This window comes from Natranaerofaba carboxydovora (assembly GCF_022539405.1).
In the GTDB taxonomy this organism is placed as follows: domain Bacteria; phylum Bacillota; class Natranaerobiia; order Natranaerobiales; family Natranaerofabaceae; genus Natranaerofaba; species Natranaerofaba carboxydovora.
Window position 1 is genome coordinate 290,858 of the sequence record NZ_CP054394.1, and the last position, 115,343, is coordinate 406,200.

Here is a 115,343-nt window from a genome sequence, read left to right on the forward strand (position 1 = left end):
AGACCTATGAATGCAAGGGGAATGGCTACTGCGTTATAGAACCAGGCCCAAAAGTAATTTTCTTTAATCTTTCTAAAAGTAGCTCTAGACAGCTTAACTCCTGAAACAACAGCACTCAAATCCCCTCGTATCAAGGTGATATCAGCAGTTTCGATTGCCACATCAGTACCGGTCCCGATAGCTATACCCACATCAGCTTGTTTTAGAGCAGGGGCATCATTGATTCCATCTCCCACCATAGAGACTAGACCATATTGTCTTTGTAAGTTTTTAATTTCGTCTACCTTTTCATCAGGAAGGACGTTTGCCACAGTTCTGGTTATTCCTACCTGTCTGGCGATGGCTTCGGCAGTTCGCTCATTATCTCCGGTAATCATACAGGTGATAAGCCCCATGTCTTCTATTTCTTTAATAGCATTTTTGGAGTCTTCTTTTAGAGTATCAGAAACTGCAATTATTCCTGCAAGCTCTCCTGAAACGGCAACTAGCATTGCTGTTTTTGCTTCGTCTTCTAATTTTTCCATTTCAATTTCAATGGGTGAAGTATCAATGCCGGCTTCTGAGATTAATTTACGACTTCCTACTAAGACTTCAAGGTCATCTATAGTTCCTCTTACACCTTTGCCAGTTACTGACGAGAATTCTTCTGTCTTTGCAAGGGAGAAGCTCTGTTTCTTTGCTTCTTCTCTGGCTCTGATAACTATTGCTTCTCCCAGGGGGTGTTCTGAAGATGCTTCTAAGCTGCCTGCGTAATATAGTAAGTCTCGGGGAGTGTAGTTCTTTATAGGAATAACATCTGTTACTTCGGGCTTACCTTTGGTAATAGTACCGGTTTTGTCAAAGGCGATCATTTTGATGTCTTTCATCATCTGGATGGCTTCACCGTTTCTGATGAGAACCCCTTGTTCTGCCCCTTTGCCGCTGCCTACCATTAGGGCAGTAGGTGTAGCAAGACCCAATGCACATGGACAGGATATTACCAGAACAGCGGTAGTAGCCAAAATTGCCAAAGTAAACTGGGGTGCACCGGGATTAACCCAGGGCAAATAATTGGATGCGGATACGATAATTCCAAGGAAAAAGTCAGGGAACACCATCCAAACTATAAAAGCCATAGCAGCTATTACAAGTACAGCAGGCACAAAGTAACCAGTTACCCTATCGGCAAATTCTTGAATGGGGACTTTAGTTCCCTGTGCTTCTTCGACCATCTTTACCACCTGGGATAAGAAGGTGTCTTTTCCTACTTTGGTTGCTTTAACTTTTAGGGCGCCTTTTTTATTGACAGTAGCTCCAATTACTTCATCCCCGGGGTTTCTCTCTACCGGGAGAGACTCTCCTGTAGCCATGGACTCATCCAAAAAGCTAGAGCCTTCGATGACTTCACCATCTGTGGGGATTTTTTCCCCCGGGCGGACCAGCATAATGTCTCCTGGTACTACCTGATCTATAGGGATATTTATTTCTTCATCATTTCTAATAACCCGTGCTTCTTTTGCTTCCATAGCAAGAAGTTGTTTGATGGCATCTGATGCTCTTCCCTTGGCTTTAGCTTCCAAAAATCGTCCTACCAGGTGTAAAGTAAGGATGGTAGCTGCCATCTCTATAAAGGTGGTAATAGGAAACCAGATAGCAAGAAAACTTAAAAGGTATGGAACGGCAGACCCCAGTGTAACAAGAGTATCCATATTGGTATTTAAATGTCTCAGGTTTTTTAAAGTAGATTTGTGAGTTTCAGAGCCAGCTATGAAAATTGTGGGAAAGCCTAATACGGCAATAATGGTAAAATAATAAGGGATCTCTACAAGGAACATGTGAATCATCATAAGTGCCATTAAAGGGCCTGCAAAAGCTACCGCAAACCACATACGCCAGGCTGCTTTTTTAAGGCGCTTTTCTGCCTGGCTTTCTTCTTCTATGCTAACGCCGCCTCTGCCGCTGTCTTGCTCTTTGGTTAACTCTTCGGCTTTATACCCCATTTTTGATACAGCTTCTTTAATGGCTGATAGATTAACGACAGAGGGATTGTATGTAACACTAGCCTCTTCAGTAGCTAGATTGACATTAACTTTATGTACTCCCGGTTGCTTTTGTAACCTGTCTTCTATTCTTTTAACACAACTCGCGCAGGTCATACCTTCTATTTGTATCTTTAATGATTTTTTCTTGGTTTGATCGGCTGTCATTTGAAGTTCCTCCAATTTTATGTGAAAGGTAGTTTCTCAATTATTGCGCGCAAAGAATTCGTATTAAATCAGTTATATTTAATTTGTACTTGTAATTTTTGTTTTATATTTGTTTTTATTCAAATGAGATAAGATTAATAAGTTTGTACTTTGTTGTTGTATTTATCAAAAAATTTATATTATTTTAAGCAATTTTTAACTATTACTTAGCAATAACGTGTAGAGTTAAAAAATTAAGTGTAAGTTATAATTTTGATAAAGTATTTATTATTATGAGGAGGTTATTTTTGTGGCTACTGAAGAAAAGTATGTGAAAAAGGGCGCAAACGAAACTCCTATCGGTTATGAACCTGTCGATAAGGATTGGGGAGTAGGAACTTCGGGGATGGTTAAGGAACCTTCTCCATTTTCAAGGATTAACTCCTGGAGAGAGGAATTCATTGAGACACCTTTGACAATTGATCACGAAAGAGCCTGTCTATGGACGGAAGCGATGAAAGAAAATGAAGCAAAATCAACGATATTAAAATCTGCTAGAGCATTAGCTCATGTTTTGAGAAACGTAAGCATCTATATTAATGATTATGAGTTAATTGTTGGAAACATGGCTGCTCCACCAAGATCTGCTCCTGTCTTTCCTGAGTTTTCTTATGATTGGTTCGTAGATGAATTAAAGAATGATCCCTTCAAAGAAAGAGAAAACGACCGCTATCTTACAACCGAAGAGGCAGAAGAAAAGTTAGAGAGTATTCATGATTATTGGAAAAACAATACTGTGCATGACATGGCAAGAGAAATGATGTCTGAAGAAGAACTTAAAGGTACGGGAGCTTATGGCAAAGGTATGTATATGCTTGGTAATTATTTCTTTGGCGGTGTTGGTCATATATCACCAAATTATATTACTATCTTCAATAACGGCTGGAAAGGGTTAAAAGAAATAGTAGAGAAGAAAATTTCCCAGTTAGATGAAACTTTGCCTGATGATCTAAAGAAAAAAGAATTTTACACTGCCCAGCTTACAGTTATTGAAGGGACTATGGATTTTATCAAAAGATATGCCAAACTTGCAAGAGAAAAAGCTTCTAAAGAAGAAGGCCAAAGAAAAGAGGAGCTTTTGCAGATAGCTGACAACTGCGAATGGATATCAGAAAACCCGCCTAGAAACTTCTGGGAAGCTCTACAGCTCTGGTGGTTTGCCACTACTATAATTCTGATAGAGTCTAACGGTCACTCGATAACTTATGGAAGATTTGACCAGTATATGTACCCATATTATAAAGAAGATATGGATAATAACACATTTACGAAGGATTTTGTCCAGGAATTAATAGAAGGAGCCTGGATAAAGATTAGTGAGCTCACGAAGGTTAGGGACAAAATTTCTACTAAGTCTTTTGGTGGAGTTGAGCTTGGAGGTCCGACGATGACTGTTGGTGGCCTTGACCGAGACGGTAATGATGCTACTAATGATCTAACCTTTATGTGTCTTGATGCAACAGCTCATGTAAGGCTTCATGCTCCCTGGATGACTACCCGTTGGCACTCAAATTCACCTGATGAGTTATGGGTCAAAGCTATTAAAGTAGCTAAACTAGGTTTTGGTCTGCCGTCCTTCTTTAACGATGAGTGTATAATTCCTTCGATGACTAACAGGGGAAGGACCCTTGAAGATGCAAGAGATTATACTATTATTGGCTGTGTGGAACCAGATGCCTGGGGTCAGGAGTACGGCTGGCATGACTCTGCCTTTTTCAATATAAATAAAGTGTTTGAGCTTGCAATTAATGACGGTAAATGTATAGATTGCAGTTCAGAGTGCTTTAGGTACGATAGATGTGTTGGAAGAGGAGAACAAATGGGGATAAAAACAGGTAAACTATCCGAATTTAAGTCTATTGAAGAAGTAAAAGAAGCATACCAAAAACAGATGAAATACTGGGTAGATAGACTTGTAAAAGCAGAAAATTGTATGGACTTTGCTCACCAGGAAAGAAAACCTCTTCCATATCTTTCGTTATTGATTAATGACTGTACCGAAAGAGGAATTGATGTAACTGCCGGAGGGGCGAAGTATAACTTTAATGGGCCCCAGGGTGTAGGAGTAGGAAACGTGGCCGATGGGTTGTCAGCAATAAATAAACTGGTTTACGAAGATGGAGAAGTATCGGGTGAGGAGATGTTAAAGGCTTTACAGAATAACTGGGAAGGCTATGAAGATCTCTATGCTCTAGTAAATAGCTCAAAGATACCTCATTACGGTAATGATAATGATGTTGCTGATGAATATGCAAGGTTTGCTGCAGATGCCTACTGTAAGCAGTTAGAAAACCGCCCGACAGCTCATGGAGGGGTATTCCAGCCAGGTCTTTATCCTGTGTCTGGTAATGTTGCCTGTGGTTCTGTCCAGGGAGCTACCCCTGAAGGTAGAGTACAGAGTGAGCCAATAGCAGACGGCGTTTCACCTGTTCATACCAAGCGTGGTTCTCATGACGTCAAAGGCCCAACGGCTGTAGCATTATCCGTATCCAAATTAGATCATGAAATAGCTTCTAACGGAACATTGTTAAACATGAAATTTACTCCTTCTACTTTGGCCGGGGAAGTGGGAGATGAGAACTTCATCTCAATGATGAAGGTATATTTCCGTAGAAAAGGGATGCATAATCAGATAAATGTTATTAGTCGAGAGACGTTAGAAGATGCAAGAAAGAGACCTGAAGAGTACAAAGGGCTTCTTGTGAGGGTAGCAGGTTACAGCGCTTTCTTTACAGAACTTGATGATAGCTTACAAAAGGATCTTATAGAAAGAACAGAGCTTGCCTTTTAAGAGGTAATAGCAGCTAAACAGGATTAGAAAACTGGAGGAATTGATATGGCCGAAAAAAGACCTGCGGTTGAAGGTGGGCAGGCTTTGAGGCTGGGTGTAGTATTTAATATCCAGCGCTATACTGTACATGATGGACCTGGGATAAGAACGCAAATATTTTTGAAAGGCTGTCCTCTTAGGTGCAAATGGTGCGATAATCCAGAAAGCTTCGCTGTTGATCGTGAATTAGGAGTTTTTTCAACCCGTTGTGTTGGCACTGACAAATGTGGACGCTGTCTTAAAACCTGCCCTAACGTAGATAGAGGCGTATTTCTTTTGGATGATAAGAAGAAAGTAGCAGATATTGACAGAAATCACTGTGAAAAGTGCTTCAACTGTGTTGAACAATGTCCTTCAGAAACCCTTGTAGTATGGGGAGAAGTTATGAGTGTAGATGATGTGATTAAAGAAGTAATAAAAGATAGAGCATTTTATGATGAAAGCGGAGGAGGTATAACCATCTCCGGTGGCGAGGTTATAATGCAGCGGGACTTTGTACTAGAATTACTAAAAGAGGCCAAGAAACAAGGGATTCATACTTGTATAGAGACTGCACTTCATGGTAATTGGGAACATTTTGAAGAGTTGATGCCCTACACCGACTTTGTAATAACCGACATCAAGCATATCGATCCTGGCCTGCACGAAAAATACACGGGAGTAACCAATGACTTAATCCTGGCTAACATCCAACAAATCGTAAAACAAGGAAAACCAGTAGTTATAAGGATACCTGTTGTACCTGGGCATAATGATAGTGAAGAAAATATTGAAAAAACAGGAGAGTTTGTCTTAAATAAGCTAAACAATCAAATAAAACAGCTGCAGTTGCTTCCCTATCGGAGATTAGGTGTAGAAAAATACGCTTCTTTAAGTATTTCCTATCCTATGGAAGAGTTTGAACTACCTTCTGAAGAAGAGCGGATGAACTGGATAAAATATTTGGCTGAAATCCTAAGAAAAATAGGTCTGCCAGCAGAAGTGGGAACTTCAAATAAAGTTGACTGAAAGTGTTTGAACGAAGTGATTGACTGAAGAGTTGTCTCTCATACCAAATGAGAAGTAAAAAAGTCAGTTTGGTATGAGAGACATTTTTTATCCTGATACCTCATATAGCAAGTTTTGTTATTTCGATTGCCATGTTATTATTTATCTTGTCTGTTTATAGTAAATGTTATAAAATTTAGATAAGCCTTATTTGGAGGTATGCTAATTGGAAAACTTAGATGCATCTTTCTCCAATATTGTTGATCCCCAGATAATTCAAAAAATCCAGGACAAATTCTCTGCTGCTACTGGTCTTGCCGCTGTTGTTACCGATGCAAAAGGTTATCCCGTAACTAAACAGACTAATTTCACGGATTTTTGTAAAATTATTCGCTCTTCGTCCCTTGGTTATAGTCGGTGTATGTGTTCTGACCACAAAGGAGGAGTAAGAGCCAGGGAAATACAAGCTCCATATATTTATCACTGTCATGCGGGGTTAATAGATATTGCTGCCCCTGTGGTTGTAAAGGGTAAATATATAGGTTCTGCCTTATGCGGCCAGGTTGTATTAGCAGAAAATGCAGAGTATAGCAAGGAATATGTTAAAAATAATGTTAAGGATTTGGATGTGGATCACGATTTGTTGATGAAGGCTTTTAGTGATATTGAAGTAATACCTACCTCCAAAGTTGAAGCTTCGGCTGAGCTATTATCTTTAATGGCTAATTACATGGTAGAGATGGGTGCTCTTAATCTCCTTCAGAAGAGACTCATTGAAGAAACAGAAACCAGAAAAGAAATTGAAAAACTACTTAAAGAAAAAGAACTTAAAGCTCTCCAATCACAGGTTAACCCTCACTTTTTGTTTAACAGCCTTAATACTATTGCCAGGCTTTCCCATCTTGAAGGTGCTGCTGAAACTGAAAACATGGTATACGCACTCTCGGATCTTCTGCGTTATAACTTAAAGAACTTCGAAGAACTTGTAAAAATTGAGGAAGAGATTAAAGTTATAAAAGACTACCTATTGATTCAAAAAACAAGATTTCAAGAACGACTGCAGTTTGAAATTGATATAGAAGAGAGTATCCTAAACGCTCCTATCCCACCATTGACATTACAACCACTGGTAGAAAACGCGATAATACACGGACTTGAAGTTAAAGAAAAACCAGGAAACATAATAGTTAAATCTACTATTTATGATAAGAACATTCATTTGGAAGTAATTGACAATGGGGTTGGTATTTGCGAAGAGAAACTTAATGAAATTTTCAAACTTAAAAACCAAAAGGACAAGAGCATGGGTCATACTACTGGACTTGGATTAATTAATGTGCACCGCAGGCTGCAGCATTATTTTGGAAGCGATGGCGGTGTCGAAATATTTAGTCGTGAAGGTGAAGGGACTAGAGCTAAGATTTTACTGCCTGGCAAGAAAGGAGGCTAATTATGTTTAAAGCTATAGTGGCTGATGATGAATCTTTGGAACGAAAAGCTATCTCCTCGATTTTATCTAAAAATAGGGAGATAGGTGTTGAGGTATGTGGCGAAGCGGGAGATGGGAAAGAAGCTATACGTTTAGCTAGACTTCACAAGCCAAACTTAGTTCTTATTGATATCAAAATGCCAGGCCTTGATGGCCTTGAAGCAACTAAGAACATAAAGGATGAACACCCCGATGTTCATGTGATAGTTATAACAGCTTATGACGAATTTGATTTTGCCCAAAAAGCTTTAAAGTATCAGGCTTCTGATTATCTGTTGAAGCCTGTACGTCCAGGATGTCTATTGGACGCTATTAAGAAGGTCTTACAGAGAATTAATCATAGCAGTGAAAGTTTTTTGCCAGCAAATACTAACAAAAATACTGATGAAAATAATGATGAAGAAAATAGCTGTGACAGCTTGATTGAACAATCTATTTATTATATTAAAGAAAACTATTCAAAGGATATAACGCTAACTGAAGTATCAAATGCAGTACATCTTAGTCCATATTATTTTAGCCGTCTTTTTAAGAAGAAAATGGGGATGAATTTTATTGATTACTTGACCAATTTAAGAATAGAAAAGGCCAAAGAATTTTTGATTGAATCAAACGCCAAGGTGGTTAATATTACTTACAAGGTTGGCTACAAAGAACCAGCGTATTTTAGTAGAATATTCAAAAAGCATACAGGGATCACCCCTAACGACTACAAAAAGAGATACAAAGTACAGTTTTAATATTTTAATAAAACTGTCCCACATTTTGGGACAGTTTTTTGTTAAGGTTCTTAAGAGACAATAGTTCTCTCTTCTGTCTCTTTTATTTTTATCTCATCTATGTCGTGTAAGCGCCCACATGAGCATAATACTTCTTTCCAGGTACCTTCTAAGACCTGTATTGGCTCCCCGCATGCTTCACAGGTAAAATATATCCATCTATATTTAATAGTTCTTATTTTCATTGTGAACTCCCCCTTCAGGTGGTTTTTCTTTTATCAACAAAAAGTCTGAGAATTCATATAAGATCTATACCAAGCCTGAAGCTTGATTATGGTTGTTTATATCCGCGTATCTCTGAATAACTCTTTAATTCTATTATCAACTCTATATATCGAATTGTCAAGAATTTTAGTAATAATATCCTAAATTAAAAGTATTATTAAAGCAAAAAAGTGAAACTATTAAAATGTTAGCAATTTTTTTGTATAAGAATGACAAGAAATAACATAGGGAATTGCAGTTAAGTAGAAAATTATTAAGAATAGAAAGAAAAAGCAACCAGAAAGAAGTAAAGAAAAGGTAACCGTAACCGACCAGGATTAAAGCCTAAGCAGGATTAAAGCCTAAGATTGTAGCTAATATAAGCTAAATCGAATTGGATCAAAGTTAGATCAAAGAAAGTAAGATTAAAAAAGATTAATAAGGAGGTATTTGTTATGGAGAAACTTCTCATTGCACCGGGAAAATATGTACAGGGTTCAGGTGTTTTAAGTACAGCTGGTGAGTATGCTTCACAGCTAGGTAAGAAAGCTTTGCTTATAGGAGGAGAGACAGCTTTAAATATAGCCAAAGATACCATAGAAAAAAGTCTTCAAGAAAATGATATGAGTTCTGTGTCGTATACTTTTAAAGCAGAAAGTTCAATGAAAGAGATTACTAAAATTAAGGATTTTGGTTCCGACGAAAAAGTTGATCTTGTAATGGGAGTTGGAGGAGGTAAGGTGATTGATTCTGCGAAGGCGGTAGCATATTATCTTGAGATACCTGTGATAATAGTGCCTACCATTGCAGCTACTGATGCACCCTGCAGTGCCCTTTCAGTAATTTATACAGATGATGGTGTTTTCGAAAAATATTTGCCTCTACCCAAAAATCCTGATGTGGTCTTAGTAGATACAAAGGTAATATCTAAAGCTCCTCTCAGGTTATTTGTTTCTGGCATGGGGGATGCTCTTGCAACGTATTTTGAGGCTGATGCTTGTTTCAAATCTAGTGCGCCAAATGTACCCGGATTATTTGCTCCGACTCCAAAAACTTCTACTAGAACAGCCCTTGGCCTTGCAGAGCTTTGTTATCAGCTTTTGATGGAGAATGGCTATGAAGCTAGCTGTGCAATCAGTGAGGGTGCATTAACTCCTGCGGTAGAGAGGGTAGTTGAAGCAAATACTCTTTTAAGCGGGCTTGGTTTTGAAAGTTCCGGGTTAGCTGCAGCTCATGCTATACATGATGGCCTAACGGCTCTAGAGGAGACTCACAGTGCTTATCATGGTGAAAAGGTCACTATAGGTACCCTTGCCCAAATAGTCCTTGAGGGTAGAGATGAGAAGGTGCTGTGGCAGGTTATAGAATTTGCAAGTTATGTTGGCCTGCCAATAACTTTAAAAGATATTGGAATAAAGGAAATTAATGAGGATGATTTACTAAAAGTTGGAGAAGCTTCATGTGCTGAAGGCACTACTATGCCTAATATGCCCTTTGAAGTAACACCGGAAATGGTAAAAGACGCTTTACTTGCAGTAAATGCGTTAGGAGAAAGTGTAGAATAAAACCAAACTTTGAAAGGAGGGCAATCATCAATCATGAAAAAGAGATCAAAAAGGTTTGAGAAGTTAGAAGAAAGGTTAGTTAATCAGGATGGATTTTCTAAAGAATGGCCTGAAGAGGGGCTGATTGCAACAAACAGTCCTAATGATCCACAACCAAGTATCAAAGTAAGTGATGGTAAGGTTGTTGAACTAGATGGTAAGTCAAGGGATGAATTTGATTTCATCGATAGGTTCTTGGCTGATTATGCTATTGACAAAGATAGGGCAGAAGAAGTTGTCAAAATGCCTGAAAAAGAAATCGCCAAAAAAGTTGTCGATGTAAATGTGCCCAGAGAGGAAATAATCTCTATAACAAAAGCTATGACACCTGCCAAGTTTGTGAAAGTCATGGAAGAGATGAACGTTGTTGAGATGATGATGGCTATGCAGAAGATGAGGGCTAGAAAGACACCTTCAAACCAATGCCATGTTACAAGTGCAAGAGATAACCCTGTCCAAATTGCAGCAGATGCGGCAGAGGCCGCCCTTAGAGGTTTTGATGAGCAGGAGACAACTGTTGGAGTAGGAAGGTATGCTCCTTTTAATGCATTGTCCTTACTTGTGGGTTCTCAGACAGGACGAGGTGGGGTTATTACTCAGTGCGCAGTAGAGGAAGCGACAGAGCTTTTACTTGGCATGAGAGGACTTACCTCTTATGCAGAAACGGTTTCTGTATACGGTACTGAGCAGGTCTTTATTGACGGGGACGATACCCCCTGGTCCAAATCTTTTTTGGCTTCGGCTTATGCTTCTAGGGGAATTAAGATGAGATTTACTTCAGGAACAGGTGCCGAGTTTCAGATGGGTTATGCCGAGGGCAAATCCCTTCTCTACAATGAAGTTAAATGCATTATGGTAACAAAAGGCGCAGGAGTACAAGGACTGCAGAACGGTTCTATCAGCTGTATTGGTATACCGGGTGCTGTTCCGGAAGGTATAAAAGCGGTGCTTGCAGAAAACCTCATAACCACTATGCTTGACTTAGAAGTAGCTTCTGGAAATGATCAGACATTCTCACACTCAGATATAAGAAGGACTGCCAGGGCGCTAATGCAGTTTTTACCAGGGACAGATTTTATCTTCTCCGGTTATAGTTCAGTTCCTAACTATGATAATATGTTTGCTGGCTCTAATTTTGATGCCGAGGACTATGATGATTACAACGTTTTACAAAGAGATCTAAAAGTTGATGGTGGTCTAAAACCAGTGGAAGAGGAAGAAGTTATTTTTGTAAGAAACAAAGCGGTGAAGGCGCTGCAAGCAGTTTATAATGAGTTAGGCCTTCCGCCTATTACAGATGAAGAAGTAGAAAGCGCTACTTACGGCCACGGAAGTGAAGACATGCCGAAGAGAAATGTTTCTCAAGATATTAATGCGGCACAGGAACTATTAGAGAGAAAAATAACCGGATTAGATATTGTAAAGGCATTAAGGAAGAATGGCTTTGATGATATATCTGAAAACTTATTAAATCTGTTAAAGCAAAGAATTTCTGGAGATTATCTACAGACATCTGCTATTTTGGATGAAAACTTCAGAGTCGTAAGTGCTCTAAATGACAAAAATGATTACCAGGGACCTGGAACAGGGTACAGGATAAGTAAGGAACGTTGGGATGAAATAAAGGATATTCGCCAAGCTTTTGACCCTAAAGATTATATTTAAAGAGAGGTGACTTTGATGATAGCTGCTGAGAACTTGATTTTGGAAGAAAAAGAAGAAGCTAAAAAAGGAACTAAAAGTGAGGAAGTTATTATAGCAGTTGGACCGGCATTTGGAACTTCTCAAACCCAAACATTGATCGGTCTATCACATCGTGATGTACTAAGAGAACTAATGGCTGGGATCGAAGAAGAAGGGCTCTCAATGAGGGTAGTAAAGATAATACATTCATCGGACTTGGGGATAATTGGAAACGTAGGGGCTAAATTAAGCGGTTCAGGCATTGCAATTGGATTACAATCACGCGGCACGGCGCTTATTCACCAAAAAGATCTTGTTCCTTTAAGTAACCTTGAGCTATTTCCCCAGTGTCCTCTGCTTGGGTTAGAAGAATATAGACAGATAGGAAAGAATGCTGCCAAATATGCCAAAGGAGAATCTCCTGATCCAGTACCAACTAAAAATGACCAAATGGCACGTCCTAAATACCAAGCAAAAGCTGCAGTTTTACATTTGACCGAAACTAAACTTGTAGATAAAGATAAAAAGCCAATAGAACTAGATGTTAAGGTATGATCGATAGTTTGTAAGACCTGAATTTTATATGAAAGTTTAGTTAGAGTTTGATTTTATTTTAATTGCTATATCTATTTATAGGAGGTGAATAGTAAATGTCTGCAGACAAAAAGGTTACTTATCCTCTATCGGATAACCCGGACCAAGTCTATACCCCTACCGGCAAAAAGATGACAGATGTTGATATAGAAAGGGTTATGAATGGGGAAATAGATGCATCAGATATAAGGATAAGTGAAGAAACCCTTGAAAAACAGGCAGAAATCGCCAGGCAGGATGGTAAGGAGCAGGTAGCCCAAAACTTAACCCGGGCGGCCGAACTAACTCGTATACCAGATGATAGGATTATGGAGATATACAATGCCCTAAGGCCATATCGTTCAACAAAACAAGAACTTTTGGCAATAAGTGAAGAGCTAAAAAATGAATACAATGCAACTATTAATGCTGAGTTAATCAGGGAAAGTGCAGAAGTTTATGAGGAAAGAGGAATTTTGAAAAAAGAATAGTATAGTCATTAGGCTATAAGATTGGGAGGGATATATTTGAAATTAAGAGATGCTTTAAAAGTAATTGAAAATAGTGAGAAGAAAGCTGAAGAGATTGGGGTTCCAATGGTTACAACCGTAGTTGATGCCGGGGGTAATATGGTTGCACAGCACCGGATGGATGATGCTTTGCTTGCAAGCATTGATATTTCACTAAACAAAGCATTTACTGCAGCTGCTGTCAAACTACCTACTCATGAGCTAGCCGATGCAGCAAAACCAGGGGCTCCGCTTTTTGGGATTCAAAACACCAATCAAGGTAGGATAGTTATCTTTGGTGGAGGATTCCCTATCTTTGACGGGGACCAAATTATAGGTGCTGTAGGTGTTAGTGGTGGTTCTGTTGAACAAGACATGGAATGTGCCAAAGCGGGACTTGAAGCGCTAAAATAGTATTTATTGTTTAATTGGTTTGAATGTCACTGGAGAAGGTCTGATTTTATAATCAGGTCTTCTCTTTTTTAGTTAATGTAAAATTTAGTGTTTTTGATGGATGCTGGAGATGTTGTATAATTAAAAACAAAACTTTGTTCATATGACTTTTTGCAGTTTAATTAATTAATATAACTATCTATTGCTGGAGTGGTGATTTGATGAAAGTTTCTATAACTAAATGTAAAAGTTACGAAGAAAGATTAGTTGATGAGGCCCTTGATGAACTTATGAACTACATAGGTGGTTTTGAAAGTTACATACAACCAGGGATGAAGGTACTTTTGAAAGTAAATCTATTATCTGCCAAACCACCTGAAAAAGCGGTCACAACACATCCTGTTATTGTAAAAGTTTTGTGCCAAAAAATAAAAGAGCTAGGTGCCACGCCGTGGGTGGGAGATTCTTCAGGGGGGATACTGCCCAATCAGAATCCAACAACTAAAGCTTTGCAGGTAAGTGAAATAGAACAGGCAGTTTTATCTGCGAGGGGAGAAGTGTTAAACTTTGACAAATGCGGAGCAGTAAAAGTAGATAATCCGGGTAACAAAACCTTCCCCGAAGTTTATATTGCAAAACCAATTTTTGATGCCGACTTAGTTATTTCTGTGCCAAAGTTCAAAACCCACGGATTGACTCTTTTTACTGGAAGCGTTAAGAATATGTTTGGTTGTGTGCCGGGCAGTTTGAAAAGAGATTATCACAGAAAAGCGCCCCGTTTGAATGATTTTGCCAGGATATTAGCTGATATATATAATTTGACTTTACCGTCACTTACTATAATGGATGGTATTCTTGGTATGGAGGGGGATGGGCCTTCAGGTGGTAACCCCAAAGATATAGGATTACTTCTTGCAAGTAGTGATGGTGCATCTCTTGATGAAGTAGCAGCCAAAATAGCCGGTTTGTCTTCAGGTACTCTTCCCACTGGCAAAGCTTGTGCTTCTATGGGATATGGAGTTATAGATTTAAGTGAAATCGAACTCCCCGGAAAAATAGAAGACTGGAGGTTAAAAGACTTCCAACCACCCCAAAATCCGATGGTCATAGCTAATTTTTTGCCAGGATTTTTGGTAAGTGGTATGTTAAATCAGCTTAAAACTCTTCCTGATGTTTCATATGATGAGTGTGTTGGCTGTAATATATGTAGAGATAGCTGCCCTGTTGAAGCCATCGATATATCACGGTCAAAAGCTAATATCAACTGGAATAGTTGCATTGAGTGCTTGTGCTGTCATGAGCTATGTCCTGAGAAGGCTATCCGTTTAACTCCTAAAGGAGTTCTTAGCAAATTAGCCTTTGGTTTAGCTAACTTTAGAAGGAAAAATTAAAAGGTTATCTAAATTAAATAGATTATTTTGTATTCAATAGGGTTTTTGCGAGGTGAGTTGAGGTTATGCCTAGTATTAAAAATAGAATAAAGTTAAATCCCTTCTCAGTAGGGCTTGGATTGATAATATTTTTGATAGCTGCGGTATTAATAATTAGTGTTTATGTTGGCTTTTCTTTATTAACACCTGAACGTCAAGCTGTCGACGAAGCTCCTTCTTCGGAGTTTAGTTACGAGGAGGTGCAGTTTAGCAGCTTAGATGGAGAAGAAAATTTGAGTGGTTGGTTTCTTGAAGGTGAAATGAGCAATGGAATAATTATATTTGCTCATGGATATGGGCAAAATCGTTTGGTAGACGAAGTAGGTTTGTCTCTGGCAGAGGATTATTTGAGTGAAGGATACAAGGTGTTGATGTTTGATTTTAGGAATTCCGGTGAATCAAGCGGGGATAGAACTACTATTGGACAGTATGAAAAATATGACCTGCTTGGGGCAGTGGAATTTGTATCTTCGGAATATGTGGAGGATAATGAACCTATTATACTTCATGGGTTCTCGATGGGAGCGGCTACAGCTATTATTGCTGGAGCTGAAGATTCAAGGGTAGATGGGGTGATAGCTGATAGTCCTTTTGACGATCTGTTTGGTTATTTGGAAGATAATTTGTCCTATTGGACGGGACTACCGGAGTTTCCTTTTAATTATACGATTTTGACCTTAACTCCAATAGTTACTGACTTGGATCCTGATAAAGTTAGTCCTGTTAAAGCTGTCGAGGATTATGATATACCATTACTATTAATTCACGGGGATGAAGACGAAACCATTCCATATGAGGTGTCCAAATATATCAAATATGCGTCTTCAGATGATAAGACAGAACTAGTTATTATACCTGGAGCGGATCACGTAGTTGGATATTTAGAAGATAGAGAGAAATATATGGGAAGTGTTTTTGATTTTATAGATTATTTTAAATGACAGAAGGGAAAAAATTGCTAGCGGACATTAGAATGTGATTAAATATATTATGAAATGTAGAGATATCTATTGAAAGTAGGTGTTTTTATTGAAGGTGGTAATAGCTCCTGATAATTTTAAGGATAGTTTATCAGCTATAAAAGTTGCATCTAATATTGAGCTGGGAATAAGAGAAGTAAGTCCTGAGGTTAGAATAGAAAAAATTCCTCTATCAGACGGAGGGGATGGATTGGTTGAATCCCTAGTTTGGTCAACTAATGGAAAGATGATTGAGAAAAAAGTAACAGGACCTCTTGGAACCACAGTAGATGCGTTTTATGGTATTTTGGGTGATGAAAACACTGCTGTGATCGAAATGGCAGCAGCTTCTGGTTTGCAGTTGGTATCAAAAGAAAAACGTGATGCAAGTATAACCACTACTTATGGAACGGGCGAACTAATTATTGACGCCCTAGATAATGGGTGTAACAAACTTATCCTTGGCGTTGGAGGCAGTGCTACTAATGACGGCGGAGCAGGGATGGCGATGGCCTTGGGGGCTATTTTTTATGACAAAAAAGGGAAGGCAATTGAAATAAAGGGTGGGAAGGATTTAGCTGATCTAGATAGTATAGATACAGCTGGCGTTGATGATAGGATGAAGAAAGTGGAAGTTCTAGCGGCATGCGATGTAAACAATCCTCTGACAGGAAGTAACGGTGCTACTTATATTTATGGCCCCCAAAAAGGAGCTGACAAAAAAACTTTAGATATTTTGGAGGAAAACCTAAAAAACTATGTTAAGGTTATTAAAAAAAGCCTGGAAAAAGAAGTTGACTTCCCCGGTGCAGGTGCTGGCGGTGGTTTTGGTGCAGGGATATATGCTTTCCTAGACGGCAAGCTAATGTCTGGAATTGATCTGGTTTTGGATGCTGTAGAGTTTGAGAAAAAAATAGATGATGCTGACTTGATTATTACTGGCGAGGGTAAGTTAGATGATCAGTCGATTTTTGGGAAAGTGCCGGTAGGAGTCTCAAAAAGAGCAAAAAAATACAATATACCAGTAATAGCCCTTGCAGGTGAAACGAATATAAGTGGGGACCAAATCAACAAAGAAGGTATAGATGCTTATTTTTCTATTATAAATTCACCTATGACGCTAGATGAAGCTTTGAGGCAGACACCACTGCTTATAGAGGAAACCATTTCCCAGATAATTAGGCTTTATAATATTTGTAATACTTAAACATAATTTGATGTGAATAATCTTTAATAATAGCAAGGAAAGAGCTGTATAGTTATAGAAAGATTAAGGGTATAGAAGAGCAAAAATGTGAAAGTTTTTGTGATTTTTGAGTTAGTGATTTAAGAGGAGGAGAATTTTTGTGTTAAAAGGAAGACTGTCCAAAAAAGTGCTAGGCGCGCTAGCGATTTTTGTAATAGTAATAATTGGTGTGTTTGTGTTTTATGGTTTTGAACAGGTAACTAATATTGCTATACAAAATGAACAGGAGAATCTAAGATCTCACACAGATTTGACTTTGGATGCTCTCACTAATGCATCTGAACGTACTGACGAGTTGGCAGAACTGTTAGACTCCAGGACTGAAGCTTCTAGACGCCTTGATGAGGATGCTATGAATATTGTAAGGGATAGAAGGATAGGGGAAACTGGCTTCTTGTATGGTGTTAATACCGATGGAGAGATACATATGCACACAGAAGAAGAGATGATTATGGAGTTTATTGATGACGAATTATTAGAGGCAATATTGGAGCAAGAAGAAGGTGAAGCTTACTTTACGATTGATGGAGAAGAATATTATTCGGCTTTTGTCCCCTGGGATACTATCTATGTTGGTGCTGCTATAAGTGTGGATGAGATGATGGGAGAGGTGAATTCTGTAAGAAATAATGCAATTATCATTTCATCAATTATTGGTCTGGCAGCACTTTTGATAATGGCGAAGTTTTTAATTAGTAGAATATTAAATCCGGTAAGCAGTTTATCTAAAGAACTTGAAGTTTTGGGTGAAGGTGGATTAAATGCTAAAGCAAACTATCAGTCAAGTGATGAATTGGGTGATATGTCAAATAGTTTCAATACTGCAGTAGAAAAAATAAAGCTGGCTTTATCTACTATCAAAGGCAAAACAGATAACCTGTTTGATAATATATCAGAAACAGACCACAGCTTGAGGGAAACGGTAAGTTCAATTAATGATACTTCTTCTGCAGTGGACGAATTAGCTCAAGGTGCTACTGATCAATCAGATGTTGCAAGTAAGGGCCGCGAAGTACTGCAAAACTTAAGCAAAAAACTTGATAATTCTATAGATAACTCTAAAACGATTAACAGTAAAATTGAAGAAGTAAATCAAAGTATAGAAAATTCGTTTTCAAAAATGGAAGATTTAAACTCTAAGTTTACTGATAGTGAAAAATCTTTTGGTAAGGTTGAAGATCAAATTAATGTTCTAGTAAATAAAAGCTCAGATATATCACAGGTAGTAGACCAGATACATGAGATAACTGAGCAGACTAACTTACTTGCTCTAAATGCTTCTATTGAAGCTGCAAGGGCAGGAGAACACGGCCAGGGTTTTGCTGTTGTGGCTGATGAAATAAGAAAGCTGTCTATGCAGACATCAGAGGCAACGGAAAAAATTAGAGAGATAATAACAGGGGTACAGGATGAAGTGAATAACGCTGACAGTGAAGTTAAAAATACAAAAGAGGTTATGTCTGTTTCTAGTAATTTTGCATCAGAAGTTACTGAGACGCTAAACCAAACCCGCAGTAACCTAAAAGAAATGGTAAGTAAAATACAAAACCTTATTGAAGATATCTCACAGGTTGGTGAGGATAAGGATGAAGTGGTTAGTTATATAGACAAAATTGCTACAGTAACAGAAAATTCTTCTGCATCAACTGAAGAGATATCTGCTTCGGTAGAAGAACAAACTGCTACCCTGAATGAGCTCCTTGAAAGGATGGAAAACTTAAATAAAGAAGCAGAAGAGATTGTTACTCACGTTAACCAGTTCAAATTTGAAAATGAGCAATAAGCTTCTTCGGTTAGTCAATCGTTTATTATAAGTTGGTTCTTTTCATTGAAATATGTTTTGTAGCCAAATTGTACAAATGTAATAACAGTTAGGGTTACTCCTCCGAGGATACCTAACATAATAGCAATTTGATAAGATATTGCCGTAACAGGGGAGATACCTGACAAGATTTGACCGGTCATCATCCCCGGCAAGAAGATTATTCCCATCCCCATCATATTATTTATGGTGGGGATTATTGCCTGGTCAAAGGAGCTATTTATTATCTTTTTGGCTGCTATGTTTGGTCTTGCCCCAAGCATCAGATATCCTTCTATTGTGTCTTTTTCGGTTTTCATACCATCTGTTAACCTTTCTACTCCTAAAGTTATCCCAGTCATAGAGTTACCAATTAACATGCCGGCGATAGTGATGAAGTATCTAGGATCGTACCAGGGAGTTACATTTATTACTACCAGGATAAAATAAAAAATGCTTATTAATGTCCCTACCATCATAGATAATGCAATGATCTTTTTCATATCAAAGGAGAGTTTTCTTTGTACCCGCCCAAAGATATTATTAATTGCAAAAACCTCCATAACCAGGATGACAAATAATGTGAACAAAGGATGCTTATTATCAAATATAAATATTAAAACATACCCCATTATTACAAGTTGAAGGGTCATTCTTATTGTAGATATTATAACTTCTTTTTCTCTAGGAATCTTTTTAAGCTTTAAAATAAACAGTAAAATTAAAACAAAGATATAAGCTGATAACATTTGCAAAAATCCTAGTTCAACTACTTCAGCCTCCAAAAAGCACACTTCCTTCCCATAAAACTTCTATAAATTCCAATAAATTTTCCATGATATTAAGCTTAACTTAAATATAGCTTCACTTTAATTAAGCTGTACTTAAAATTTTGCCATTTTCTATATTAATAATATAATCTGCAAAAGCTTCTCCTATCTTTCTTGAATGGGTTATCATAACTACAGTTTTATTTCTTTTTGTGGAGTAATCAATAAATTTTTCCATTGTATAATTTTCGAGATTTTCATCTAGGGCAGAGGAGGGCTCGTCAAGAAGAAAGACTTCTGGTTCCATTAACATTAATCGTGCAAGAGCTATTCTCTGTTTTTCTCCTCCGGAAAGTTTTGTTGCATCATCTTCTAGGTCTTTGTCAAGTTTGAAAAGTTTAAGAAGTTCAATTAACGAGTTGTCTTCTTTTAATGGTTGTTCAGAGAGTATTAGGCCAAGGTTTAGATTATCCTTGATAGAGCCCTCTGTTATTATTGGATTTTGGGGGAGCATTACTACTTCCCTTCTTAAAGTAATTGTATCTATTTCATTAATGGGCTTATCATTATAAAAGATTTCACCATGGTCATGAGTTATTATTTGGTTTAATAGTTTTAGAAGGGTGGTTTTGCCACTACCGCTTTCTCCTAATATGCAGGTGACTTTTTTGTTTTTTATTTCAAGCTCATGGATATTTAATATCTCTTTATATTTTAAATTCTTTAAGTAGAACACTTTTTTCTCTCCCTCTTCCTCGTCAAGATGTATTATAATTAAAAACAAAGCTTTGTTCATATGACTTTTTGCACCAGAATCAATGATTAATCTCTCTAAACAATTCTTTCGCTTTTTCTTTCCCTTCTTCTAGAATATCTTCGCCTAGCTGGGTGATGGTATAATACTTTCTGACTTTTCCATATTCAATTTTATCTTTTCGCTTTAAGAGCCCGTCTTTTTCCATGTTGTGAAGAATTGGGTACAGTGTTCCTGGACTGATATCGTAGCCGTGTTCTTTAAGTTCTTCAATCATCCAGGCTCCAAAGAAAGGTTCATTTTTGGCATGATAAAGTATATGAAGCTGTATAAAGCCAAGAAATAGTTTTCTTAAAACCTGATTGTTTTTCATGTTTTTCCTCCAACTAATAACGAAATACGATATCGAAATTCTAATAATATTGTAGCAAACCTGCCATATATCTCAATAGTACAAAAATACTTTTGTACAAAATGCTTTTAAAAGAAGAAAAATTTCGAAATTTTGAAGGAATTCAGTCTTAGCGTGCTGAATACATATTCACGATACAACAAATATCTACAACCAAAACTGAACCACGATTCAGTGAATGATGATTCACCCTGAGGTGGTTTGTGATGGCAAATTATTTAATATTTAAGGGAGGGACGGAAATATGATGATGGATTATCAATTAACTTTAAAAACTATTTTGTCTAGGGCAAAAAACATTTACTCAAAAAAAGAGGTTATTTCTAGAGATTATTCAGAGGACTTTAAGTACACTTATGGTGACATGTATGAAAGGGTAAAAAAGCTCGGAAATGTCCTGGAAGAATTAGGAGTCAAAAAAGGTGACAAAATAGGAACTTTGGCCTGGAATAATCACAGACATTTGGAGATATACTTTGCCGTTCCTATGACTGGCGCGATCCTTCATACGCTAAATCTGCGTTTGTCAGCAGAACAGCTTGCTTATGTCATTAATCACGGTGAGGACAAGGTTATATTTGTGGACAAAGATGTAGTTCCATTACTTGAAGCTATTCAAGACCACCTAAAAACCGTTGAAAAAATAGTCATTATGTCTGATACCAAGGAAGTTCCAGAAAATAATTTAAAAGGTGAAGTTTTCTCATACGAAGCTCTCTTGGAAAAAGCATCTTCAGAAATAGAATTTCCAGACTTAGACGAAAAAACTCCGGCAGCTATGTGCTATACTACTGCGACAACGGGTAACCCCAAAGGTGTTGTTTATACTCATAGATCAATTGTGCTTCACTGCTTTTCTATTATATGTCCTGAGGCCCTTGATCTTCATGAATCTGATTGTTTAATGCCTTTTGTTCCAATGTTTCATGTTAACGCCTGGGGGCTTCCTTATGCTGCAACCTGGGTAGGAGCTAATCAGGTTTATCCAGGCTCTAGACCTGACCCGGAAACTGTCTGCAGGTTAATGGATGACTACAAGGTTACCCTAGGAGCAGGTGTACCTACTATTTGGATGGGAACATATCCTGTTTGGGAACAAGGAAAGTATGAATACTCGCATATCAGGGGACTTGTCTGCGGTGGCTCTGCTGCACCAAGACATTTGATTAAAGGATATAGTCAGGTGTTAGGAATACCAATTATTCATGCTTATGGTATGACAGAAACCTCACCTCTTGTTCTAGCTTCTAAACCAAAAAGTTATATGCAGGACTTAGACGAAGAAGAGAAAATAAATATTGCTACTAAACAGGGATTGTTAGTACCAGGTCTTGAAATGAAAGCTATAGACGATGAAGGCAATGAAATTAAATGGGACGGTACGGAAATGGGAGAACTATTATTAAAAGGTCCCTGGATTGCTGGAGAATACTATAAAGAACCAGAAAAGACTGAAGAAACCATAAAGGATGGCTGGCTTCATACCGGAGATATAGTTACAATCGATCAGGAAGGATATGTGAAGATTGTAGACAGAGCAAAAGATTTGATAAAAAGCGGGGGAGAGTGGATATCATCAGTTGATCTTGAGAACATAATAATGACTCATCCAAATGTTAAAGAAGCTGCTGTGATATCAGTTCCACATGAAAAATGGATTGAAAGGCCAATGGCTTTTGTGGTTTTAGATGATGAAGGTAAAGATAAAATCACAGAAAAAGATATACTAGAACATATCGAACCGAAGGTGTCTAGAATTTGGGTACCAGATAAAGTAGAGTTCATAGATGAAATTCCAAAAACAAGCGTAGGTAAATTTAGTAAAAGAGTATTGAGAGAAAAGTATGTGGAGGAAGAATAAAATATAAACTGAAGAAATAATAAACAGATTAAATAGATAAATAAAATTAAATAGACAAAGTTATACAAAGTTAAAAATTAGCTGTCGGATTTTTAATTCTTTTATATATCCGACAGCTTTTTTTACTTTTTTAGTGCGTGAGTGAATTTGGTCTTTAGCTTTGATATGATAACCAAATATTTTTTAAATTTTGTTTTCCCATAGTGGATATAATGTAATCTGCATATTCTTTTCCGGTTGCCCCGGTATGTCTGCCAGTTAATTGTAATTTTTTTTCGTATTGACCGCAGATATCTAGTGCCATGTCCAAAGTCTCTGCTTTTTCTTGATGTCCTATGTGGGATAGCATCATTGCACTAGCCCTTAGAAGACTGCTTGGATCTGCATATTCGCCCCTTCCGTTTTCTACCATTCTAAGGCCTGAACCATGGATGGCTTCAAACATGGCATGATTTTTGCCAATGTTGGCACTTCCTGCAGTGCCAACACCTCCCTGGAGTTCTGCTGCTTGATCAGTTAATATGTCCCCGTACAGATTGGGGAGGACAATTACATCGAATTCTGCCTGTCTGGCAGGATCTATAAGCTTGGCAGCCATTATATCAACATACCAATCGTCGAACTCGATATCCGGGTATTCACCGGCAATTTTTTTTGCTGTATTCAAAAACTTACCATCTGTGCATTTTATAATATTAGCTTTGGTTACTGCAGTTACTTTTCTCCTCTTATTAATTCTCGCAAACTCAAAGGCTGACCGTATTATTCTATCTGCACCTTCCTGGGTAATTGATTTGAAATCTAATGCAAGTTCCTCAGTTACATTAATTCCATCATCTCCAAGAATATATGAGTCTTCTGTGTTTTCTCTGAAAAATACCCAATCAATATTTTTTTCTGGTACTTTGACAGGACGCATATTAGCGAAGAGATCTAGTTCCCGACGAATAGTAACGTTAGCACTTCCTATGTTGGGCCATTTGTCGCCTTCGCGGGGAGTTGTGGTTGGACCTTTCAAAATCACATGACACATCTTTAATTGCGAAAGGATATCATCAGGAACTGCTTTATTTTGTTTTGCCCTGTTTTCAATTGTCAGTCCGTTAATTTCAACAAACTCAATCTGTCCTGAATAAATCTCATCTCTTAGCAGGCTATTTAGTACCCTCTTTGTGTTATCGCTTATATAAGGTCCTATCCCGTCTCCGCCTACGATACCTATTTTTATTTTATCCAAATTCTTATAATCGGTGAAATCACTATTTTCTTTCATTTTTTCAACCCGTTTTAATTCTTTTATGAGTAGATTTTCAAAATGTTCTTTTGCCCTTTGTATAGCTTCTTCATTCATTAATAATCACCACACCTTTTTGTGTTTAATGTTAAAGAACTCATCCTGAGACAGGTTAGCTAATGACTTCGGCGTCATTAGGCCTTATTTCGACTGCTTCCTCATTCAAGATGAAGATGTATTGCCAATTAAGATCAAAACTTTATTCATAGGACTTTTTGGCACCAGAATCAATTATATATAATCGAAATATTCTTCTTTAGAAGGTATCTCTCCAAGCAGTGCTGTTATAGCTGCAACATTAGCACTTCCCAAGTAGGTTTTGGAATCGGGTGGACCTATTCTTGATCTGTAATTTCTAGTTGTAGTAGTAAAGGCAGTAGACCCTGAGCCAATTCTGCGTTTGTTTCCCATACAGAGGCCGCAGCCGGGCATGATTACAATTGCCCCTGCTTTTGTAAGATCTGCAAGACTACCATCTTCTGCTAGAGTGTTATAAATGTCTAGAGCTGCAGGAGATATAACAAAATGCACTCTTTGAGAGATATGTTTGTTTTTTAGTATCTTGGCTGCTGTTCTAATCCCTTCAATATCACCGCCCACACAGCTTCCTATAAAAACTTCGTCTATTTTGGTTCCTGCAACTTCACTTAAGCGGCTTATGTTGTCTGGGTGGTGAGGCCTGGATACTAGTGGCTCTTTTATTTCATCTAAAGGGATTTCGATAGTGGCTTCATATTCTGCATTCTGGTCAGCAGAAGGAATTAAAGGATTTTTAAGGAATTTTTCTATAGCTTCTATATTATTTTTAACTGAGATAGAGCTTTCGCTATCGGGGCGTTTTTTTAGATAATCCAGATTATTTTTTATGGTTTCTAGCGTTACTTCGTCTGGAGGTATTGTGGCTGCAGAAGCGTTTCTTTCTGCTGCGGCATTTGTAAGGATATAACGTTCATCACTATTTAGAAAACTGACCCCTTCCATTTCAATTATCCTGCCGTTATAAATATCCGGATTTCCAGTTTCTTTGGCGTATAGCACTAGTGTTGATACAAGGTCTCGTGCGGTAATACCTTCTTGTGGGCGTCCCTGGAAAATAACCCTGACGGATTTGTCCATGGTTAAATCTATTTTGCCGTGTTTCATAGCGCCTGCTACAATATCGGATGATGCTGGATAAGAAAGGCCGTGGGGAGTCCTGGTATGGGAGTCTCCGCCTACAATTACATCTGTTGGAAGTACAAAGCGGTTACCTATAGTATGGATTATACCTTCGCCAGGTGCTAAGGAGACGCCGCCGCGATTTTTGAAAAAGTCTGTCAGAAACTTATGTCTATCTCTTTCTTCGCTAGATGGGCACTCCCCGGTGTGACATAATGATTGAACAACAAATTCTGTTCCAAAATCCTCCCCTGCCATTTTTTGATATTCTTCAATTGTCATTGGTCCTGTCGTATCTTGAGAGAAAACTCCTCTTACTTTGATAGGAGCAGTATCGCCTGGGTGTATATAATCCTTGCCGTCTAATCTATTCATGGTCGTAATTTTTTGGGCTAGTGTCTGCGGTGGTTTTGATTCTTTAGTATTAGCAGAGGTCAATTTACTGGTTTTAAAGATGTTTTTTTGTGGGACAACATTGATATTTTCGTTATCGCACCAGCCTTTAGCCCATTTTTGAAGATTTAATCCTGCTTCAAAATATATCATTCCACCGGCACTTATTTTATTGAGTTTGTATTGAATGGGAAGTTCGACTGAAAGCTTTTCTTTTTCGTTTATTGATAGCGTTTTTTCTTCTATGTTTAATTTTAGACAGTCGCCTTCTTTAATTTTGTCTGTATTACATTTGACGGGCAAAATCCCAGAGGCCACTAGAGAATTTTCAAATATTGGAGCGAAGCTTTTTGCTATGACGATGCCGCCGGATTTGTTTTCTGGTTCTTCTTTTATGGGAGTTCCTATTAACTGCAAGATGGAATAAGTAGCTGACTTTCGTGATGAGCCTTCGCCAAGGGCCTTGCCTGCAACAAGGATTGTGTTCTCCTTTGATTCTTTTTCTTTGTTTATTTTATTTACTCTCTTCCAGAGATCAGCTTCATCTTCCCTTCCCTCCATTATATAAAGAGCGTGAAGGGGGTGGTCTGTCCTTGTATGTGCCCTGTTAGACGGGCTTAGGTTGTCGGTAGTAATATTGTCGCCGATTTTTACTGCTTTTCCGTGGTAAATATCATTTATATTCCAGTATTCTGCGAACTCTCCCTTGGCCCAACTTTTTATGATTTCATGAGCTAGGCCACTCACGTTCAGGTTAGGGTTCTTTGTGATTTTAGTTAATTTATCAAAATCCTTTTTATTAACTAATACGGTGTATTTCAAAATATTTTTTATCTCTTCCGGGAAAATTTCTTTTTCTAAAAGATTTATAAGTTCAGCTGTGGCAGGGCCGCCTTTCATGTTACCAAGGATTTGCAGTGCATTCTTTTTATTAATGTAATCAGTTTTAATTTCTCCTGTGATAATTTTAGAAAGTCCTTTGGCCTTAGTATATGTTTCAGGGAAAGTTCCCCGGCGTACTTCTTCTTTCAATAGTCTAATTAGTAATTTGTCTATTCTTTCAGTTTCAAAGATGGTAAATTCTTTTTTGTCTAGATTCGGTTCTGTTAGGGCGTTAATTATGATATTTACTTCATTCTCATTTAGCGGCCGTGGTGGTAGTTTGAATGCTTCGAAGCGTGAGAGAGCCTTTTTTCTATAGTTTTCTAGAAAATTTTTTAACTCGTTGTTCATTTCTGTATCACTTCCTTTTGTTTGACTATAAACATGATTTGGCTAAATAATTATCGACTAATGTATCAACTGACTAGTGAATGGTCTTTTGGTGATAAAGAGAGTATATCTGCTACTTGAGCTGGATATTTGGCAATGAATTTTAGCTCTTCTTCTGTTAAAGGCTGCTGATTATGGGCATTGGCATATTGTACAAGTTTTAATACTTCTCGCTCATTATCGATTTGTACACCCATGGATTCGTACAGGTGCTTAAGCCCTTTGATACCGCCGAATTCACCGGTTGATATATTGCTTTTTACAGGTTTTATTTGATTGCTTTCGTTTATTCCCAGGTCTTCAGGGGAGTAAAGCTCATAATTTCTGCGATCTTTTAACATTCCGTCAGCGTGAATACCTGATTCATGAGAGTACATGTTACTTCCAATACCAATCTTGTTCATTGGGATTGGTATTCCAAAGGCGTTGGCCGTGTAGTTACATAACTTCCATGCTTTTGTGAGATCAATGTTTGGGTCGAGGATATCTTGTTCTTCAAGGCCGCAGGCATGTTTTATAGCTAGTATTACAGCTACTAGATCTGCATTGCCTGCTCGTTCTCCGATGCCATTAACTGTAGTATTGATATAAGCGTCAACTCCTGCATCGATTGCTCCCATCGCACCTTCTACTGAATTGGCAACTGCATACCCGGTATCATTATGACAGTGAAGTTCTATAGGAAGCTGGACTTCCCCGGCAAGTCTCTTAACGCTTTCATAAATAGACGGTGTTCGTTCGTAACCAAGGGTGTCACAGTATCTTATTCTGTCTGCACCGTGTTTTTTAGCTTCCCTTGCAAAATGCAAGAGGAAATCCTCGTCAAAATTGCTGTTGTTACCTTTGACTTTGGTACGTGATGCATCCTCTGCGTTAACTCCAATAGTTTTAATCCCGTACTCTTTAGCAAGACTAACTGCTTCTGTCATCATTTTGATTATGTCGTTACCTTCTGTTTGAGCGCCAAATTTGCTTTTTACCATTATTTGTGAAGTAGGGATAGAAAGATTTATATGTTCTATGTTTGTAAGTTCTAAGGCTTTTTTGACATCTTCGGGGACTGCTCTTACCCACCCTTCTAGAATCATGTTGTTCATAACACCTTTTTTGGCTAAGTCCAGGTTTGCTTCAACGTAATTTTGCTCGTGTTTTAAGGTCGGGAAACCAAATTCACTCTGATAAATCCCCATTTCACCAAGGTAATGATTGACCATAGTCCTTTGAAACTTTGATAATACTACGTTTGCTGTTTGTACCCCGTCACGGTTTGTTACGTCAAGTATATAGATTCTGTTCTTTTTCTCTTTCATAAAAATTCACTCTCCCTTCTAGCCCTTTTAAAATTTGTTAATAATCCTAGCACGCAAATTGGATAGTGTCAATACATTGGGGCTAATCCAATTTGACGACAAAAACAAAAATTCACCCTCGAATTCTACATAAAAAGCGTTATAACGGGAAATTATTATAAAGCAAAAAATATAAATTTTTAATTAAAAAAATTGGTCAAATGCCATCTGGTGAACAGCAAAACAACTAAATTTTGCTAGCGCAATATTTGCTTGAGTAAAAATTGAAATTAAATTTTTCATTAGATCTATACGAAAAAAGGAATGATTATTGTATTTGTCGAATGTAACTTCAGGAAAGTATTTAGATGATTCTGAAACAGGGAGGGGTTAGTATGGCAGCGAAAGTTGACAAAGAAAAATGTACTGGATGTGGACTATGTGTAGAAGCCTGTCCGATGGATATCATTGTTTTACAAGATGATGTTGCAGTTGTTGAAGAAGAAGAGTGCACTGATTGTGGTGAGTGTGTTGAAGAATGTCCAGAGGAAGCTATTGAACTAGAATAATAGTTAGACAGAACTTTAGGCCGTCTTTATTAGTGAAAATAAAGACGGCCTTATTTATATTTCTTAGATTTTCAGGCAAAGGAAGTTATAGGGACTCCTCACTTTATTACCAGAATTGAAGAAGGGTTAGAGATTATGGAACATTTAAGGGGTTATACATCAGGAATGGCTATTCCAACGTATATAATTAATGCACCCGGTGGAAGGGGCAAAACTCCTATGCTGCCTGAGTATTTAATCTCACAAGGTAAAGATAAAGTAACGATAAGAACCTGGGAAAAGAAAGCATTTGATTATCCAAACCATGGTCCAATGGAAACAGAGGACTAGATAAGCGAAAGGTAAAATGAAGTATTAATTAGGGACTTATTAAAGTGCAGTCCCTATTTTTAATTTTGATGTATAATGTGTGGAGAATTTACTGCTCTGGATATGGTGGCCATGGAGGATCGTATTCAGGACATTCGTCTAATACTTTTTCTTTACATTCTGGGGGCTGAGGGGCAAAACCATAGGCTGGTATTAGTAATTGAACGTGGGCGAAGAGCTTAATTAAAAATAATTTTCCCACGCATAAAATAATTGTATCTTCATCTATTATGAAGGCATCTAGACATTCTAAGAAAACTTCACACTGCGGTTTCAGACCTGATTCATATGCCCTTGATAGAGTGACAGTTTTTTCGAAAGTTTCAAGTACAGAGAATTTTTCATCATCAATTACAAAAATTACTTCATATTTTATCCATACTCTTATTTTCTTCTCGCCTATTATTTCACATTCCTTATCAATAAGATTTACCTTTTTGCAAGTGACTTCGTCTACATCTATTATTTTGTCGAAATCTTCATCTATTGGGAGGTCAATTTCAATTTTATTAACATCAATTTGTTTACATTCTTCATAAACTTTATCAATTTTAACACGTTCTATTAAAGTTGGAGGGGGAATTGGAGTGGTATTTTGTTCATTTGACATTTTCTTTTACCTCCTGACGCTTTCTAGTCTCTTTACTTATAGTTTATGTAGTAGATTGTAAACATGGGAATTAATTTTGTAATTGTTTAATCACTAATAGTTAAACTCAGGGGTTAGAAAAACATAATATGATTAAAAGTACATTCATTTGTACCCCTGGAGGTGGCAATAAATATGCAAAAAGACTTTTCGCCACTAGTTGGAGTATGTATCAATAGCAGTAAAGTTAAAAAGTTAAATCAATCTTTAGAAAGAGGTTCTATAAATTATCTACTAGAGGCAAATAAAAAATTGAATACAAATCTTTATTTTTTTTCGCTAGTTGACATTAATTTTGAAGAGGATAAAGTTCGTGGTTATATCTATGATGAAACATGCAAAAAATGGGAAGAAAGGTTTTCCCCTTTGCCTGAAGTGCTATACAAAAAGGGAGGAGTAAAGAAAAAAGAAATAGGAGAGTTTAATTCCCTTATAAACTCGATAAATAAGAATAATATTAAGTTAATTAATCCTATGAGAGGATTTAACAAATGGGAGCTTCATAAACATTTCCAAAAAAACAAGAAAATTAGCCCCCATTTAGAAAAAACAGTGTTATTTCTAAATCCAGAAGATTTACAAGAAATGATTTATGAGGAAGACTCGATCTATCTAAAGGCTGTACGGGGTAGATGTGGTAAAAATTTAATGAAAATTAAAAAGTTAGATAAGGGTTTTTTGAGTACATTTTTTAGGAAACAACCTAAAAAAATACCGGCAAAAAGTTTTGAAGAACTTTTAGATGATATTGATAGATTTTTTGGAGGTAGTCCTATTATAGTTCAAAGAACTATTGATTTGTTAAATATTGATAATAAGTTAGTGGATTTAAGGGCAGAAGTTCATAGAAACTATAATAATGAACTTGAGATTGTTGGCATCCCTGTTAGGATTGGAGAGGCAGAATCCCCAATTACACAGCACTCTAAAAGTTATACCTTTGATAATTTTTTTCGTAATACTATAGGTTTGTCTGATACACAAATAAATGAATTATATATGGTGGTTGAGAATTTGTTATACGAAGTATATAAGAGTGTAGAAGACTATTACGGAAATTGTGGTGAAATAGGTATTGATATTGGGGTGGACAAAAATTTACAAGTAAAATTAATTGAATGTAATTCTCAACCTACCAAAATATCTCTAAAAGATGCTTACGGGGAAGAGGCTGTTAAAAAGGGGTATGAAAAAATTTTAGAGTATGCTTGCTTTTTAGCGTCTCCGAAAACGATCTAGTTTAGAGGCATTATCAATTTTTTCTTTTATTAGATAGACAATATGATCATTCAAATAATGTGAAGCTAGGATATTAACAGGTGTCCACCATGCTCCCCCTATATAACTTATACACTCGGGTTTATTGCAATTGCAAACAAAGGGGCTTGACATATCCCATTCAGTAGAAGGGTAGAAGAAGTTTAATTCTTCCCTTGAATCAATGTTCTTAAGAGCATAAACTGCCCCTTTTTTAGTATCTATAATAAGGTTTGGATCACAACTATGGTTTAAAAGACTAAAAAAAGAGTCGGCTAATATATGTTGGTTAATTCCAACTTGTACCGTCTGGTAGGTTTGTTCTCTTATGGTGCAAGTAGGATCAAATGTTAACAGTATTGTACCGGGCAAAATTTTTTTGGTTGCTCTAAGACAGCTCCCTAGTGCACCTAATGACTTCTCATACAAGGTATTTCCTCTCCCTTTCAATTATCATTTGTCTCCCATAAAAACTTTCCATATTTTAATGGATTTGAAAAAGACCTATAAACAGACTCATCATCAGAAGCAAGATATAATGTGTCCTTGCCTGGTTTGGCATTACACTCAATAAACCATATATTCAAATCCTTATCTAAAGCAAAATCTATCCCAATCTCTCCAAAGGGTCCATATATATCCTCGATATACTTAAAGGTTGTTAAGAGAAAAGTTTCGATATTTTCTATGGTTTTATCAACCCTTGTCTTAGAATAACTAAAGTGATCTATTAAAAAGGAGTCTAAAGGATAAACTGACCCTCCCGCTCTAGTGCTAGTGACCGGACTATTTGTTTCCCCTATACGAGCAAAAATCGGGCCTAATTCTAATTCGTTTTTGCCGTTTCTTTGAACTTCTGCACGCATATCCACATTACAGTAGTCATTTACTTGTAATACATTTATTGCAGTCTGAATTATTATTCTACTGCCTTCAAACATTTTGTTAATTTCGTTTTGTAAATCATCTACAGAACTAAAATTTTTGGTAAGTATTTCTTCCTTAAAATAGCTTAATTCATAATTATTGCTAGAAAGTTTCGTTACCCTTGCGACACCAGTACTATTGTTGCTAGTGCAATTTTTAATAAAAATACAATTATGTGATTGAAGCATGGTTTGTAAGTCCTGGTGGTTATTATATAAGGTGGTCTTTGGGAGATAAGATGACATTTTGGTATACTGGGATAAATTTTTAAAAACATCCCATTTATCAAAGAAGTAGCTAGAATTTATTTTTTGTAAGTTTGAATTTTCTTCAAGTTCTTTTCTAATATCTTGGGATAGTTTCTTTTGTGATTTAAGTGTTCCCCCGCCCCGATCATACAAAATGTCTGGGTAAGGAAAAATTTTCTCTTCAAATCTATTAGTTTCCTCATTATAGTAAGTGCCCCTAATTTTTTTGCCGGAAAAATCCATATCCTTAATCGAGAAAAAGTATAGGACAGCATTTGATTCTTTATTGGCCTTTGCCATCTCTAGTATTCTAAAGTGGGGGTGTTGTTTTTTTGCTTTTCTTACACGTCCATTACTGACAAAAACACCGATTACTGGACCTATACTAAGCTTGTTATTTTTAACCATTAAATTGGTTTGTATTCTGTTTGAAAGTCCCATTTGTTTTGCAATTTTATTTGGAATCCCTATAACATTTTCGGTATTGTTTTCATAACATGTAACTTTTGTTTTTTGGGTACTAACTTTTAATACTTTAGGATTATTGTTATCTAGAAGTTTTTTAATCTTTTTTGGAGCGGTTATACTTATCGAAGAATTATTGAAAGTATTAATAATGACAGGAATAGATGTTTTTTTCATAAGTCTAATCTCCTTCACGGAATATATTTTGATAGTAATAATTTATTCTGAAGTAAACTCATTGTGTGTTTTTTGGGGATTTAATAGTGATATAAAAAACGGGCATAATCAAATATAGCCTGAAATTGAGGGTGCACTCCCTGGCAATCGTCAAGACCTTCCACTAAGTCTTTGTCAGGCTTTGTATTTACTTCTAAAAACCACAGCTTCCCATTAATATCTACTGCTATATCTAAGCCTAACTCCCCGAATGAACAAAACTCTTTTTCAATATGGTATGCTATTTTTACTGCAGTGTTTGATACATCTTTTGGTGTTGGAATGTTAACATTAGATTGACTTAACAACTCAGGATAAATATTCGAGTAAAAATTGCATTCACTTCCGACAGAATAATTAGTAATTGTCTGGTTTTCTTTAGCCGCGATCCTAGCATAACTGTTAATAGCTTGCCATTTTCCTTGACTATCCTTTATAAGCAAAATTCGGATATCAAAAGGGCGGTTTTTATAATTAAGTAGTCTTATTCCCTGCTGGACAAGGAAACTTCCCCCAGAATTATTATCCATGAATTCTTCTACAATTTTTTTCAATTCTTGTATATTACCTATCTCATTCTCTAGTAATCCATTAGAAAATGTAGCAACTTTGTATGAACTACTTGAACCGGTCTTTTCAATGGACATTACTTCTTTGCCTCTTTTGCCATAAAAGGATTTAATAAAAATAAATTTATAACTTCTTAGCATGATTAAGACATCGTTAAAGTTTTGATAGCGAATTGTAACAGGTAGATATTTTGCTACAAAGTCATGTGATAGTAGATACTTATATGTGTTCCATTTGCCGATATAATCTCTGCTATTTATAGTCTTAATCTTTAACTTATCTCTGAACTTTGTACGAATTTTTGACACTGCTTCTTTTTCACTTTCTGAAAATCCTGAACCACGATCATAAATAACATCTGGAAAAGAAAACCAACGATAACACCATTCATTTGAGTCTAAATCAAAAGTTAGTCCTTTTATTTTCTTGTGTTCCCAGTCAATACTGTCTATCGAGAACAGATAACAAACAAAGTTGTTAGCGTGACCTGCTAAGATATGATCTAGATCAGTTGTGGAATTATCAACAGAAAGACGTGCTGGTTTTACAAAGATGCCTAAAACCGGATTTTCATTTTTAGAATCTTTATTTTTGACCTTCAATTTGTAATCACTCCAACCACCTACTAATTAAAAATGCTATACTTATGTGAATATACTTTTTGCACAAAAATTGCTGTTAAATGAAAAAATTTTGTGATGTAATATAATATTTATTAATGTCAGTTTAGTTGAAGGTTTGATAACAGCTAAAGGTAAAACAAATAAAAAAGCCCTGCCTTTGTGGCAGGGTAAAAACTAACGGCAAAATATGATAATATATTTATGGTTATATCTAAATATAGCTAAATGATATTTAAATAGTTAGCTTTTTTTCCAAGTCAAAGGCAGCTGTTGCACCGTCTGACATGGCCGTTACTACCTGGCGAAGGGTTTTTTGCCTTACATCTCCTACAGCATAAACTCCGTTCACGTTTGTTCTCATCTCCTCATCAGTAAGGATATAGCCGTTATCATCTAAATTCACTTTTCCTTCCAAAAATTCTGTATTTGGATTAACTCCCACGTAAATAAATACACCGTTACACGAAAGTTCTTGTTGTTCCTGGGTTTTTACATTTTCTAAAAGAACATTTTCTACTAGTGCATTCCCTTTAATTTCTTTGATTACTGTATCAAGTTTGACTTCGATTTGTTCGTTGCTAAAGACTTTTTCTTGAAGGTATTTTACCCCTCTAAGCTGGTCTCTTCTATGTACAAGGGTCACTTTTTTGGCAAAACGGGTTAAGAAAAGTGCCTCTTCTAAAGCAGAATCTCCGCCTCCGACTACTACAACTTCTTTATCTTTAAAAAAGGCACCGTCGCAAGTTGCGCAGTAAGAAACTCCTCTTCCTGTAAATACCTGCTCACCTGGAACTTTAAGCTCTCTTGGGCTTGCTCCGGTTGCGACCACAATACCTTTTGCAGTGTAATTTTCTCCACTTTCTAGCATGACTTCTTTGAGGTTTCCGGATAAGTTAAGGTCTTTTACTGTTCCCATTTTTAGATGAGCACCGAATTTTTTTGCTTGTTCGTCTAATTTTTTGGCCAAGTCTGGGCCAGTAGTTCCTTCGGGAAAGCCCGGGTAATTATCTACATGTTGAGTGTTGATAAGCTGACCGCCAGGTGCCATCTTCTCAATTAGAAGAACATTCATCCGTGCCCTGGCACCATAAAGGGCTGCTACAAGTCCTCCGGGACCTCCGCCGATTATTATCATATCATAATTTTGATTTTCCACTAAAAAAACCCCCTTATAAATAGTCATATTTATATTTAATATGATTCTGGTGCAAAAAGTCATCTTATTTATCAGTTTCACCTTTGTTGCTTCTATCTTCCTCTAATATTTCTTTTGAACTATTTACTAAATCAGATAAGCGTTCTAACATAACCTCTCTCATGATATCACATGCCTCAAGCACCCTTGGATTACACAACTCAAAATATACATTTAGGCCTTCTTTTCTTGTGCAAACAAGGCCTTTATCTCTTAATATTGACAAATGTTGAGAAGTATTAGCTCTACTTGTTCCTAGTTCATTTGCTATCTCATCAACATGTTTTTCGCCTTCTTTTAAAAGATATATAATTTCTATTCTTTTAGCATTTGATAACACTTTACACATATCAGCATGAAGTTCGTAAAGCTTTTTTTTCATTTTTTTCCCCCTTATGTGTTAAAATTAACCAAGTACAAGTATTATATTAGTAGTTAATAAATTTGTTAATTAATTTAACAGAATTATATGAGACATTAAAAATGTTGTCAAATTAGTTTTAAGTTGATTGAACTAAAGCCAGATTATTGACATTTCAATTTTACTTTAATATAATCCACATCAAACCATACTAATTAAGTAATTAATGAAGTAGTTGACTTTAGTTATTGAGGAGGAAACTTTTTAATGCAAGAAAAAATAATTATGCCCGACTTTCCGGTAATAGATTTTCATATGCACCTTCCAATAAAAGGTAGCCCTCCAAAGAAAGCAGCGGTTAATGATCCTGCCATTATAAAGCATAGGGAAAAGCTTCAAAGTAAGTTTTTTGAAAAATGGGGTTTTTCGAAACCAAATGGCAAAATGTATTCTCCAGAAGAAGCTGCAAAGCTTTGGAACAAAGAAAAAGAGTATTACGGCTTAGAAAAGCTAAATGCTGTAACTGCCGGGTTTGATAATGATGTACTTGCTGAAATAATCAGTTCTTACCCAAATACTTTTGAAGGTTTTGTCCATCATGATATACAAGAACCTGGCTCTTTAGATGAATTAAAACGAGGAATTGAAACTCTTGGTCTAAAAGGCTTAAAAATTCTAGCTCCTTTTATGGATGAGCCCTTTGATTCACCTGAATTTGAGCCTATATGGCAGTATATGAACGAAAAAGAGCTTCCTGTTTTGATTCACTTTGGCATAGCGGGTGGAGCAGGAGGACTTGTTAGCTATAAATTAATAAGCCCTCTGTCAATTTTTGAAGTAGCACGTTCTTATACAAGTATCCCTTTTATTATTCCTCATTTTGGGGCAGGCTATTTTCAGGATGTTCTTCATCTTGCATGGTCATTACCTAACATATATGTTGATTCCTCTGGATCTAACCAATGGTTAGATTGGATGGCTTATGATTTGGAACTTAAAGATATTTTTAATAAGTCCTTGAAAACATTGGGTCCGGAGAGAATGATTTTTGGCACCGACTCTAGCTGGTTTCCGAGAGGGTTTAGTTATCCCTATCTAAAAGTACAGCTAGAGATACTAGAAGACTTAGGAGTTAGCAAAAAAGATCAGGAGTTATTCTTTTCAAAAAATGCTAGAAGACTTCTCGGGAATGATTGATTTAAATTGATAAAAAAAGTGAGCAATTTATTCTGGTGCAAAAAGCCATTTGTAGCCAGAATAAAAATTAAATAAAAACAACAATAATTTACAAGGGGGAAATTTTATGTCTGAAGAAGTTCGTGTTTTTACAAGTCCCGGTTGAGGATTTTGTGACCCAGTGAAGGAGTTACTTTCACAGGAAAATGTTAGTTTTGAAGAGGTTGACGTTTCTCAAAATCCGGATGCAGTTCAAGAGCTAGTTGAGTTAACTGGTGAAATGAAGGTTCCTGTAGTTAGAAAAGGAGATAACTTTGTAATAGGTGCAGATAAGGAGAAAATTAAAGAGTTGGTTACTTAAAAGCAAATAGTTTATCTCAAAAAGTATATTTATATTAAAATAGGGGTTATGACTACCCCTATTTTTTAGTGTGCTCATCGAAGGGTGTTAAAGGAAGGTATTAATCTATTTCTAAAGAAAGATAATGAAAGATATAGAAATTAATAAGGATAAGTTAAACTCTAGGATAAATTTTATTTTGCAGGTAGGTGAAAGTAATGTCTTTTCGCCCGGGTGCTATGTTTATAGTATTATCTAGTTTGATATTGGTTGTAGTTACTTTGTTAGCTTTTAAATCAGGTGTTGGGATAGGCTATAGACCTGTAGAAGATATTACCCCTTCTAGCTTTCGCGCCCCTGCTTTAGATAATACTGTTAAAGACAGCAAAACTGGTGAAGCTTACGCTGCTGGGGAGATTTTGGTAGTCTCTAAAAATAATTCAGGATCATCACAAGAACTTTTTGAACAAGACATTGAAAAAATAGTTAGCGAGGAATTAAATGGTCAGGTTGTAGGTTCTATCATAGAAAGTGGGATATTTCAGGTGGAGTTTTCGGGTGAGAACGAAAATTTATTTGAAAGATCCATAAAAAAATTAGAAAAATATGAAGAAATAGATGCTGTTTTGCCTAACTATAAGCAAACTCTAAATAATTATGAAGATAAATGGACTCAACATCAGGAAAGGTTTTGGGGACAAAAATTAATCAATCTTCATAAAGCCTGGGAGGTTACAAAAGGCAGTGATGATATTGGCGTAGGAGTTATAGATTATGCTTATTCTACTGCTCATCCGGATTTAGAAGGTGCTAAATTTGTAGCACCAGGGGGAAGCTTACATAATAATGATGATTGGAGCGATCTACCAGGAAGATATACTGATCACGGCACAGGTGTGGCAAGTGTTGTTCAGGGAGTTATGCGGGAAGCGGATTTGACATGTTATGGGACATATTTTTTGAGTGATCGGGTAGAAGCTATTTTGGATGCTATCAGAAGGGATATCAGAGTAGTGAATATAAGTATGGGGCCTATTTGGGGCCGGGCTGGTAATACTGATAACTATAGTGAGCAAGTTAAGAAGAGAAAAGAGCTATTTTGGAGGCCAATACTACAAAAAGCATACAAAAATGACCTATTAATAGTACATGCTGCTGGTAATAATCATCAGATAGACTCTACTAAAATTCCTCCTGCGTCTTTGTCTGCAGAATTTGATAATTTGATATCAGTTAGTGCTATTAATAAAAACCTTGATAGAATTTTTGTTTCTGGAAATAGTATTGACGTATCTGCCCCGGGGTCTAATATTTGGGCTGGGAGGACTTACTACGGCGTCTGGGATGGTTTTAGTGAACCGTATGATTTTTCGAGTGGGACTTCATATTCAGCTCCTTTTGTCACAGGGGTGGCGGGTCTTATGCTTTCAGTAAATCCTGACCTTAAACCTAAAGAGATTAAGGAGATTATAGTAGACACTTCTTTTATACCTGAAGACTTAGATTATGAAAAAGAATTAGAATCAGAATTAGAATCAAAATCCGAATGGGATTATAACTGGGGGAGCGGTATAATTGATGCAGGAGCCGCTGTAAAAGCTGTAAAGGATCAAATAAATAATTGACTTTACTGAAAAAATTCGATTTATATAAGTTTTGGCTTTTTGGTGTGACTTTCATCACTGTAATGATGCCTTCAAAGAAGTAAAATATAATTAGAAAAGATTTAGAAGGATTTAAGAAAGATTTTATTATAAGGGGTTGATAGTGATGAAAGTTGAGAATTTTGGTAAGTGCAAAACAAATGCTATGGGGATACTGCCTCATCAGGATACGGATAGAGCTTTAGAATTTAGTTTGTCACTTGACATACCATTTTGGCCACAGCTTCCTAAGAAAAATATCTATGAAGATATGTATATACAGTTTTCAGAGAATTTTCCCGGAATTAATATTGATGAAAACAACTTTAAAATTACTTTGAACAAAGAAAAATTTTATGAAGAGCTGCCAGAGTACCTAGAGAAGGCTGAAGATGAAGATTTTTATGGATTGTCTGATGATTACACACTTACATTTAATAAATTCTTGGAAAAAGATTTAGATAAATATCCGGCAATAAAAGGCCAGATTATAGGTCCGATAAGCTTTGGATTAAAGATTATGGATGAAGAGAAAAAGCCGATTATCTTCCATGATGAAATAAGATATTTGCTATTTGAATTTTTCAGAGAAAAGATTAATTATCAGTACAAACAACTCTACAAAAAGCATGATAATGTAATGATTCATATTGATGAGCCTGGTCTTGAGTTTGTATTTAATTCTTTCTCAGGATATGCTTCAGAATCTGCTAGAGAGGATCTTAGCCAGCTTCTTGCAGGGATAGAAGGTCCTAAGGTTATTCACCTTTGTGGTAACCCTGATTGGGATTTTCTTTTGAAGCAGGATCTAGATCTGTTGTCCTTTGATGCATATTCAAAAGGAGAAAGAATAATCAACTATCCTTCATTAGCAGAATTTATTAATGGTGGCGGAATAGTAGCCTGGGGAATAGTACCTACCCATTATGAAATTCTAGAAAAAGAGAGTATAGAAAGCCTAGCAGATAGATTAGAAAACTTATGGAGTACTTTAGAGAAGCAAGGTGTAGAAAGAGAAACAATTATAAATAATTCACAGCTGACTCCTGCAACATGCTCTATTATGGGAGCCAAAAATGTCGAAACAGTTGAGAAAGCTTATGAGTATTTAACTAAACTAAAAGATCATATTCTATCAAAGAATAATGTAGAAGCATAGGGATTTAAGATTTTTAAGTAAAAAAAGCCATGGATGATAATGTTTCATTCATGGCTTTTGTCAGTAATTTTATGGTATGATAGTTCATTTTTTAGAGATAGGAGAGATTATAATTGGATGACAAATATATAAAAAGCCTTAAACTTTCCCCTTTATTTAAAAGTAAAGATGAAGAGGGAATTAACAAAATCTTTTCCCAGATAAATTATAAAATCAATACTTTTAAAATTGGAGAAAAAATTTTTTCGCAGGGAGATACAGCTAATTATATGGGGGTAGTTATGAGGGGAAAAGTTAAAGTGAAAAAGCGTATATCACCTGAAACAGTAATACAGCTAGCTATTTTTGAAGAGGGAGAAACTTTTGGAGAGGCTGTAATGTTTAAAGAAAATAAATACCCTGCTACAGTAACTGCTGCAAAAGATTGTAATTCTAATGATGATGGTAGTGATGATAGTGTTAATAGTGATAATGATAGTGTGACAGTGATGCTTTTACCCAAAGAAGACCTAGAAAAACTTATGGAGATTGATGAGCAGTTTGCCGCGAATTTCCTAAAAATATTAAATGGAAGATTAAAACTTTTTAATGAAAAGATAAATTCAGATCACATAACAAATTAGAAAGGAGCGGGCTTATTTGGACTATTATGAAATTAATGCTTGCGGTGGAGCTAGGGGTTGTCCTATGGCTATTCTAGACGATAAGAAGCTTGTAGAAGATTTGGAGGAGATATTAAATAGCAGTGAATTAAGGAATATATATAAAGAAAAAATCAAAGGTAATATAAAGATTCATTAAAAGCTAAAAATAGCCATCAGGCTATAGGATTGAAGTAGGGGGGAAGCTTGGGAGACATCCTCGCTTTGCAAAAAAGCTAGTTAATTTTGTTAGTCAACGAGAGGCTGTGGCAACCATTGAAAAATTAATTGATTTATATACTAAAAATATGGGAGAAGAATTTGAAAGGTTTAGTGAATATGTTGAGAGAGTTGGGGTGAAGGGCGTCCTTAGTTGAATAAAGTTTAATTAAAAAAATGAGGAGTAAGTAACCTGATACTCTCCCCTCATTTTTTTATTGTATTATGAATTAACGGCCTCTTTTTCCTGTTCTTGATAACTACCATGTACTTTGCCATAACTAATGGCATTTTTAGGGCAAACTTTTTGGCAATCATAACAAACAAGACATTCTTTATTATCTATCACCCTTTGTTTTGTATCGTTATACTTAGAAATGGCCTGGTTAGGACATACTTTTTCACATAAACTACAACCATTGCAGCTGCTGCGATCAATTTTCATGCCAAATGGTGAAATACGAGAGGTTATATTTAAAATGGCCCCATGAGGACAAATCCTATGCCAAAAATCTTCAGTGAAGAAAAATGATATGCCTACTCCTATGATAACAAGATATAAAATTACAGTACTAGGGCGAAAAGCCCACGGTTTTAAATCGTGGGATGAAAGCCCATTTTTTTTATAAATTATCGTTGCAGCACAAAGAAAAAACATATACACTAGAGTTTATGAAACAAGAATATAGAAGAACTAAAACAACCGCATCATTAATCAACTATCATTTTGTTTTCTGCCCAAGATATCGAAGAAAGATATTTTCAAATCAAAAGGTAGAAGAGCGATTTAAAGAAATTGTCCATGAAGTAAGTATCGAACAGGAAATAGAAGTAAAGTATGTCGAAGAACAAAAAACAAGAGGGTGAACTCATGGAAAAAACAGCGAAGATCAAACTACTACCAACAAAAAAGCAAGAAAAAAACCTAATTGATATATCAAAAGAATACATAAAAACCGTCAATACCCTGGTATCTAAAATGGTACAAGCTAAAAAAGCATTAAATCTATCATCAAAAGATGTCCAAGTCCCGATGCCAAGTGCCGTCAAAAATCAAGCGATCCGTGATGCAAAAAGTGTTTATCGTAGATCCAAAAAATTAAAAAGAGTCCCTATTCTAAAAAAGCCCGTCTGTATATGGAACAATCAAAACTACAAAATCAAAGACAACATCATTGAATTCCCAGTATGTATCAATGCTAAATCAAAACGTATAGCCATAAAAGCCGTATTAACCGAATATCAAAAAGAGCTACTTAAAAACAAACTGGGCACACTGCGCATCACAAAGAAATCAAACAAGTGGATTGCCCAAATATGTGTAACAGTACCAGACCCTAAACCTAAAGAAACAGATATAATAATGGGTGTAGACTTAGGCCTAAAATCTCCAGCAGTCGCAGTAACAAGTACCGGCAAAACAAAATTCACCGGTAACGGCAGACAAAACAAATATATCCGCAGAAAATTCAAAACAAAACGACGTAAATTAGGAAAAGCAAAAAAATTAAATGCCATCAAAAACCTCAACGACAAAGAACAGCGCTGGATGAAAGACCAGGACCATAAAATCAGCCGTAAAGTGGTTGACTTTGCAATAGATAATAAAGTTTCCACCATTAGATTAGAAAAACTATCTAATATCAGAACCACGGCAAGAACAAGCCGTAAAAACGAAAAGAACCTTCATGCATGGTCATTCTATCGTCTAGCATCATACATTGAGTACAAAGCCAAGTTAGCAGGCATAGCAGTAGAATTTGTAAACCCTAAATACACCAGTCAAACATGTCCTGTATGTAAAATACTAAACCAAGCAAAAGATAGAAAATATCAATGCACCTGCGGTTTTAGTTCGCACCGAGACCGGGTAGCAGGGATGAATATCATCCATGCACCTGTGATAGATGGAGCAGCTTAAGCTGCAGTCTATCAGCCCATACTGCTATATGCACTGGTATGGGAAGGGTACTGGCATACCCTTAGCTTGGGAGCTGTCCAAAGCGGAAATGGATTGAGGACGGTAAGCTACCCAAGAATCCCACGCATTTATGCGTGTTGGAGTGTCAATTTTGACTTGTGTTCTGCAATTATGCCCGTAGCTATAGCCATTAGATATTTGTACTTCAAAGGGATAACGTCCTCAGTGTATACAACTCTATAATAATCACCAATAACATTTTTGAAATCTTCACCTAACTCTTCTGCAATTTTGAATGCAGGGGGAGTAAACCCCAATTTTTCTTGTGCCTCCTGTTCGGCAATATGTTTCTCTCTTTCACTCATAATATAACCCCTCCTCAAAATTATAGTGAGTACTCACTATAAAAATATTATACTTTATAGTATTTGTCAATAAAATAATATTGACAATAAAATTATTATAAGATAGTATTTTGAGTGAGACCTCACTCGAAGTCTTTGGAAAATATTTTTTATAAGAAAAAGCTTGCTTCTTCTTCGTCAGCTTCTTCTGTTTCTTTTTTGTTTATGAGTGAGGTCTCACTAACCGAAAAAATTGTTAAGCAAAAAACCTTAATTTACATCAGGGAGGTAAGTATAATGGAACTGATCGTAATATATTCAATTTTTGGGATAGCATTTACTTATTCAATCGTTAAAGACAAAGAAAAAACTAAACAGGCGCTTATGGGTACAAAAAATATATCTATGAAGCTGTTACCATCTATATTGATTATTATAGGTTTGGTGGGACTGTTACTTGGATTTGTACCTCCAGAAACTATTAAAAGTCTTTTAGGAGAAGAAGCGGGTTTTGCGGGTACAGCTACTGCAGGATTATTAGGATCTTTATTCTTCATCCCTAATATTGTGGCTGTTCCCCTGGTTGGTTCATTACTACGCTCGGGTGCTTCAATAATGACTGCTGCAGCATTTTTGACAACTTTGACAATGGTGGGTACTATGACAGCGCCAGTTGAAGTTAAGGAATTAGGGAAAAAATATACTTTGTTTCGTAATCTTCTTAGCTTTATATTTGCCCTTGTTATAGCTATTATAATGGGTTTAATATTATAAAAATTTTAAGATGGGTGGTATCGCAAAATGAACATTTTAAAACGTAAAGATATTCAAATATTAATACTTATGGTGATAGTTTTTGTTACAATTCAATTTTTATTTCCAGAGACTTCAAATAGAGTCTATATGACTACTTTGGATTATTTTATAGAGATGATAGTGATATTGCCTCCTGTTTTTATCTTGATGGGTTTATTTCAGGCTTGGGTATCTAAAGATTTTATTCAAAAACATCTAGGAAAAGAATCAGGGCTTAAAGGTATGCTTATTTCCTTTTTATTTGGGACACTACCAACGGGTCCGTTGTATGTAGCTTTTCCTATAGCTTCAGGACTTCTTAAAAAAGGAGCAAGAATAACTAATATTACGGTATTCTTGGGGGCCTGGGCTGCTACAAAACTTCCACAGGTGATGGTAGAGATAAAGTTTCTGGGCATTAGCTTTACTCTTTTGTTACAGGCTTTAACTATAATTTCAGTATTTTGTATTGGGTTTTTGATGGAGAAGATAATGAAAAACAATCAAATTGAAGAAGAAATTGATGATACAATAAGCCATGAAACTGGTAAACAGACCTAACTGATGCTATATAACTAAAACTAGATTATGAGGAGGAACAAAAATTGAGTGACAAAAAGGAAATTATAAGACTGGCAGCAATTGAAACTTTTGCAAACAAAGGGTTTTACTTTTCTACTACAGATTTAATCGCCGAAAAAGCGGGAGTAGCTGTAGGAACTATTTATAATTATTTTAAAAATAAGCAGGATATTCTTGAATATATTTGTCAGGTGGAATTTGAGAAAAGAAAGGCTTTCTTTGATGAACTTCAAAAGCAGGACTTAGACCCCGTTGAAAAGATCAGAAAAATAATCCAAAAACATTTTGACGAGGTTAGAGAAAATCCCTTATTGGTAAAAATTATACTAAGAGAGAGGCAGAATACTGATAGTTATTCTACAAAAAATAGTGGTTTGAAGATTATTATTACTGAAGTCCTAAAAGAAGGTATGGAGGAAGAAAAACTACGAGAAGCAAATCCTAGCATATTAGCAACAATAATTTTTGGTGCAATTGAAGCTGTTATGGGTGAGTATCTAGAGAGCTATGAAGAAAATAACCCTAAACCTGAAATTTTTGATGAAGCCCTGATGAATATAATTAAGCTTTTGGAAAAAGGCGTTATTATAAGTTAGGTGTAAAACTATTTTAAATAAATAAAATTTAACAAAGGGGAGAAAACTATGAGTTTAGTAGAGCTTAGTAAGCTAGAATCATTTATTAATAAGAGAGGGATAGAAACAAAGAAAGTTGTACAGAGGGATGAGGTAAGTGTTTTAAATTTGGAGATTAAGCCAAAGGAAAACATAGAAAGGCATAGTGTAGATGTTCATGTGACATTTGTTGTTCTAAGAGGTTCTGGCAAAATAATCATTGGAGAAGAAGAACATGAAGTAGAACCTCATAACATTGTCCTTTGTGAGCCTGATGTCCCGATGGAACTGTTTGGTGGGGAAGAAGGTCTTTCTGTTCTCAATATTAAAACGCCAAATCCTAATCCAAAATAAATTAATTAAGTAGGATTAGGGTTATATCAAAAATAAAGAGAAATTTTGTATCAATCAATTTTGTATTAATTATTGACATTTCTGAAGGAGCTTTTTATAGTTAAATTATTAATAAAAAACAAGGGAGAGTGGGAGTTTTGGCTTATAAAATTACTGACGAATGTATAAAATGTGGTGCATGTGCAGAAGAATGTCCAGTAGATGCAATTACTGAAGGGGAAGAGACTTATGTTATTGATCCTGAGTTATGTATTGATTGTGGGGCTTGTGCAGATATTTGCCCTGTTGGTGCACCTATAGAAGATGAATAAGGATTTAATTAAAACAATATTGGTTTAAAGGAAGTTTGAAAGATGGATTTTTTTAAATTTTTTGCTCCATTTTATGATGGGTTTATGAAGTTGATAGGCAATGAGAAAAATTTAGAGTTTTTGGTAGAACACATCAGTACAAATTTGCCAGTCCAGAACTCTAAAACTATCCTCGATGTAGGTGGAGGTACAGGCACCCTTGCCTCTAAACTATATGCCAAAAGCTATAATGTGACAATTGTTGACACATCAAAAGATATGCTTAGTAAAGCAAAAGAAAAAGAAATACCAGAAAAAAACTTGGTAGTTGGCGATGCAGCTGACCTTCCCTTTGATAGTGAACAGTTTGATGTTGTGCTTTGTTCAGATGCTCTACATCATTTTCCTTCTAGGGAAAAAAGCCTTTGGGAGATGGTAAGGGTATTAAAACCTGAGGGTGAACTCTTGATACTTGATTTTGATCCAAAAAAATTAGTAACAAAAGTAATTAAGATTACAGAAAAATTATTTGGAGAGCCTACTGAATTTTATTCTCCTCATGAATTAGAGAATTTACTATACTCTAAAGGCCTCGTGGGAAATTGCCAGCATATTAACCGCTGGCAGTTTTTGTATCAAGGTCGAAAAAGAACATCTTTTAAGTTTTAACTTTTGACTCCTGACAAAAAAATTTCCACCACTTCTTCTATTACCTCTATTTCATCAAAGCTTTTGTAATTATCTGCCTTTAAAACATCCTGCCAGGCAATAAAAGATACTATCATTCCAATAAAAGCCCTGGATGTAATTTGTGGAGTAAAGTTTTTAAACTCACCTTTAGCAACTTTATCTTCGATATAGCTTTCTAAAGGTGAAAATATTTTTAATGCAACATCCTCTATAAACTTTTCTTTTAATTCTGGAAAGAATTGTGCTTCATATATAATTACTTTTATTAAAGGGAAATTATCTTTAATTAACTGCTTATGATTTTTGAGGAATTCTCTTAATATAACTTTTGTTTCATTATCAGCTGCCTGCTGTAACAAGGAGGAAATCTCTTCAGCGTTTATTTCATCAACCAGTTCAAGTAATAAGTTTTTTTTAGTCTTGAAATGCTTAAATACAGTGCCCTCTGCTACTTCTGCATTATTTGCAATTTCTAAAGTTGAAGTATTATAAAACCCTTTTTCTGCAAACAAAGAAATTGCTGCCTGTATAATTTTCCCTCTTGTTTGATTACTTTTTGTTCTAGACAATTTGGTTTACCTCCTGAGTTTTTCCCTTAAGTTACTGCTTAATTATAGCATATTTGAAACTTTAGCTAAAATAAAACCAACTTCCACGTAACATTTGTTACTGCTTTTGGCTTTTTTTATTGGTAAAATATACATAACTTAAAAAATAATTGATTCTTTTGGCAAAGAATTTATTTAGTTAATTATATTTATAAGGGATGAAGTAGGTATCACAGATGGACTTGGAAGGAAAAATCCCCTTGGTGCCAAAATAGTTGCTGTTGCTGATACTTATGATGCAATGACAACTGACAGACCTTATCGTAAAGCCTTAAGTAAAGAAATAGCGATGGAAGAAATAGAAAAAAATTCAGGAACTCAGTTTGACCCTGAAATAGTAAAAGCATGGCTTAGGATTGATTCTCGGGGAAGAGCTTAAAGGTTGGTGATATAATGTTGGAGGAAAATCTTTCTGTAGAATCTTTTAAAAAAATAATGGATGAGATTAACGTAGGAATTTCCATGGTGGATTCTGATGGCAAGGTGATATATGCTAATCCTGAAAGCAAACAATTACTAGGAATCACATCAAGGGAGGATGGAGAATACTGCAGTATAATTAGTTGTCACCCATACTTGAATGAAATCTTAAATCAAAAGATAGATATTGAAGCTCAAAAAGTTGGCGTTATGATGATAGACGTAAATAAATTTAAACAAATAAACGATAATCTAGGTCATCAAACAGGGGACTACTTTTTGAAAGAGACTGCTAAGATTTTAAAGTATTCAATACTAGGAAAAGACATAGCAGTACGATATGGCGGAGATGAATTTCTTTTAATTTTGCCAGATTGTAGTGAAAACGAAGTCAAATTTGTCAAAAAAAGAATCGAATCAAATGTAGACAAATGGAACAGCTCTAAAAATACTTACAAATACAAATTGGAATTAGCTGTGGGTATTTCGTCCGGGGCAAAGGATGAGTTGATAAGGTTAATAGATGAAGCAGATAAATCTATGTATGAAAATAAAAGAAGAATGTAACAGAGGATGTTATTTTTAGATGTCAGCTATTAAAAATCTTTTAGCTGACTTTTTTTATGATTTTTTGTTAAAATGTAATTAGGGTGAATGAAAAAAGCGGGGTGAAACTTATGGATGGATTTAATTCTTCTGGAGAGCTCTTTAAAAAGATTTTGGAAGAGGTTAATTTTGGGGTGACTTTAGTGGACGGTCAGGGGAAAATACTATTTTCTAATGTTGAAGCTAGAGAGCTTTTGGGTATAAATAATAATGAAAAAGATCAGGAGTACTTGGAAATTATTAGCTGTCATCCTGGAGAGCTGCAGGATAAAGTCAAAGAAAAGTTAAATGGCAACAGCAGTAGTCACTCAAAAAAAGCGCTGCCAAAAAACTCATGGCACCGGACAATCTACAATAATGGATACTGGGTTGATAATTATTTGTCTGTTATGCAGTACGGGGAGTTTAAGGGTGTTGTAATTGTCAGCAAAGACTCTACGGAGGAAGTAGAGCTAAGGCAGGCTTTGGAAAAAGCTAAATCTGAAGTATGTTATATGTATGATGATGCCAGCTTAGGGGCAGTCACCGACAGGTTAACAGGTATTTACAACATAGATTATTTACAAAAGATAGAGACCGGTGAGATTGAAATTGATGCTGATCATGTTGGAGTTATGATGATTGACATTAACAAACTGCAGGAGATAAATGAAGTTTTAGGTACCGATGAAGGCAATAAATTTTTAGCTGAAACAGCTAGAGTTCTGAAAGAATCGATTTTGGGTAAAGATATACCCATGAGATACGGTGATGATGAATTTTTGGTTCTACTCCCTGATTGTAAAGATACCGGGGTAAAAAGGATACGAGAAAGGATAGAAGAGAATATAGAAAAATGGAACAAAAAAACTAACAAAACTAACTTTAACCTTGAGCTTGCCTTTGGCTGTACTTCAGGAAAACTTGACAGATTACAAGGTGTTATTGATAGAGCCTACGAACTTATGGAAAACGATAAAAGAAAGAAAAAACAGACTTAGTAGAGATAAAACTGAGACTTCCGAATATTCTAAATGTAAATTTTATAGAGGACAGCAAAATGTTTTAATGCTGTCCTCTTAATATTTGTCTTTGTTTAATACAGTTTAATTTTGAGAAGTTTTATTTAAAGCGTTTTGTAGTAAAGGATATATTATAAGTGCAATAATACCACCTGCAACTGCTGTTAAAAGCTGAGGCAGTTGAAGCATCTGGGCTGCCTGGGGCGGAATATCAATTATAAATTGAACTGCAAGAGCTAGGATTAAGAATTTAATAAGAGCTGCAACTCCAATGGCTAAAACTTTGTTAAACTTGTAAATATACTGGAATAAAATAACATAAAGCCAGTTTCCAACTACGATAAAAGGTATTGCAGGCCCTAACACAGGTGGCAAGATACCCCTCATAAAGGCGATTATAGGGGTTAGAGCACCAATTGTAACTGAACCTTTAAGCCCGACTGTTAGCGTGGCTAGTATAAGCATGGCATTAACTGCAGGGCCTGTTACATACTGAGGTAGTCCGGCTATTTGAAAAGCAAGGGTAATCCCTAGTAAAACAGCAGTTTTTGTTAATGTTGGTAATGGGATAGCTTTGGTAGTAATTTTTAACTCCTCCTTTCGATTATTAACATTAATTATCGATTTTGGTTAATCAAGCTTATGTTTTCTTAGCTTTTCGTACAAACTGGTCCTGTGAATCCCAAGAATTTTGGCAGCTTTTGTGCGATTGTTTCGAGTATTGTTAAGAGCGTTTAGGATTGCATCTTTTTCTGCTTTCGCGATGACTTCTTCTAGTGTTTTGTTTGTTGAAGGTGAGGATTTGTTAGCTGTGCTGTCAAAGTCAATGTCACTATCAAGGTTTACTTCATCAATTATATTTTGAGGTAGATGTTTTATTTTGATGGTATCTTCTTCAACCAGGTTGTATAGTCTTTCTGTTATATTTTCTAATTCTCTAATGTTTCCGGGCCATGAATACTGCTTAAATACTTTGATGACCCCATCGTCAAACTTCTTTGGCGAAAAGCCCTGCTCCTGGCAGAGTTTTTGGGAGATGTGTTCTAATAATACTGGTATATCTCTGGTTCTTTCTCTAAGAGGTGGTATTGTTGTGGTGAGGACATTTAGTCTGTAATATAGATCTTCTCTGAAGTTACCTTTTTCTATTTCTTTGGTCAAATCTTTGTTAGTTGCAGCTATAATATGAGTGTTAATTTTTTTTGGTTTATTGCTGCCAACTCTCTGGACTATTTTTTCCTGTAATACATGCAGGATTTTTGCCTGCATGCTTAATGACATATCACCTATCTCATCCAAAAAGATTATTCCGCCATCTGCTTCTTCAAATTTTCCTTTTCTCCCATTTTTGTCTGCCCCGGTAAAAGCTCCTCCAACATAGCCAAAAAGCTCGGATTCTAATAAACTTTCTGGTATAGCGCTGCAGTTTACTTTTATAAATGGTTTGTCATTTCTGCTGCTGCATATATGAATTGTTTCGGCTATAAGACCTTTTCCGGTACCGCTCTCACCTAAAAGCAGTACTGTAGATGTGCATTTTGCCGCTTTGTAAATAAAGCTTTTAACCTCCTGCATTTTTTCTGATTCACTGATTACAGAATCTTTGTACTCTTGAAAATTTTTGATGCGCTGGTATTCTTCTTTATATTTTGCTGCTTCTGTGCTGGCTTTTTCTAGTAGATAGGGAAGGCACATTTCAATTTCTGCTACACCCCTATAAACTGCCTTTGCTTTTTCCTTGCAAGAATTGTACCCACATGCGCCACAATTTAGCTGATCCTCTTTGTTTATTTTCCCGGTTGCCTTCAAAATCTCGCTGATTTGGTGATCATCAGGCAGTATTTCACTTCTGTCAACTGGTGAGAATTCTCTTGTCAAAACAATGTTAGTGTATCTTTTGTCTTCTTTTTTGGACTTTAATTTTTGTTTTGCAAAATCTGCTACTAGTTTTTTTCTATAAAAAAGACTTTTATCATTATTTATTTCTGGGCCGTCTATACAGCCCTTACAATAAAGGATGTCAATTAAAGAGTTTGATATCTGCTTTGTTTTAATTGCATCTAATATTTCAAATACATCCTCTTCGCCTTCCGCTGTTATAATTTTATGATTTAGGATATCATTTTCTAAATTTGCTGCTTTTAGTAGTCCCCCCGGCAGCGGGAATACCGCTCCTTCACTGGCATATGGTTTGTCTAATTCCTTTTTTGGTGTTTTGTCAATTGAAATTTTATTTTCTGATAACATTTCTTTTAGTTCAGTAAAAGTTAACACGTAATCGACGTCCCCTTCTACATGGGGATGGGTTATTTCGCTTTTTTTGGCTATGCATGGACCGATAAAAATAATACTGTAGTGATTTCCATACATTTTTTGCAGTACCCTTGAAGCAGCTATCATTGGCGAAACTACAGGCATCAAATACTGTGTTAGTTTTGGATAGTGCTTTTCAACCAGGTTGATGATGACCGGGCAGGGAGAAGTTAGTACAGGTTTTTTTTGTTGGTCCCTGACAAACTGTTTGTTATATTCTTCTGCCACTAACTCTGCTCCATAGGCGACTTCACAAACTTTGTCAAAGCCTAGCTCTTTTAGTACCCCAATAGTCCTATAAGGGTCTTTCTCGAAGGCTGCTACGAAAGACGGGGCAAGTAGAGCTATTGTTTTTTGTTTTTTTAATAGGTTTAATACATTATCTTTATCGTTTTGGACTTCTTTGGCGTTTTGGGAGCAGACTTTTCTACACTGTCCACAATTAATGCAGTATTTTTCTATTATTTGGGCTTGCCCATCCTCAACTTTTATTGCCTTGACAGGGCAATTTCTAATACAGGCGTAACAATGCTTGCAGTTGTTATAAATTGTACTTATTATTGCCAAAAATCTCACTCCTGTGAATTTTTGTATTAAAAACAAAACTTAGTTTATTATGAATTTAAAGCAAAATAATACTTGGCTTCCATTATAAAACAATTTTATTATTTATGCCAGGCTAACTAAACAAATATGTAGTGTAGGCACAACACAGTGTAGCGTTTTTTCTACAACAAACAGGATATAAAACAGCAAAACAGGGCTTTTAACAATATTCTGAGTTGGTATAATTTTTGCAATTTAATTAATAAGTGAAAAGATTACAACAATTCTAACAAGGGGGCTTGCTATATATGGATAGCAAAACAATGTCAACAACAAACCATAAACTTGAATTGATATTAGAGAAATATAAGGGAAGAGAAGAGTCTTTGATAACTGTACTTCAAAAAGCACAGGACCTATACGGGTATCTGCCGCACGAAGTTATAGTTCGGGTAGCAGAGGCACTTGATCTGTCGCTAAGCAGGGTGTATGGTGTGGTGACTTTTTATTCTCAGTTTTATCTTAAGCCCAGGGGTAGAAACATTATTAGGATTTGTCAGGGGACGGCATGTCATGTCCGAGGTATAAAAAAGATTATAGGTAAGGTAAAGGAAGAGATTGGGATTGATGAGGGTGAGACCACAGAAGACTTGAGATTTACCCTTGAATCAGTTGCCTGTATAGGAGCTTGTGGTCTTGCTCCTGCGATAATGGTTAATGACGAAACTCATGGCAGGCTTACTCCTGATAGGGTGCCACTTATTCTTTCCATGTATGAATAACATTGACTCTGGTGCAAAAAGTCTATTCACATAAGTAAAGTGTTTTTAATTGATACATCTAAGATTCGTTAGCAGTCGAAATAAGACTACCTAATCCAAGAACTCATCCTGAGTTCAATTAGCTAATGACATCCTGCCATTAGGCCTTATTTCTCCAGCTTCCTCATCAAGATGTATTGCAATTAAAAACAAAACTTTGCTCATATGACTTTTTGCACCTTAGTCAAAAAAATTATAGGGGGGTTTACTTTGAAAAAGATTCAGGTTCTAGATGATCTAAAAACATATAGAGAGAAGGCAAAAGATACAGTGTCGAAGGATTACAGCGAAGGCATTAAAGTGATTATCGGCATGGGTACTTGTGGCAAAGCTGCGGGGGCAGCAGAAGTTAGAGCTGAGGTATTGAATGAACTGCAAAAAAGAAAAGTTGAAGATATAAGTGTCAATCAGACAGGGTGTATAGGTATGTGTGATTATGAAGTGCTTCTTGATGTGATGCGCCCAGGGGAAGGTAGAGTGACATACGGTAGGGTGACGCCAAGAGATATCTCTAGGATAGTAGGCGAACACGTTATAAATGGTCGTATAGTAGAAGACAAAGTTCTTTGTAAGATATCAGAAGAAGAATTAAAAAATGTTCTTATATGAGAAGCAATAGTCGCTATAAAAGTTGTTAGAAATTATTAGAAGTGTTAGAAGCTTAAGGATAAGGGGGAGATGTAGATGAACTATTACAGTAGGCACCTTTTGGTATGTGGAGGGGAAAGATGTACATCAGCTAGTGAGGATAGTGTAAAAGCTACTTTTATGAAAGAGCTAAAGAAAAATAATTTGGATAAAGAAATAAAGATAATGGAAACAGAGTGTCATGGGCTATGTGACAGCGGGCCTATAGTAGTCGTATATCCTGAAGGTATTTTGTATAGTAAAGTTAAAAGTGAAGATGTAAAAGAAGTAGTTAAAGAACATTTGATTAATGGGAGAAAGGTATCCAGATTAATTTATAGAGAGCCCTATTCACTAGACAAGGTACCTGAATACCAGGAGTTGGATTTTTATAACAAACAGGTTAGAAATGTTCTTGGTAACTGTGGGATTATTAACCCGGATAGCCTGGAAGAATACGTTGCTTCAGGGGGATATAAGGCTTTGGAAAAAGTCCTTGCAGATATGAATCCAGAAGAAGTAATAAAAGAAATAAAAGACTCTAGCTTAAGGGGCCGGGGCGGTGGAGGTTTTCCCACGGGTCTTAAATGGAGCTTTTGTGCAGAGGCAACTGGAGATAAAAAATATATTATCTGTAATGCTGATGAGGGAGACCCTGGAGCTTTTATGGATAGAAGTCTCTTAGAGGGAGACCCACATAAAGTGATAGAAGGTATGATTATAGCTGGGTATGCTATTGGAGCAAGTGAAGGCTATATCTATATAAGAGCAGAATATCCCCTGGCAATAGAAAGGCTTGAGCAGGCAATAGCCCAGGCAGAAGAACTTGGATTATTGGGAGATAATATTGCTTCGAGCGGATTTAGCTTCAAATTACAAATTAAAGAAGGTGCAGGGGCTTTTGTATGTGGTGAGGAGACAGCACTTATAGCTTCTATTGAAGGACAGAGAGGAGTGCCAAGGTTTAGGCCTCCTTTTCCAGCGACGAAAGGGCTATTTGGGAAGCCGACAACGATTAATAATGTAGAGACTTTTGCCAACGTCCCTGTGATTATAAATCAGGGAGCAGACAAATACGCAGGCACGGGTACAGAAAAAAGCAAAGGTACTAAAGTTTTTGCCCTGACAGGTAAGCTAAACAATACCGGTTTAGTTGAAGTTCCTATGGGTATTACAGTGAGAGAGATAGTTTATGAAGTTGGTGGTGGAATTCTTGATGACAAGAAGTTTAAAGCCGCCCAGATTGGAGGGCCTTCAGGAGGGTGTTTGCCGGAGAGGTTGATTGATCTGCCTGTGGATTATGATTCGCTAACCTCAGAAGGGGCTATAATGGGTTCAGGTGGTCTTGTAGTGATGGATGAAACTTCCTGTATGGTTGATGTGGCTAAATACTTTCTTACCTTTACCTGTAATGAATCCTGTGGTAAATGTACTCCCTGTAGAGAAGGTAATATGCGCCTTCTAGAACTTTTGGAAAAAGTCTGTGAAGGAAAAGGAGAAGAAGAAGACATAAAGAGGCTGGAGTCTCTTGGCGAAAAGATAAAAGCAAGTGCTCTATGTGGTCTTGGTCAGACTGCACCAAATCCAGTATTAAGTACGATCAAACATTTTAGGGATGAATATGAAACCCATGTTGTTGACAAAAAATGCCCCGCTGGAGTTTGTGAGGAGTTATTCTATTACTTGATTGACAGTGAGGCGTGTGTCGGATGTAGAGCATGTGTTAAGGTTTGTCCTTCTGAAGCTATTGTCGGAGAAAAAAGACAGCCTCACTATATTGACATGGAAAAATGTGTCAAATGCGGTGCTTGCATAGACGAATGTCCGTTTAATGCAATTATTATAGAATAACTTAGGAGGAGAGTGATTCGAATGGAACAGGTTACTTTAAAAATAGATGGGGAAGAAGTAAAGGTTGATAGAGGTGCTACTGTTTTAGAAGCTGCAGAGAAAATAGGGATAAAAATACCCACACTGTGTTATCATCCGGCGTTAGAACCTGAGGCAGGATGTAGGATATGCGTCGTTCAGCTAGGAGATAGCAGCAAACTAACTGCTGCATGTGCAACCCAGGTTGAAGATAATATGGAGATCAAAACAAAATCAAAGCTGGCAAAGGATACAAGAAAGACAAATTTGGAGTTAATTTTGGCTAACCACCCTCTAAAATGTACCAGCTGCTGGCGCAATCTTAACTGTGAGCTTCAAGAACTTGCCCATCAAATGGGTGTGGAAGAAAGTATCTATGCAGGAAGAAAGCGTGAGCTGCCTGTAGATGATAGTAGTGCCGGTATAACAAGAGAGCCGGAGAAGTGCATTCACTGTGGACGATGTATTAACGTATGCAGTGAAATACAAAGCGTGGATGCCCTTGGATTTTTGAAACGGGGTTTTGAAACAGAAGTCGGCACACCCCCGGGGATAAACCTGGCTGACAGTGTTTGTGTGCAGTGCGGCCAGTGTGCAGCTTACTGTCCTGTGGGAGCAATATATGAAAGCACTTCAATAAATGATGTTTGGGAAGCTATATACGACCCCCAAAAACATGTAATAGTTCAGACAGCACCTGCAGTTCAAGTGAGTTTGGGAGAGGAGTTAGGAGCTTCTCCTGGAATTTCTGTGACGGGGAAAATGATATCTTCTCTAAGAAAGCTTGGTTTTGACCGGGTGTTTAGTACAGAATTTACTGCCGATGTGGTCATTATGGAAGAAGGACATGAACTTTTAGATCGCATTAACAAAAAAGGACCTCTTCCGTTAATAACATCCTGCAGCCCTGGATGGATAAAATTTATAGAGCACTTTTATCCCGATCTATTGGATTATGTCTCGACTTCTAAATCACCTCAGCAGGCTTTTGGGGCTTTGGCCAAATCTTATTACCCGGGGAAAAAAGGTATTGACCCAGAGAGTGTATTTGTGGTTTCTGTAATGCCCTGTACAGCTAAGAAGTTTGAGGCAAAAAGGCCTGAGATGGAAAATAAGGGTCTACGGGACGTGGATGCTGTACTTACAACTAGAGAGTTATCTCGTATGATTAAAGAGGCAGGAATAGACTTTTGGGGATTAGAAGAAGGAGTATATGATAACCCCCTTGGTATACAAACGGGAGCGGCAACTATCTTTGGGGCAACAGGTGGAGTGTGTGAAGCAGCCCTTCGTACTGTGTATGAGCTGGTTAATGAAGAAGAACTGCCTTCGATGGAATTTGAGCCGGTGAGGGGATTAAATGGGATAAAAGAAGCTAATACAAAACTTGGTGATATGGAAGTGAAAGTAGCTGTTATAAACGGCTTAAAAAATGCACGTACTGTCTTAGATGAGTTAAGAAATGGTAGGTGTGAATATGATTTTATTGAGATTATGGCTTGCCCTGGAGGGTGTATTGGAGGTGGAGGGCAGCCTATACCATCTAACAAAGATGTATTGGAATCAAGAATTAAAGCCATCTATCAAGTTGATGAGAAACAAACTATTAGAAAGTCCCATGAAAATCCAGCTGTTAAAGAACTTTATCGCGACTTTCTAGAAAAACCACTAGGGCACAAATCCCATGAATTACTTCATACTAAATATTTTGAAAGAAATAAGCTTTAGGTTTTAATTAAAATGGCCTCCTGATAATAAAAGTTGGGAGGCTTTTTTTGATATTGTAAAATTTTATTTTACTATGCAAATTTCTAATAAATTGTTATACTTTAACTATCATTAATATTCTGTTTTTCTGCTTATTGTATTTTTATTATTTTAACTTTTTGTACTATATATTTTAGAATGGGTAGTGCTGGGTTAATCAAAGAGGTGATTTGATAGTGCCTGAAGTTAGAAAGTATACTGGTAAAGATTTTGACAAATTAATGGAGCAAGCTGCCAGGGACTTTAAAACTAAAAAAGAGAACCTTGAATATGAAATAGTTCAGGAAAAAGAAAAAACAGGGCTCTTTACATACTCCCCCTGGATAGTAAAAGTTAGAAGAGACAGAGACAAGGATGCAAGATATAAAGATGGAGATTTCAAAATAGAAGAAACTGATGATGGCCGTGTATTGTTGACAGTTACTCCTGCAGGAACGAGAGGCGAGAACGTTACATTTAAAGATATAGAGAGGGCATTAAAAGCAAAAGAGTACGAAGTAGAAAAAAAGTATAAGATCAATAATGTTATTGAACTAAAAAATAGTGATCCAACAGATATAACTGAAACACTTAAAAAAGTGAAAGAAGATGGAAGTTATGAAGTTGAAATTAGCGAGGATAACATGGAGGTATTATTAAAAGTTGAGAAGCCAAAGGGAGAAGGAGAATATATAAATCCTTCTGATGTAATAGAATACATAAAAAATCAAGGGATGCCTGTAGACAGAATAGATGTTGGTTTGGTAGAAAAGTTAGCAGATAGAGGAAGTGAAGGTGATTTTATAAAAATAGCTGAAGGTATAAAACCTCAAAAGGGTAAAGATGGGGAAATAGAGTATTATTATTCGGCAAAAGAAAAAAAGCCAGTTGAAAACGAAGATGGTAGTGTAGATCATTATAATATTAAAAACGTAAACAATGTAAGGTCAGGCCAGGTATTGGCTAAGAGAATTCCCCCTGGCGAGGGGATAAGTGGAGAAGATTTGTTTGGCAATACTATAGAAGCTGAAGATGGTGAAGATGTACAGCTGTTAGCAGGGACAAATGCGACTATTGAAGAAAATCAGTTAATAGCAGAAAAAAGTGGTCAGGTTGTAATGGACGAAGAAGGATATGTTAATGTATATGAGGTTTATGTATTAGAGAAAAACCTTGATCTGACCACTGGCAATCTAGATGTGGTAGGCGGAGTTGTAATTAAAGGTGATGTAAGGGAAGGTATGAAGGTTAAAGCAGAAGGTGATGTTGAGATACATGGAACTGCTTCTTCTTGTATAATTGAAGCTGGTGGAGATGTTTTTATTAAACAGGGAATTGTAGGTGAGAGTAAAAGCTCAATTAACTGTAATAACAACCTGATATGTAAATTTATCGAAAACGCAGAGGTTTTTGTAGACGGGGATTTACATGTTACAGATGCTATTATGCATAGTCATGTTGAAGCTGAAAATATATACTGCTATGAAGGTAAGAAGGGCTTGGTTGTAGGTGGGTTTTTAAAAGCCGGATACGAAATAAAAGTAAAAAATCTTGGTGGTGAAATGGGGGCTAACATTGAAGTAGAAATTGGGGTTTCTCCCAAGTTAAAAAGAAGGCATGATTATATACAAAAGAACATCAATAATATTAAAGAATACCTGAAAGATCTTGAGAGTAAAGATGGTTTTTCTAATGACGAAGAAATAATGCAAAAAAGAAAAGATTTAGAAGATCTTTTAAAAGCTTATCAAAAGGACCTTGGAATAGTAGAAGAAGAAATTGATAGAGAAAAGATGATAGACTGCAAAATCGAAGTGCTTGAAAAAGCTGCAGAAGGGGTCTATCTAAAAATTAATAAACAGGTACATAAATTAAAAGAGGAGAAAGAGAAAGTGATTATAAAGGAGTCAAAAGAAAAAGATAGTGTAATTTTTGAGGCTATATAAGCTTAATTTCAGAGGAATTGACTAAGGAATTAAAATTAAAGAAGCACAATTAATTAGATATTGTACTTCTTTAATTCTTTAAGATTGTCAAAATCAATGAACATATTTACCAATCCATAGATAACATAAAGGCTTAAAACAGCTAGGGTTAAATAGGGAAATGCTATAAAGATAATCATTGCCACGATAGGGATTAATAAATGATATACTTTGCCTGGTCGATAATTTTTTAACGAAGGATAGGGTATGTCGGTAATCGTTAGGTACCCTAAAACTATGATTACTATAAACTCCAAAAAGAATGGAAATACCCCTAAATAACTGATTAGTGCCACGATTATTCCGGCAACATTGATTGGTAGTCCAGGAAATTCTTCCTTTGCAGAGCCGTATAAAAACATTGCATTGTATTTAGCTATATGATAAGTGCCAAATAGCAAAAAGATTATCGATGGAATGTAGTAGGGAATGCTTAGTTCCCCTGGACTCACTAGATAAAAATAAGTAGGTACTATTCCAAAGGAAAAGTAATCACTTAAAGAATCAAGCTCTTTTCCAACTACGCTTGTTACGTTTAGTTTGCGGGCTATCCTTCCATCAATACCATCAAAAAATAAAGCTAGTATTATTATGGATAGAGCTAATCTTGTGTTGTCTGTGTAAAGCAATGTTAGTGCAATAAAGCCAAGAGAAAGATTAATAAATGTAAAGATAGAAGGTAGCCATTTTGCGGTGTTTATCATTGTCAAATTCCTCCATATTATTGCGATGTATTTATTAATATGCTCTAAAAACTTGCTGTTTATTATATTTCTTTATTATATTAAAATTACCTTTAAAAGATTATAATTAAAATAAAATAAATTAGCAATAGATAGGAGGAATGAACATGGGAGAGGAAACAGTATCTAATGAAATAAAAGATTATATATTGAGACTTAATCAAGCTACACCTTACCACAGGCTTTTGGATATGAACATAACTAAAATTAAAAAAGGTTACTGTGAGGCAAAACTAGTAGTTGAAGAAAAACATGCGAATCCAATGAGGATTGCTCATGGAGGGGTGGCTTTTTCTATATTAGACACAGTATCTGGAAGTGCGGCTAGAACAATTGGGTACGAAGTCTCTACAGTTGAGATGAATATCAGTTACTTTAATCCTTCTTACATAGGAAATGAATTAACAGCATTAGGTAAAGTGTTAAAAGCAGGGAAGAAAATAATTGTTGTTGAGGGGAAACTATATCACGAAGGAAAATTGTTATCCGTCTCAAGACAAAATTTAATGAACTTGGGCCCACTGAATTTAGAATAATTTGATGTTTTTTGTATTGTTTTATATAGTTTTGTCGACAAGAAGGTATAATCTTACAAAAATAGAATTAAATTATACAAATAAAATTTTCTGACTAATAAAACTTCTCGCTGGAGCGCTATGTATTCAGTTAATAAAGTCAAGCGGCAAAACAACAAAAAATGGGAGGTGGGGAAAAATTTGTGAAAAAGATAAACAAAAAGAAAAGAAGTTATTAGAAGCTCTAGAAATAGTAGATGAATTCGTTAAAGAAGAAAAGGATAGGTTGGAGGAAGGGCGTTCTATGTCAAGTGCCAATAAGAATAGGTTAAACACTGCAAGGAAAATCATTAATGAAACAGTTATTAATTGTGAAACAGCTACTGACACAAAAAAAGGTCAATCGAAGCCCCTAAACATTAAACATTAAATACACCTTTATTATTATTTTTCTTTTATTTTAACTTTTTATCTAAAAAAACTAAAAATGCTGTTTTAAATATTTAGTTTATATTAGAGATTTCGTTGTATTTATTAAGAACTACATCTAATTCTTTGCTTTTTTGTATAACTTCAGGATTTTGGAAACTCCCTTTGTTCTGCACTAAGTCTTTTATCTCATCACGAATTCTCTCTATATCTTCAAGAGTTTTTTGAAGTTCCATTTTAATCACCACCAAAATTAATAGAGTTATTTTTTAATAAAAAATAAAATATATTTTGAACTATTAGATAATATTAGATTATTAGCAAAAATAGAGATGCCTTTATAACATTCAACAAAAAATAACAAAACCCTTCAATATTTAGTAATTTTATATAAAAAATTTAAAAATTTCCTAAAACTCCGTAAAAGGAGTTTTTTCTTTGTTAGTGAACAATTATTGTAACACTTTGTTTTTCTTGCTATAATTAACTAACTAATTATAGCATTATTATATTAAGCTAAGGAGGCAATTATGAAAGGACCTCTATATATTGTTTTGTTAGCTACCTTATTTGTTAGTCTAATAGCTTATCTAACAGGCGGTATTTCATTGTTAATAGAAGGTATGGGAGCGACTTTACATACTTTAATACAAGCTATTCCTCTTATTTTAGCTGCATTTGTAGTTGTAGGACAACTTCAGCAGTTAGTTTCTACAGAAGTTATTAATAAGATGCTGCAAAGATTTAGCGGTCTTAAAGGTATAATTGTAGCCTCTGTTGCTGGAGGTATATTTCCTGGCCCTCCTTATGTTTACTATCCATTCTTAGCTAGCTTCAAGGAGAAAAAAATTCCCTTTTATCTCTTTTTTACCTTTATAGTAGGAAAGCAAACGTATGATTTTGCCAGGCTTCCTATGGAAGTAAGTTTAATAAATCCAGGGATAGCACTATTGAGAAATATAATAACTGCCCCTGTACCAATAATTATGGGTATATTGTCTCGCTATATTTACTTAGATATAAATACAGATGTTTTTTTTGAAGAGAGGGATGATTAATGCTTTTGCCTACTCTTTTTTTTGTAATAGTAGCTATTGTATTAATTGTTTTAAATTCAAAAAAAGGCAGACATAGAACAGGTTTAAAAAGCGGAGCAAAACAGTTGGCGGCTGTTTTGCCTGTAATATTAATAGCTTTTATGCTAGCAGGTATGATTGAAGTTATCATTCCTGAGGAATTTGTTAAGCAGTGGCTTGCTCGAGAGGCTGGTTTTAGAGGGGTGATCTTAGGTACTATAGGTGGCAGCTTGTTAGCAATGGGTCCTTATGCTTCATTTCCCATAATAGCCTCTATTTTTGCGGCCGGGGCAGGACTTGGAACGGTAGTATCGTTAATTTTTGCCTGGTGCTTACTTGGGCTTAGTAGACTTCCGTATGAGTTGGGTTTCTTTGGTCCTCGTTTTGCAATCGCCAGGTTATCTCTTAGTGTTCCTTTTTGTTTGCTTGCTGGTGTGATAGCACATGTAATAGAATTAATTTTATATTGATTTGAAAGGACAAGTGAGTTATATGTCAGAAAATAAAGATGAAGATGTAGAAAAAGATATAAATGTTAATTCGGTTATTTCTTTAACTTTAGGTGTTTTATCGATAATTATTTTCCCTTTTATTGGCTGGATATTGGGTTTGGCTGGTTTGATTTATAGTAGAAGAAGTTTTAAAGAAATTGGTGAAACTGGTGAACATGGTAAAAACCTTGCCACTGCTGGAAGGATCTGTAGTATAGTTGGGGTTTTAGTAAGTTTTTTGTTTTTGATTGTTATTATTGGTGGGTATGTAATGTACAGAAGTGGTATTTGATTTATTCTATACCCAGTGAATTTAATATTTTATCGAAGGAACCCATGCTGGGAATCAAGAAAAAACGCCCACCTATATTGTTATTTTCGTTACTGAAAATAGTTTCTATTAAAAGCACACGATCACTAACGTCTTTTACTTGAGAGGTTATAGTTTCTAAAAGTGAATTGTCTTTATCGACGGAGATATTAGGTGTTGAAGGTTGAAAATCCAACTTGGTTAACATCGATAGAGCTCCGAGATACGAGCTTGCTGTGATATTACCAGTTTCCTTCAGTGCAGATATCTCCATTTCTTCTAACTCCTTATTTAATATATCTTTAGGCACTTCCTTCTTCATTAATTCATTTACAAGCTTTATACCATCTACGTAGTCAAGGATTAATGCTATGGTGCCTGGAGCATCGCCTTCAATTTTCAGATACACTCCAATAACTTTATCCTGGGAGTTTTTTAAAAAATCTGCAATTTCATCAAAGTTAATAACACCTACTTCTGGTACACTCATATTTATCCTACTTGAAAGAAAATGAGAAAGGGCAGTTGCTGCATTGCCCGCGCCAATATTTCCTGCCTCTTTTAAGACGTCTAATTTTTGTTCATTTATCTTAGGTTCAGTCATAATATCCACCTCCAAAGACCTTATTCGAGAATTATAATTATTAACAATATATATTACATAAATAATATTCGTCAGTTGTTTATCTTTTCCTGCATATTTTTATATTTTCCAAATAATAATTTAGGACAGATCGCTTGTAGAACGACCTGTCCTAATGAAAGGATTATGCCAGCATGTCTAGATTACTTCCTTTGTGTGGCTCCATTGATTGCATCTCTTGTTGTGCTCCTTCTCCTACTTCTTCAATCATGTCAACCATGTTTTCTCCCGAGGTCTCTTCAGCTTCCATTGCCAAATTTTTGACTTGTGTATCTACTTGTTGTGCTAGGTTCTGCTGGGCCATTTGCTGAGATAGTGCTGCTACATCCACTAGCTAGCACCTCCTTTCGCCAAAATAAATACTGGCACTTACAATGCTAACAATTATTAAAATTTTATCCAATATTTAAGCATAAATGTTTACAAAATTTTTATTTATTAAACATTATAATTTAAGATTAAATATAAAATTTAATATTTTACAAAAATCAATTATAAATCTATAATGTAAAAAGCTAAATAATTATTTTACAAAAAAGAGGGATTTGAAAATGTCGAAAGATAGAGTTATCAATAGAATTGATGGTAATGGAAGTGACAAGATACCAACGGGGGAGCTACTTATAGACGAAGAAGTTATAAAATCATATTTAAAATATGATAAAGTGACTTTTGATGAAAAAAAGGAATTTGTAAATGAGCTTGATCTGGATATAATTACGATAAACCCAGATATAAAAGAGGATTCAATAGACTGGAAGGATCTAGAGAAGTGGGCCGGAAATGATATTTTTAAATTTGTATTGTTAGATGGCTTGTTTGGCTGGGGTGTTGATGAAATGGGGTTTGAGGCTTTTATGATTGCCCTGATGAAGCAGTCAAAAGAATTTGAGGATCTAAAAGGTAAAGTTAGAGAATCATTTGGTAAAGTGGCAGAAAATATAGAGGGTAGAGGGGCAGATGGGATTATAATAGCAGACGATATAGCTTATAATAAAGGAGTTATTGTAAGACCATCATTACTTAGAGAATACTACTTTCCCTGGTTGGCTGAAATTGTTGAGATATTCAAGGAACTTGGGTTTTATGTGTTTTTTCATTCTGATGGATATTTAAAAGATGTTATTGATGATTTGATAGGGACAGGGATTGATGGAATGCAGTGTATTGAAAGGGCTGCTGGTATGGATGTTGATTCATTGATTGAAAATTATGGGGAAAAGCTTTGTTTTTGGGGTAATGTTGATATTAGTGAGCTTATGAAACCTTTGAATGAAGAAAAATTAACAGATTTAATAAGAAGCTATGTTCCCCAAAAAGCTAATGCAAGATATATTTTTGGTACTAGTAGTGGCCTTGTAATGGGAGTGGATTCAGATAATTTGAAGATTTACAAGAAGATAAAAGAGTAAAGTTTTAACCCGTCTAAATAATATAGGCGGGTTATTTTTATAACAACAATTTAACTTTTTTAAGATTTGTTTGTTGGTTTTTGTAGGTTTTACTATGAAAAAGTAGGTTGGGTGATATATTATCATCGGAGATAAAGACGGTTTTATAACTAACAATTATTGGAGGTGTTTTTTAAAATGGAAACGACTGAAATGGTACCGCTTTCAAGTTGGCTATTTATTATCATACCTGCAACGATTGCTTACATTGGTGCTATTTACTGGTATTTTAATACTACCTAGGCTATTTGAGTGATCAACTAACAAAGGAGGGGAAAACTTATGTTTGAAGAAGTACAAACGGTAATTGCCGGATTTGCATTAATATATCTTGTAGTATTAATGGTTCTAGGGGTAGTGGCTGCGAAACGGATGAAAAACCTTGAGGATTATTTATTAGCTGGTCGTAATATAGGACCCTGGGTTTTAGCATTTACTTTTAGTGCAACTGGAATGAGTGGTTGGCTTGCCATGGGATTTGCAGGTTATGTCTATGAATCAGGCTTTGAACCTACCTGGACAATGGTTCCAAGTGCAACCCTGGGTATTTTATTAAGTTTTGTCCTTGTAAGTAAGCTGATTAGAACTTATTCACATAAAACAGATTCTATTACAATACCTGATGTACTAGAAAACAGATATTATGATAAAGATAAAGGACGAATCTTAAGAGTCGTGTCTATGCTTGTTATACTTGCTGCTGCCCTTGCGTATGTTAATGGACAGTTAGTTGCGACAGGTTCTACTTTTGAAACCCTTATGGGTTGGGACTATTTAATTAGCGTTGTAGTTGCAGCAATAGTATTTAAAGTATATACCATTCTCGGAGGTCTTTTGGCTATTGCTTGGACTGACTTTATCCAGGGAATACTAATGGTAACAGGAGCTGCCCTTGCAGGTATTTTTGCAGTTTCATTTGCCGGTGGATTTGGCGAATTTTCTATGGAGCTTGCCAAAATACCTGAATCAGATCCAGACTTTTTAATAACTCCGTTTTATAGTAGTTCAATTATTATTCTTGGAATCACTTTGTTTCTTGGAGATGGCATTATGTGCTGGGTCGGTCAGCCGACTTTGATGGTTCGCTATATGTCATCTAGAAGCAGAAAAACTCTGAATTTGACGGGGGTACTGGCTGTATTTATTCAGTCTATATTATTTTTTGGTACCTTTTTGGCAGCGTTATATATGCGTACCCAATACCCAACTCCAGACCAGCTTCCTCTAGCTGGAAACACAGAAACAGTCCTTATTCAATTCTTTACTGTAGCGACTCATCCTATCTTTGCAGGTCTTTTTATAGGTGGACTTTTGGCGGCTATTATGTCTACTGCAGACTCAATGCTTCTTATGGGTACTTCTACAATAGTTAATGATGTCTATGCAAAAATGATTAATCCACAAGCTTCTGGCAAACAACTATTATTTTATGGAAGGATAATTACTGTTGTAATGGGATTGATTGCTTTATTTATGGCTCTTGATGGAGGGTCGGTACTTTGGATCTCCTGGTTTGGTTGGGGTACTCTTGGACTTTTCTTTGCCCCTGTAGTACTAGGTTTATGGTGGAAACGTGCAACTAGAGAAGGAGCAATTAGTGGTCTTATAACAGGCCTTGTAGTAATGATTATCTGGACAATATTTAATCTTGGGGATTATGTTTTTCCTGGATTTGCAGGAATAACTTCGGCTTTGATAGTAACTATAGCAGTGAGTTTATTTACTGAAGAACCTCCTAAGGATGTTCAAGATTTGGTTGATGAAACTCATCAAGAAAATAGAACAGAAGAAGTTATTGAAGAAAAAGAAGAAGGCGTTAACCTGTCAGAAATTTTGCCAAGGGAAAAACTACTTGATTTAACCAGTGTCTAAAAAAGGAAATATCAATAAAAAGAATTAGCTCCACCTAAGTGAAGAGTGAAGGGGAGGTAACTTGCTTTGAATAAATATGTTAAAGAAAACATGCTTGATATTGTAGATAGTCAAGTTGATAAAGAAATGGCAGAAGAAATAGTAAAGGCCTGGGCTAAAAATAAAAAAATAAATGTTGATATTATTAGTTCGAACAGAATATTGTATCCATTTTATTTTGGAGAATGCTTTATTACAATAAGGCGAATACCTCCCCTTTCTCCAAGAGAGATTTTGCACCGTTGGTTTTTTGATTCAATAACTGGTCAACCATTTATGGTGCCAGAAAAGCCTGGGTCTAAGGAAGAAAAATGTCCTGATAATATGGAGATTCTATCTCCTGTTATAAAGGAAGAAGCTATCAAAAAGGATATGATTGACCATTCCCAAAGATATGTGATAAGGTTCTATAAATACTTTTTTACTCCAGATATTGTAGTAGAAGAGATAAATCTTATGTATGTAATGGTATGGATATTTAGGTTTAAGGATAACAAAAACGACTATGATAGGTTTATTGGGGTTAACTCTTGGAGCGGAAATCCAATGGAATTAGAGAATTAAAATCCTGGATTTTGGTACAAAAAGTCTATTCACAAAAGTATAGCGTTTTTAATTGATACATCTAAGATTCGCTAGCATTCGAAATAAGGATTCCTAATTTAAGAACTCGTCCTGAGTTCAATTAGCTAATGACATCCTGCCATTAGTCCTTATTTCTCCTGCTTTCTCATCAAGATGTATTACAATTAAAAACAAAAATTTGTTCATATGACTTTTTGCACTAGAATCAAATCTGGATTTGTTTTTTCTTTAGAAGATCAAAAATTTGATATGGTATGAGGGATTAATTGCTTCTGCATTAATTATTAATCCGGAGCGTAATTAGGCTCCGGATTAATAATTAAAGTAGAAATGAAGGGGGAATATAAATTGCAAAGAACAATGAAAATTGCGGCATGTCAAATGGAATCTAAGCCGCTTGATTTGAGAAAAAACATAGAAATTGCTAAAGAGTATATAAACATTGCAAAACAAAAAGAAGTATCTGTGGTGTGCTTTCCTGAACTATGTTTGTCTGGATATCATTTAGTTCATAAGGAAATTTATCCCGTTTCCTTGAAGATTAATTCTGACGAAATAAATGAGTTTAGAAATATTGCAAAAGAGAATAATCAGGTGATTATACTTCCTTTTGCTGAACGGACAAAAATACCAGGGCAAATGTTTAATACAGCTGTTATTATAGATGATAGCGGAGAAATTGCAGGGGTGCATCGTAAGTTTTATTTATGGGATGATGAAAAACACTGCTTTAGAAGAGGAGATAAATTTATGTCATATTCAACTTCTAAAGCTAAAATAGGAATTAATATATGCTATGATGCGGAATTTAGTGAGCCTCCAAGGATCAATGCCTTACAGGGTGCACAGATTTTGTTTGTACCTTCGGTCTGGAGTTTTACTGCAGAGCCAAGGTGGGATATTCAGCTTCCAGCCAGAGCTCTTGACAACTCCTTTTATGTAGTTGGTGTTAATACCATTGGTGAGAATGCATGTGGTAAGAGTATATTTTTGTCTCCCGAGGGTGAAATATTAAAGCAAGCACCTGTAAAAGAAGAAGAGATTTTAATTTGTGAAGTTAATCTGGCTGAAGTAGATAAAGTGAGAGGGAAAATTCCCTACATTAAAGATTATGAAGAAGGTTTGTTTGACCAAATTTAAACTATTAAATTATTATTCAGCAAAGTTGGTGCATGATAATGTATAAAAGTATCAACTCAAATGTGGCTCTACACGTCTTGGTTATATCAATAATAATTGGGTTATCAGGATTAATAGAGATAACTCCAGTTGGGACAAGTATTAGATTCGCTCCGGCCAGTATTTTATTGATGCTGGTGGTTTTAATATTTAATAAAGTTCCCTTACTTTTAACTGGGATTTTTACTTCTATTTTTATATTAACTTTTCGTTTAACCAGGAACTTATTTTTTTTGGAACCGGGACTGAATTATTTTGGTTATTTTATTGAAGAATTCCCGGGGGCATTTTATTATTTTTTATTATGCTTTTTTATTTGGATTTTTAACATAAGGCAGTACCAAAAAGTTCCTTATTTAATGGGAGGTTTATTGGTATTATCTGATGTTTTTGCTAATGTGGTAGAGTTACTAATTAGATATGGGCTAGATGTAAATGTTTTATCCTTCAGAGCTCTAGGTATTTTGCTAGGGGTCTCTCTTGTCAGAGTTGCATGGGTAATTGGGATAGCTGGACTAGTTTGGGTTAGTCAACAAAGGACTAAACATGAACAAGAACGTATTCGCTTAGATGAATTAACATTGTTAACCTCTGGTTTATATACAGAGGCCTTTTTGTTAAAAAAAGATGTAAAAAACATAGAAAATGTAATGGCAAGAGGTTATAAAATTTATCGTGATTTAAAAAAAGACTCACCGTATGCAGAGATGATCTTGGATGTTACTAGACAGGTGCATGATGTTAAAAAAGATATAAAAAGGACTTTGTCTGGACTTGAAAAAGTAATAAAAGATGAAAATCATTATTCTGTTTTGACTGCAAATGAACTTATTGACATGGTTATCAGAAGTAATATTTATTATGCTCAAAATTTAGAAAAAAAAGTACGTTTTATAAATCAATGTAAAGTTGATATGATTATTTATAAAGTATACCCGATGGTTTCTATTCTCAATAATCTTGTTGGCAACTCATTAGAGGCTATTGAGAAAGAAGGAGTAATAGAAATAGGTGCTAAACTAGGAAAAGACAGTGAGAATGATAATAATGGAGAAGATTTTGTATGGTTTTGGGTTTGTGATTCTGGTAAGGGTATATTGGATAATCATGAGAATTTGATCTTTGATCCGGGTTATACTACCAAATATACAAATGAAGGTAATGCAGCAGGAGGAATTGGACTAACTCAGGTGGAAATATTAACAAAAGAGTTAGAAGGAAATATAAAAGTAGAATCAAAAGCCAGCTATGAAGATGGAACCGGGCTCGGTGGCGCCTGTTTTATAGTGTTAATTCCAGCCCAAAACCTTATGAAGGAGGGGTAACTTTTTGATGTGTGTTACCTTTTTTGTAGTAGATGATGATCGGGCTTGTCGTAGTATGCTTTCAGAAATTATTAAAGGAGAAGAACTTGGCAGGGTAATAGGTTTTGGGGAAGAAGGAACTGAGCAGGATTCTATAATTATTGAACATAATCCTGATATAGTTTTATTAGATCTATTATTACCCGGACAAGATGGAATCGAAATCGCCAGGAAATTAAAAGAAAAAAATTTTTCAGGAGAAATAATAATGATAAGCCAGGTAGAAACTAAAAATATGGTGGCTGAAGCCTATGAAGCAGGGATCGTATTTTATATAACTAAACCAATTAATAGAATTGAAGTTGTATCAGTTATAAGACAGGTAATTAATAACCTTAATATGGCAAGGTCTATAAATAAAATAAAAGAAACTTTGACTGTAATAAATGAAAATAAAGATATTGAGATAGTGGAAAATGAAGGTGAAAAATATGAAAACAGTAATAAAAACTTAGATTCTAATATCCGAGATAGTTCTTTGCAAATTCTTTCGGAACTTGGAGTGATGGGCGAATCAGGAGTGAATGATGTATGTGAGCTAGTTTTGTATTTGGCAGGAGTTAAATCTAAATCAGGTGAAACGAAAGATATAGCACGCCTTCAAGACCTTTATATGGAAGCTGCCAAAAATATATCTGGTACTAATCCAACAGAAAGTGACCTAAAGGCAAAAGAACAGCGCTTAAGGCGTGTAATCAGAAAAGCTATGGATAATCTTGCATCTATGGGCCTAGAAAACTTTCATGATCTTAGATTCGAGCATTATTCTGGGAAGTTTTTTGATTATCCAGAAATACGGAAAAGGATGAATGAGATAAAAAATGGAGCTTACAAAAGTGAAGCAAGGATTAATATTAAGAAGTTTTTGAATGCGATGGTGTTAGAAGTAATGTGACCGTCCCAGCAAAAAGGAGGGCTAGAGTTTGGATCTAAAAACTATAATTTCTAAGATGATTTCTATGTTTTTTGGATACTTTATATTTGCAATGGGCATTGTATTTATACTATATTCTGATTTGGGGCTTGGCCCCTGGGATGTTTTCCATAAAGGAGTTAGTTTAAATACTTTTCTCAGTTTTGGTCAGGTGATTCAAATAACCGGGCTTTTTTTATTGATATTATCGTATCTTTTAGGTGAAAAACCCGGTATTGGAAGTTTAGGGAATATGATTTTTGTTGGGCTTTTTGTCGATGTATTAGAAATGACAGGACTTTATAGATCTCCGGAAAATATATTTTTACAATTTTTAATGCTTGTTTTAGGAATGTTCTTAATTGGTTGGGCTACTTATTTTTACCTTAGAGTTGAGCTTGGTGCTGGCCCAAGGGATGGTCTGATGGTAGGTCTTGTCAAACTTTTGAACAAGCCTGTTTGGCTTATAAGAGGTGCAATTGAGCTAACGGCCTTAACTGTAGGTTTTATTTTAGGTGGACCTGTAGGTGTGGGTACTTTAATTGTGGCTCTCAGTATAGGTTATTTTGTTCAACTGGCTTTTTATATAGGAGGTTACGACGCCAAAAAAGCGAAACACTCTAATCTTAAAGATCAGTTAGGCATGATTATGCAAAGATAATAATAATTGAAAGTCTTCGCTCCAGACAAATGTTTCATCCATTTCTTCCTCATATTCTCCCGGGTTAGCTCCCTCAAATCTATATGAAAGCTTTAACTCCTGGAAGTAATTGAATTTGTATATTGTTTTCAATTAATAGTTTAATATACGAAGAAAGGGCTAAACCCCAAAAAAATTTTTTTTTCTTTTGGGATAGCCCCTTTCCTTTGACACAGCGTAATGGTTATAATATTGTTTTATTGTAATTACTCATTCCTACTCATATGCAATTACAATTTCGTTAGTAGATGCCAGCCAGTCTATATTACTGTCTAAGTTTTCAGCAACAAAACGTAGGGGTATATATGTTCTTTCGTTTTTAATTAATGGAGCTATATCCATAGTTTGTGAAGCGTTGTTAACTGTTATTCCCAGTTCTCCAATCCACATTTCTACTGTATTGTCATTTGCGCTAAGAGTTATTTTTTGGGTATTTCCGTCCCATCCCATTGAGCCTCCCATTTCTTCAACTATTGCTCTTATTGGAACCATGGTTCTCCCTGCCATTATCTCTGGTGTTGTTTCTCTACCTGGATCTATCTCTTTTTTTAAACCACCGGCACTCATAAAGGGATTATCAATTTGTAATACAATAAAACTTTTTAACACTCCAGGTTTGTATATCTCATCCCCGGTAGTTGTAGTAAAGGTAGCTATTACATCTCCAAGTTCTTCTTCAATACCCTGAAGAGGGTTAGCTTCTCTTAATACAGGTTTCACAGTATAATAATATGTGGTATTTGGTTGTACATTTACATCAGCAAAAGTTGTACTTGTTAGATGAAAGTCTGTAACAGATATACCTAATTCATTTTGAGACGTAGATCTAAAGATTCTATAGCCTATTGAATTTACAGGACTCCAGGATAGCCTGGTTCCAGACGAAAATGACTGAGCTTGCTCGAGGTCTATATCACCTTCAGGAGTTGTTGATGTTATAGGTTCTACCTCGGTGTCAGGAGCTCCCTCTCTCCATTCATAAACATAATGCCATAAAGGTGAGTAAGCAGCTTGTAACATTAAAGTGATTCTCATTTTTTCACCTGGTTCTCCCTGGGGGAAACCATGGCTCTGTATTACTTCTTCTCTGTTTGAATCTATTTGATAAAAATCATTTCTTCCATCAGGAGTCATCATTCTCATACTAGAGTCTGCTACACCATAAGGATCATCTGTTGCCCTAGGGGTAATCTTAGCTATTATTCTAGGACTGCCCTGGTCTTTAAATTCTACATCCACATATCCATTTAGATAAGCAGGCTCACCAGCAGCTATAAAGTCTGCCGGGCTTATCCACTTATACTTTACTAGTCTTTGGAATATTGTATTTCCACTCCCGGTATAGTATCTGTGACAAAAAAGATGAAGATCACCTTCCTCATCATTTTGGATTTCAGTGTATGTCCTAACCTCCTCATTAGTTCCCATAATTCGTGACAAGCCAGACATTGATTCAGGTTTTTCTAGCCTGCTTTCTGTCAAGTACCAGCCAGTTTCATTAGAAGCTTCTGCAGAGTTGATATCAAAACTTATCACAGTACTTAAAATAAATAAAAAGATCAAAAAATTTACCAATATTTTATTTTTCACCTAAGCCACTCCTCTTTTTTTAATAGTTTTTGTTTGTTTCTATGTTTCATCGTTTATCACTTCTAAAACAAAAGAGAATGTCACCTCCATCAAATTTTTATTTTTTTGCTTTATTACCTGTTCAAATAATATTTGTTTAATTAAATATAATTCAAGAAGTAGAAGTATACATCACCTTTAAGTATGATATTGAACAAAAAACAGTAATATAATCAAATAAATTCTTAAATCACCAATATCACCTTTAAAGGTGATATTGGTGATATGCTCAACTCAATTCATTAATCAACAAATATATAGCCATAAAAAAATAAGCCAATAAAGGCTTATTTATGTAAAGGACATTTTATTCTATGTTTGTGCTTATTGTGTTTAATTTTGGTGGAGGCGGGGGGAATTGAACCCCCGTCCGAAGGTGGTCCGGAAAGAGCTTCTACGAGCGTAGCCCTTATTTTGCGGTTCGCCTTAAGGAGCTCCTAAGGACCGGGATCTCCATAAGGCTAGCCTCCGTGAGGTTTCCCATATATAGAGGAGGCCCCTATATATGGTAGCCTGCTAGTTTGTCGTCCTTACATCCCCGCAGGCTTAGGACATAAGGACGGCCGCTGTCTACGCAGCAGCTAAAGCTGGTTGTTCGTCAGCATTTAAATTTAGGTCCATGTTTTTACCAGGCCATGGTCCTGGGCCCGCAACTCTTTCCTTTTCACCCTCGTCGACGCCATATCGCCCCCAAGGATGTTATACCTTTTCTTCGCGTTATTAAGTTATAACAAATATAATATACATTGTCAACGTATATTTTTTTCTTTAAGGGCTTTCTCAGCCTCTCTTTCCATCGTTTTCCTTTTGATAGCTTCGCGCTTATCATGTTTTTGTTTACCTTTTGCTAAAGCTAGTTCTAACTTTATTAGACCTCTGGTTACATACACACTTAAAGGCACTAAAGTATATCCCCTTGTTTGGGTATAGCCTATTAACTTTTTGATTTCTTTTTTGTGAAGCAATAGCTTGCGAGTCCTTGTAGGCTCATGATTATATCTATTACCTTCTTCATAAGGACTTATATGAACATTGTGAAGGTATACTTCGCCATTTTGTATTCTGGCAAAACCATCTTTTAGATTAATTCGTCCATTTTTTGCTGATTTTACTTCCGTGCCTGTAAGTTCAATACCTGCTTCATATACTTCTTCTATGAAAAAGTCATGTCTTGCTTTTTTGTTTCGTGCAAGAACCTTGGTTGTTTTTGCTTCACTCATTTATAGTATTCCTCCTGAACATTTTGTTACTACTGTTATCATTTGCTAATGTAATTATATTTTCTGCTATAATTATATTACGACTTAATATATGAAGTCAAAATATTCATTAAGCTTTATTTCGACTGCTAGCGAGTTTTAGATGATGTGGATAGACTTTTTGCACACAGAATCAGCTAATAATCTTTAGTATCATTGATCTTTAAAAACTTGGATCTCATCAATAGGACCATTTTTACCTGCTTCACTTTGAAACTCAATTCTATAGTTATCTAAATAATAATTGAAATAATAATGGTAAAGACCCTCTGCTTTGTGGTCAACAAGATGCACCCTACTTGGCCAGTTTAATTCTTCCATAGCTTCTCCAATTCTCATACCTGTTGTCACGTCAGCAAATTGTTCAATAGAAGAAAGCAATATGACTTTGCCATTTTCTTCAGGTGAGGTTAGGTGAAAGACCAAAGAATCTGACTGAATTAATCCTCCGTAATTATCAAGCACTATGTTTTCATAATAAACCAAATATGCTCCAAGGAAAAATCCACTGCTATCATATTGCCCAAACTCATCTTCAATCTCATGCTTTTTTAATTCAAATAAATCAATGAATTTATCATTAGTTATCTTGTCTTTAAGTTCTGGCATTTCTTTATAATTATTTTCAATAATAATTTTTCTGTTAGCTTCGTCCCATTCTACTTCAGCCCCAAAAGCTTCCCCTGAAAATCTAAGTGGTATATAAGTTCTACCATCATATATCTCTGCAGCTACATCTAATTCTTCGTAGATCCATCCATCAACTTCTACCTCTTTTTCTCCAATTGCTATACCTACCCTATAACCGTTTCTATCTCCATAAGCTACTCTATTCTCTTCGTCCCATCCCATCTCTGCACCTAGAGCTTCAAATATAGGTCTTGCAGGAACCAGAGTCCTTCCGTCTTTGATTCTTGCCGGATAATTGATTTCGAGTTCTTCATCATTAATTAATATTGTTACATCTTCTGCTACTTCGGCACCAAAAACACTTCCTCCACCTAGCAAAAAAAGTGTAGAAAATAATATAACAAGTATGAATTTCATATAGCATCCCCCTAACTGTCTATTTTAGTAAACTATTTTTAGATACTATGCTAAAACATACTGGGTTATCACAAATAGTTGTCACTATGATTAATTTTGTGTAGGGGAAAATTAATTTAACTGCAAAAATAATATAAACCAGCTTTTTATATTTGAAAGTTTTTCTATATGAGATTTTTCTGTATTTGTATGAAAACTTTTTTGTATTGACTTATTTGTATTGACTATTGACAAGAAAAGACAAATAAATATATAATAAACATACCGACGGTCGGTTTGACAAAAAAGGAGGTAAATTAATGACAGGTTCAAAAGGTGATGACAGAAAACAGGAATTTTTGGAAACTGCCCTCGAACTTTTTTATGAAAAGGGTTATGAAAAAACAACCATTAAAGACATTATTGGCAGGATGGGAGTTTCTAAAGGGGCTTTTTATCATTATTTTGAGTCTAAAGAAGATGTAATTATCACAATAGCAAAAGATTATGCAGATAAAGCAATAAACTTAATTGAAAAGATTGCTAAAAGAAAAGATATAGATGCCATCGAAAAACTGAACTTGGTGATAGAATCTGTTAATCAATATAAAAGTACTAAAGAAGATGAAAGGTCAAAAATAAAGAATGTTTTCTTAGATGAAGAAAACCTAAAATTACAAAGGAAAATTACAAATGAATTAAAAAAGGATTCTGTCAGGTTATTTAAAGAGATAATAGACGAAGGTGTAGAAGATGGGATATTTGAGACCACTAATTCCAGTGAGTTAGCTGAGTATCTTCTTCACACAATTAATCATATGAATTCATCAATAGATGAATTGCTATTAGATGCTCAAGAAAAAAATATAAATACAACTGAACTTTCAAAAAAACTAGAAGATAAATTATCTTTTTATGAGGAAATGCTTAGCAAAATTCTAAGGATAAAGAAAGGAAGTATTGAATTAAAAGAACCCTACATGAAAAGGTTTTTGAATTAAATTATTTTTTACAGTGGAGGAGAGAATAGTGAAAAGTAATGAACAAAAATACGTAAAGTCCTTGGAAGATGTAACAAAGAAAGACTTTCTTTACGCAGGAGGAAAAGGCACAAACCTTGGTGAGATGATTACTGCTGGGCTTCCTATCCCGGAAGGATTTGTAGTATTAACAAATGCTTATAGAAGATTTGTCGAAGGAAACAATTTAGCTGAGAAAATTAAAGGACTATTAAGTGATATAGAAGATTTGGATAACCAAGAGGAAGATAGCTTTTCTCAAATAGAAAGGATTTCACAAAAGATAAAAAGACTATTTGAAGCTGGAAAAATACCTGATGATATTATTGAAGATATAAATTATATGTATGAAGTATTAGGAGAAGCTTCTGTAGCAGTTAGATCATCAGCCACGGCAGAAGATTTGCCGGGGACTTCCTTTGCAGGCCAGTATAATACCTATCTGAATATTAGAGGTAGAGAACAACTCCATAAGTCTGTCAAAGATTGTTGGGCTTCTCTTTGGAATGCTAGGGCTCTTTCATATAGAGTAAAGCAAAACATAAAAAATGAAGGACTTGCTCACGGTGTTGTAGTGCAAAAGCTAATCGATGCAGAAAAATCAGGTATTTTGTTCACCGCAAACCCCGTAAATGGCAGACGAGATCAAATGTTATTAAATTCATCCTGGGGGCTTGGCGAAGCCATTGTAGGAGGAGAGGTAACTCCAGATCAGTGGGTTATGGACAAAAAGAACAAAAAAATCCTAGAAGAAAAAATTGCTAAAAAAGAGATAATGACTATAAGAAATGATAAAGGGATAGAGTTTGTTGAGGTGACGAGAAAAGACCAGGAATCTCGCACACTTGATTCAAATGAAGTTATGGAACTATTAGAACTTGGAGACAAAGTGGAAAAATACTTTTCTTCGCCTCAAGATATTGAATGGGCATATAGAGATGGGAAGTTTTATCTTGTCCAGTCAAGGCCAATTACTTCGCTCTATCCGCTGCCCCAACCTGAGGATTATGACAAGGGACTTCGGATATATATGAATTTCAACTTGTACTCCCAGGCTATGCCAGAACCCTTTACCCCTGTTGGAGAGGCTATGTTTAAGGAGATGTTTGTAGGTGTTTCTAAACTAGTAAACAAAGACTACAAAAGAAAACCCGTAAATTGGGTCAAGAGTGCAGGAGGAAGGGTATTTCTAGATGTAACTGAGCCTTTTAAGTACGAAAGGATACAAGAAAGGTTAAAGAACAACCCTGCAGATAAAGATCCTGTAACCATACGAACTTTAATCGAATTGATAGATAAAAATAAAGATGAGCTTCTTAAAAACAAGAAATCAGCCATGAAAATCTTGACTGGAATTATTACAAAAATGAACCCCTGGGTAATAAAGTTTTGCATAACTTCACTATACAAAGTGATGTATGGAGTTATTTCTCCCCAAAAAGCAGTATCAAAATCATATCAATATGGTGAAAACTTTGTTTCTAGCATAGAAAATAAAAAGAAAGAATTAAAAACAATTGAAGAAAAAATAAACTATATTGCTAATGAATCCCCAAAAGAATTGTTTATCGGCTTATTTGAGGTTGTCTTTTATGTTTCGGCTTCATCAACTTATCTAGACAGGGCAGAGAAAATAATGAAAAAACACCTAGAAGATACTTCAGAGCTAGACAAAGTGGAAAAATCTGTGCCTAATAGTGTTACTACCGAGATGGGGATGGAACTTTTGGGAATAGTCAAAAAATTAGCAGAGAAGAAAGAAGAACCTACTCTTGACCATCCTGAGGTCAAAAACTTTCTTAATAAATATGGTCATCGCTCTTCTCTTGAAGTTGACCTTGGTATTCCAAGATGGTATGAAGAACCTCAGTATGTCTTAAACTTAATAGAATCGTATATCGAAAACAAAAATTACGATGAAGGATTAGACAAATTCCAACAGGGCAAAAAGGAGGCAGAAGAGGCCATAGTTAATATTACTAATAAAATAAAAGAAAAAGGTGCAAATAGGGATGCCAAAAAAGTGGAAAAACTGCTTAGAAATTTCCGCGAAATGTTTGGTATCAGAGAGCTGCCAAAGTTTTACCTGACTAAATCCTTTGGAATCCTAAGAGAGATGTTGATGGATATAGGGGAGGAGTTAAAAAGAGAGGGTAGATTAGAGGATAAGAAGGATATATTTTATCTTCGCTTCGATGAGATAACATCAGATAGAGATCTTAGGGAGATAGTCGATAAAAATAAAGAAAAATATCAAAGGGATCTGCAGATGAATGCTCCCTTAATAATGACAAGTACTGGAGAAAGCATATACTCAGGCCTTAGTACAGAAAAAGGAGAAGAAGGAACAAATTATTATATCGGTTTAGCGGTTTCACCTGGAATATATGAAGGACGGGTTAAAGTATTAAATCGCCCTGAAGAGGGAAAGAAGCTCAAAAAAGGTGAAATCCTTGTAACTAAAGGCACAAATCCTGCCTGGACACCATTATTTCTTAAGATAGGTGGTTTAGTAATGGAGACAGGTGGACCTATATCCCACGGTTCTGTTGTGGCAAGGGAATACGGGGTTCCGGCAGTAGCAGGAGTGCGTGAGGCTACTACCAAACTTCAAGATGGGCAATTAGTAAGGATTAACGGAGAGACAGGAAGTGTAGAGGTGATAGAAGAATAATATATATTTTTTGGCCGTAACCATACCGACCGTCGGTATAATAAGGGGGTGATTAATATGAAACAGAAAAATATGATAATCTTATTTATTAGTTTGGTAGTAGTAATGATGGGCTATGGTATCGCAATGCCGGTACTTCCATTTTATATAGAAAGCATGGGTGGGAGAGGAATTCATTTTGGGTTATTAATAGCTAGCTATGGTGTAATGCAGCTGCTCTTTGCACCTGTCTGGGGAAATTTGTCTGACAAATATGGAAGAAAACCAATGTTACTTGTTGGAATGATGGGTCTTGGTTTGGCTATGGCATTATTTGCACTGGCAACTGAGCTGTGGATGCTATATGCGGCACAAGTTATGTCTGGAGGCTTATCTGCCGCTATGCTTCCTGCAGCTCAGGCTTATGCTGGGGATAGTACTACCAAAGAAGATAGAGGAGGAGCTATGGGTAGGATAGGAGGAGCTATTGGCCTAGGTGTAATATTAGGCCCCGGGGTAGGTGGGCTTTTGGCTGCTAGGTCTTTAGCTACTCCGTTTTTTATGGCATCATGTTTTAGTGTGCTGACTTTTTTAATCATATTGATCGGACTTCCAGAATCTCTTTCGAAAGAAAACCGGTCCGAAACTACAGAAATCAAGTTTATGCAGGTAAGAGGTTTGTGCAATGCATTATTTACGCCTATAGGTTTTGGCTTGATAGTGGCATTTATCGCTATACTGGGTCAAACTATATTTTCAAGCGTATATGGCTTGTATGCTTTGGCAAGATTTGACTATGGCCCGGAGCAGGTAGGGACAATATTGATGGGAATGAGCGTTATGTATGCTATCTCTCAGGGACTAGTAGTAGGTCCTTTGACCAAAAGGTTTGGAGAAGAGAAAATAATAGCTTTAGCCTTGATTGGGACTTCTTTAGGCTTTGGGTTGATTTTGGCGTCTGTTACTTTTGTTACTATATTTCTAGCCATGATCTGTTTTATATTATTTAATTCTCTATTAAAACCTTCAGCTATAGCTTTTGTATCTAAGAACACGGTAGATAATCAGGGAAAAGCCATGGGAATCACCGAATCATACATGGCCATTGGTCGAATACTAGGGCCGTTGTGGGGTGGGATGCTCTTTGATATTAATATTTTCTTTCCTTTTTTAAGTGGGATGGTGGTATTTTTTGTTCTATCAATACTGACATTGAAAAAACTAAAAACACTTTAAACAATCAACTAACAAAAGCTTTTTTCTTTTTCTTTGTAATTCTCATGATGGTGTCTTTGCCAGTAATAACAGCATTTGGCAAACCTCCTGGTGGTTGTAGCCACTGGCCGCTTAGAAATATATTATTAAGTCCTTTTATCTTACCTGAATGGTTCATCATTTTCCCATTAATTGTGGAGTGAAATGCCATGAATGAGCCCATATAAGCATTACAGTATCGTTCAAATGTTTTTGGAGTAGCTACATCTAAGACCTTTAATTTCCCCTGCATATGGGGAAACTTTTTTTCTATTCTTGTTTTAACTTCTTGCCCTATACGAGCCTTTTCTTGTTGATATTCTTCTGATTCCCTAGAAAGTGATTTCCATTTTATTAGATCGTTGTAGTACTGATTGATGCTAACAGTGATTACTGTACGATCTTTGGGGGCAAAATTTGGTTCATAACCATAATGGGTCATCAGTAATTGCTCTATTGGGGTTTGATTGATCTCAAAAGGATCTATGTCAAATCTAATGCTCCTTGGTATATCATCCATAGCTATAGTTCCTTGATATCCAAGGGCAATACGTATTTCTGAAGCTAGAGGGTACACGTCTGGATTGTTGAATCTTTTTTCAAAGTCTTTGTCTGGGTATTTTCCTTTTAGAAGTTTGTCATAAAGTACTTTGGCATCGCATGCCGCTATAAAGTAATCTGCTTCGAAGATTTTACCATTTTGACATGTAATTTGGTTTATAATGTTGTTTTTTATCTCTAGTTTTGTAACCTCACAGTTTTTTTCAACCTTTCCACCTAGTGAAAGATATCTATCTGCCATACGCCCTGCAAATTCTCTAGAACCACCATGAGGGATGGAGGCCTGACCTTTTGTAAAGGTCGAAAGGGCGAAAAAGAGCATAGAAGCACTAAAGCCTTCAGGTACAAAAGTAGCCAAAATTCCCCTTAGCGCAGGATGCTTAAATCTTTTAGCATACTCTTGCAAACTGATCTTGCCGTATTTTTGTATTATCATTCCCGCATCTTTCATTGACATCATTTGCTTGATTCTTTCTACAATATTCATTAAGTCCGCTGGCTTGCCGATAGGGATTTCGAAAGATTGCAGTTTCTCTATGTCTTGACACATTTCTATAATAGTTTTACTGTCTTTAGGGGATATTTCTATCCAACTAGACTTAAGCCTTTCTAAATCTCTATAAAAATGTACTCTAACACCTTCATGCTCATAAGCAAGAAAACTTTCTGGGTTGTGTATATCGACGCTGTCTAAAGCTCCGACAGTTTTCCAAAGGTCATTGATAGGAGTATTTTCTTTAGTACCGACTAGCCAGTGTATACAGCCGTCTATATGATAGCCTTCTCTATCCCATCCGGTGCATTCTCCGCCCAAAGTATGATGTTTTTCTAAGATAATGCTTTCAAAGCCGTTTTTTTGTGCAAAAATCCCTGCACTAAGTCCGGCAATTCCGCCGCCTATAATAACAATTTTTTTCATTTAACTATCCCCTTTTTTAATTTTTTGTACCTGAAGAAGTTCTTCTCCAGTTTCCATAAGAAGTTTTTCTACGGCTTTATCATCTAGATAAGATGGTATATGGCCGTTTGCAACCATAACTGATAACCCAAGCTGAAAAACTCGCATTTTAAATAACAGTTTTCTTCGCTCCTCAAAAGTCAAACTGCTCATTTCCTTATCTTCAGACATTGCTTGGAGCATTGCTTCTTCAAATTCTTCGTATGACTTCATATATTGATTAGGTTCTATTACCAGCTCACGAAAGAGGATGGGATACTCTCTTGCAAATTCTAAGCTGGCTTTTCCTATATTCTCAAACATATTTTCACCATTTTGTGTTGCTAATAGTTCATTTGAGAGGGCAAAAACTCGCTTAACTACCTCAGATATTAAATCATCAATTGTCTCAAAGTTGACATAGATAGGAGCAACAGAACATCCAAGGTGTTTGGCGACATTTCTAGCTGTAACTTTTGAAAAGCCGTTTTCTTTGGCGATTTCGAAGGCAGTTTCTATTATTCTTTCTTTGTTAACTTTTGTTTTGGGGGGCATGTTTCCAACTCCTTGAATAACATTTGTTATATAACTATTGTTATTTATATAATAAAGATAACATAAAGTCAAGTAAAAAAAAGTTTATAGAAAAGTTTAAAGAATTTCATAGAAATAAAAAAATAGAGCATTGAGTAGCTCTATTTTTAAGGAGCGCAATCTGCGCATATTGAGCGAAACAGCGTAGTACTTAGATAGCGATCTCCTCTGTCTGGAAGAATAGTGACAATGGTCCCATCATTCATCTTATCAGCCAACTTTAGAGCACCAGCAACAGCTGCTCCACTAGACATCCCTGCAAAGATTCCTTCTTTTACTGCTAGAAGTCTGGCAGTTTCATAGGCTTCTTCATCTATTACGGTTATTTTTTCATCATGGACATCAGGATGATAAACTTTTGGGACTATAGCTTCTTGCATATTTTTTAATCCTTGAATGGAGTGACCTTTAATAGGTTCTACTCCAGCTATTTTGATACTTGGATTTTTTTCTTTTAGAAATTTGCCCGTACCCATTAATGTCCCTGTTGTTCCCATGCCAGCTACAAAAGCATCAATTTCGCCACCAGTTTCTTCAAATATTTCAGGTCCAGTGGTTTCATAATGAGCTAGAGTATTATTTTCATTGCCAAACTGATCAGGCATGAAGTACTTATCAGGATCATCTTTTATTATTTCATAAGCTTTTCTAATGGCGCCATCTGTGCTCTCTTTAGCAGGGGAAAGAATTACTTCTGCTCCATAGGCTTCTAGAATTCGGCTTCTTTCCTCACTAACACACCCCGGCATAACTAACTTTACTGTGTATCCTTTGGCAGCTCCAATCATAGCAAGGGCTATTCCTGTATTGCCTGAAGTGGGTTCCAAAATCATCCTGCCTTTTTTAAGTTCACCTGATTCTTCAGCTTTTTTTATCATATAATAAGCTGGACGGTCTTTTACTGAGCCTCCAGGGTTATTCCCTTCTAACTTACAGAATATCCGTACTTTGGAATCGTTTAGATTAACTAATTCAATCAGTGGTGTGTTTCCAATGGTTGATAAAACTCCCATATATAATCCCCCCAATGAGTTCTTTATTTAAAGTTACTATGCTATTATGTGCGATAATTTTTTATTCGCTGCACTATATGTTTTTTCCTGCAAAGATAATTGTTTTAATAATACGAGAGACTTACTTGGACAATTTATTCCATAGTACCATAAAAATTTAGGTTCTATTTAGGAATATTCTGGTATAATAGAACTAGCTGAGCTTTTATACCTTTATAAGAGGTGGAGAAAATGAGGATAATTATAGTCGATGATCACCCCCTGTATTTAGAAGCATTAGAACATCTACTCCAAAACGATTTTGAAATAGTTAGCAAGGTAAATGATGGGCTAAAGGCTGTTGTGGCTGCACGCGAAAAAGCCCCAGATATTATATTGATGGATATTAATATTCCTGGATTAGATGGTATTGAGGCAACAAAAAAGATTAAGGCAGAAATGCCTGAGATAAAAATAGTAATACTGACAAGCTTCAAAGAAAAGGAAATGCTATTTCGATCTATTAAGGCCGGGGCGGCAGGTTACTTATTAAAAAATTTAGACGGCAAAGAAATAATTTCAAACCTTAAAACATTAAGTAAAGGGATAAATCCTTTTTCCCCGGGCATGGTAGAGTTTATATTGCAGGAATTTCAAGAGAATTATGATGAAGGCACTAATGTTATTAATAAGGAGTTGTTGAGCAAACTGAACGATAAACAGATAAAAGTAATTGAACATTTAGCACGGGGTCTTAATTATCGTGAGATTGGAGAAAACCTTTATATTAGTGAAAGAACAGTTAAGTATCACATGGAAAATATAAAAAATAGGCTAAACCTAAAAACTCAGGAACAGGTGATTGCTTGGGCCTGGGAACAGGGTATTTCTAAAGTTTAAGAGCTAGCAACAGCTTACTCAAAATATACTTCATCAGCAATCAACATCATCTCAAAAGGAATTTGGTATCCTATTTCATCTGCTGTTTTCATATTTATAGCAATTCTAATTTCTGAAGGAGTTCTTACTGGAATGTCAGCTATGTTAGCACCTTTAAGTACTTCGATAGCCATGTCACCTGACTGTAAACCTAGGAGATAGTAATCATAGCCAGTGGCATACATAGCTCCGCCCCTGGCAAATTCGGTAGAAGCTCCTATTACAGGTATATTATATTTATTCATAGTGTTAATTAAAGGTTTGATAGCGGCCAAAACAGTATTATCTGTGGGAACCCAAACTATATCAACTTTATTTGCAAGTGTTTCTGCCATCGACTCCACTTCACTTGGACCTGTTACTTGTTTTTCTATAATATTTATCCCTAATTCTTTAGAGATTTCATAGGAAAGTTCTATCTGAACTACAGAGTTTATCTCAGCATCATTATAAATCACCCCAATATTTTCTGCATTTGGCATTGCAGCTATGGCCATGTCTAATAGAGCTTCAACAGGGGTTAAGTCACTAACGCCTGTAACATTAGTATTTGGTTTTTCCCAGCTTTCTACCAATCCAGCTGTTTGAGGTTCAGTGACTGCCGCAAAAACTACCGGAACTTCTTTTTGTTTTGAAGCAGCTTCAGCAGCTGGGGTAGCAATAGCTACAATCAAATCAACACCATCTTTAACAAACTGATCTACAATTAACTGACATTTTTGTTGTTCCCCGTGAGCGTTTTGATAATCAATTCTAATATTATAGTTATCTTTTAAATCTGCTTTTTTAATCGCATCAATAATGCCTGACTTTACAGAATCAAGTGCTTGGTGTTCAATGTATTGAAGCAATCCAATATTAATATTTTTATCTGGCAGTACTTTTCCTTCCTTGTTTGCCAAATTTGTTTCCCGTTTATTTTTGATGGTGACTTTTTCTACTTTATCATCGCTCTTGCCGTTATTTTTAGATATAGAATCATCGCTATAACTGCAGCTATTAATTATTAAAATTATTGCAAAGCAAACAGATATTAAAATATATAACTTTTGTCTATAAAGCTTTGGCAATGTAATTTCCTCCTACAAAATACCTTACTATGTAAAATGATTTAATAGTTTCTATATTGAGCATTTAACTTCCTTTAATTATTGTTAACATTTTTTGAAAACTAGCACAATTGTACTTTTTTGCAAAAATACTGTACTAAAGTACAGTGTAAAAGTTACAGTTATAACGTTAAAATCAAAATATAGTTGAAAAATTTTAAAAAGGAAAAAGGTGAGATTATGGAAGAAAAGCTTGCAAAAAAACTAGCTATTTTTCTTGTGTTTTTGTTGCTTTTGTTTACTAATTCGTTTTTATTTGCTGATAATTCTTATCCTAATAATGACGGCGAAAAATGGCGAATAGGTTATGCTGAAGGAGAACCATTTGTGAATTTTGCTGGGACTTTTCATGGATTAGTTCAAGGGTTTGAAGAACATGGTTATATTAATGGTGTTGAACAAATGCCATATTCATCTGGTCAAGAAGATAGTAAGGTGATGTGGGAATGGTTGGTTTCCCATAATACCGGAAATCTTGAATTTGTAGAAGATGCTTATTATTCTTTTGGTGTGGAATCGGGCTCAGAAGAAGAGCTGTTAAATCGTCTAGAAAGCGAAGGCGATCTAGATCTTGTGATTACTATGGGAACTTATGCTGGACAAATTTTAGCAACTGATACTCATAGTGTACCTGTTATGGTATTTTCTACAACGAATGCAGTTGAAGCTAATATTATTGATTCTGCTAAAGATTCTGGGAAAGATCATATTTGGGCTCATATGGAACCTGACAGAGAAAAACGTTTGATTGAAGTGTTTAGTGACCTTTTTGATTTTGAAAAAATGGGCATTGTTTATGAGGATTCGGATTTAGCAAGAACTTATTCGGCTATAGATGAAATTGAAGCTACTGCATCTGAAAGAGGTTTTGAAATTATATATCGTCATGTTGATGAACCAGCAGATTCTGAAGATAGAGAGCGATACTATGAAGAACTGCAAGATGCCTATAACGAGCTAGCATACGAAATAGACGCATTTTATATTACAGTAGCTTCTATTGAAGCAAGTCGCTTGGAAGGGCTTTTGACCCCGTTTTATGAAAACAACATTCCTTCATTTTCTCAACTGGGTGGGGAAGAAGTAAGAGCTGGAGCAGTGGCTAGTGTGTCCCGAGATGATTTTTCTGAAATTGGTTTGTTCGGCAGTGATGCAATAATTAGAGTTTTAGAAGGGGAACTGCCTCGTGACCAAATCCAAACTTTTACCCTTACTCCCTTAATTTCGGTTAATTTAGAAGCAGCTGAGCGAGTTGATTATAGAGTCCCTTTCGAAGTATTACTGGTAGCAGATCAAGTTCACCAAACTATTAATTAATATAGAAAGGGGCTAAAAAAATGAATATTGATGAAAAACCAGTGAGCGAAAAATTATCCTTTGAAGTAGTTAACTTGGATAAAACATATTTGGAAAAGATAATTAAATTACAAAAACTGGTCATTGATTCTTTGGAAGACAAGGTTTTGTGTGTTTCTCTTTCAGAAGAAGAGTATTTGGATGCACTAGGTGATAAAGGTATTGTCGTAGGTGTTAAAAAAGGGGATAACCTGGTTGGAATTTATGTTGGCTTGTTTCCCGGGCAATCAATGGATAACCTTGGAAGAGAGATAAATTTAGATAAAAATGAACTTGAAAAGGTATGTCATCTAGAGTTAGCTTTTATTGATCCTAAATATAGGGGGATGAAACTTCATTATAAATTAGGTGTTAATCTTATAAGTGAGGTACAAACATATAATATGACTCGTTATTTTTTTGCAACTGTTGAGCCCAGGAACTTACCATCGTTAAAGAATCTTTTTTCATTCGGATTATATATTGTGAAGTTTAATGAAATGTATGGAGGTTTGAAACGCTTTGTTTTATGTCACGATATAGGTCGCCTTATTAGATGGGATAAGAGCAATGCTATTATCGTAAGCAGCAATGAAATAGATTATCAGCGCGAACTACTTCAACAAGGCTGGCAAGGGATGGAGATGAAGCGAGAATTTAATGAAACATTTATCGTATATTGCAAAGAAAAACTTTAATCTAAGCAATAAAATTGAATTTGAGATTTTTAAATGAGATTTTAGGAGGTCAAAAGATAAATGCAAATAGGAGATCGCAACATAATTTTAGTATTTTTCTTAATACTTATATTAGTTGTTTTAGGATTTACAGGCCTATTAATCGTATCAGATTTTCAAATGAACTTTGTCGATTCTTTGGTGTCTACGTATGAGGTTTCTGGGCGGCAAAGTGTACATAAAATAGAATATTCTTTGCGGTATGGTAAGCCTTTAGAAAACTTTTATGGTATAGAAGAGACTTTACAGGAGGTTAAGCAGGACCTGCCCGAAGTTAGTGAAGTTCAAATTATATCTACTGATGGTCAGGTTATGTATGATACAAAAGGGCAAGTAGAGGATAGAGTACTACCCGAAAAACTTCAGAAATTATCAAACTTTGGTTATGATAGTGAAACAAATTATAGTTATGGAACAAATGATGGTTATTATCATGTTTTTTTGCCTATTCAGGGTCAAAATTCAGAGTGGCAGGGTAGTTTTCAAATTATATTCCCCGAAGATATAATAAATAGTCATGTGACGGAAATTACTACAGAACTTGTTATTTTTTTAATTTTTATGTCACTTATAGGTCTTTTAGTCCTGATATTATTAAGTAAATGGATTAAGTTTATAAATGCCGATGGAAAAGTAAATAGAAAGAATTTTTTGGTAACAACTATGGTTCTATTAGGGATAATTCAGTTTATTTTCGGATTTCTAAATTATACTTCATTTAGGGATGAGTATCAAAAGATAGCACAGGACAATGCTTCTAATGTGAGTAATGTAATAAATAATGACATAGAGTCGGTACTTAATCTTGGTGTTTCCTATCATCAGCTGTATGGGTTAGAAAACTATTTGGCAAACATTACAGACAGTGTTCCTGAAATAGGCCTAATAAGGTTAAACTCTGCAAATGAGGTTCTATATTCATCAGAAGATGCCCTTAGTTATGATGAATTAGCTGATATCAATCTAAATGAAAAAGATAGCTCTATGATTCATTTGCTTCCTATGATTGAAGATAATGAACAAAATACAGCTTTTTTAGAGGTCGTATTATCCGAAGACTATTTTGCCCAGAGAATGCAGAACATACTGTTAGATAGCATGACAGTGCTTCTTCTATCAGTTATTCTGATGATTGAAATTATTTTATTTATGGTTATTATTTTGCAGTGGAATTATGACAAAAAAGGATATTCAAAAAAGTCACCCGAAGAACTCTCAGAATCAATAAGTCCTGTTCTAAAACCCAGGATAGATAACAGGGCAATTAGGATGCTAGTATTAATTGTTGGAGCTGCGGTTTTTATGTCGGCTTCATTTATTCCCCTTCGTATGCAGGAATTATATGATGGCGCGTTTTTGGGGATGTCAAAAGATATGATATTGGGGCTTCCTATTTCAGCAGAGATGCTATTTGCTGCTATTGCAGCAATTTTAGTTGGGAAAGTGATCGTAAGCAAAGGGTGGTATTTTTCCTTACTTTTAGGCATGATTATTTTTGGCGGGGGATTGTTTTTATCATATTATGCAGTTAATAGTTTAACCTTTGTAATAGCCAGGGCTATTACAGGCGCTGGCTATGGTTCTACTTTATTAGCAATTAGAGGCTATATTGTCAATGAAATACCTTCAGAGGAAGAGAGAAAAGAAATATTCCCAAATTACGTTTCAGGTATTTATGCCGGTTTTATTGTTGGCACTGTTACAGGTGGTATGTTAGCTGATAGGTTGGGATTTGCACAGGTGTTTTTAGTGGCCCTTGGTCTATGTATTGTTGCACTTCTGTTTGTGGTTTTCTTATTAAATCCTAGAGGACAGTTAAAAAATCAAATGAATCAGTCACTGTCCCAAACATCTGATACAGAAAAATTGGTCGATAAAAATGGTTCGATGGAGGAAAATGAGGGTAGCTCATTAGCATATGGAGTTTTTTCTTTTTTGATTAATCCAAGGGTTTTAATCTTCTTTGTGTTGGTTGTATTACCTCTTACTATTAGCAGCATGTTTGTTGATTATTACTTCCCAATATTTGCAGCTGCAGAAGGAGCTACTACTTCGAACGTAGGAAGAGCTTTTATGTTAAATGGTTTTGCAATTGCCTATCTTGGTCCTTTCTTAAGTAGACATGCAGAAAATAAACTGGGTTCGAAAAAAGCCCTTCTCGCTTCTGGCATTTTAATTTCCGGGGCATTGATTTTATTTTATAATGTAAGCACCCTGGCAATAGCTTTTTTTGTTGTAGTAATGATAGGTGTATCAGAGAGCTTTGGCCTTGTAGCTCAAAACAATTATTTCGTTGAGTTGAGAGATGTCAAATATTTTGGTGAAAGTAAAGCACTTGGATATTATGAAAATGTTCGCAAACTAGGGCAGATGATGGGACCTCTTGTCTTCGGTAGTGTTCTTACTCTTGGTATGATGGGAGTAGGTATTATTGGGATAACGACCCTTGCACTGATTGTACTATTTGCATTTGTGTTGACAAAGAGAAATTAATACTGGCGGAGGTAGTTTTTTATGCAAAAGGAAGTTATCGTAGAAAAAAATCAAGGCCATATGTTCTGGATTGAGGTTCATATAGGCCATTTACTACACAATATTAATATACTGCAAAAGCACTTGGGCCCAACTATAAATATGCTTCCAGTTGTTAAGGCAGATGCTTATGGACACGGTGCAGTAGCTATCTCTAAAGAGCTACAAAAAAACTCTTCTGTAATAGGACTAGCGGTGTCTTCAGTTGCAGAAGGAATAGAGCTAAGATGTTCTGGCATTAATATCCCAATATTTATACTAGAATATATCTCACCTGGACAGGAAGAATCTATCGTCGACTGCGATTTAGTTCCACTATTGACAAACTTATCAATGGCAGAAAAATTGGGTTTATTGGGTAAAGAAAAGCAAAAAAAAGTACAAGTTCAGGTTAGAGTAGCTGTAGAAGCTGGAAATATAGGGGTAAGTATTGATGAACTACCTAATCTGCTTTTGCAAATAAAAGGCATGGAGTGGTTGGAGTTGAAAGGATTTTTCACCCACCTGTATGCTGCTTATTCTAAAAATGATGTAATGGTAGCAAAACAGCTTTCTGTTTTTAAAAAAGCTGTTAAAATGGCAAATGACTATAATATAACTTTTCCTTTAACTCATGCAGCAAGTAGTCCTGCTATATTAAAATACCCGGATTCTTATTTTAATACTGTAAGACCAGGAACTATAATGTATGGCCTTCCTTCTTTTGAAGACCAAGAAGATACTGGTCTTAGACCGGTAATGCAGCTAAAATCTAAAATAACAAATATAATAACTTTGCCTGCAGGTGGCGTAATAGCAGGGTATGTGAAACAGCCTTATTGTAGTTCTACAATGCGACTTGCAACAGTTCCTTTAGGATATAGAGATGCGCCTTTTTTGTTAAATATGCAGGGAGGAGAAGTTTTAGTAAAGGGAGAAAGAACTAAAATTGTAGGATCACCTTTTATGACACATCTGTTAGTAGATGTGACTAGGATTTGTGAAGCGAACCTCGGAGATGAAGTAGTTTTTTTTGGGGAACAAGTAGAAGATACTATCAAAGCGGAGGATATAGCAAATAAAGCTGGCATAGGAGCCACCCACTGCGAATCTATATGTTTCCTAAGCAGCCGTATACCTCGTAGCTTTATTTTGTGACAAATTAAACTTCGGTACATGTGTCTGGAGTTTGGGTCATATCCATATTTCCCATTTATTTAACTAATATATCATTTGCTCCTTTTACAGATAACCTGCTCCAAAAAAATGTTTTCTCTATATCAATAACTATTTCTTTATTCCTTGAGTCTTGTAGAATTTTATTATCGACATGGACTTTTATACCTTCACAGTCTATAGCTTTGTAATGGTTAATGCCATCATTTTTTGGAAGGCCTATTTTTACATCGGGGACCAGTACCTGGCCAGCTGAACAACCACCTCATCCCCCGGTAGATACCACTGGCATAAGATATATCGTAACTGCCTCTCCTTTGTTTTCTATGTAATTTTTTGCTTTTTCTTCTATATGAATCATTTTATCACCATCACTTTGATTTTTTTCTTATTATTTATCTTGTTAAATAGCTATTATATAAAATTTGCGACTATTATAACATACCTCGGCGGGGTATAAAAACATATAGTTTAAATATAAAATTTTGTATTTTAGAAGGAAAGTAATGCTGAATTATATAATATAAAGAGTTAGCATTTTATAGCCTAAAAATTTAAAAAGGGATGAGATTATGAAAAAAAGAGTTTTAATCATGGGTGCTGCAGGAAGAGATTTTCACAATTTTAATGTTTATTTCAGGGACAATGAAGAATATGAAGTTGTAGCAATGACAGCTACTCAAATTCCAAATATTGATGGTAGAAAATATCCTCCAGAACTTTCAGGTAAGTTATATCCTGATGGAATTGAAATTTTTGCTGAAGAGGAATTAACAGAGATTATCTCAGAGAAAAAGGTAGACGAAGTGGTATTTGCCTACAGTGATGTGCCTTATGAACATGTGATGAATAAAGCCGCTGAGGTAAACGCAGCAGGGGCAGATTTTAAACTAATGGGACCAAAGACTACTATGTTAAAATCGAATAAACCGGTTATTTCAATTTGTGCTGCAAGGACAGGAATAGGAAAAAGTCAGACAACCAGAAGAGTATGTGATATTTTAAGAAACAAAGGGAAAAAGGTAGCTGTAATAAGACATCCAATGCCATATGGTGACTTAGTTAAGCAAGCATGTCAGCGGTTTTCGGATTATAATTCTTTAGATGAGCATGAGTGCACAATTGAAGAAAGAGAAGAGTATGAACCTCATATTGATAAAGGTATTATTGTTTATGCAGGTGTGGATTATCAAAAAATACTTAAAGAGGCAGAAAAAGAAGCTGACATTATCATCTGGGATGGTGGAAATAATGACATGCCGTTTTATCAGCCAGATTTACATATAGTTCTTGTTGATCCCCATAGGCCTGGCCATGAACTTAAATATTATCCTGGAGAGGCTAACCTAAGAATGGCAGATGTAGCTTTGGTTAACAAAATTGATACAGCTACTAATGAAGGCATAAATAAAGTTAGAGAAAATATAGAAAAAATCAACCCAGAGGCTACAGTTGTAGAAGGAGCCTCACCTATATTTGTTGATGATATAGACATGATCAAAAACAAAAAAGTTTTAGTGGTAGAGGATGGCCCAACTTTAACTCACGGGGAAATGGAATATGGAGCTGGAACTATAGCTGCTAAAAAGTTTAGTGCTAAAGAAATTGTCAATCCTAGAGATTATGCTACAGGAAGTATTAAGGACACTTTTGAAGAGTATACGCATATTGGAAACTTGCTTCCCGCTATGGGGTATGGACAAGAACAGATGAAAGATCTAGAAGATACAATAAATAAAGTTGATTGTGATACAGTTGTGATAGGAACTCCTATTGATCTTAGAAGAGTAGCAGATATCAAAAAGCCTGCAGTTAGAATCAGGTATGAATTACAGGAAATAGGTGTACCTACGCTAGATGATATATTGAAGGATTTTTAACATTTTAATATCCTTTATAGTTTAATATGCTAGAAGGTTTAATATTTACCGCCTCCAATTAATTTTAGATTTCGATATATTTGATCTGGATATATTTGATATAATTGGAGGCGGCTTATAAGTTTCATTATATTTTATTTCCTTTTGGGGGAGAAGATTTGGAGAAATTTAAAAGGATGTTTTCAGGCAAATCCAAGGCCAAAAAAGCACTGCTGACCCTGATTATATACAGGGGCGCAAAGATCTTGGCTCTTTATTTGATTTTTTGGGATCGTCCAATAATATGGATGCCAACAGTTATTACGACAAGTATACTGTTATTTTTCAATATACGATCCGAAAAAAGACAGCTGCTAAAAGAAGATAAAGAAAATCAAAATAAAAAGGACCATTAACTAAATGCAAAAAAACTAAAAAGAAAAAGTCGTTAGATTGTTTTTGATTTGATATTAAAGTTATATTTTTAAATTGACAGAGAATTATTCAAAACAAGAAGCTCTTTTGAAAATGCTTTTTTGCCAAATATAACTTCATCAAGATTAGCTGTGGTAATCTTGCCGTTATTTTTTACGATGGCCACTCCTGCTGTATTATTTACTAATTGGTCTACTGCTTTTGCCCCCATACAACTGCCTAAGATTCTATCTCTTGCAGTTGGTGAGCCTCCCCTCTGAACATGCCCAAGAACCGAAACCCTGTTTTCAAGCCCTGCTTTTTCTTTAATTGTATTGCTTAGCTTAGATGCCGGGCCGACACCTTCTGCTGCTACTATTATGCTGTGCTTTTTGCCTCTATTGATTCCTTTGAGTATTTTGTTTATGACGACATCAATATCATATTCCTGCTCAGGGATCAATATTGATTCAGCCCCTCCTGCAGTTCCTGCCCATAGGGCAATATTTCCGCTGTCTCTACCCATAACTTCTATAATAAAAATCCTTTCATGAGAAGTGGCGGTGTCTCTAATCTTGTCGATCGTTTCAATAACTGTATTAACAGCGGTATCAAAACCAATAGTCAGTTCAGTATTTGGGATATCATTGTCTATTGTTCCGGGGACACCTACTACAGGAAATCCTAATTCCCCTAATTTTTTGGCGCCTCTAAAGGAACCATCGCCTCCTATTACTATAAGTCCATCGATATTAGCTTCATTTAAGTTATATAGAGCAGTTTTTTGTCCTTCTTCAGATTTGAATTTGTCACAGCGAGCAGTGGACAACACAGTGCCGCCTCGCTGAAGAACATCTCCTACATCACCGATTTTTAATTCTTTGAAATTATTCTCGATTAATCCCTTGAATCCGTAATATATACCTACTGCTTTTTTGTTAAGATAAATACATCGACGCACAGCAGCTCTAATTGCTGCATTCATACCGGGAGCATCTCCACCACTTGTAAGGACTCCTATTTTTTCCACGATTATCACCTGCCCAAAATATTGTTGAAAAGAATTCTAGTTTAAAAACCATTAAGCTTATTGGAATTGCTATATAATAGGATAACATATTTTTAACTATAACATTAGCGCAACTTGTTTCCTAAATTGTTTATAAGAAAACTTGTTTTATTTGCAGGTGATTCCCTTTATTATGTAGTAAATATATCTGACAGTAAGATTAATATAATCTAAGAAATGCATACTTACAAAATCAAGGAGGTTTTTTTAACAATGCTTTCTGACAAAGCGAAAAATGTGAGTCCTTCTCCTACTTTAGCTATAAGTGCCAAAGCTAAAGAGATGAAAAGTCAAGGCATAGATGTAATTGGATTTGGTGCAGGAGAGCCTGACTTTGATACACCAGAACATATTAAAAAAAGAGCAATTAAGGAAATTGAAAATGGTTTTACAGGTTATACTCCGGCAGCTGGTGTGCCTGAATTGAAAGAAGTGATAGCAAATAAGCTAAAAAGAGATAATAATTTGGACTACAGTGCAGATCAAATAGTAGTTTCTAATGGGGCAAAACATTCAATCTTGAATGCGTGTTCTGCACTATTAAACGAAGGAGATGAAGTTTTAGTTCCCACACCTTACTGGGTAAGCTACCCGGAGCTTGTCAAATTAGGAGGAGGAACCCCCAAAATAATTGAAACTAGTGAGGCAAACAACTTTAAGGTTACAATAAAAGACCTTGAAAACAGTTTGAGTTCAAAAACCAAGCTTTTAATTTTAAATAGTCCATCTAACCCTTCCGGTCAGATGTATACAAAAGAAGAACTGAAGGAGATCGGAGATTTTGTAGTTAAAAATGGTATATATGTTATTTCTGATGAAATTTATGAGTATATAGTTTATGACGATAATAAACATGTTAGCATTGCATCTTTAAGCTCCGAACTTAAAGATAGAACGATAATAATTAATGGAGTCTCTAAGAGTTATGCAATGACCGGCTGGAGAATAGGATATACAGCCTCTAACCTTGAACTAGCCAAAGCAATGGGAGCAATGCAAAGCCATGCTACCTCAAACCCCTGCTCTATATCTCAAATGGCTGCACATGAGGCTATAAGTGGCCCTCAGGACTGCGTGGGAGAAATGGTCAAAGAATTTGATAAAAGAAGAAAATTCATGCAGCAAAGAATTAAAGAAATCCCATATCTTGAAGCTATGGAGCCCCAGGGTGCTTTTTATATGTTTGTCTCTATGAAAGAGACAAGTGGGATGAAACATGAGAATAATGAAATTAATGACAGCCAGAATTTTGCTAAATATCTATTAGATAGTAAAAAGGTTGCCCTTGTACCTGGAGATGGATTTGGGGCTAAATATTATATAAGAATATCTTATGCAACTTCTATGGATAATATAGAAAGAGGTCTAGACAGGATAGAAGAATTTGTAAAAGAGCTTAGTTAATCTCTTTTTTCACATATTAAGCAAATCAGTTTGTAAAATGAGTCGGATGTTAGTGTTATGACATTCCGGCTCTTTTTTTGTGCCAAATTGTAATTTGAAAATCGACAGAGAAATCGCCGGTTATATTTGACGCAGCGTAGTAGGAGTGCTAAAATTACAATACAACAATACCCGCCCCCTAGAGGGATGGGATAACTTGGCGAAGGAGGAAAAGTGTTATGCGAAGGTATTTAGTCTTAACGATGGCGCTTGTTTTGGCTGTGGCGATGATAAGTTTATCTGTAGGTTGTGAAGAAGAAACTGAGGATCTTGAGCCTGGAGACAGTAACGGTGAAACTCAAGAGGAAAAAATAGAAGAGGCTAATGAAATTGATGACACTGATGAAGTTGATGAGACTTCTCTGTTAAGAGAAGACAGTGATGGAGGGATTGACTCAAGGGTAACCTGGGAAAATCCTGGAGAAGAACTGCCGGAATTTACGATTGGGTTAGATACTCACGCTGGTGACTTAACCATGTATGATTTGGCAGAACTATCTAACCTAACAACTGATGCTGGAGATGAATTTTCCCTTGAGTGGGAATTTACAATGGAAAGCTCACATCACCCTGAAGGTGTTTTGACGGCTGTAGATGGAAGTTTTAGCCCTGAAGCAGAGCAATTAGTACTACAGATCGAAGATTTGGATGGGGCTTTTTTAGAATTTGAATGGAATTTAGAATCGTTAGAGGTTGCTGATTTGGATGCTGATGAAAGTACTAATGAAAACGAAGCCTCGAGATTGGCTGTGGCTAATGCTGTAAGTGGCAGTGTATCTATATTAGACATAGATAACTACAAAAATATTGCTAACCATACTCTTGTTGACAATCAACTTTCTCACGGTATAGCAGTTGATGAAGAAAGAGGGTTGGTTTATGCGGGTGGACTAGATGAAGAAGAGTTAATAATTTTTGATTACGAAGAGGAGGAGGTTAAAGAAAGGGTCGAAATTGACGCCAGAGTTCACGGTGTGGATTTGACCCTTGAAAGAGATTATGTATTGATCTCTAGCGCTGCCCTTGAAGAAGATGATGAATATGACGTGGTAACTGTGGTTGATACTGACAATTTTGAAATTAGTGAACGCTTGGATGAGTACCCCTGGCAAAGTCCTGCTCATATAAATATTGATCCTCAGGGTCATTATCTGTATGTTGCAAATGTAATGTCTAATGATGTGGCAGTATTAGATGCTGATAATTTTGAACTTGTAGAGATGGTTTCAGTCGGTGAAATGCCAAATGAGGTGGTTTCTTCTTACAACGGAGATTATATATTTTCGGCAAATGTTGAAGACAGTAATATAACTGTAATAGAAACAAGAACTTGGGAAGTTGTAGATACCATATCTGCTGGAGAGGGTGCTCATGGTATTGCTGTCACACCAGATGATGAAGAGGTCTGGACCGCTAATAGAGATTCTAATACTGTGAGTATTATTGACATTGATACAGGAGAAAGAGTTGAAGATATTGACCTAGAGACTTATGCCAACCACGTTACTTTCTCTGCAGATGGTGAAAAGGCTTTTGTCACCAGAGAAGACGATGTGGCCGTTATTGATGTTAATAACAGAGATATGATAGATACTATACCAGTCGAAAAAGAACCTCACGAAATGGAAGTGTTATAATAATGATTAAGATAGTTGCTTCTGCTAGTTAATTTTGTCAGCTGTTAGACACGAAAATTTAGCTATGATATAATTTAACTGCTTATATAATTAAAATGCGCCTATAGCTCAGCGGATAGAGCACCGGCCTCCGGAGCCGGGAGCCCAGGTTCGAGTCCTGGTAGGCGCACCATTTAAGAAGTCAACAATGGCAGTGTTTCCTGTAGGTGGGAGATGCTGCCATTTTAATTTGCAAGGGTGAACTGCAAACATTTTGCAAACATAAAATTTAGTTAGAAACAAAAGGATATTAACTTACTCATGTTGAAATAATAATATATTAAAGGCATTTCTTGGGAGGTTTAAATATGTCTATTATTTTAAAAAAATTAATATCCTTTTATAAACCGGAAAAAGTTTACCTTTTTGGTTCACAAGCAAGAGATGATGCTAATGAAAATAAAAAGATACTTCTAAACCTAAGCGCTTTCGTACTTTGGAGTTTCGCAGAAATTTACGAGGGTATAATTATTATCCTGTAGATATTTTGGTCTATACCCCTCAAGAATTTAAAAATGAAAGCAATATTAAGGGTACCATAGCCTACCATGTTAAAAGGGAGGGGAAATTGCTATATGACCAAGGAGATACAGTTGCTAGTTAAAGAGTGGTTTGATTAGTATTTTTTCAAAAAGATTTTAGAAAATCACATAATTTAAGCTATCTCTTAGAACTTTTAGAGCAAGATATCCCTGAAAACATTATGGAGGCAGCAGAATATTTAAATGAATATGCTGTTGAAGCAAGATACCCTGGTAATTTTCCAACTGTATATGATGAAGAAGCTGAAAGAGCACTTGAGTATGTCAAAATCATTAAGGATTATATTATCGACTTAAGGAATAATTTCCAAATTTAACTGCTACTTTGCATAGCAGTTTTTATTTTCCTCTCAATTTCATCTAAAAGTACAAAATTAAACTGGGTAATTTTTATTTATCAGGAGTCTTTTCATATTTTTGACCAAAAATCATATTTGAGGAAAGAGATGATGGGACTTTTAGAGTAGGGGAGTACAAAATTAAAGATTTAGAGAAAGAGGAAACAGTTCAAAAACCAAAAACTACAGTGCGTTAGTTATTAGTATCGGATAGAAGTGTCACAGTTGATATTAAAGACGAATTAGAGAAAAATTTTAAGAAGTATTACTAGGAAAATAACTAAATAGAATCAAGATATTGCTTAATTAAACAAACTGATTAGTTAGTTAAATTTAAAGGAGTGGAATAATGGGATTAAACAACAAATTAATGCGGATAATTGTTATAACAATATTATATGTATTTTTACTATCTTTACCAATTTTTGAGGAGGTTCAATATACAGTTACTTATTACGTAATGATTATTCTTTTATTGCCAATTACAATTTATAGCATAATTATGGATAAAAAACTCAAGAAAAAATTTTACAAGCGATGGCAAAAAGTAAGGGAACAAGGATTTTGGATAAATATTGTTAGAGAAGGGATGCGATCGCTTGTTTTTATGATAACATTAGTAAGTATTACACAATTCATCGTTAATGGTCGTACTCCGTTAGAAATAATATCAAAGTTATCAGACAGTGCATTAGTATGGATATCATTGTTTCTTTTGGCATTTAACATAGTGGTAGGGGTAATCGCTTGGTACGAGAATGAAAAAAGGTACAACCGAATTCAATATGCTTTGAAAAATAGCAATTAATTTAATTCCTACCTATACATCATCCGATTTATATGCCTTAAAGCGGTAGCTATTTGCTATTGCTTTATATTTATTTTGGCAAATCAACAACAAACTTAGCCTTTGAAAAAGAATATAAAGTTGAGATTAATGGGGGGAAGGTGATGTAAATGCCCGGTAATGAAAGTGATGATCTTCTATTAGTAAAAGCAATTGCCCATGAATTTACTAGGGCAAAGCTAGCCTTTTTTTATTTTTTAGATTTGTCGGAGAAAAAAAGTATAAAACCAGAGCAGTATGATAATTCCAGAACACTTTTTTTATTGTATAATGCATATGGCTTATTCATACACCATTTATATGAATATCAAAAAGGATGCTTTAAAAGAGAGTTTAGGAAATATCGAGAAGATAAAATAAATAAAATTGACGAGCTAATAACTAATGAACTGGATAAATTTTTAAGAAATTGTGTGATTTTGATAGAACATAATAAAGCACCAGCCTGGATTGATAGCCACCGTAAAACTTTTTATGAAAAGGGGGCTCCTGCTGATTTTGGAAAAGACTTTAGAGAGGTAAGAAATTATTTAGCACATGTTGATCTTGAACGCATTAGAGGGGAGTCCCGTCTCAGTTTAAGTGAATTTTATCTAAAATTATGGAATAGAATTAATAGATATATTTAATAGATAAAATAAACGTCGAATTTAGAATGAAAAAAGTAACAATGGGAAGATAACAAATTACAAACTGAAGGGTATGAATGGAATCCTCCGGAGTGGATTTATATAGATGAAGAAGGGATCCCACTTCCTCCATTTAAATGGGATGAAGAAAGACGTGCAATTCTTCGAGCCGAAATAGATGCCTATTATGCTTATTTATATGGTTTAAATTATGATGAACTCAGATATATTCTAGATCCTAAGGATGTCTATGGTGAAGATTTTCCGGGTGAAACATTTAGGGTTCTTAAAAATAAAGAATTACAAAATTATGATGAGTATAAAACACGTAGATTAATATTGGAAGCCTGGGAACGTTTAAGCTTAGGCAATTAATTATATTTAAAGTTTGGCAATGACATAGATTTTTTTTAAGGCAAATTTGATTGTGATCTTTGAAAAATTATCTGACATTTTATAGAATGGTTCTTAGCTAGCCTTGCCAGTAAAAACTTATGATTTTTGGTTGAAGGAATAAAAGTGAATAAATTTTGAAAGGGGGAATGAGACTTGATAAAACTACCAGCTCCAAAGGTTGCCGGGAAAAAATCTCTAGAAGAAGTAATAAACAAGAGAAAGTCTATAAGAAAATATTCAGACTCTTTCCTTAGTTTAAATGAAGTATCTCAGCTTTTGTGGGCTTCCTCTATGGTACCTTCGGCAGGAGCTATTTATCCAATGGTTATCTATCTTGTTGCTGAGAATATATCTGACCTAGATCCTGGAATTTACAGATATAGTTCTTCAAATCATTCCCTGGAAAAATTCATTGAAGGTAATAAAGGCGCTAGCCTTGCTAAAGCCTGCTTAGGGCAATCTTTTGTTGCAAAGGCTCCTATAAATATTGTAGTTACAGCTATATATGAGAAAATAAAAGCCGGTTACGGAGAAAGAGGAATAAGATATGCTATTATAGAAGCGGGTCATATATCTCAAAATGTTTATCTACAAGCTGAGGCTTTAGAACTTGGTACAGTGGCAATCGGGGCTTTTTATGATGATCATGTGAGTGAAGTTCTAGAGCTATCAACCAAAGAGAAGCCTTTGTACGTAATGCCTGTTGGCAGAACATAAAAAATAGACCTGCCTAAAAAGGCAGGTCTTAAACTGTATTTATAGACTGTTTTTAGTAGTTTCTAGGGTTAGCCATTTCAGGGTTATACCAGCCCTGGGATTTCATTGATTCTACAATGTTTTTGTGCTGATCTAGAGTATAGTCATGTAGATTAAGGAAAGCTTGACGAGTGTCATGGGAATTAGCTTCTAAAATGCCTTGATGATAGTGGCCTGACATATGTTTTACGCTTGATAGAACATCTGTGATGACGTCTTTGTCTGACATTCTAGATTGTTGTGTGTAAGTTGGTGTACCTTCATACTGTCTATACATAGTAATCTACCTCCTTTTTAGTAATAATGTGGTCTTTGACTTTGGTTTTGGGGGAAGCCAGCCTGATTTAACCTTTCACTAATGAAGTTGACTTTTTGTTCACAACTGCTTCTGATGTCTTCGATACAGTTTCTTACTTGAGGGTTTTGTACCTGATTTAGGTACTGGTTACATTTGGATAGGCAAACTTGTTCCTGTGAAAGCTGATCTTCTAGATAAAGCTTTTCTTTTTGAGTAATTTGAGAAGTAGATTGATTGTACATTTTTTGTAGCACCTCCCTTTAAATATTTTCTAATTTTGCCTAGGACTAGTATGCTTCAAAATAAAAATTTTAAAAGTAAAAATAAATAAAAATTATATTTTGGAGGTTGTTTAGATGCGCCTTTTTTATGCAATTTTTTTTGATAAGAAAATTATTGAGACCCTTGTACAAAACCAGGAGTATATCAAAAATTATGGGATAAATGGAAGGTTTGTAAGAAGAAATAAACTACACCTTACACTTAAATTTTTAGGTGAAACAGAAGAAAAAAATTTATTGCAGATCAAAAATTCAGTAAACCCATCAGAAATTAATCCTTTTAAAATAAAGCTTTCTGACCTAGGTGTTTTTCCGCCTAAAGGAAGACCCAGGGTTATTTGGCAGGGTTTAGAAGGAGAAACAGAGAAAGATGCAGAAGAAATGTTAAAACTAAAGAATTTATTAGAAGAGAATCTTGAAGATTTAGGTTTTGAAAAAGAAAAAAGAAAGTTTAAACCACATATTACTCTTGTCCGAGATCCAAAAAATTTGAACAAAAATGACTTGGATAATATTCTTTTAAAAAAAATGACTACCAATGTGACATCTTTTTCTTTGATGTCAAGTAAACTTACAAAAAGCGGCCCAATTTATGATGAGTTATGTCGCTATGATTTAAATACTAAATATTGATTGATTCTGGTGCAAAAAGTCATATGAACAAACTGGAAGGGAGGAGGCTTTAGCTTGCATGAGCTGCTAGAACAACTAAATAAGTCTTTTGATGATAAATTTAAACAAGAGGTGTCATTGACAGAAATTACAAGATTTTCTTTGAACCTTCATAGAAGTGCTGCTATAGTTGTGACTAATAATTATATTTATACTTTGAACAAAAAACTTTTTTCTGTGAATGTAAACAAACTGCCACTTGTAAGTCTCGAAGATATATTCATGGAAGATAATAAATTAAAATTAAAAATTGCTGGAGAGATTTACCGATTGCCGGTATCATCGAGTAAGAAGAATACTGTGATGAAATTTGTTAATGAAGTAAAAGCCTTAAAGGAGAAGTAAAAAAGCCTTTAAGGCTTTTTTTTTGATGTAAACAAACACATTTATATGGGTAAAAAAATATTATGTGAAATGAAAAATATAAGCTCTGATAAAAGAGGTGAAACAGCAAATGGATATACTAATTGTTTTTGTTGGTGTTCTTGGTGGAATAATGGTGGGAGCTATGCCGGGGCTAACCCCTACCATGGGAGTCGCTTTGCTTGTGCCTTTTACATTTTATCTATCTGTTTCTGAAGGACTTACGTTACTTGGAGCGGTATATGTTGGTAGTGTCTATGGTGGTGCTATTACAGCAATTTTGGTGAATATCCCAGGGGCACCTGCATCTATTGCAACAATCCTTGATGGTCATCCCATGGCCAAAAAAGGTCAACCAGTCAGAGCAATTCATCTTGCTACAGTATCATCCTTTGTTGGTGGAGTAATAGGGGTGCTTCTTTTAATATTTTTTTCACCAGCATTAAGTAGGTTGTCTCTTAGCTTTGGTCCTGCGGAACAGTTTTGGGTAGCTATGTTCGGTATTACCATTATAGCGGCCCTTTCTGTTGGTTCTGTGATCAAAGGACTTATAGGCGGCGTTTTAGGGATCTTACTTAGTACAGTAGGTATTAGCTCAATAACCGGAACGCCTAGATTTACTTTTGGCCTAAATGAGCTAATTGGAGGAGTACATCCGATTGCAGCTTTGATAGGATTATTTGCATTATCACAAGGTCTTTGTTTTGTGGAGAAAATATTTTCAACAAATGGTGAAAGTGAAACAATTGACTTATCTTCTAAATCAACTTCAATTAAAGAAGTTGTGGCAGAAATATTGAAATCTAAAAAAATGCTTGGGCTTGGAACTTCTATTGGTTCACTAATCGGTCTAATTCCCGGAGCGGGAGGACAAATTGCAAGCCTTGTAGCTTACAACGAAGCAAAAAGGGCTTCAAACAAGAAGGAAGAATTTGGAGAAGGATGTAGTCACGGAATTATTACAGCAGAGAGTGCAAACAACGCAATGGTAGGGACATCTTTGATTCCTCTTTTGACTCTAGGCATACCCGGAAGTCCTACTGCAGCAGTGTTGTTAGGTGGTTTATTGATGAATGGGTTATGGCCTGGACCTGGACTTTTTGATGAGAACGCTGCAATAACATATACATTTTTATATGGTATGTTAGGGGCGCAATTTTTCCTTCTTGGTATAGGACTTTTTGGAGGAAAGTATTTTGGGAAGATAACTCAGATTCCTTCTCATATTATGGCACCGGCAATATTTATCTTCTGTGTAATTGGATCCTTTGCAATTAGAAACAATGTAGGTGACATAATTGTAATGCTTGTACTTGGCGTAATCATGTATTTTTTACAAAAGATTGATTTTAACCCTGCGCCTATAGCTCTTGGTTTGATCCTTGGAGAATATGCAGAGCAGGGTTTGCTCTTGGCATGGCGAGATAGTGTCGCTCATAGTTCATTATTTAGTTACTTTATGGATAGGCCGATAGTGATTTTATTTATGGTCATGTCAGTATTATCGGTAGCCTTCACTGTATTCTGGGAATACAAAAAGCAAAAAAAATGTGAGGCTAGTTAAAAAAGGCAGGTGTGGTTTTATGACGGGTTATGTTATAGATAGATTTGTTTCTATAATCGGAATTATTGTGGTTGTAATATTGTATTTGAAGATGGATGCTTATACTGAAGAAGCAAGGGTTTTACCAGGGGCGCTTCTAATTATAGCTGGGATACTGTTTTTGATAATGGCTTTTCAGTCTTTTGTTTTGAAAAGTTATACCAAAGAAGTATTTGCTAATCTTCCTGTATTCAAAATATCTCTAGTTGTTGTGACGCTATTTATGTACTTTTTTCTAATTCAAAAGCTGGGGTTTTATGTATCAAGTTGGTTGTTTTTTATGGTAATTACAACCTGGTTTAACAAAGATAAAAGCAAAGTTTTTTCCTTGGTTGTAGGAACACTTTTCATATTACTCTTGTATTTTATCTTTGGAATGTTATTAAAAGTTCCCTTACCCAGAGGAGCTTTTATATAATAATTAAAAAATTTTAGGGGGAGTGCAGAGAATTGTTTAAAAGAAGAGGTTTTAGTAAGTTTTTCATTCTTGTCTTATGTATGCTGCTGGCGTTTCAGTTAGTAGGTGTAGGATGTTCAGGAGAAGTGGCTGATGAAGAGGAGAAAGATCTTAATCCGGCAGAAGAAGCTAAAGAAGCTGAAAAAGAAAGTGATGAGGATGGAGATTACCCTAATAGACCATTGAGGTTAATAGTGTCTTACAGTGCAGGTGCGGCGACTGATACCCAGGCAAGAATTTTTGCCGAATTTGTTGAGGAGGAATTAGGTCAGCCCCTTGTTGTAGAAAACATAGAAGGAGCAGGAGGTCAAGTAGGCTGGAATGAATTTTCCCAGGTAGAGCCAGATGGATACACCCTTGCTGCGTTTAACTTGCCGCATATTCTTGCGCAGCCATTAGTTATGGAAACTCAATACACAAAAGAGACTTTTGAGCCAATATTTAACTGGGGTTGGGACCCCACGGTATTTGCAGTAAGAGAAGATAGCCCGTATGAAACAGTAGATGATTTAATAGAAGATGCCAAAGAAAGACCAGGTGAAATTTCCATTGGTAAAGCAGGGCTGTATATAGGTCATCACTTTTTAATACTGCAGGTAAAAGATGAAACCGGAGTCGAATTTAACCAAATGCCTTATGATGGAGCAAGTGATGCTGCAGCAGCACTGCTAGGAGGGCACATCGATGTGGTTTCCGGTAATTTGAGTGATATGCATAGGTTAAAAGAAGACGGAGAAATAAGAATCTTAGCCATCGCAACAGAAGAAAGACATGAGTTTGAGCCTGATGTTCCTACGTTTAAAGAGTTGGGCTATGAGGATGCTATTATGAGCACTGATAGGGGTATTGCTGCACCCAAAGGCACCCCCGATCACAAAATCGAAAAATTAGAAGAAGCCTTTTATGAAACCGCACAAAATCCTGACTACAAAGAGCAAATGGAGGAAGCCGGAGCAGACTTAATGTTTCTTGAAAGAGATGAAGTATTTGATGAATTTGAAGAAAGAGAAGAAATTCTAGAAAATCTACTGCAGGAATTTGGCCACCTTGATTAAGCTAAAATTGATTATTGTGCTTATGTGAAGAGACTTTTTGAACCAAATCTAAATTTAAAACAAAATATACTGGGTATTTAATCCCGTCCTCTACCATAAATTTTAGTATGAAGTAGATTTTTGAAAAGCTCAAAGGAGGGCGGGATTATGTCCCAGGGTACAATTGTTATATTAGTGGTGTTACTTTTATCTCTTATAGGACGTAACAACCTGGTGATAGCAGCGGCAGCTTTGTTACTTGTTATGCGGCTAACTGTTCTTAAAGATACATTTCCATTTTTGATTGATAGAGGTATAGAGCTTGGGATATTATTCTTAACATTAAGTGTTTTGACACCTTTTGCGGCAGGTCAAGTAACTTTGTCTGATGTTCTAAATACTGTAAAATCACCAGCAGGATTGGCAGCTATCCTCTCAGGTGTACTTGCATCTTATTTTACCGGAGAAGGTGTAAATCTGTTGAAAACTAGGCCTGAAATAATGGTAGGCTTAATTATAGGTTCTATCTTAGGTGCTTCGCTGTTGAAAGGGGTTCCGGCTGGGCCATTAGTTGCTGCTGGATTTGCGGCTGTTATAATACAGAAATTAAACCTATAAAAAACTCCGATCAATATCGGAGTTTTGTAACCTAATAAATATACTATTTATTTGTTAATTTACTTTGTTAATTGATATTACCGAGATCATCATTAACGCTGTTATATTCTTTTTCTAAATCAGTGTTAACATCCTCATCTACGTCTAATAGATCATTAAGAAACAATTTAAATTCACCGTGTTCAGGACAGCTATATAATATAGTGGTTGATCTGGTGATATGTTCTTTGACTATGCAGCCGCATTCTTTACACTTAACACCCTGATCGTGTACAGATAGTTCATCTTCTTTTAGTGCTTCATAAACATCTTTTAGAAGTGGGTGTTGTGATTCGCCTTTAACATAGGGTGCTACGTACTTGTTAAGTCCAAGTACACGTTTTTTGGCATATTCAACACCGGTACCAATTTCTTCAGCGATTTTGTTGATGTTTTTTCTGTGCTTTAAGTATAACTCGGCTATACTATGCTCATCGGGCTCTATTGGTAGAGACCGATGGAATTTATCAGAGTACTTTTGGAACAAATTAGATACGTTTTCGCATCTTTCTTTTCCTGGAGAAACTTTAACGAATACATCGTAATAGTTTTTTACCTGCATTGTTTCATACATTTGAATTTCAGATTTAATGAAAACTTCTATGTTGGAGAAACTGTCCTGATCATTCTTGCAACTTAAGTAACCCTCTGCAACGTCGTCTTCTTGAGGGGTGACAGGCTTAAGTTTGCCGCAGACTTGTTTTAGTTCTTGTAAAAAAAGGTTTAAATTTTCTAAATCTTTGAATTTACCTCTATATGTGTAGAAAAAATTTTTGACTCGTTCCATATACGCCACCTCCGAAAAAGTCAGCTCCCTGAGGCTACAAGTAAGCTTGTAGCTATACTATAACACAGGGGGATGTAATTGTCAAAAAGTTAAAACTAGTGCAAATAAAATGGTGCATTTCTAATAACATAATGGTTGTTTATAATGGTTGACAGTTTTTGCCCCTGAAAGTAAACTTAAATTTAAAAAAGATTATATTGATTTTATACTCGTATTTTATTGTATAATGGTATATAGATTTGTATTTTTCGAGGGGCATCTTCAGGTGGTGTATTAGAAGAGCGATTGTATACAAATTAGAAGTTGGTTAGTTAAACTAGCATTAATTAAGGAGGAAGATGGATGAAACCCCATAAAGCTATAGCATTGATTGATTCGGGAGTAGGTGGATTAACTGTAGCAAAAGAAGTTATGAATGAGATGCCCAATGAAAAGTTGATTTATTTTGGTGATTTGGTCCATATGCCTTATGGTCCCAGGTCAAAAAGAGAAGTTAAAAATTTTGTTTATAAAATTACTGAATTTTTGATTGGACAGGATATTAAAATGGTAATAGTTGCATGTAACTCCGCCTCTGCAGCAGGCCTAAACGAAATTAGAAATCAATTTGAAATACCAGTAATTGGTGTTATTGAGCCTGGTGCAAGGGCAGCTATAAAAAACACAGAAAGTGGAAAAGTAGGAGTGATAGGTACAACAGGTACCATAGAATCAGGAGCTTATGAAAAAGCTATAAAAAGAATAGACCCTTTTGTAGAAGTTTATAGTAAAGCCTGTCCATTATTTGTATTAATTGTAGAAAATGATTTGATAGGTAGCAGTGAGGCCTTGGTGGTTGCAAAGGAATATCTCAGGCCGTTGAAAGAAGAAGGGGTAGATACTTTGATATTGGGGTGTACTCATTATCCTCTTATGAGAGATGTTATTCAAGAGGTGATGGGACCTGAAGTAAAGCTAATTAATTCTGCAAAAGTAATAGCTAAAAAAGCTGGTAGAATATTAAAGCATGAAAACTTGATTAGGGTTAATGAAAAACCTCCTAGACATCGCTTTTATGTTAGCGGATACTCGGAAAAATTTCAGGAATTGGGCAAAAAGTTTTTACATCATGAATTAAAGGCTTATGAGGTGAAAATTTCCGAATAATTCCGGAAAAATATAAGGAGGCAATTGATGAGAAGTATACGAAACAAAGCTGACGGTTTTCTAAAAGAAAGGGAAAAGGTTTTAAAAGAGTGGGAAACCGGACAGGAAGTAAATTTAAAAGAAGCGGCAAATTATCACAAGAATTTGCCGGATAATAAAAAAGCAAACTATACTTTGATGAAGTCAAAAGAGGAGGACGAGATTTTATTACAGTGTCTTGGTAGTTATGCATCTTTTCAGCGCCAACTCGCCTTTTATAAAAAGCTTCAGGAAGAAGGCAATGCAGATATTTTGACTGTTAACGTAGATTCCTTTACTCAAAATAAAGACCACCAAAGAGCAAAACATGATTATGAGAATGAACTTTCACACGATCGAATTTTGTTGGACGGTTTTCCCCTGGTTGTTCACGGGATAATTGGCTGTAGAAGGTTAATAGAAAACAATGAAGTTCCAATACAAGTGCGTCATGAGGGCACAGATGTAAGGCTGATGGCCGAGATTTCATTTGCTGCTGGTCTTACAGATTTTCTTGGAGGTGGAATTTGTAATACGGTATTTGATCCTCAGGCAAAGTCTATAGAAGAGAATATCAATAACTGGAACTACGTGGATAGCTTAGTTGCACTTTACGAAGAAAACAATGTAAGAATAAATAGAGAAATATTCGTTCCACTTACAGGCACTTTGATTCCGCCTTCTCTTCAATTGGTGCTAATAATTTTAGATGGACTCATATCTGCCCAAAATGGGGCTAGATCCATAACCCTTTGTTATAATCAGGGCGGAAACATGGTTCAGGACGCGGCAGCTTTATTGGAGATGGAAAATCTGTTTTTTGAATACCTTAAAAAAATAGGGTTTGATAAGCTGGATAACTTTGAAATTACAACTTCTTTTTATCAGTGGCCAGGTGGATTTCCTGATGATGAAGCCAAAAGCTTTGGGATAATTGTCCTTGGTGCCATGGTAGCCTCTTTTGCTAATGCCACAAAACTTGTCGTCAAAACCCCTAATGAAGCCGTTAGAATGCCTGATGAAGAATCCTACGTAAAAGGATTGAAAGCAGCTAGGCATACTCATTCCTTGTCAAAATACCAGGTCGATATTTTACCGAGTGAAAAAATAGAAGAAGAAAGAGAAATTATTAGAAATTCCACTCGTTCTATTTTAAATGCTGTACTAAGCAATTTTGAAGAAGAAATTGATTTAGACATAACAGGTGCGTTTGAAAAAGGTGTTCTTGATCTGCCTTTTTCGTCATTTGGAAAAAACCTTGGACTTGTAATGCCAGTTAGAGATGATAAGGGTGCTGTGAGATATTTTGATTCTGGCAAATTGCCTCTTCCTGATAGTATTAAAAAATATAATAAAGAACAGATAATAAAAAGAGCAAACAAAGAAAATAGAGAGCCCTGTTTTCAAATGGTTATAGATGATATATATGCTGCTGGAAAAGGATTGATCTACTGGGATAATGATTGAAATTTTATTTTTTTGCTTGTATTAATCATTTTTTCCTTCCTTTTAAAATAAATAAGAGTATAAGAAGAATATTTAAAAGGGAGGAAAAAAAGATGAGGCGTAGGGTCAAGCTTTTTGCTTTGATTGTTATGATAGTCATGATGGCTGTGTTTAGCTCAGGGTGCTTTTTCTTAGACTTTTTATTTGGCACAGAGGAAGAACCGGATGAACCATCTGTAACTGAAGAAAAAAAGGAAAAAGAAATTGAAGAATTTGAAGATGATGAAGATGAAAGAGAGACCACTTTTTATCTATTGGATGATGAAACTGACAAGATAGTTAAGACTACGAGCAAAATCCCCTGGGCCGAAGGAATTGCACAAGAGACTTTGTCAAAGATGGTAAGAGATGAGGAAAATCTGCAGTACTGGGCAGAATATGAGTTGGAACCGGTCATACCTTCTGGTACCGAAATAAAGGGAATGACTATTGATGATGATGGAACAGCTAGAGTTAATTTTTCAGAGGAATTTTTGGAGTATGAAGGAGAGTTTGGTCAGCTTTTAAATGCTGTAGTGTACACATTAACAGAATTTGATACAATTAATGGAGTTGAGTTTATGATTGAGGGACAGATGCTTGAAGACTTGCCCGAAGGAGCGGAAATATCCGGAAGAGTTGATCGTGTGGGAATCAATACTGAAGTTGCAGTAGTTGCTGATGGTGAAAATCCTGTTACATTATACTTTGTAGCTGAGAAAGGTGATAACACGTTCTATGTACCCGTTACAAGAATGGTTTCTGATGAGGCAGAACTAGAAGGAGAAGCCCTTGCAGAACTGATTAATGGTCCGGATCCTGATAGTACTCTAAACTCGTATGTTTCCTCTGAAATAACGCTGAATGATATTGATTTAGATGATGGCATATTATATCTTGATGTATCAGATATTTCTACTGAAGAAGGACGAGAAGAGGAAGCAGTTAATCAGATTACTTATACCCTTGAAGAATTCGAGACCATAGAGAAAGTGGAGCTGACCGTTGATGGTCAAGAATCTGTTTACTAGATTGTTGAGTAATTTAAAGTATTATATATGATTAACCTTAATGTCTAGTCATAGCCCGAATTTCGGGCTATTTTATTACTTTCTTTTTTCCTTTATAATAGAATTGATCATAAATTAAGTGTTAGGTGGGGATCTTTTAGTCATGAATATGATAGAAAAACAAAGAATAATTGCAACTTATGACAAGCCAGATAGTGAAAAAGAACTTTCGATTATAGCAAAAGAGATAGTCAGCAATTTTGTATGTGAAAATGATAAACTAATAGGTTTTACAGGAGATCCCAAGATAGGGAAATCAATTATGGTTGAAGCTATGTTTCCTGAAGTCTCCCTGGTGAATGATGATGAAAATATTAATATTCGTCCTTTTCCACTTATTGAAGATTATAAGCGTGATAATTTCAGACAGGAGACTTATCATATGGATGTTATGTTTGAGGCAGCCTTTAACTCAAAACATAAGCTAGGGCAAGCTGCAAAATCTGCGTTAAAAGCAAATAAGAGGATAATTATTGAGCATTTTGATAAAATATATCATGTAATAAAAATAAACGCTCACCTAAATATATCTATGGGTGAGAAAATTAAAGTGATTAGGTCTAAAATAGAAAGTTAAAATAAAGTACATGATGATATAAATTTTTGATTATGATAAAATTTCAGGACAGGTATACTTAAAAAATTGAATACTTAGAGGAGGAATAAAATGAATGTTAGAAAAGATAGAAAACCAGACGAAATCAGGCAAATTAAAATAGAAAAAGATATAATAAAGCATGCAGAAGGATCTGTTTTAATGTCTTTTGGAGATACCAAGGTAATATGTGTTGCGACCGTGGAGAACAAAGTGCCGCCTTTTATGAGAGGTGAAGGAAAAGGTTGGGTTACTGCAGAGTATTCTATGCTTCCTAGAGCTACAGAGTCAAGGAATATCAGAGAAGCAGCAAGAGGTAAACTAAGTGGTAGAACTAATGAAATTCAAAGGATGATTGGCAGATCTTTAAGATCGGTTGTAGATCTTGAAGGTCTTGGAGAGAGAACAATTTGGATTGATTGTGATGTGATTCAAGCAGATGGTGGTACAAGAACAACTGCTATTAGTGGAGGGTATATAGCATTAGTGCAAGCCTTGAAAGGTTTAGTAAAAGAAGAAAAGCTAAAAGAAATTCCCGTCAAAAATTATTTAGGTGCAGTAAGTGTCGGTATTTTGGATGGTGAAGTGCTTCTTGATCTTGATTTTAGTGAAGATTACAATGCAGAAGCTGATATGAATTTTGCCATGACAGATGAAAAAGGTTTCGTTGAGATCCAAGGCACAGGAGAAAGTTTTCCTTTTTCCAAAGACAAAGCTAACAAGATGATAGGTTATGCCGAAATAGGCATTGAAAAGATAATCGAAAAGCAAAAGGAATTTATAGAAAAAGAGCTTTAGTAGCTTTTGACGAGCTTTTATGAGAGGTGTAGATTATGAAAGAAGAAACTAATAAGCTAGTACTAGCCTCAAACAATGAAGGTAAAATAAAAGAATTGAGGGAGATTCTAGAAAGTCTATCTTTAAAAGATATGGAGATTTATAGTCTAAAAGATTTTGATGAGATAGGAGAAATAGAAGAATATGGAGATACTTTTGAAGAAAATGCAAGGATTAAAGCAGAAACAGTAAGCCAAAAAACGGGTTTATTAGCTTTGGCGGATGATTCAGGGCTAGAGGTTGACGTGTTGGACGGTAGGCCTGGTGTTTATTCTGCAAGGTATGCTGGCAAGGATGCATCGGATGAAGAAAATATCAAAAAGCTTTTGGGTGAACTTAAAGAAGTCTCTTTTGAGGATAGGAAAGCTTGCTTTAGATGTGTAATTGCCCTTTCACATCCGAAAATAGATACCAGATTTGTGGAAGGGAGATGCGATGGATATATTACTGAACAAAAGCAGGGACAACAAGGTTTTGGGTATGATCCTGTTTTTTTCTGCCCGGCAAAGGACAAGTCATTTGGTGAATTAGAGCCTGAAGAAAAAGCTGTCGTGAGCCATAGAGGACTGGCTTTAAAGAATCTTGCTCCAGTTTTGAAAGAAACAATTTCAAACTTAAGAAAATAGAAAGGAAAGATTAAGTTGAGGATAGCTGTTTTAAGTGATACTCACAGGGAAGTGAAAAAGGCAGAAGATGCACTTATAATGCTAGGAGAGTTTGATTGCCTTTTCCATGCAGGTGATTTCTATGAGGATTTTTTAAAGCTAAAATATAAGTTTCCTGTAAGCATAGCAGAAGCTGTAAGAGGTAACTGTGATTCTCATAGTTATCCAGAAAGGTTAATGATTGATTTGTTTAGCTATAGGATATTATTAGTACATGGACATCAATACAACGTGAAGAGTAGTTTAAATTCTCTGAGATTTGCAGCAAAAGAACTGAATGTTGATATTGTTATTTTTGGACATACCCATGTTGCATGCAAAGTAGAAGATCAAGATGAAAATATTCTATACTTTAACCCGGGAAGTGTCTTAGAAACAGGAGGAAAATCTTCAGTTGGTGTTATTGAAATTGACGAAAATGAAAAGAATATATATACAAAGATTATAAATTTATAAAAAAAATTATAGAAAAACCTTTGACAAAATCAAAAATCTGCGTTATACTGTATTTTGCCTTTGAGAGATAGATTGCTGGCGGGGCGTAGCGCAGTTTGGTAGCGCACTTGGTTTGGGACCAAGGAGTCGCAGGTTCAAATCCTGCCGCCCCGACCATTTAATTTGCGGGTGTAGCTCAGTGGTAGAGCCCTGGCCTTCCAAGCCAGTCGCGTGGGTTCGATTCCCATCACCCGCTCCATTTAAAAAATCGAGGCTTTTATGTGCGCCTGTAGCTCAGCGGATAGAGCAACGGACTTCTAATCCGTAGGCCGGAGGTTCGAGTCCTCCCAGGCGCGCCATTTTAATAAAGTAAAATGTGGTGAGTGTAGCTCAGCCCGGTTAGAGCACCAGATTGTGGCTCTGGGGGCCGTGGGTTCAAGTCCCATCACTCACCCCAAATTTTAATGAATATTTTGCTCTTAGATAGTTAATGTTAATAATGAAAACGCTGGGGCGTAGCCAAGCGGTAAGGCACGGGGTTTTGGTCTCCGCATGCGCAGGTTCGAATCCTGCCGCCCCAGCCATTTATGTGTTTAAAAAAGTACGAGCCATTAGCTCAGTTGGTAGAGCACCTGACTTTTAATCAGGGTGTCGAAGGTTCGAATCCTTCATGGCTCACCACTATTGACCAAAATCATTTTTTGTGTTATAAATGTTAGTGTATGCGAGGGTGGTGGAATTGGCAGACACGCTAGACTTAGGATCTAGTGCCTTACGGTGTGCGGGTTCGAATCCCGCCCCTCGCACCATTTTAAGAATTAGATTGCCGCGAGCTAGACGAGAGTAGCGCGGTTTTTATTATTTAAGTTAAGATTTAAAACATATTTGAAGTGTGCTATAATTAAAGTGAAATCAAAGCCGCCAGGTTTATAGCGGCGTTTTTTTATATTATGTTACCACATTATTGTGTTATCATATTAGAAGGGTTTTGCCGGTTAATAATATTGTGATATAATCGTCGAGGTAAGGTATTATAATAGTGTTTTGTTATAAAAAAGAATACATAGTGTAAGGAGGAGGCATAATGAAAAGTAACTGTGAAAAGATAGAAGAGAACAAAGTGAAACTAACTATTGAAGTGGATGAAGAACAGGTGGAAGATGCTTTAGAAAAAGCGTATAATAAGGTTAAGAAGCAGGTAAATATACCCGGGTTTAGAAAAGGTAAAGTACCACGCAAAATCTTGGAACAAAAATTTGGTCCTGAAGTTTTGTATGAAGAAGCTTTGGAGTACATAGTACCAAATGCGTATAGAGAAGCTGTACAGGAGAATGAGATAGAACCGGTAGCCCAACCAGAGATAGATGTGATAGAAATCGAAAAAGGAAGTCCATGTAAGTTTACTGCTACTGTACTTGTCAAGCCAAAGGTGGAGCTTGGAGAATATAAGGGTGTAGAAGCAGAAAAAGAAAAAGTAGAAATTTCAGAAGAAGACGTAGAAGCTAAATTAAAAGAAACGCAGGAAAAACATGCAGAGTATGAAAAAGTAGATGATGGGGAAGCCGAAATGGGCGACAGGCTGGTTATAGACTTCAAAGGTTATTTGAATGGCGAAGCTTTTGATGGAGGAGAAGCAGAAAATTATAATATCGAGCTTGGAGCAGGTCAGTTAGTACCAGGATTTGAAGAAGAATTAGTAGGTTTAAAAACAGGTGATGAAAAGGAAATAAATATAAAAATGCCTGAAGACTATGGTAATGAGGAACTTGCCGGACAGGAAGTTGTCTTCGAGGTTAAAGTAAATGAAATTAAAAAGAAAAAGCTTTTGCCATTAGACGATGATTTTGCTAAGGATGTTAGTGAATTTGATACTCTAGAGGAATTAAAAGAAGATATTAGAAACAAATTAGTAGAGTCTGCCGAGCAGCAGGCACATAACTCTGTAGAGGAACAAGTGATTGCTAAAGTAACAGAAAATGCAGAAGTAAATATACCAGAGCCCATGATTGATCAAGAAGCAGATAGAATGGTAGGAGAATTTGAACAGAATTTACGAGCACAAGGATTAGACCTTGAGAAATATTATAAATTATCAGGCACCGACAAAGAATCCTTCAAAGAACAATTCAAAGGTAGCGCAGAAGGAAGAGTAAAAACTCAGCAGGTCCTTGAAGCAATAGTAGAAGAAGAAGGAATTGAGGCCAGTGATGACGAAGTGACAGAAGAGATAAATAGAATTGCCGAGATGCATAATCA

General features: G+C 35.7%; 112 protein-coding genes, 8 tRNA genes, 1 other RNA gene and 5 pseudogenes (2 of these 126 running past the window's edge). 91 read left to right on the forward strand and 35 right to left on the reverse strand.

Annotated features, from left to right (window positions below; all coding sequences use genetic code 11):
* On the reverse strand, nt 1-2,186 hold the 5' portion of the coding sequence (locus ACONDI_RS01260; protein ID WP_241079691.1) for a heavy metal translocating P-type ATPase. 112 nt of this gene lie to the left of the window's left edge; the window shows 2,186 of its 2,298 coding nt (coding positions 1-2,186); it begins with the start codon at nt 2,184-2,186; its stop codon lies off the left edge, out of view.
* Nucleotides 2,187-2,475: 289 nt separating this feature from the next.
* Between ACONDI_RS01260 and ACONDI_RS01265 the strand changes: the two genes are divergently transcribed.
* From ACONDI_RS01265 to ACONDI_RS01280, 4 genes are all read left to right on the forward strand, one after another.
* Nucleotides 2,476-5,016 carry a glycyl radical protein gene (locus tag ACONDI_RS01265; RefSeq protein WP_241079692.1) on the forward strand — a complete coding sequence of 847 codons (2,541 nt, stop codon included), beginning with the start codon at nt 2,476-2,478 and terminating at the stop codon, nt 5,014-5,016.
* Nucleotides 5,017-5,061: 45 nt separating this feature from the next.
* Nucleotides 5,062-6,063, forward strand: a complete 1,002-nt coding sequence (locus ACONDI_RS01270) for a glycyl-radical enzyme activating protein (RefSeq protein ID WP_241079693.1) — start codon at nt 5,062-5,064, stop codon at nt 6,061-6,063.
* A 205-nt stretch (nt 6,064-6,268) separates the two neighbouring features.
* Entirely contained in the window at nt 6,269-7,492 is a 1,224-nt protein-coding gene (locus ACONDI_RS01275; RefSeq protein ID WP_241079694.1) for a sensor histidine kinase, read from the forward strand.
* Nucleotides 7,493-7,494: 2 nt separating this feature from the next.
* Nucleotides 7,495-8,271, forward strand: coding sequence for a response regulator transcription factor (locus tag ACONDI_RS01280; RefSeq protein WP_241079695.1), 777 nt, complete (start codon nt 7,495-7,497; stop codon nt 8,269-8,271).
* Nucleotides 8,272-8,321: 50 nt separating this feature from the next.
* Here the strand turns inward: ACONDI_RS01280 and ACONDI_RS01285 are convergent, their stop codons facing one another.
* On the reverse strand, nt 8,322-8,495 hold the full coding sequence (locus ACONDI_RS01285; protein WP_241079696.1) for a hypothetical protein: 174 nt from the start codon (nt 8,493-8,495) through the stop codon (nt 8,322-8,324).
* Between the two features lie 474 nt (nt 8,496-8,969).
* On the opposite strand from ACONDI_RS01285, the gene ACONDI_RS01290 reads away from it, so the two are divergent.
* The 9 genes from ACONDI_RS01290 (at nt 8,970) to ACONDI_RS01330 (ending at nt 18,694) form a co-directional block, all read left to right on the forward strand.
* Nucleotides 8,970-10,079 carry a glycerol dehydrogenase gene (locus ACONDI_RS01290; RefSeq protein ID WP_241079697.1) on the forward strand — a complete coding sequence of 370 codons (1,110 nt, stop codon included), beginning with the start codon at nt 8,970-8,972 and terminating at the stop codon, nt 10,077-10,079.
* Nucleotides 10,080-10,112: 33 nt separating this feature from the next.
* The gene (locus tag ACONDI_RS01295) at nt 10,113-11,783 is read left to right on the forward strand and encodes a propanediol/glycerol family dehydratase large subunit (RefSeq protein ID WP_241079698.1); all 1,671 of its coding nucleotides are present in this window, start codon (nt 10,113-10,115) and stop codon (nt 11,781-11,783) included.
* A 15-nt stretch (nt 11,784-11,798) separates the two neighbouring features.
* Nucleotides 11,799-12,356 (forward strand): propanediol/glycerol family dehydratase medium subunit, encoded by a 558-nt coding sequence (locus ACONDI_RS01300; protein ID WP_277397798.1) that lies wholly within the window; start codon nt 11,799-11,801, stop codon nt 12,354-12,356.
* A gap of 95 nt (nt 12,357-12,451) precedes the next feature.
* On the forward strand, nt 12,452-12,865 hold the full coding sequence (locus tag ACONDI_RS01305) for a diol dehydratase small subunit (RefSeq protein ID WP_241079699.1): 414 nt from the start codon (nt 12,452-12,454) through the stop codon (nt 12,863-12,865).
* A 30-nt stretch (nt 12,866-12,895) separates the two neighbouring features.
* A complete protein-coding gene (locus tag ACONDI_RS01310; RefSeq protein WP_420848170.1) occupies nt 12,896-13,297 on the forward strand; it encodes a GlcG/HbpS family heme-binding protein in 402 nt (133 codons plus the stop codon).
* A 200-nt stretch (nt 13,298-13,497) separates the two neighbouring features.
* On the forward strand, nt 13,498-14,667 hold the full coding sequence (locus ACONDI_RS01315; protein WP_241079701.1) for a DUF362 domain-containing protein: 1,170 nt from the start codon (nt 13,498-13,500) through the stop codon (nt 14,665-14,667).
* Between the two features lie 65 nt (nt 14,668-14,732).
* A complete protein-coding gene (locus ACONDI_RS01320) occupies nt 14,733-15,647 on the forward strand; it encodes an alpha/beta hydrolase (RefSeq protein ID WP_241079702.1) in 915 nt (304 codons plus the stop codon).
* A 94-nt stretch (nt 15,648-15,741) separates the two neighbouring features.
* Entirely contained in the window at nt 15,742-16,872 is a 1,131-nt protein-coding gene (locus ACONDI_RS01325; protein ID WP_241080910.1) for a glycerate kinase family protein, read from the forward strand.
* 139 nt (nt 16,873-17,011) lie between these two features.
* Nucleotides 17,012-18,694 carry a methyl-accepting chemotaxis protein gene (locus tag ACONDI_RS01330; RefSeq protein ID WP_241079703.1) on the forward strand — a complete coding sequence of 561 codons (1,683 nt, stop codon included), beginning with the start codon at nt 17,012-17,014 and terminating at the stop codon, nt 18,692-18,694.
* Nucleotides 18,695-18,708: 14 nt separating this feature from the next.
* Here the strand turns inward: ACONDI_RS01330 and ACONDI_RS01335 are convergent, their stop codons facing one another.
* The 3 genes from ACONDI_RS01335 to ACONDI_RS01345 all read right to left on the reverse strand — a co-directional run bounded on the left by ACONDI_RS01335 (nt 18,709) and on the right by ACONDI_RS01345 (nt 20,609).
* Complete coding sequence (locus tag ACONDI_RS01335) at nt 18,709-19,497, reverse strand: ABC transporter permease (RefSeq protein WP_420848156.1); 789 nt, start codon at nt 19,495-19,497, stop codon at nt 18,709-18,711.
* A gap of 88 nt (nt 19,498-19,585) precedes the next feature.
* Complete coding sequence (locus ACONDI_RS01340; protein WP_420848171.1) at nt 19,586-20,218, reverse strand: ABC transporter ATP-binding protein; 633 nt, start codon at nt 20,216-20,218, stop codon at nt 19,586-19,588.
* Between the two features lie 79 nt (nt 20,219-20,297).
* The gene (locus tag ACONDI_RS01345; RefSeq protein WP_241079706.1) at nt 20,298-20,609 is read right to left on the reverse strand and encodes a PadR family transcriptional regulator; all 312 of its coding nucleotides are present in this window, start codon (nt 20,607-20,609) and stop codon (nt 20,298-20,300) included.
* Between the two features lie 283 nt (nt 20,610-20,892).
* Here ACONDI_RS01345 and ACONDI_RS01350 point away from each other — a divergent pair, with 283 nt between their 5' ends.
* Nucleotides 20,893-22,509 (forward strand): long-chain fatty acid--CoA ligase, encoded by a 1,617-nt coding sequence (locus ACONDI_RS01350; protein ID WP_241079707.1) that lies wholly within the window; start codon nt 20,893-20,895, stop codon nt 22,507-22,509.
* 154 nt (nt 22,510-22,663) lie between these two features.
* Here the strand turns inward: ACONDI_RS01350 and ACONDI_RS01355 are convergent, their stop codons facing one another.
* The 3 genes from ACONDI_RS01355 to ACONDI_RS01365 form a co-directional block, all read right to left on the reverse strand.
* On the reverse strand, nt 22,664-23,860 hold the full coding sequence (locus ACONDI_RS01355) for an isocitrate/isopropylmalate family dehydrogenase (protein WP_241079708.1): 1,197 nt from the start codon (nt 23,858-23,860) through the stop codon (nt 22,664-22,666).
* A gap of 174 nt (nt 23,861-24,034) precedes the next feature.
* On the reverse strand, nt 24,035-26,587 hold the full coding sequence (locus tag ACONDI_RS01360; protein WP_241079709.1) for a bifunctional aconitate hydratase 2/2-methylisocitrate dehydratase: 2,553 nt from the start codon (nt 26,585-26,587) through the stop codon (nt 24,035-24,037).
* A 65-nt stretch (nt 26,588-26,652) separates the two neighbouring features.
* Nucleotides 26,653-27,936: a homocitrate synthase/isopropylmalate synthase family protein gene (locus ACONDI_RS01365; protein WP_241079710.1), complete on the reverse strand. Its 1,284-nt coding sequence runs from the start codon at nt 27,934-27,936 to the stop codon at nt 26,653-26,655.
* A gap of 374 nt (nt 27,937-28,310) precedes the next feature.
* Between ACONDI_RS01365 and ACONDI_RS01370 the strand changes: the two genes are divergently transcribed.
* Together ACONDI_RS01370 and ACONDI_RS01375 are read left to right on the forward strand one after the other, a co-directional pair.
* Nucleotides 28,311-28,484 (forward strand): indolepyruvate ferredoxin oxidoreductase subunit alpha, encoded by a 174-nt coding sequence (locus ACONDI_RS01370; protein WP_241079711.1) that lies wholly within the window; start codon nt 28,311-28,313, stop codon nt 28,482-28,484.
* 45 nt (nt 28,485-28,529) lie between these two features.
* Nucleotides 28,530-28,814: pseudogene (locus ACONDI_RS01375) on the forward strand (lysine 2,3-aminomutase); the annotation flags it as partial.
* A gap of 88 nt (nt 28,815-28,902) precedes the next feature.
* Here ACONDI_RS01375 and ACONDI_RS01380 read toward each other — a convergent pair.
* Nucleotides 28,903-29,463 carry a hypothetical protein gene (locus ACONDI_RS01380; protein ID WP_241079713.1) on the reverse strand — a complete coding sequence of 187 codons (561 nt, stop codon included), beginning with the start codon at nt 29,461-29,463 and terminating at the stop codon, nt 28,903-28,905.
* Between the two features lie 174 nt (nt 29,464-29,637).
* Between ACONDI_RS01380 and ACONDI_RS01385 the strand changes: the two genes are divergently transcribed.
* Nucleotides 29,638-30,741, forward strand: coding sequence for a YheC/YheD family endospore coat-associated protein (locus ACONDI_RS01385; protein WP_241079714.1), 1,104 nt, complete (start codon nt 29,638-29,640; stop codon nt 30,739-30,741).
* On the opposite strand, the gene ACONDI_RS01390 is transcribed toward ACONDI_RS01385, so the two are convergent.
* From ACONDI_RS01390 to ACONDI_RS01410, 5 genes are all read right to left on the reverse strand, one after another.
* Nucleotides 30,718-31,209 carry an SET domain-containing protein-lysine N-methyltransferase gene (locus ACONDI_RS01390; protein ID WP_241079715.1) on the reverse strand — a complete coding sequence of 164 codons (492 nt, stop codon included), beginning with the start codon at nt 31,207-31,209 and terminating at the stop codon, nt 30,718-30,720. The two genes, ACONDI_RS01385 and ACONDI_RS01390, sit on opposite strands and share 24 nt — an antisense overlap.
* On the reverse strand, nt 31,206-32,576 hold the full coding sequence (locus tag ACONDI_RS01395) for a YheC/YheD family endospore coat-associated protein (RefSeq protein ID WP_241079716.1): 1,371 nt from the start codon (nt 32,574-32,576) through the stop codon (nt 31,206-31,208). The genes ACONDI_RS01390 and ACONDI_RS01395 overlap by 4 nt, the downstream gene beginning before the upstream one ends.
* 80 nt (nt 32,577-32,656) lie before the next feature.
* Nucleotides 32,657-33,787: a YheC/YheD family endospore coat-associated protein gene (locus tag ACONDI_RS01400; RefSeq protein ID WP_241079717.1), complete on the reverse strand. Its 1,131-nt coding sequence runs from the start codon at nt 33,785-33,787 to the stop codon at nt 32,657-32,659.
* A 253-nt stretch (nt 33,788-34,040) separates the two neighbouring features.
* Nucleotides 34,041-34,964: a thioredoxin-disulfide reductase gene (gene trxB / locus ACONDI_RS01405; RefSeq protein ID WP_241079718.1), complete on the reverse strand. Its 924-nt coding sequence runs from the start codon at nt 34,962-34,964 to the stop codon at nt 34,041-34,043.
* Between the two features lie 64 nt (nt 34,965-35,028).
* Complete coding sequence (locus ACONDI_RS01410) at nt 35,029-35,385, reverse strand: ArsR/SmtB family transcription factor (RefSeq protein WP_241079719.1); 357 nt, start codon at nt 35,383-35,385, stop codon at nt 35,029-35,031.
* Between the two features lie 246 nt (nt 35,386-35,631).
* Between ACONDI_RS01410 and ACONDI_RS01415 the strand changes: the two genes are divergently transcribed.
* From ACONDI_RS01415 to ACONDI_RS15790, 7 genes and pseudogenes are all read left to right on the forward strand, one after another.
* Nucleotides 35,632-36,561 (forward strand): amidohydrolase family protein, encoded by a 930-nt coding sequence (locus ACONDI_RS01415; protein ID WP_241079720.1) that lies wholly within the window; start codon nt 35,632-35,634, stop codon nt 36,559-36,561.
* A 157-nt stretch (nt 36,562-36,718) separates the two neighbouring features.
* Nucleotides 36,719-36,901 (forward strand): annotated as a pseudogene (locus tag ACONDI_RS01420) (glutaredoxin family protein); the annotation flags it as partial.
* A gap of 197 nt (nt 36,902-37,098) precedes the next feature.
* Nucleotides 37,099-38,505, forward strand: coding sequence for a S8 family serine peptidase (locus ACONDI_RS01425; RefSeq protein ID WP_241079722.1), 1,407 nt, complete (start codon nt 37,099-37,101; stop codon nt 38,503-38,505).
* A 145-nt stretch (nt 38,506-38,650) separates the two neighbouring features.
* On the forward strand, nt 38,651-39,682 hold the full coding sequence (locus ACONDI_RS01430) for a uroporphyrinogen decarboxylase/cobalamine-independent methonine synthase family protein (RefSeq protein ID WP_241079723.1): 1,032 nt from the start codon (nt 38,651-38,653) through the stop codon (nt 39,680-39,682).
* Nucleotides 39,683-39,795: 113 nt separating this feature from the next.
* Nucleotides 39,796-40,305: a Crp/Fnr family transcriptional regulator gene (locus ACONDI_RS01435; protein WP_241079724.1), complete on the forward strand. Its 510-nt coding sequence runs from the start codon at nt 39,796-39,798 to the stop codon at nt 40,303-40,305.
* A 16-nt stretch (nt 40,306-40,321) separates the two neighbouring features.
* Nucleotides 40,322-40,483: a hypothetical protein gene (locus tag ACONDI_RS01440; RefSeq protein ID WP_241079725.1), complete on the forward strand. Its 162-nt coding sequence runs from the start codon at nt 40,322-40,324 to the stop codon at nt 40,481-40,483.
* Between the two features lie 28 nt (nt 40,484-40,511).
* Nucleotides 40,512-40,700 (forward strand): hypothetical protein, encoded by a 189-nt coding sequence (locus tag ACONDI_RS15790; protein WP_420848172.1) that lies wholly within the window; start codon nt 40,512-40,514, stop codon nt 40,698-40,700.
* A 65-nt stretch (nt 40,701-40,765) separates the two neighbouring features.
* Here ACONDI_RS15790 and ACONDI_RS01445 read toward each other — a convergent pair whose 3' ends face one another.
* A complete protein-coding gene (locus ACONDI_RS01445; protein ID WP_241079726.1) occupies nt 40,766-41,200 on the reverse strand; it encodes a 4Fe-4S binding protein in 435 nt (144 codons plus the stop codon).
* A gap of 14 nt (nt 41,201-41,214) precedes the next feature.
* On the opposite strand from ACONDI_RS01445, the pseudogene ACONDI_RS01450 reads away from it, so the two are divergent.
* A pseudogene (locus ACONDI_RS01450) lies at nt 41,215-41,397 on the forward strand (transposase); the annotation flags it as partial.
* Nucleotides 41,398-41,413: 16 nt separating this feature from the next.
* A complete protein-coding gene (locus ACONDI_RS01455) occupies nt 41,414-42,463 on the forward strand; it encodes an RNA-guided endonuclease InsQ/TnpB family protein (protein WP_241079727.1) in 1,050 nt (349 codons plus the stop codon).
* 128 nt (nt 42,464-42,591) lie between these two features.
* Here ACONDI_RS01455 and ACONDI_RS01460 read toward each other — a convergent pair whose 3' ends face one another.
* Nucleotides 42,592-42,828 (reverse strand): hypothetical protein, encoded by a 237-nt coding sequence (locus tag ACONDI_RS01460; RefSeq protein ID WP_241079728.1) that lies wholly within the window; start codon nt 42,826-42,828, stop codon nt 42,592-42,594.
* Nucleotides 42,829-43,104: 276 nt separating this feature from the next.
* Between ACONDI_RS01460 and ACONDI_RS01465 the strand changes: the two genes are divergently transcribed.
* From ACONDI_RS01465 to ACONDI_RS01490, 6 genes are all read left to right on the forward strand, one after another.
* On the forward strand, nt 43,105-43,581 hold the full coding sequence (locus ACONDI_RS01465) for a permease (protein ID WP_241079729.1): 477 nt from the start codon (nt 43,105-43,107) through the stop codon (nt 43,579-43,581).
* Nucleotides 43,582-43,608: 27 nt separating this feature from the next.
* Nucleotides 43,609-44,163: a permease gene (locus ACONDI_RS01470; protein ID WP_241079730.1), complete on the forward strand. Its 555-nt coding sequence runs from the start codon at nt 43,609-43,611 to the stop codon at nt 44,161-44,163.
* Between the two features lie 44 nt (nt 44,164-44,207).
* Complete coding sequence (locus tag ACONDI_RS01475) at nt 44,208-44,780, forward strand: TetR/AcrR family transcriptional regulator (protein ID WP_241079731.1); 573 nt, start codon at nt 44,208-44,210, stop codon at nt 44,778-44,780.
* 48 nt (nt 44,781-44,828) lie between these two features.
* On the forward strand, nt 44,829-45,152 hold the full coding sequence (locus ACONDI_RS01480; RefSeq protein ID WP_241079732.1) for a cupin domain-containing protein: 324 nt from the start codon (nt 44,829-44,831) through the stop codon (nt 45,150-45,152).
* Nucleotides 45,153-45,289: 137 nt separating this feature from the next.
* A complete protein-coding gene (locus tag ACONDI_RS01485) occupies nt 45,290-45,463 on the forward strand; it encodes a DUF362 domain-containing protein (protein WP_241079733.1) in 174 nt (57 codons plus the stop codon).
* A gap of 42 nt (nt 45,464-45,505) precedes the next feature.
* A complete protein-coding gene (locus tag ACONDI_RS01490; RefSeq protein WP_241079734.1) occupies nt 45,506-46,111 on the forward strand; it encodes a class I SAM-dependent methyltransferase in 606 nt (201 codons plus the stop codon).
* Here the strand turns inward: ACONDI_RS01490 and ACONDI_RS01495 are convergent.
* Nucleotides 46,108-46,701 (reverse strand): TetR/AcrR family transcriptional regulator, encoded by a 594-nt coding sequence (locus ACONDI_RS01495; protein WP_241079735.1) that lies wholly within the window; start codon nt 46,699-46,701, stop codon nt 46,108-46,110. The two genes, ACONDI_RS01490 and ACONDI_RS01495, sit on opposite strands and share 4 nt — an antisense overlap.
* Before the next feature lie 208 nt (nt 46,702-46,909).
* On the opposite strand from ACONDI_RS01495, the gene ACONDI_RS01500 reads away from it, so the two are divergent.
* The 3 genes from ACONDI_RS01500 to ACONDI_RS01510 all read left to right on the forward strand — a co-directional run bounded on the left by ACONDI_RS01500 (nt 46,910) and on the right by ACONDI_RS01510 (nt 48,746).
* Nucleotides 46,910-47,119, forward strand: coding sequence for an HD-GYP domain-containing protein (locus ACONDI_RS01500; protein WP_338086477.1), 210 nt, complete (start codon nt 46,910-46,912; stop codon nt 47,117-47,119).
* Between the two features lie 14 nt (nt 47,120-47,133).
* Nucleotides 47,134-47,727: a diguanylate cyclase domain-containing protein gene (locus ACONDI_RS01505; protein WP_241079737.1), complete on the forward strand. Its 594-nt coding sequence runs from the start codon at nt 47,134-47,136 to the stop codon at nt 47,725-47,727.
* Between the two features lie 110 nt (nt 47,728-47,837).
* Nucleotides 47,838-48,746 carry a diguanylate cyclase domain-containing protein gene (locus tag ACONDI_RS01510; protein WP_241079738.1) on the forward strand — a complete coding sequence of 303 codons (909 nt, stop codon included), beginning with the start codon at nt 47,838-47,840 and terminating at the stop codon, nt 48,744-48,746.
* A 105-nt stretch (nt 48,747-48,851) separates the two neighbouring features.
* Here the strand turns inward: ACONDI_RS01510 and ACONDI_RS01515 are convergent, their stop codons facing one another.
* Nucleotides 48,852-49,232, reverse strand: coding sequence for an ECF transporter S component (locus tag ACONDI_RS01515; RefSeq protein WP_241079739.1), 381 nt, complete (start codon nt 49,230-49,232; stop codon nt 48,852-48,854).
* Between the two features lie 165 nt (nt 49,233-49,397).
* On the reverse strand, nt 49,398-51,647 hold the full coding sequence (locus ACONDI_RS01520; RefSeq protein ID WP_241079740.1) for a sigma 54-interacting transcriptional regulator: 2,250 nt from the start codon (nt 51,645-51,647) through the stop codon (nt 49,398-49,400).
* 287 nt (nt 51,648-51,934) lie between these two features.
* On the opposite strand from ACONDI_RS01520, the gene nuoE reads away from it, so the two are divergent.
* From nuoE to ACONDI_RS01555, 5 genes are all read left to right on the forward strand, one after another.
* Nucleotides 51,935-52,408, forward strand: a complete 474-nt coding sequence (nuoE, locus tag ACONDI_RS01525; protein WP_241079741.1) for an NADH-quinone oxidoreductase subunit NuoE — start codon at nt 51,935-51,937, stop codon at nt 52,406-52,408.
* Nucleotides 52,409-52,657: 249 nt separating this feature from the next.
* Nucleotides 52,658-53,056 carry a (2Fe-2S) ferredoxin domain-containing protein gene (locus ACONDI_RS01530; protein WP_241079742.1) on the forward strand — a complete coding sequence of 133 codons (399 nt, stop codon included), beginning with the start codon at nt 52,658-52,660 and terminating at the stop codon, nt 53,054-53,056.
* A 75-nt stretch (nt 53,057-53,131) separates the two neighbouring features.
* Nucleotides 53,132-54,925: an NADH-quinone oxidoreductase subunit NuoF gene (gene nuoF, locus ACONDI_RS01540; RefSeq protein WP_277397800.1), complete on the forward strand. Its 1,794-nt coding sequence runs from the start codon at nt 53,132-53,134 to the stop codon at nt 54,923-54,925.
* A gap of 21 nt (nt 54,926-54,946) precedes the next feature.
* Nucleotides 54,947-56,671: an NADH-dependent [FeFe] hydrogenase, group A6 gene (locus tag ACONDI_RS01550; RefSeq protein WP_241079743.1), complete on the forward strand. Its 1,725-nt coding sequence runs from the start codon at nt 54,947-54,949 to the stop codon at nt 56,669-56,671.
* A 215-nt stretch (nt 56,672-56,886) separates the two neighbouring features.
* Nucleotides 56,887-58,635: a FapA family protein gene (locus tag ACONDI_RS01555; RefSeq protein WP_241079744.1), complete on the forward strand. Its 1,749-nt coding sequence runs from the start codon at nt 56,887-56,889 to the stop codon at nt 58,633-58,635.
* Nucleotides 58,636-58,688: 53 nt separating this feature from the next.
* Here ACONDI_RS01555 and ACONDI_RS01560 read toward each other — a convergent pair whose 3' ends face one another.
* The gene (locus ACONDI_RS01560; RefSeq protein WP_241079745.1) at nt 58,689-59,378 is read right to left on the reverse strand and encodes a CDP-alcohol phosphatidyltransferase family protein; all 690 of its coding nucleotides are present in this window, start codon (nt 59,376-59,378) and stop codon (nt 58,689-58,691) included.
* Nucleotides 59,379-59,524: 146 nt separating this feature from the next.
* On the opposite strand from ACONDI_RS01560, the gene ACONDI_RS01565 reads away from it, so the two are divergent.
* On the forward strand, nt 59,525-59,953 hold the full coding sequence (locus ACONDI_RS01565; protein ID WP_241079746.1) for a PaaI family thioesterase: 429 nt from the start codon (nt 59,525-59,527) through the stop codon (nt 59,951-59,953).
* 482 nt (nt 59,954-60,435) lie between these two features.
* Here the strand turns inward: ACONDI_RS01565 and ACONDI_RS01570 are convergent, their stop codons facing one another.
* Nucleotides 60,436-60,597 (reverse strand): aspartyl-phosphate phosphatase Spo0E family protein, encoded by a 162-nt coding sequence (locus ACONDI_RS01570; RefSeq protein WP_241079747.1) that lies wholly within the window; start codon nt 60,595-60,597, stop codon nt 60,436-60,438.
* A gap of 294 nt (nt 60,598-60,891) precedes the next feature.
* On the opposite strand from ACONDI_RS01570, the gene ACONDI_RS01575 reads away from it, so the two are divergent.
* Genes ACONDI_RS01575 through ACONDI_RS01585 form a run of 3 tightly spaced genes read left to right on the forward strand, consistent with a single transcriptional unit; the run spans nt 60,892 to nt 62,220 of the window.
* Nucleotides 60,892-61,419, forward strand: coding sequence for a permease (locus ACONDI_RS01575; RefSeq protein WP_241079748.1), 528 nt, complete (start codon nt 60,892-60,894; stop codon nt 61,417-61,419).
* Nucleotides 61,419-61,907, forward strand: coding sequence for a permease (locus ACONDI_RS01580; protein ID WP_241079749.1), 489 nt, complete (start codon nt 61,419-61,421; stop codon nt 61,905-61,907). Before ACONDI_RS01575 ends, ACONDI_RS01580 begins: the two co-directional genes overlap by 1 nt.
* 22 nt (nt 61,908-61,929) lie before the next feature.
* Nucleotides 61,930-62,220: a DUF4190 domain-containing protein gene (locus ACONDI_RS01585; RefSeq protein ID WP_241079750.1), complete on the forward strand. Its 291-nt coding sequence runs from the start codon at nt 61,930-61,932 to the stop codon at nt 62,218-62,220.
* A 1-nt stretch (nt 62,221) separates the two neighbouring features.
* Here ACONDI_RS01585 and ACONDI_RS01590 read toward each other — a convergent pair whose 3' ends face one another.
* Together ACONDI_RS01590 and ACONDI_RS01595 are read right to left on the reverse strand one after the other, a co-directional pair.
* On the reverse strand, nt 62,222-62,842 hold the full coding sequence (locus ACONDI_RS01590) for a chemotaxis protein CheC (RefSeq protein ID WP_241079751.1): 621 nt from the start codon (nt 62,840-62,842) through the stop codon (nt 62,222-62,224).
* 163 nt (nt 62,843-63,005) lie between these two features.
* Complete coding sequence (locus ACONDI_RS01595) at nt 63,006-63,212, reverse strand: YjfB family protein (protein ID WP_241079752.1); 207 nt, start codon at nt 63,210-63,212, stop codon at nt 63,006-63,008.
* A gap of 220 nt (nt 63,213-63,432) precedes the next feature.
* On the opposite strand from ACONDI_RS01595, the gene ACONDI_RS01600 reads away from it, so the two are divergent.
* From ACONDI_RS01600 to ACONDI_RS01630, 7 genes are all read left to right on the forward strand, one after another.
* The gene (locus tag ACONDI_RS01600) at nt 63,433-64,293 is read left to right on the forward strand and encodes a uroporphyrinogen decarboxylase family protein (RefSeq protein WP_241079753.1); all 861 of its coding nucleotides are present in this window, start codon (nt 63,433-63,435) and stop codon (nt 64,291-64,293) included.
* Between the two features lie 321 nt (nt 64,294-64,614).
* Nucleotides 64,615-66,204: a sodium/proline symporter gene (locus ACONDI_RS01605; protein WP_241079754.1), complete on the forward strand. Its 1,590-nt coding sequence runs from the start codon at nt 64,615-64,617 to the stop codon at nt 66,202-66,204.
* A 66-nt stretch (nt 66,205-66,270) separates the two neighbouring features.
* Nucleotides 66,271-66,807 (forward strand): hypothetical protein, encoded by a 537-nt coding sequence (locus ACONDI_RS01610; protein ID WP_241079755.1) that lies wholly within the window; start codon nt 66,271-66,273, stop codon nt 66,805-66,807.
* Between the two features lie 369 nt (nt 66,808-67,176).
* Nucleotides 67,177-67,968 (forward strand): carbon-nitrogen hydrolase family protein, encoded by a 792-nt coding sequence (locus tag ACONDI_RS01615; protein ID WP_241079756.1) that lies wholly within the window; start codon nt 67,177-67,179, stop codon nt 67,966-67,968.
* A gap of 38 nt (nt 67,969-68,006) precedes the next feature.
* A complete protein-coding gene (locus ACONDI_RS01620) occupies nt 68,007-69,332 on the forward strand; it encodes a sensor histidine kinase (RefSeq protein WP_241079757.1) in 1,326 nt (441 codons plus the stop codon).
* 7 nt (nt 69,333-69,339) lie between these two features.
* Nucleotides 69,340-70,266 (forward strand): response regulator, encoded by a 927-nt coding sequence (locus ACONDI_RS01625; RefSeq protein ID WP_241080912.1) that lies wholly within the window; start codon nt 69,340-69,342, stop codon nt 70,264-70,266.
* A 28-nt stretch (nt 70,267-70,294) separates the two neighbouring features.
* Entirely contained in the window at nt 70,295-70,945 is a 651-nt protein-coding gene (locus ACONDI_RS01630) for a YczE/YyaS/YitT family protein (RefSeq protein ID WP_241079758.1), read from the forward strand.
* Between the two features lie 255 nt (nt 70,946-71,200).
* On the opposite strand, the gene ACONDI_RS01635 is transcribed toward ACONDI_RS01630, so the two are convergent.
* The 4 genes from ACONDI_RS01635 to ACONDI_RS01650 form a co-directional block, all read right to left on the reverse strand.
* Nucleotides 71,201-72,574, reverse strand: coding sequence for a copper amine oxidase N-terminal domain-containing protein (locus ACONDI_RS01635; protein ID WP_241079759.1), 1,374 nt, complete (start codon nt 72,572-72,574; stop codon nt 71,201-71,203).
* Between the two features lie 379 nt (nt 72,575-72,953).
* Nucleotides 72,954-73,305: a transfer-messenger RNA gene (gene ssrA / locus ACONDI_RS01640) on the reverse strand.
* Between the two features lie 57 nt (nt 73,306-73,362).
* Nucleotides 73,363-73,833: an SsrA-binding protein SmpB gene (gene smpB, locus ACONDI_RS01645; RefSeq protein ID WP_241079760.1), complete on the reverse strand. Its 471-nt coding sequence runs from the start codon at nt 73,831-73,833 to the stop codon at nt 73,363-73,365.
* Nucleotides 73,834-74,025: 192 nt separating this feature from the next.
* Complete coding sequence (locus tag ACONDI_RS01650; RefSeq protein WP_241079761.1) at nt 74,026-74,919, reverse strand: copper amine oxidase N-terminal domain-containing protein; 894 nt, start codon at nt 74,917-74,919, stop codon at nt 74,026-74,028.
* 299 nt (nt 74,920-75,218) lie between these two features.
* Between ACONDI_RS01650 and ACONDI_RS01655 the strand changes: the two genes are divergently transcribed.
* The 3 genes from ACONDI_RS01655 to ACONDI_RS01665 are packed head-to-tail and all read left to right on the forward strand — an operon-like array spanning nt 75,219 to nt 79,806.
* A complete protein-coding gene (locus tag ACONDI_RS01655) occupies nt 75,219-75,899 on the forward strand; it encodes a TetR/AcrR family transcriptional regulator (protein ID WP_241079762.1) in 681 nt (226 codons plus the stop codon).
* 28 nt (nt 75,900-75,927) lie between these two features.
* Nucleotides 75,928-78,591: a PEP/pyruvate-binding domain-containing protein gene (locus ACONDI_RS01660; RefSeq protein WP_241079763.1), complete on the forward strand. Its 2,664-nt coding sequence runs from the start codon at nt 75,928-75,930 to the stop codon at nt 78,589-78,591.
* 57 nt (nt 78,592-78,648) lie between these two features.
* Nucleotides 78,649-79,806 (forward strand): MFS transporter, encoded by a 1,158-nt coding sequence (locus ACONDI_RS01665; protein WP_241079764.1) that lies wholly within the window; start codon nt 78,649-78,651, stop codon nt 79,804-79,806.
* 4 nt (nt 79,807-79,810) lie between these two features.
* Here ACONDI_RS01665 and ACONDI_RS01670 read toward each other — a convergent pair whose 3' ends face one another.
* From ACONDI_RS01670 to ACONDI_RS01680, 3 genes are all read right to left on the reverse strand, one after another.
* Nucleotides 79,811-81,304: a phytoene desaturase family protein gene (locus ACONDI_RS01670; RefSeq protein WP_241079765.1), complete on the reverse strand. Its 1,494-nt coding sequence runs from the start codon at nt 81,302-81,304 to the stop codon at nt 79,811-79,813.
* A complete protein-coding gene (locus tag ACONDI_RS01675) occupies nt 81,305-81,877 on the reverse strand; it encodes a TetR/AcrR family transcriptional regulator (RefSeq protein WP_241079766.1) in 573 nt (190 codons plus the stop codon). It abuts the gene before it with no gap.
* Between the two features lie 146 nt (nt 81,878-82,023).
* Nucleotides 82,024-82,929, reverse strand: coding sequence for a PLP-dependent cysteine synthase family protein (locus ACONDI_RS01680; protein ID WP_241079767.1), 906 nt, complete (start codon nt 82,927-82,929; stop codon nt 82,024-82,026).
* A gap of 231 nt (nt 82,930-83,160) precedes the next feature.
* Here ACONDI_RS01680 and ACONDI_RS01685 point away from each other — a divergent pair, with 231 nt between their 5' ends.
* Nucleotides 83,161-83,808: a response regulator transcription factor gene (locus ACONDI_RS01685; RefSeq protein ID WP_241079768.1), complete on the forward strand. Its 648-nt coding sequence runs from the start codon at nt 83,161-83,163 to the stop codon at nt 83,806-83,808.
* A gap of 14 nt (nt 83,809-83,822) precedes the next feature.
* Here ACONDI_RS01685 and ACONDI_RS01690 read toward each other — a convergent pair whose 3' ends face one another.
* Nucleotides 83,823-84,917, reverse strand: a complete 1,095-nt coding sequence (locus ACONDI_RS01690; protein WP_241079769.1) for an ABC transporter substrate-binding protein — start codon at nt 84,915-84,917, stop codon at nt 83,823-83,825.
* A gap of 219 nt (nt 84,918-85,136) precedes the next feature.
* On the opposite strand from ACONDI_RS01690, the gene ACONDI_RS01695 reads away from it, so the two are divergent.
* From ACONDI_RS01695 to ACONDI_RS01720, 6 genes are all read left to right on the forward strand, one after another.
* Nucleotides 85,137-86,273, forward strand: a complete 1,137-nt coding sequence (locus tag ACONDI_RS01695) for an ABC transporter substrate binding protein (RefSeq protein ID WP_241079770.1) — start codon at nt 85,137-85,139, stop codon at nt 86,271-86,273.
* 20 nt (nt 86,274-86,293) lie between these two features.
* Nucleotides 86,294-86,989 (forward strand): hypothetical protein, encoded by a 696-nt coding sequence (locus ACONDI_RS01700; RefSeq protein WP_241079771.1) that lies wholly within the window; start codon nt 86,294-86,296, stop codon nt 86,987-86,989.
* A 60-nt stretch (nt 86,990-87,049) separates the two neighbouring features.
* On the forward strand, nt 87,050-89,521 hold the full coding sequence (locus ACONDI_RS01705; protein WP_241079772.1) for an MFS transporter: 2,472 nt from the start codon (nt 87,050-87,052) through the stop codon (nt 89,519-89,521).
* A gap of 21 nt (nt 89,522-89,542) precedes the next feature.
* Nucleotides 89,543-90,697 carry an alanine racemase gene (gene alr / locus ACONDI_RS01710; protein ID WP_241079773.1) on the forward strand — a complete coding sequence of 385 codons (1,155 nt, stop codon included), beginning with the start codon at nt 89,543-89,545 and terminating at the stop codon, nt 90,695-90,697.
* Nucleotides 90,698-91,287: 590 nt separating this feature from the next.
* Nucleotides 91,288-92,595: a cyclic 2,3-diphosphoglycerate synthase gene (locus ACONDI_RS01715; RefSeq protein WP_241079774.1), complete on the forward strand. Its 1,308-nt coding sequence runs from the start codon at nt 91,288-91,290 to the stop codon at nt 92,593-92,595.
* Nucleotides 92,596-92,753: 158 nt separating this feature from the next.
* The gene (locus tag ACONDI_RS01720; protein WP_241079775.1) at nt 92,754-92,990 is read left to right on the forward strand and encodes a hypothetical protein; all 237 of its coding nucleotides are present in this window, start codon (nt 92,754-92,756) and stop codon (nt 92,988-92,990) included.
* A 68-nt stretch (nt 92,991-93,058) separates the two neighbouring features.
* Here ACONDI_RS01720 and pfkA read toward each other — a convergent pair whose 3' ends face one another.
* On the reverse strand, nt 93,059-94,018 hold the full coding sequence (pfkA, locus tag ACONDI_RS01725) for a 6-phosphofructokinase (RefSeq protein WP_241079776.1): 960 nt from the start codon (nt 94,016-94,018) through the stop codon (nt 93,059-93,061).
* A gap of 252 nt (nt 94,019-94,270) precedes the next feature.
* On the opposite strand from pfkA, the gene ACONDI_RS01730 reads away from it, so the two are divergent.
* The 9 genes and pseudogenes from ACONDI_RS01730 (at nt 94,271) to ACONDI_RS01765 (ending at nt 100,645) form a co-directional block, all read left to right on the forward strand.
* Nucleotides 94,271-95,461 carry a pyridoxal phosphate-dependent aminotransferase gene (locus ACONDI_RS01730; RefSeq protein WP_241079777.1) on the forward strand — a complete coding sequence of 397 codons (1,191 nt, stop codon included), beginning with the start codon at nt 94,271-94,273 and terminating at the stop codon, nt 95,459-95,461.
* A gap of 218 nt (nt 95,462-95,679) precedes the next feature.
* Nucleotides 95,680-97,137: a YncE family protein gene (locus tag ACONDI_RS01735; protein ID WP_241079778.1), complete on the forward strand. Its 1,458-nt coding sequence runs from the start codon at nt 95,680-95,682 to the stop codon at nt 97,135-97,137.
* Between the two features lie 97 nt (nt 97,138-97,234).
* Nucleotides 97,235-97,309: transfer RNA gene (locus tag ACONDI_RS01740), tRNA-Arg, on the forward strand.
* A 175-nt stretch (nt 97,310-97,484) separates the two neighbouring features.
* Nucleotides 97,485-97,658: a hypothetical protein gene (locus tag ACONDI_RS01745; protein WP_241079779.1), complete on the forward strand. Its 174-nt coding sequence runs from the start codon at nt 97,485-97,487 to the stop codon at nt 97,656-97,658.
* Between the two features lie 155 nt (nt 97,659-97,813).
* Nucleotides 97,814-98,035: pseudogene (locus tag ACONDI_RS01750) on the forward strand (HEPN domain-containing protein); the annotation flags it as partial.
* 370 nt (nt 98,036-98,405) lie between these two features.
* The gene (locus tag ACONDI_RS01755; RefSeq protein WP_241079780.1) at nt 98,406-98,864 is read left to right on the forward strand and encodes a hypothetical protein; all 459 of its coding nucleotides are present in this window, start codon (nt 98,406-98,408) and stop codon (nt 98,862-98,864) included.
* Nucleotides 98,865-99,013: 149 nt separating this feature from the next.
* Nucleotides 99,014-99,532, forward strand: coding sequence for a hypothetical protein (locus ACONDI_RS01760; protein WP_241079781.1), 519 nt, complete (start codon nt 99,014-99,016; stop codon nt 99,530-99,532).
* A gap of 129 nt (nt 99,533-99,661) precedes the next feature.
* Nucleotides 99,662-99,907 (forward strand): annotated as a pseudogene (locus ACONDI_RS15795) (hypothetical protein); the annotation flags it as partial.
* Nucleotides 99,908-100,081: 174 nt separating this feature from the next.
* Nucleotides 100,082-100,645, forward strand: coding sequence for a SagB/ThcOx family dehydrogenase (locus ACONDI_RS01765; protein ID WP_241079782.1), 564 nt, complete (start codon nt 100,082-100,084; stop codon nt 100,643-100,645).
* A gap of 52 nt (nt 100,646-100,697) precedes the next feature.
* Here the strand turns inward: ACONDI_RS01765 and ACONDI_RS01770 are convergent, their stop codons facing one another.
* Entirely contained in the window at nt 100,698-100,961 is a 264-nt protein-coding gene (locus ACONDI_RS01770; protein ID WP_241079783.1) for a spore coat protein, read from the reverse strand.
* A 17-nt stretch (nt 100,962-100,978) separates the two neighbouring features.
* Nucleotides 100,979-101,224 carry a hypothetical protein gene (locus tag ACONDI_RS01775; protein ID WP_241079784.1) on the reverse strand — a complete coding sequence of 82 codons (246 nt, stop codon included), beginning with the start codon at nt 101,222-101,224 and terminating at the stop codon, nt 100,979-100,981.
* 114 nt (nt 101,225-101,338) lie between these two features.
* Here ACONDI_RS01775 and thpR point away from each other — a divergent pair, with 114 nt between their 5' ends.
* The 6 genes from thpR to ACONDI_RS01805 all read left to right on the forward strand — a co-directional run bounded on the left by thpR (nt 101,339) and on the right by ACONDI_RS01805 (nt 106,010).
* On the forward strand, nt 101,339-101,896 hold the full coding sequence (gene thpR / locus ACONDI_RS01780) for an RNA 2',3'-cyclic phosphodiesterase (protein ID WP_241079785.1): 558 nt from the start codon (nt 101,339-101,341) through the stop codon (nt 101,894-101,896).
* A gap of 54 nt (nt 101,897-101,950) precedes the next feature.
* The gene (locus ACONDI_RS01785) at nt 101,951-102,280 is read left to right on the forward strand and encodes a hypothetical protein (protein WP_241079786.1); all 330 of its coding nucleotides are present in this window, start codon (nt 101,951-101,953) and stop codon (nt 102,278-102,280) included.
* 109 nt (nt 102,281-102,389) lie between these two features.
* The gene (locus ACONDI_RS01790) at nt 102,390-103,862 is read left to right on the forward strand and encodes a tripartite tricarboxylate transporter permease (protein ID WP_241079787.1); all 1,473 of its coding nucleotides are present in this window, start codon (nt 102,390-102,392) and stop codon (nt 103,860-103,862) included.
* Between the two features lie 19 nt (nt 103,863-103,881).
* The gene (locus tag ACONDI_RS01795; protein ID WP_241079788.1) at nt 103,882-104,319 is read left to right on the forward strand and encodes a tripartite tricarboxylate transporter TctB family protein; all 438 of its coding nucleotides are present in this window, start codon (nt 103,882-103,884) and stop codon (nt 104,317-104,319) included.
* 32 nt (nt 104,320-104,351) lie between these two features.
* Nucleotides 104,352-105,413, forward strand: a complete 1,062-nt coding sequence (locus ACONDI_RS01800; protein WP_241079789.1) for a tripartite tricarboxylate transporter substrate binding protein — start codon at nt 104,352-104,354, stop codon at nt 105,411-105,413.
* Nucleotides 105,414-105,560: 147 nt separating this feature from the next.
* Entirely contained in the window at nt 105,561-106,010 is a 450-nt protein-coding gene (locus tag ACONDI_RS01805; RefSeq protein ID WP_241079790.1) for a DUF441 domain-containing protein, read from the forward strand.
* A gap of 67 nt (nt 106,011-106,077) precedes the next feature.
* Here the strand turns inward: ACONDI_RS01805 and ACONDI_RS01810 are convergent, their stop codons facing one another.
* The gene (locus ACONDI_RS01810; protein ID WP_241079791.1) at nt 106,078-106,836 is read right to left on the reverse strand and encodes a hypothetical protein; all 759 of its coding nucleotides are present in this window, start codon (nt 106,834-106,836) and stop codon (nt 106,078-106,080) included.
* Between the two features lie 342 nt (nt 106,837-107,178).
* Between ACONDI_RS01810 and murI the strand changes: the two genes are divergently transcribed.
* The 15 genes from murI to tig form a co-directional block, all read left to right on the forward strand.
* Nucleotides 107,179-107,982, forward strand: a complete 804-nt coding sequence (gene murI / locus ACONDI_RS01815) for a glutamate racemase (RefSeq protein WP_241079792.1) — start codon at nt 107,179-107,181, stop codon at nt 107,980-107,982.
* Between the two features lie 27 nt (nt 107,983-108,009).
* Nucleotides 108,010-109,467, forward strand: a complete 1,458-nt coding sequence (locus ACONDI_RS01820) for a methylaspartate mutase subunit E (protein ID WP_241079793.1) — start codon at nt 108,010-108,012, stop codon at nt 109,465-109,467.
* 92 nt (nt 109,468-109,559) lie between these two features.
* Nucleotides 109,560-110,516, forward strand: coding sequence for a GerMN domain-containing protein (locus ACONDI_RS01825; RefSeq protein ID WP_241079794.1), 957 nt, complete (start codon nt 109,560-109,562; stop codon nt 110,514-110,516).
* A 142-nt stretch (nt 110,517-110,658) separates the two neighbouring features.
* Nucleotides 110,659-111,132: a hypothetical protein gene (locus ACONDI_RS01830; RefSeq protein WP_241079795.1), complete on the forward strand. Its 474-nt coding sequence runs from the start codon at nt 110,659-110,661 to the stop codon at nt 111,130-111,132.
* A 90-nt stretch (nt 111,133-111,222) separates the two neighbouring features.
* Nucleotides 111,223-111,948, forward strand: a complete 726-nt coding sequence (rph, locus tag ACONDI_RS01835) for a ribonuclease PH (protein WP_241079796.1) — start codon at nt 111,223-111,225, stop codon at nt 111,946-111,948.
* 35 nt (nt 111,949-111,983) lie between these two features.
* Nucleotides 111,984-112,613 carry an XTP/dITP diphosphatase gene (locus tag ACONDI_RS01840; RefSeq protein ID WP_241079797.1) on the forward strand — a complete coding sequence of 210 codons (630 nt, stop codon included), beginning with the start codon at nt 111,984-111,986 and terminating at the stop codon, nt 112,611-112,613.
* 15 nt (nt 112,614-112,628) lie between these two features.
* Complete coding sequence (locus tag ACONDI_RS01845) at nt 112,629-113,108, forward strand: YfcE family phosphodiesterase (RefSeq protein ID WP_241079798.1); 480 nt, start codon at nt 112,629-112,631, stop codon at nt 113,106-113,108.
* A 79-nt stretch (nt 113,109-113,187) separates the two neighbouring features.
* Nucleotides 113,188-113,264: transfer RNA gene (locus ACONDI_RS01850), tRNA-Pro, on the forward strand.
* An 8-nt stretch (nt 113,265-113,272) separates the two neighbouring features.
* Nucleotides 113,273-113,346 (forward strand) — tRNA-Gly (locus ACONDI_RS01855).
* Between the two features lie 24 nt (nt 113,347-113,370).
* Nucleotides 113,371-113,446: transfer RNA gene (locus ACONDI_RS01860), tRNA-Arg, on the forward strand.
* 20 nt (nt 113,447-113,466) lie between these two features.
* A tRNA-His gene (locus ACONDI_RS01865) sits at nt 113,467-113,544 on the forward strand.
* 52 nt (nt 113,545-113,596) lie between these two features.
* Nucleotides 113,597-113,671: transfer RNA gene (locus ACONDI_RS01870), tRNA-Gln, on the forward strand.
* Nucleotides 113,672-113,692: 21 nt separating this feature from the next.
* Nucleotides 113,693-113,768 (forward strand) — tRNA-Lys (locus ACONDI_RS01875).
* 43 nt (nt 113,769-113,811) lie between these two features.
* A tRNA-Leu gene (locus ACONDI_RS01880) sits at nt 113,812-113,896 on the forward strand.
* A gap of 275 nt (nt 113,897-114,171) precedes the next feature.
* Nucleotides 114,172-115,343 carry the 5' portion of a trigger factor gene (tig, locus tag ACONDI_RS01885; protein ID WP_241079799.1) on the forward strand. The gene runs 232 nt beyond the window's last position, so the window shows 1,172 of its 1,404 coding nt (coding positions 1-1,172); it begins with the start codon at nt 114,172-114,174; its stop codon lies off the right edge, out of view.

Excerpts from the sequence above, each read along its gene's own strand:
- ACONDI_RS01625 (WP_241080912.1), top strand. The coding sequence starts at position 69,340 with ATGTGTGTTACCTTTTTTGTAGTAGATGATGATCGGGCTTGTCGTAGT.
- ACONDI_RS01650 (WP_241079761.1), bottom strand. The coding sequence starts at position 74,919 with ATGAAATTCATACTTGTTATATTATTTTCTACACTTTTTTTGCTAGGT.
- ACONDI_RS01515 (WP_241079739.1), bottom strand. The coding sequence starts at position 49,232 with ATGCTTATACTAGCCACGCTAACAGTCGGGCTTAAAGGTTCAGTTACA.
- ACONDI_RS01490 (WP_241079734.1), top strand. The coding sequence starts at position 45,506 with ATGGATTTTTTTAAATTTTTTGCTCCATTTTATGATGGGTTTATGAAG.
- nuoE (WP_241079741.1), top strand. The coding sequence starts at position 51,935 with ATGGATAGCAAAACAATGTCAACAACAAACCATAAACTTGAATTGATA.
- ACONDI_RS01655 (WP_241079762.1), top strand. The coding sequence starts at position 75,219 with ATGACAGGTTCAAAAGGTGATGACAGAAAACAGGAATTTTTGGAAACT.
- murI (WP_241079792.1), top strand. The coding sequence starts at position 107,179 with ATGAAACCCCATAAAGCTATAGCATTGATTGATTCGGGAGTAGGTGGA.
- ACONDI_RS01590 (WP_241079751.1), bottom strand. The coding sequence starts at position 62,842 with ATGACTGAACCTAAGATAAATGAACAAAAATTAGACGTCTTAAAAGAG.
- ACONDI_RS01730 (WP_241079777.1), top strand. The coding sequence starts at position 94,271 with ATGCTTTCTGACAAAGCGAAAAATGTGAGTCCTTCTCCTACTTTAGCT.
- ACONDI_RS01470 (WP_241079730.1), top strand. The coding sequence starts at position 43,609 with ATGAACATTTTAAAACGTAAAGATATTCAAATATTAATACTTATGGTG.
- ACONDI_RS01565 (WP_241079746.1), top strand. The coding sequence starts at position 59,525 with ATGGGAGAGGAAACAGTATCTAATGAAATAAAAGATTATATATTGAGA.
- ACONDI_RS01460 (WP_241079728.1), bottom strand. The coding sequence starts at position 42,828 with ATGAGTGAAAGAGAGAAACATATTGCCGAACAGGAGGCACAAGAAAAA.
- ACONDI_RS01795 (WP_241079788.1), top strand. The coding sequence starts at position 103,882 with ATGACGGGTTATGTTATAGATAGATTTGTTTCTATAATCGGAATTATT.
- ACONDI_RS01455 (WP_241079727.1), top strand. The coding sequence starts at position 41,414 with ATGGAAAAAACAGCGAAGATCAAACTACTACCAACAAAAAAGCAAGAA.
- ACONDI_RS01575 (WP_241079748.1), top strand. The coding sequence starts at position 60,892 with ATGAAAGGACCTCTATATATTGTTTTGTTAGCTACCTTATTTGTTAGT.
- ACONDI_RS01745 (WP_241079779.1), top strand. The coding sequence starts at position 97,485 with ATGTCTATTATTTTAAAAAAATTAATATCCTTTTATAAACCGGAAAAA.
- ACONDI_RS01840 (WP_241079797.1), top strand. The coding sequence starts at position 111,984 with ATGAAAGAAGAAACTAATAAGCTAGTACTAGCCTCAAACAATGAAGGT.
- ACONDI_RS01790 (WP_241079787.1), top strand. The coding sequence starts at position 102,390 with ATGGATATACTAATTGTTTTTGTTGGTGTTCTTGGTGGAATAATGGTG.
- smpB (WP_241079760.1), bottom strand. The coding sequence starts at position 73,833 with ATGAGTGAAGCAAAAACAACCAAGGTTCTTGCACGAAACAAAAAAGCA.
- ACONDI_RS01380 (WP_241079713.1), bottom strand. The coding sequence starts at position 29,463 with ATGTCAAATGAACAAAATACCACTCCAATTCCCCCTCCAACTTTAATA.
- ACONDI_RS01700 (WP_241079771.1), top strand. The coding sequence starts at position 86,294 with ATGAATATTGATGAAAAACCAGTGAGCGAAAAATTATCCTTTGAAGTA.
- alr (WP_241079773.1), top strand. The coding sequence starts at position 89,543 with ATGCAAAAGGAAGTTATCGTAGAAAAAAATCAAGGCCATATGTTCTGG.
- ACONDI_RS01410 (WP_241079719.1), bottom strand. The coding sequence starts at position 35,385 with ATGAAAAAAAAGCTTTACGAACTTCATGCTGATATGTGTAAAGTGTTA.
- ACONDI_RS01425 (WP_241079722.1), top strand. The coding sequence starts at position 37,099 with ATGTCTTTTCGCCCGGGTGCTATGTTTATAGTATTATCTAGTTTGATA.
- ACONDI_RS01665 (WP_241079764.1), top strand. The coding sequence starts at position 78,649 with ATGAAACAGAAAAATATGATAATCTTATTTATTAGTTTGGTAGTAGTA.
- ACONDI_RS01680 (WP_241079767.1), bottom strand. The coding sequence starts at position 82,929 with ATGGGAGTTTTATCAACCATTGGAAACACACCACTGATTGAATTAGTT.
- ACONDI_RS01605 (WP_241079754.1), top strand. The coding sequence starts at position 64,615 with ATGTTTGAAGAAGTACAAACGGTAATTGCCGGATTTGCATTAATATAT.
- ACONDI_RS01280 (WP_241079695.1), top strand. The coding sequence starts at position 7,495 with ATGTTTAAAGCTATAGTGGCTGATGATGAATCTTTGGAACGAAAAGCT.
- rph (WP_241079796.1), top strand. The coding sequence starts at position 111,223 with ATGAATGTTAGAAAAGATAGAAAACCAGACGAAATCAGGCAAATTAAA.
- ACONDI_RS01350 (WP_241079707.1), top strand. The coding sequence starts at position 20,893 with ATGATGATGGATTATCAATTAACTTTAAAAACTATTTTGTCTAGGGCA.
- ACONDI_RS01775 (WP_241079784.1), bottom strand. The coding sequence starts at position 101,224 with ATGTACAATCAATCTACTTCTCAAATTACTCAAAAAGAAAAGCTTTAT.
- ACONDI_RS01600 (WP_241079753.1), top strand. The coding sequence starts at position 63,433 with ATGTCGAAAGATAGAGTTATCAATAGAATTGATGGTAATGGAAGTGAC.
- ACONDI_RS01430 (WP_241079723.1), top strand. The coding sequence starts at position 38,651 with ATGAAAGTTGAGAATTTTGGTAAGTGCAAAACAAATGCTATGGGGATA.
- ACONDI_RS01285 (WP_241079696.1), bottom strand. The coding sequence starts at position 8,495 with ATGAAAATAAGAACTATTAAATATAGATGGATATATTTTACCTGTGAA.
- ACONDI_RS01820 (WP_241079793.1), top strand. The coding sequence starts at position 108,010 with ATGAGAAGTATACGAAACAAAGCTGACGGTTTTCTAAAAGAAAGGGAA.
- ACONDI_RS01315 (WP_241079701.1), top strand. The coding sequence starts at position 13,498 with ATGAAAGTTTCTATAACTAAATGTAAAAGTTACGAAGAAAGATTAGTT.
- ACONDI_RS01695 (WP_241079770.1), top strand. The coding sequence starts at position 85,137 with ATGGAAGAAAAGCTTGCAAAAAAACTAGCTATTTTTCTTGTGTTTTTG.
- ACONDI_RS01805 (WP_241079790.1), top strand. The coding sequence starts at position 105,561 with ATGTCCCAGGGTACAATTGTTATATTAGTGGTGTTACTTTTATCTCTT.
- ACONDI_RS01670 (WP_241079765.1), bottom strand. The coding sequence starts at position 81,304 with ATGAAAAAAATTGTTATTATAGGCGGCGGAATTGCCGGACTTAGTGCA.
- ACONDI_RS01320 (WP_241079702.1), top strand. The coding sequence starts at position 14,733 with ATGCCTAGTATTAAAAATAGAATAAAGTTAAATCCCTTCTCAGTAGGG.
- ACONDI_RS01755 (WP_241079780.1), top strand. The coding sequence starts at position 98,406 with ATGGGATTAAACAACAAATTAATGCGGATAATTGTTATAACAATATTA.
- ACONDI_RS01715 (WP_241079774.1), top strand. The coding sequence starts at position 91,288 with ATGAAAAAAAGAGTTTTAATCATGGGTGCTGCAGGAAGAGATTTTCAC.
- ACONDI_RS01270 (WP_241079693.1), top strand. The coding sequence starts at position 5,062 with ATGGCCGAAAAAAGACCTGCGGTTGAAGGTGGGCAGGCTTTGAGGCTG.
- ACONDI_RS01445 (WP_241079726.1), bottom strand. The coding sequence starts at position 41,200 with ATGTTTTTTCTTTGTGCTGCAACGATAATTTATAAAAAAAATGGGCTT.
- ACONDI_RS01385 (WP_241079714.1), top strand. The coding sequence starts at position 29,638 with ATGCAAAAAGACTTTTCGCCACTAGTTGGAGTATGTATCAATAGCAGT.
- ACONDI_RS01510 (WP_241079738.1), top strand. The coding sequence starts at position 47,838 with ATGGATGGATTTAATTCTTCTGGAGAGCTCTTTAAAAAGATTTTGGAA.
- ACONDI_RS01465 (WP_241079729.1), top strand. The coding sequence starts at position 43,105 with ATGGAACTGATCGTAATATATTCAATTTTTGGGATAGCATTTACTTAT.
- ACONDI_RS01675 (WP_241079766.1), bottom strand. The coding sequence starts at position 81,877 with ATGCCCCCCAAAACAAAAGTTAACAAAGAAAGAATAATAGAAACTGCC.
- ACONDI_RS01770 (WP_241079783.1), bottom strand. The coding sequence starts at position 100,961 with ATGTATAGACAGTATGAAGGTACACCAACTTACACACAACAATCTAGA.
- ACONDI_RS01300 (WP_277397798.1), top strand. The coding sequence starts at position 11,799 with ATGATAGCTGCTGAGAACTTGATTTTGGAAGAAAAAGAAGAAGCTAAA.
- ACONDI_RS01345 (WP_241079706.1), bottom strand. The coding sequence starts at position 20,609 with ATGAAAAACAATCAGGTTTTAAGAAAACTATTTCTTGGCTTTATACAG.
- ACONDI_RS01355 (WP_241079708.1), bottom strand. The coding sequence starts at position 23,860 with ATGAATGAAGAAGCTATACAAAGGGCAAAAGAACATTTTGAAAATCTA.
- ACONDI_RS01825 (WP_241079794.1), top strand. The coding sequence starts at position 109,560 with ATGAGGCGTAGGGTCAAGCTTTTTGCTTTGATTGTTATGATAGTCATG.
- thpR (WP_241079785.1), top strand. The coding sequence starts at position 101,339 with ATGCGCCTTTTTTATGCAATTTTTTTTGATAAGAAAATTATTGAGACC.
- ACONDI_RS01760 (WP_241079781.1), top strand. The coding sequence starts at position 99,014 with ATGCCCGGTAATGAAAGTGATGATCTTCTATTAGTAAAAGCAATTGCC.
- ACONDI_RS01395 (WP_241079716.1), bottom strand. The coding sequence starts at position 32,576 with ATGAAAAAAACATCTATTCCTGTCATTATTAATACTTTCAATAATTCT.
- ACONDI_RS01585 (WP_241079750.1), top strand. The coding sequence starts at position 61,930 with ATGTCAGAAAATAAAGATGAAGATGTAGAAAAAGATATAAATGTTAAT.
- ACONDI_RS01570 (WP_241079747.1), bottom strand. The coding sequence starts at position 60,597 with ATGGAACTTCAAAAAACTCTTGAAGATATAGAGAGAATTCGTGATGAG.
- ACONDI_RS01360 (WP_241079709.1), bottom strand. The coding sequence starts at position 26,587 with ATGAACAACGAGTTAAAAAATTTTCTAGAAAACTATAGAAAAAAGGCT.
- ACONDI_RS01415 (WP_241079720.1), top strand. The coding sequence starts at position 35,632 with ATGCAAGAAAAAATAATTATGCCCGACTTTCCGGTAATAGATTTTCAT.
- ACONDI_RS01560 (WP_241079745.1), bottom strand. The coding sequence starts at position 59,378 with ATGATAAACACCGCAAAATGGCTACCTTCTATCTTTACATTTATTAAT.
- ACONDI_RS01480 (WP_241079732.1), top strand. The coding sequence starts at position 44,829 with ATGAGTTTAGTAGAGCTTAGTAAGCTAGAATCATTTATTAATAAGAGA.
- ACONDI_RS01685 (WP_241079768.1), top strand. The coding sequence starts at position 83,161 with ATGAGGATAATTATAGTCGATGATCACCCCCTGTATTTAGAAGCATTA.
- ACONDI_RS01580 (WP_241079749.1), top strand. The coding sequence starts at position 61,419 with ATGCTTTTGCCTACTCTTTTTTTTGTAATAGTAGCTATTGTATTAATT.
- ACONDI_RS01735 (WP_241079778.1), top strand. The coding sequence starts at position 95,680 with ATGCGAAGGTATTTAGTCTTAACGATGGCGCTTGTTTTGGCTGTGGCG.
- ACONDI_RS01290 (WP_241079697.1), top strand. The coding sequence starts at position 8,970 with ATGGAGAAACTTCTCATTGCACCGGGAAAATATGTACAGGGTTCAGGT.
- ACONDI_RS01365 (WP_241079710.1), bottom strand. The coding sequence starts at position 27,936 with ATGAAAGAGAAAAAGAACAGAATCTATATACTTGACGTAACAAACCGT.
- ACONDI_RS01830 (WP_241079795.1), top strand. The coding sequence starts at position 110,659 with ATGAATATGATAGAAAAACAAAGAATAATTGCAACTTATGACAAGCCA.
- ACONDI_RS01620 (WP_241079757.1), top strand. The coding sequence starts at position 68,007 with ATGTATAAAAGTATCAACTCAAATGTGGCTCTACACGTCTTGGTTATA.
- ACONDI_RS01505 (WP_241079737.1), top strand. The coding sequence starts at position 47,134 with ATGTTGGAGGAAAATCTTTCTGTAGAATCTTTTAAAAAAATAATGGAT.
- ACONDI_RS01705 (WP_241079772.1), top strand. The coding sequence starts at position 87,050 with ATGCAAATAGGAGATCGCAACATAATTTTAGTATTTTTCTTAATACTT.
- ACONDI_RS01295 (WP_241079698.1), top strand. The coding sequence starts at position 10,113 with ATGAAAAAGAGATCAAAAAGGTTTGAGAAGTTAGAAGAAAGGTTAGTT.
- ACONDI_RS01305 (WP_241079699.1), top strand. The coding sequence starts at position 12,452 with ATGTCTGCAGACAAAAAGGTTACTTATCCTCTATCGGATAACCCGGAC.
- ACONDI_RS01550 (WP_241079743.1), top strand. The coding sequence starts at position 54,947 with ATGGAACAGGTTACTTTAAAAATAGATGGGGAAGAAGTAAAGGTTGAT.
- nuoF (WP_277397800.1), top strand. The coding sequence starts at position 53,132 with ATGAACTATTACAGTAGGCACCTTTTGGTATGTGGAGGGGAAAGATGT.
- ACONDI_RS01370 (WP_241079711.1), top strand. The coding sequence starts at position 28,311 with ATGGCAGCGAAAGTTGACAAAGAAAAATGTACTGGATGTGGACTATGT.
- ACONDI_RS01810 (WP_241079791.1), bottom strand. The coding sequence starts at position 106,836 with ATGGAACGAGTCAAAAATTTTTTCTACACATATAGAGGTAAATTCAAA.